This is a genomic window from Vibrio sp. YT-19(2023), from assembly GCF_033337395.1.
Genome location: NZ_JAWOQN010000001.1, coordinates 227,284 through 342,626, shown reverse-complemented (window position 1 = coordinate 342,626; position 115,343 = coordinate 227,284). Strand labels below are relative to the sequence as shown.

Annotated in this window: 116 protein-coding genes and 1 pseudogene (1 of these 117 running past the window's edge); 79 read left to right on the top strand and 38 right to left on the bottom strand. The window is 45.3% G+C overall.

Annotated elements, in window-relative coordinates; translation table 11 throughout:
• The 3 genes from R7E78_RS01610 to tsaA all read right to left on the bottom strand — a co-directional run.
• Positions 1 to 520 carry the 5' portion of a tellurite resistance TerB family protein gene (locus R7E78_RS01610; RefSeq protein ID WP_262591466.1) on the bottom strand. It extends 149 nt beyond the left edge of the window, so only the first 520 of its 669 coding nucleotides appear in the window; it begins with the start codon at positions 518 to 520; the stop codon falls past the left edge of the window.
• Positions 521 to 699: 179 nt separating this feature from the next.
• The gene (locus R7E78_RS01605) at positions 700 to 2,415 is read right to left on the bottom strand and encodes a proline--tRNA ligase (protein WP_054577581.1); all 1,716 of its coding nucleotides are present in this window, start codon (positions 2,413 to 2,415) and stop codon (positions 700 to 702) included.
• A 111-nt stretch (positions 2,416 to 2,526) separates the two neighbouring features.
• The gene (tsaA, locus tag R7E78_RS01600; RefSeq protein WP_005380294.1) at positions 2,527 to 3,222 is read right to left on the bottom strand and encodes a tRNA (N6-threonylcarbamoyladenosine(37)-N6)-methyltransferase TrmO; all 696 of its coding nucleotides are present in this window, start codon (positions 3,220 to 3,222) and stop codon (positions 2,527 to 2,529) included.
• A gap of 123 nt (positions 3,223 to 3,345) precedes the next feature.
• Between tsaA and R7E78_RS01595 the strand changes: the two genes are divergently transcribed.
• The 3 genes from R7E78_RS01595 to R7E78_RS01585 all read left to right on the top strand — a co-directional run bounded on the left by R7E78_RS01595 (position 3,346) and on the right by R7E78_RS01585 (position 5,551).
• On the top strand, positions 3,346 to 3,606 hold the full coding sequence (locus R7E78_RS01595; protein WP_005380295.1) for a type B 50S ribosomal protein L31: 261 nt from the start codon (positions 3,346 to 3,348) through the stop codon (positions 3,604 to 3,606).
• A 3-nt stretch (positions 3,607 to 3,609) separates the two neighbouring features.
• Positions 3,610 to 3,735 carry a type B 50S ribosomal protein L36 gene (gene ykgO, locus R7E78_RS01590; RefSeq protein ID WP_005380299.1) on the top strand — a complete coding sequence of 42 codons (126 nt, stop codon included), beginning with the start codon at positions 3,610 to 3,612 and terminating at the stop codon, positions 3,733 to 3,735.
• 229 nt (positions 3,736 to 3,964) lie between these two features.
• Entirely contained in the window at positions 3,965 to 5,551 is a 1,587-nt protein-coding gene (locus R7E78_RS01585) for an AbgT family transporter (protein WP_005380301.1), read from the top strand.
• Positions 5,552 to 5,657: 106 nt separating this feature from the next.
• On the opposite strand, the gene R7E78_RS01580 is transcribed toward R7E78_RS01585, so the two are convergent.
• The 8 genes from R7E78_RS01580 to R7E78_RS01545 all read right to left on the bottom strand — a co-directional run bounded on the left by R7E78_RS01580 (position 5,658) and on the right by R7E78_RS01545 (position 12,822).
• Entirely contained in the window at positions 5,658 to 6,731 is a 1,074-nt protein-coding gene (locus R7E78_RS01580; RefSeq protein WP_053304076.1) for a hypothetical protein, read from the bottom strand.
• Entirely contained in the window at positions 6,728 to 7,840 is a 1,113-nt protein-coding gene (locus R7E78_RS01575; protein ID WP_132936891.1) for an ATP-grasp domain-containing protein, read from the bottom strand. The genes R7E78_RS01580 and R7E78_RS01575 overlap by 4 nt, the downstream gene beginning before the upstream one ends.
• On the bottom strand, positions 7,828 to 9,096 hold the full coding sequence (locus R7E78_RS01570) for a F390 synthetase-related protein (RefSeq protein WP_262640579.1): 1,269 nt from the start codon (positions 9,094 to 9,096) through the stop codon (positions 7,828 to 7,830). Before R7E78_RS01570 ends, R7E78_RS01575 begins: the two co-directional genes overlap by 13 nt.
• Positions 9,084 to 9,947: an MBL fold metallo-hydrolase gene (locus R7E78_RS01565; protein WP_262640578.1), complete on the bottom strand. Its 864-nt coding sequence runs from the start codon at positions 9,945 to 9,947 to the stop codon at positions 9,084 to 9,086. The genes R7E78_RS01570 and R7E78_RS01565 overlap by 13 nt, the downstream gene beginning before the upstream one ends.
• A complete protein-coding gene (locus tag R7E78_RS01560) occupies positions 9,916 to 10,902 on the bottom strand; it encodes an NAD-dependent epimerase/dehydratase family protein (RefSeq protein ID WP_262640577.1) in 987 nt (328 codons plus the stop codon). The genes R7E78_RS01565 and R7E78_RS01560 overlap by 32 nt, the downstream gene beginning before the upstream one ends.
• Entirely contained in the window at positions 10,899 to 11,888 is a 990-nt protein-coding gene (locus R7E78_RS01555) for a ketoacyl-ACP synthase III (RefSeq protein WP_262640576.1), read from the bottom strand. The genes R7E78_RS01560 and R7E78_RS01555 overlap by 4 nt, the downstream gene beginning before the upstream one ends.
• A 194-nt stretch (positions 11,889 to 12,082) precedes the next feature.
• Positions 12,083 to 12,532: a YaiI/YqxD family protein gene (locus tag R7E78_RS01550; RefSeq protein WP_005380310.1), complete on the bottom strand. Its 450-nt coding sequence runs from the start codon at positions 12,530 to 12,532 to the stop codon at positions 12,083 to 12,085.
• The gene (locus R7E78_RS01545) at positions 12,529 to 12,822 is read right to left on the bottom strand and encodes a hypothetical protein (protein WP_012841496.1); all 294 of its coding nucleotides are present in this window, start codon (positions 12,820 to 12,822) and stop codon (positions 12,529 to 12,531) included. Before R7E78_RS01545 ends, R7E78_RS01550 begins: the two co-directional genes overlap by 4 nt.
• 931 nt (positions 12,823 to 13,753) lie before the next feature.
• Between R7E78_RS01545 and R7E78_RS01540 the strand changes: the two genes are divergently transcribed.
• Positions 13,754 to 14,239: a GNAT family N-acetyltransferase gene (locus tag R7E78_RS01540; RefSeq protein WP_262640592.1), complete on the top strand. Its 486-nt coding sequence runs from the start codon at positions 13,754 to 13,756 to the stop codon at positions 14,237 to 14,239.
• On the opposite strand, the gene R7E78_RS01535 is transcribed toward R7E78_RS01540, so the two are convergent.
• Complete coding sequence (locus R7E78_RS01535; RefSeq protein WP_005380315.1) at positions 14,199 to 14,498, bottom strand: DUF3301 domain-containing protein; 300 nt, start codon at positions 14,496 to 14,498, stop codon at positions 14,199 to 14,201. The two genes, R7E78_RS01540 and R7E78_RS01535, sit on opposite strands and share 41 nt — an antisense overlap.
• Before the next feature lie 13 nt (positions 14,499 to 14,511).
• Positions 14,512 to 15,549 (bottom strand): DUF3549 family protein, encoded by a 1,038-nt coding sequence (locus R7E78_RS01530; protein WP_203346014.1) that lies wholly within the window; start codon positions 15,547 to 15,549, stop codon positions 14,512 to 14,514.
• Between the two features lie 76 nt (positions 15,550 to 15,625).
• On the opposite strand from R7E78_RS01530, the gene R7E78_RS01525 reads away from it, so the two are divergent.
• Entirely contained in the window at positions 15,626 to 15,940 is a 315-nt protein-coding gene (locus R7E78_RS01525) for a YqcC family protein (protein ID WP_005391784.1), read from the top strand.
• Between the two features lie 4 nt (positions 15,941 to 15,944).
• Positions 15,945 to 16,727: a tRNA pseudouridine(65) synthase TruC gene (gene truC, locus R7E78_RS01520; protein ID WP_262640575.1), complete on the top strand. Its 783-nt coding sequence runs from the start codon at positions 15,945 to 15,947 to the stop codon at positions 16,725 to 16,727.
• A gap of 67 nt (positions 16,728 to 16,794) precedes the next feature.
• On the opposite strand, the gene R7E78_RS01515 is transcribed toward truC, so the two are convergent.
• From R7E78_RS01515 to map, 3 genes are all read right to left on the bottom strand, one after another.
• Positions 16,795 to 17,178 carry a DUF3461 family protein gene (locus R7E78_RS01515; RefSeq protein WP_005380322.1) on the bottom strand — a complete coding sequence of 128 codons (384 nt, stop codon included), beginning with the start codon at positions 17,176 to 17,178 and terminating at the stop codon, positions 16,795 to 16,797.
• 142 nt (positions 17,179 to 17,320) lie between these two features.
• Positions 17,321 to 19,945, bottom strand: a complete 2,625-nt coding sequence (gene glnD, locus R7E78_RS01510; protein ID WP_017636037.1) for a bifunctional uridylyltransferase/uridylyl-removing protein GlnD — start codon at positions 19,943 to 19,945, stop codon at positions 17,321 to 17,323.
• A 108-nt stretch (positions 19,946 to 20,053) separates the two neighbouring features.
• Positions 20,054 to 20,932 (bottom strand): type I methionyl aminopeptidase, encoded by an 879-nt coding sequence (gene map, locus R7E78_RS01505; protein WP_005380326.1) that lies wholly within the window; start codon positions 20,930 to 20,932, stop codon positions 20,054 to 20,056.
• A 384-nt stretch (positions 20,933 to 21,316) separates the two neighbouring features.
• On the opposite strand from map, the gene rpsB reads away from it, so the two are divergent.
• The 21 genes from rpsB (at position 21,317) to R7E78_RS01400 (ending at position 44,157) form a co-directional block, all read left to right on the top strand.
• The gene (gene rpsB, locus R7E78_RS01500; RefSeq protein ID WP_262640574.1) at positions 21,317 to 22,045 is read left to right on the top strand and encodes a 30S ribosomal protein S2; all 729 of its coding nucleotides are present in this window, start codon (positions 21,317 to 21,319) and stop codon (positions 22,043 to 22,045) included.
• A 132-nt stretch (positions 22,046 to 22,177) separates the two neighbouring features.
• Positions 22,178 to 23,023, top strand: a complete 846-nt coding sequence (gene tsf / locus R7E78_RS01495) for a translation elongation factor Ts (RefSeq protein ID WP_005380328.1) — start codon at positions 22,178 to 22,180, stop codon at positions 23,021 to 23,023.
• A gap of 147 nt (positions 23,024 to 23,170) precedes the next feature.
• On the top strand, positions 23,171 to 23,896 hold the full coding sequence (gene pyrH, locus R7E78_RS01490; RefSeq protein WP_005380329.1) for a UMP kinase: 726 nt from the start codon (positions 23,171 to 23,173) through the stop codon (positions 23,894 to 23,896).
• A 100-nt stretch (positions 23,897 to 23,996) separates the two neighbouring features.
• Entirely contained in the window at positions 23,997 to 24,554 is a 558-nt protein-coding gene (gene frr / locus R7E78_RS01485) for a ribosome recycling factor (protein WP_005380330.1), read from the top strand.
• Between the two features lie 96 nt (positions 24,555 to 24,650).
• The gene (locus tag R7E78_RS01480) at positions 24,651 to 25,406 is read left to right on the top strand and encodes an isoprenyl transferase (protein ID WP_130545982.1); all 756 of its coding nucleotides are present in this window, start codon (positions 24,651 to 24,653) and stop codon (positions 25,404 to 25,406) included.
• A gap of 12 nt (positions 25,407 to 25,418) precedes the next feature.
• Positions 25,419 to 26,261, top strand: a complete 843-nt coding sequence (locus R7E78_RS01475; protein WP_005385351.1) for a phosphatidate cytidylyltransferase — start codon at positions 25,419 to 25,421, stop codon at positions 26,259 to 26,261.
• A gap of 50 nt (positions 26,262 to 26,311) precedes the next feature.
• Positions 26,312 to 27,517: a 1-deoxy-D-xylulose-5-phosphate reductoisomerase gene (ispC, locus tag R7E78_RS01470; RefSeq protein ID WP_005391796.1), complete on the top strand. Its 1,206-nt coding sequence runs from the start codon at positions 26,312 to 26,314 to the stop codon at positions 27,515 to 27,517.
• The gene (gene rseP / locus R7E78_RS01465; protein ID WP_033905515.1) at positions 27,517 to 28,875 is read left to right on the top strand and encodes a sigma E protease regulator RseP; all 1,359 of its coding nucleotides are present in this window, start codon (positions 27,517 to 27,519) and stop codon (positions 28,873 to 28,875) included. The genes ispC and rseP overlap by 1 nt, the downstream gene beginning before the upstream one ends.
• A gap of 44 nt (positions 28,876 to 28,919) precedes the next feature.
• Positions 28,920 to 31,334 carry an outer membrane protein assembly factor BamA gene (bamA, locus tag R7E78_RS01460; protein WP_005380335.1) on the top strand — a complete coding sequence of 805 codons (2,415 nt, stop codon included), beginning with the start codon at positions 28,920 to 28,922 and terminating at the stop codon, positions 31,332 to 31,334.
• Positions 31,335 to 31,347: 13 nt separating this feature from the next.
• Positions 31,348 to 31,857 (top strand): OmpH family outer membrane protein, encoded by a 510-nt coding sequence (locus R7E78_RS01455; RefSeq protein WP_005391804.1) that lies wholly within the window; start codon positions 31,348 to 31,350, stop codon positions 31,855 to 31,857.
• A gap of 6 nt (positions 31,858 to 31,863) precedes the next feature.
• Positions 31,864 to 32,895 (top strand): UDP-3-O-(3-hydroxymyristoyl)glucosamine N-acyltransferase, encoded by a 1,032-nt coding sequence (gene lpxD / locus R7E78_RS01450; RefSeq protein ID WP_005380347.1) that lies wholly within the window; start codon positions 31,864 to 31,866, stop codon positions 32,893 to 32,895.
• Between the two features lie 232 nt (positions 32,896 to 33,127).
• Positions 33,128 to 33,580, top strand: a complete 453-nt coding sequence (gene fabZ / locus R7E78_RS01445) for a 3-hydroxyacyl-ACP dehydratase FabZ (RefSeq protein WP_005380349.1) — start codon at positions 33,128 to 33,130, stop codon at positions 33,578 to 33,580.
• Position 33,581: 1 nt separating this feature from the next.
• Positions 33,582 to 34,370 carry an acyl-ACP--UDP-N-acetylglucosamine O-acyltransferase gene (lpxA, locus tag R7E78_RS01440; protein ID WP_005380357.1) on the top strand — a complete coding sequence of 263 codons (789 nt, stop codon included), beginning with the start codon at positions 33,582 to 33,584 and terminating at the stop codon, positions 34,368 to 34,370.
• A gap of 119 nt (positions 34,371 to 34,489) precedes the next feature.
• Positions 34,490 to 35,629, top strand: a complete 1,140-nt coding sequence (gene lpxB / locus R7E78_RS01435) for a lipid-A-disaccharide synthase (RefSeq protein ID WP_065274758.1) — start codon at positions 34,490 to 34,492, stop codon at positions 35,627 to 35,629.
• A 9-nt stretch (positions 35,630 to 35,638) separates the two neighbouring features.
• The gene (rnhB, locus tag R7E78_RS01430) at positions 35,639 to 36,274 is read left to right on the top strand and encodes a ribonuclease HII (RefSeq protein ID WP_025768249.1); all 636 of its coding nucleotides are present in this window, start codon (positions 35,639 to 35,641) and stop codon (positions 36,272 to 36,274) included.
• Positions 36,275 to 36,355: 81 nt separating this feature from the next.
• Positions 36,356 to 39,835 carry a DNA polymerase III subunit alpha gene (dnaE, locus tag R7E78_RS01425; protein WP_006741668.1) on the top strand — a complete coding sequence of 1,160 codons (3,480 nt, stop codon included), beginning with the start codon at positions 36,356 to 36,358 and terminating at the stop codon, positions 39,833 to 39,835.
• Between the two features lie 46 nt (positions 39,836 to 39,881).
• Complete coding sequence (gene accA, locus R7E78_RS01420; RefSeq protein ID WP_005380365.1) at positions 39,882 to 40,841, top strand: acetyl-CoA carboxylase carboxyl transferase subunit alpha; 960 nt, start codon at positions 39,882 to 39,884, stop codon at positions 40,839 to 40,841.
• 107 nt (positions 40,842 to 40,948) lie between these two features.
• Entirely contained in the window at positions 40,949 to 42,259 is a 1,311-nt protein-coding gene (tilS, locus tag R7E78_RS01415; RefSeq protein ID WP_262640573.1) for a tRNA lysidine(34) synthetase TilS, read from the top strand.
• Between the two features lie 70 nt (positions 42,260 to 42,329).
• Complete coding sequence (locus R7E78_RS01410) at positions 42,330 to 42,644, top strand: c-type cytochrome (RefSeq protein ID WP_033905507.1); 315 nt, start codon at positions 42,330 to 42,332, stop codon at positions 42,642 to 42,644.
• Positions 42,645 to 42,832: 188 nt separating this feature from the next.
• A complete protein-coding gene (glnB, locus tag R7E78_RS01405) occupies positions 42,833 to 43,171 on the top strand; it encodes a nitrogen regulatory protein P-II (RefSeq protein WP_005380372.1) in 339 nt (112 codons plus the stop codon).
• A gap of 140 nt (positions 43,172 to 43,311) precedes the next feature.
• Positions 43,312 to 44,157 carry an endonuclease/exonuclease/phosphatase family protein gene (locus tag R7E78_RS01400; protein WP_262640572.1) on the top strand — a complete coding sequence of 282 codons (846 nt, stop codon included), beginning with the start codon at positions 43,312 to 43,314 and terminating at the stop codon, positions 44,155 to 44,157.
• 1 nt (position 44,158) lies between these two features.
• Here R7E78_RS01400 and R7E78_RS01395 read toward each other — a convergent pair whose 3' ends face one another.
• The 3 genes from R7E78_RS01395 to gloB form a co-directional block, all read right to left on the bottom strand.
• A complete protein-coding gene (locus R7E78_RS01395; RefSeq protein WP_005380375.1) occupies positions 44,159 to 44,845 on the bottom strand; it encodes a YIP1 family protein in 687 nt (228 codons plus the stop codon).
• Entirely contained in the window at positions 44,842 to 46,425 is a 1,584-nt protein-coding gene (locus R7E78_RS01390; RefSeq protein ID WP_262640571.1) for a LysM peptidoglycan-binding domain-containing protein, read from the bottom strand. The genes R7E78_RS01395 and R7E78_RS01390 overlap by 4 nt, the downstream gene beginning before the upstream one ends.
• Before the next feature lie 254 nt (positions 46,426 to 46,679).
• The gene (gene gloB, locus R7E78_RS01385; protein WP_017636045.1) at positions 46,680 to 47,438 is read right to left on the bottom strand and encodes a hydroxyacylglutathione hydrolase; all 759 of its coding nucleotides are present in this window, start codon (positions 47,436 to 47,438) and stop codon (positions 46,680 to 46,682) included.
• Between the two features lie 37 nt (positions 47,439 to 47,475).
• On the opposite strand from gloB, the gene R7E78_RS01380 reads away from it, so the two are divergent.
• Positions 47,476 to 48,222, top strand: coding sequence for a class I SAM-dependent methyltransferase (locus tag R7E78_RS01380; RefSeq protein WP_017636046.1), 747 nt, complete (start codon positions 47,476 to 47,478; stop codon positions 48,220 to 48,222).
• On the opposite strand, the gene rnhA is transcribed toward R7E78_RS01380, so the two are convergent.
• Complete coding sequence (gene rnhA, locus R7E78_RS01375) at positions 48,219 to 48,683, bottom strand: ribonuclease HI (protein ID WP_005380384.1); 465 nt, start codon at positions 48,681 to 48,683, stop codon at positions 48,219 to 48,221. The genes R7E78_RS01380 and rnhA overlap by 4 nt on opposite strands.
• A 59-nt stretch (positions 48,684 to 48,742) precedes the next feature.
• Between rnhA and dnaQ the strand changes: the two genes are divergently transcribed.
• From dnaQ to R7E78_RS01350, 5 genes are all read left to right on the top strand, one after another.
• Complete coding sequence (gene dnaQ, locus R7E78_RS01370) at positions 48,743 to 49,465, top strand: DNA polymerase III subunit epsilon (RefSeq protein WP_005380385.1); 723 nt, start codon at positions 48,743 to 48,745, stop codon at positions 49,463 to 49,465.
• Positions 49,466 to 49,473: 8 nt separating this feature from the next.
• Positions 49,474 to 50,724, top strand: a complete 1,251-nt coding sequence (locus tag R7E78_RS01365) for a TIGR03503 family protein (RefSeq protein WP_318057585.1) — start codon at positions 49,474 to 49,476, stop codon at positions 50,722 to 50,724.
• A gap of 180 nt (positions 50,725 to 50,904) precedes the next feature.
• Entirely contained in the window at positions 50,905 to 51,477 is a 573-nt protein-coding gene (locus R7E78_RS01360) for a hypothetical protein (RefSeq protein WP_137282305.1), read from the top strand.
• A gap of 191 nt (positions 51,478 to 51,668) precedes the next feature.
• Positions 51,669 to 52,061, top strand: coding sequence for a DUF1353 domain-containing protein (locus R7E78_RS01355; protein ID WP_042521425.1), 393 nt, complete (start codon positions 51,669 to 51,671; stop codon positions 52,059 to 52,061).
• A gap of 84 nt (positions 52,062 to 52,145) precedes the next feature.
• Complete coding sequence (locus R7E78_RS01350; protein ID WP_005391824.1) at positions 52,146 to 52,556, top strand: GNAT family N-acetyltransferase; 411 nt, start codon at positions 52,146 to 52,148, stop codon at positions 52,554 to 52,556.
• Positions 52,557 to 52,629: 73 nt separating this feature from the next.
• Here R7E78_RS01350 and R7E78_RS01345 read toward each other — a convergent pair whose 3' ends face one another.
• Both R7E78_RS01345 and fadE read right to left on the bottom strand, forming a co-directional pair.
• Positions 52,630 to 54,405 (bottom strand): SulP family inorganic anion transporter, encoded by a 1,776-nt coding sequence (locus R7E78_RS01345; protein ID WP_042521426.1) that lies wholly within the window; start codon positions 54,403 to 54,405, stop codon positions 52,630 to 52,632.
• A 205-nt stretch (positions 54,406 to 54,610) separates the two neighbouring features.
• On the bottom strand, positions 54,611 to 57,055 hold the full coding sequence (gene fadE / locus R7E78_RS01340) for an acyl-CoA dehydrogenase FadE (RefSeq protein WP_005385392.1): 2,445 nt from the start codon (positions 57,053 to 57,055) through the stop codon (positions 54,611 to 54,613).
• A gap of 376 nt (positions 57,056 to 57,431) precedes the next feature.
• On the opposite strand from fadE, the gene lpcA reads away from it, so the two are divergent.
• A complete protein-coding gene (gene lpcA, locus R7E78_RS01335; protein WP_005380392.1) occupies positions 57,432 to 58,007 on the top strand; it encodes a D-sedoheptulose 7-phosphate isomerase in 576 nt (191 codons plus the stop codon).
• A 50-nt stretch (positions 58,008 to 58,057) separates the two neighbouring features.
• Entirely contained in the window at positions 58,058 to 58,903 is an 846-nt protein-coding gene (locus R7E78_RS01330) for a class II glutamine amidotransferase (protein ID WP_262640570.1), read from the top strand.
• A gap of 389 nt (positions 58,904 to 59,292) precedes the next feature.
• Here the strand turns inward: R7E78_RS01330 and purN are convergent, their stop codons facing one another.
• Both purN and purM read right to left on the bottom strand, forming a co-directional pair.
• A complete protein-coding gene (gene purN / locus R7E78_RS01325) occupies positions 59,293 to 59,949 on the bottom strand; it encodes a phosphoribosylglycinamide formyltransferase (RefSeq protein WP_005394347.1) in 657 nt (218 codons plus the stop codon).
• Between the two features lie 151 nt (positions 59,950 to 60,100).
• The gene (gene purM, locus R7E78_RS01320; RefSeq protein ID WP_005389861.1) at positions 60,101 to 61,141 is read right to left on the bottom strand and encodes a phosphoribosylformylglycinamidine cyclo-ligase; all 1,041 of its coding nucleotides are present in this window, start codon (positions 61,139 to 61,141) and stop codon (positions 60,101 to 60,103) included.
• Between the two features lie 179 nt (positions 61,142 to 61,320).
• Between purM and upp the strand changes: the two genes are divergently transcribed.
• Positions 61,321 to 61,947, top strand: coding sequence for a uracil phosphoribosyltransferase (gene upp, locus R7E78_RS01315; RefSeq protein WP_005380401.1), 627 nt, complete (start codon positions 61,321 to 61,323; stop codon positions 61,945 to 61,947).
• Between the two features lie 116 nt (positions 61,948 to 62,063).
• Here the strand turns inward: upp and R7E78_RS01310 are convergent, their stop codons facing one another.
• Positions 62,064 to 63,317, bottom strand: coding sequence for a uracil-xanthine permease family protein (locus R7E78_RS01310; protein WP_005389855.1), 1,254 nt, complete (start codon positions 63,315 to 63,317; stop codon positions 62,064 to 62,066).
• A 365-nt stretch (positions 63,318 to 63,682) separates the two neighbouring features.
• On the opposite strand from R7E78_RS01310, the gene R7E78_RS01305 reads away from it, so the two are divergent.
• Positions 63,683 to 64,891, top strand: coding sequence for a DUF2066 domain-containing protein (locus tag R7E78_RS01305; protein ID WP_262640568.1), 1,209 nt, complete (start codon positions 63,683 to 63,685; stop codon positions 64,889 to 64,891).
• A 140-nt stretch (positions 64,892 to 65,031) separates the two neighbouring features.
• On the opposite strand, the gene R7E78_RS01300 is transcribed toward R7E78_RS01305, so the two are convergent.
• Genes R7E78_RS01300 through R7E78_RS01285 form a run of 4 tightly spaced genes read right to left on the bottom strand, consistent with a single transcriptional unit; the run spans position 65,032 to position 67,883 of the window.
• Positions 65,032 to 65,472 carry a DUF2069 domain-containing protein gene (locus R7E78_RS01300; protein ID WP_005380407.1) on the bottom strand — a complete coding sequence of 147 codons (441 nt, stop codon included), beginning with the start codon at positions 65,470 to 65,472 and terminating at the stop codon, positions 65,032 to 65,034.
• A gap of 22 nt (positions 65,473 to 65,494) precedes the next feature.
• Positions 65,495 to 66,064 (bottom strand): NAD(P)H:quinone oxidoreductase, encoded by a 570-nt coding sequence (wrbA, locus tag R7E78_RS01295; RefSeq protein WP_005380409.1) that lies wholly within the window; start codon positions 66,062 to 66,064, stop codon positions 65,495 to 65,497.
• Entirely contained in the window at positions 66,065 to 66,415 is a 351-nt protein-coding gene (gene arsC, locus R7E78_RS01290) for an arsenate reductase (glutaredoxin) (RefSeq protein ID WP_262640567.1), read from the bottom strand. It lies immediately after the preceding gene.
• A 16-nt stretch (positions 66,416 to 66,431) separates the two neighbouring features.
• Complete coding sequence (locus R7E78_RS01285; RefSeq protein WP_318057584.1) at positions 66,432 to 67,883, bottom strand: M48 family metallopeptidase; 1,452 nt, start codon at positions 67,881 to 67,883, stop codon at positions 66,432 to 66,434.
• A 257-nt stretch (positions 67,884 to 68,140) separates the two neighbouring features.
• Between R7E78_RS01285 and R7E78_RS01280 the strand changes: the two genes are divergently transcribed.
• Both R7E78_RS01280 and R7E78_RS01275 read left to right on the top strand, forming a co-directional pair.
• Positions 68,141 to 68,377: a sulfurtransferase TusA family protein gene (locus tag R7E78_RS01280; protein WP_005380414.1), complete on the top strand. Its 237-nt coding sequence runs from the start codon at positions 68,141 to 68,143 to the stop codon at positions 68,375 to 68,377.
• Position 68,378: 1 nt separating this feature from the next.
• Positions 68,379 to 69,452, top strand: coding sequence for an AI-2E family transporter (locus R7E78_RS01275; RefSeq protein ID WP_005389843.1), 1,074 nt, complete (start codon positions 68,379 to 68,381; stop codon positions 69,450 to 69,452).
• A gap of 77 nt (positions 69,453 to 69,529) precedes the next feature.
• Here the strand turns inward: R7E78_RS01275 and bcp are convergent, their stop codons facing one another.
• Positions 69,530 to 70,000, bottom strand: coding sequence for a thioredoxin-dependent thiol peroxidase (gene bcp, locus R7E78_RS01270; RefSeq protein WP_005380418.1), 471 nt, complete (start codon positions 69,998 to 70,000; stop codon positions 69,530 to 69,532).
• A gap of 16 nt (positions 70,001 to 70,016) precedes the next feature.
• The gene (locus R7E78_RS01265; protein WP_005380420.1) at positions 70,017 to 70,559 is read right to left on the bottom strand and encodes a glycine cleavage system protein R; all 543 of its coding nucleotides are present in this window, start codon (positions 70,557 to 70,559) and stop codon (positions 70,017 to 70,019) included.
• A gap of 474 nt (positions 70,560 to 71,033) precedes the next feature.
• Here R7E78_RS01265 and dapA point away from each other — a divergent pair, with 474 nt between their 5' ends.
• Both dapA and bamC read left to right on the top strand, forming a co-directional pair.
• Positions 71,034 to 71,912 carry a 4-hydroxy-tetrahydrodipicolinate synthase gene (gene dapA, locus R7E78_RS01260; protein WP_005380422.1) on the top strand — a complete coding sequence of 293 codons (879 nt, stop codon included), beginning with the start codon at positions 71,034 to 71,036 and terminating at the stop codon, positions 71,910 to 71,912.
• 80 nt (positions 71,913 to 71,992) lie between these two features.
• Entirely contained in the window at positions 71,993 to 73,012 is a 1,020-nt protein-coding gene (bamC, locus tag R7E78_RS01255; protein WP_005380424.1) for an outer membrane protein assembly factor BamC, read from the top strand.
• Between the two features lie 106 nt (positions 73,013 to 73,118).
• Here bamC and R7E78_RS01250 read toward each other — a convergent pair whose 3' ends face one another.
• The 4 genes from R7E78_RS01250 to R7E78_RS01235 are packed head-to-tail and all read right to left on the bottom strand — an operon-like array spanning position 73,119 to position 75,537.
• Positions 73,119 to 73,322, bottom strand: a complete 204-nt coding sequence (locus R7E78_RS01250) for a DUF2897 family protein (protein WP_005380425.1) — start codon at positions 73,320 to 73,322, stop codon at positions 73,119 to 73,121.
• A complete protein-coding gene (locus tag R7E78_RS01245; RefSeq protein ID WP_053306708.1) occupies positions 73,319 to 74,017 on the bottom strand; it encodes a M15 family metallopeptidase in 699 nt (232 codons plus the stop codon). Before R7E78_RS01245 ends, R7E78_RS01250 begins: the two co-directional genes overlap by 4 nt.
• A 14-nt stretch (positions 74,018 to 74,031) precedes the next feature.
• Positions 74,032 to 75,168 carry a succinyl-diaminopimelate desuccinylase gene (gene dapE / locus R7E78_RS01240; protein ID WP_017820820.1) on the bottom strand — a complete coding sequence of 379 codons (1,137 nt, stop codon included), beginning with the start codon at positions 75,166 to 75,168 and terminating at the stop codon, positions 74,032 to 74,034.
• A gap of 18 nt (positions 75,169 to 75,186) precedes the next feature.
• Positions 75,187 to 75,537 carry an ArsC family reductase gene (locus R7E78_RS01235; protein ID WP_005380431.1) on the bottom strand — a complete coding sequence of 117 codons (351 nt, stop codon included), beginning with the start codon at positions 75,535 to 75,537 and terminating at the stop codon, positions 75,187 to 75,189.
• A 291-nt stretch (positions 75,538 to 75,828) separates the two neighbouring features.
• Here R7E78_RS01235 and R7E78_RS01230 point away from each other — a divergent pair, with 291 nt between their 5' ends.
• Positions 75,829 to 76,116 carry a helix-turn-helix domain-containing protein gene (locus R7E78_RS01230; protein WP_005380433.1) on the top strand — a complete coding sequence of 96 codons (288 nt, stop codon included), beginning with the start codon at positions 75,829 to 75,831 and terminating at the stop codon, positions 76,114 to 76,116.
• Positions 76,117 to 76,150: 34 nt separating this feature from the next.
• Here R7E78_RS01230 and R7E78_RS01225 read toward each other — a convergent pair whose 3' ends face one another.
• Positions 76,151 to 76,483, bottom strand: coding sequence for a DUF4156 domain-containing protein (locus R7E78_RS01225; RefSeq protein WP_005380435.1), 333 nt, complete (start codon positions 76,481 to 76,483; stop codon positions 76,151 to 76,153).
• A 3-nt stretch (positions 76,484 to 76,486) separates the two neighbouring features.
• Positions 76,487 to 76,840, bottom strand: a complete 354-nt coding sequence (locus tag R7E78_RS01220; RefSeq protein ID WP_005387718.1) for a DUF2956 domain-containing protein — start codon at positions 76,838 to 76,840, stop codon at positions 76,487 to 76,489.
• Between the two features lie 144 nt (positions 76,841 to 76,984).
• Between R7E78_RS01220 and R7E78_RS01215 the strand changes: the two genes are divergently transcribed.
• From R7E78_RS01215 to fliJ, 18 genes are all read left to right on the top strand, one after another.
• Positions 76,985 to 77,470 (top strand): DUF2919 domain-containing protein, encoded by a 486-nt coding sequence (locus R7E78_RS01215; RefSeq protein WP_021707707.1) that lies wholly within the window; start codon positions 76,985 to 76,987, stop codon positions 77,468 to 77,470.
• 46 nt (positions 77,471 to 77,516) lie between these two features.
• The gene (locus R7E78_RS01210; protein WP_213891844.1) at positions 77,517 to 78,419 is read left to right on the top strand and encodes a Dyp-type peroxidase; all 903 of its coding nucleotides are present in this window, start codon (positions 77,517 to 77,519) and stop codon (positions 78,417 to 78,419) included.
• A 145-nt stretch (positions 78,420 to 78,564) separates the two neighbouring features.
• Positions 78,565 to 79,704 carry a flagellin gene (locus R7E78_RS01205; protein WP_005380443.1) on the top strand — a complete coding sequence of 380 codons (1,140 nt, stop codon included), beginning with the start codon at positions 78,565 to 78,567 and terminating at the stop codon, positions 79,702 to 79,704.
• A gap of 263 nt (positions 79,705 to 79,967) precedes the next feature.
• Positions 79,968 to 81,101, top strand: coding sequence for a flagellin (locus tag R7E78_RS01200; protein ID WP_005380447.1), 1,134 nt, complete (start codon positions 79,968 to 79,970; stop codon positions 81,099 to 81,101).
• Between the two features lie 289 nt (positions 81,102 to 81,390).
• Positions 81,391 to 82,521 (top strand): flagellin, encoded by a 1,131-nt coding sequence (locus R7E78_RS01195; RefSeq protein ID WP_262640566.1) that lies wholly within the window; start codon positions 81,391 to 81,393, stop codon positions 82,519 to 82,521.
• A 92-nt stretch (positions 82,522 to 82,613) separates the two neighbouring features.
• Complete coding sequence (flaG, locus tag R7E78_RS01190) at positions 82,614 to 83,048, top strand: flagellar protein FlaG (RefSeq protein ID WP_005384493.1); 435 nt, start codon at positions 82,614 to 82,616, stop codon at positions 83,046 to 83,048.
• 21 nt (positions 83,049 to 83,069) lie between these two features.
• Positions 83,070 to 85,064: a flagellar filament capping protein FliD gene (gene fliD, locus R7E78_RS01185; RefSeq protein ID WP_104979603.1), complete on the top strand. Its 1,995-nt coding sequence runs from the start codon at positions 83,070 to 83,072 to the stop codon at positions 85,062 to 85,064.
• Between the two features lie 3 nt (positions 85,065 to 85,067).
• Entirely contained in the window at positions 85,068 to 85,373 is a 306-nt protein-coding gene (locus tag R7E78_RS01180; RefSeq protein ID WP_005380456.1) for a flagellar protein FliT, read from the top strand.
• A 12-nt stretch (positions 85,374 to 85,385) separates the two neighbouring features.
• A complete protein-coding gene (fliS, locus tag R7E78_RS01175; protein ID WP_005380457.1) occupies positions 85,386 to 85,796 on the top strand; it encodes a flagellar export chaperone FliS in 411 nt (136 codons plus the stop codon).
• 287 nt (positions 85,797 to 86,083) lie between these two features.
• Positions 86,084 to 87,550: a sigma-54 dependent transcriptional regulator gene (locus R7E78_RS01170; RefSeq protein ID WP_005384490.1), complete on the top strand. Its 1,467-nt coding sequence runs from the start codon at positions 86,084 to 86,086 to the stop codon at positions 87,548 to 87,550.
• 199 nt (positions 87,551 to 87,749) lie between these two features.
• On the top strand, positions 87,750 to 88,781 hold the full coding sequence (locus tag R7E78_RS01165; protein ID WP_005380459.1) for a sensor histidine kinase: 1,032 nt from the start codon (positions 87,750 to 87,752) through the stop codon (positions 88,779 to 88,781).
• A 36-nt stretch (positions 88,782 to 88,817) separates the two neighbouring features.
• The gene (locus R7E78_RS01160; RefSeq protein WP_262640565.1) at positions 88,818 to 90,227 is read left to right on the top strand and encodes a sigma-54-dependent transcriptional regulator; all 1,410 of its coding nucleotides are present in this window, start codon (positions 88,818 to 88,820) and stop codon (positions 90,225 to 90,227) included.
• Positions 90,228 to 90,349: 122 nt separating this feature from the next.
• Positions 90,350 to 90,661, top strand: coding sequence for a flagellar hook-basal body complex protein FliE (gene fliE, locus R7E78_RS01155; RefSeq protein WP_005384482.1), 312 nt, complete (start codon positions 90,350 to 90,352; stop codon positions 90,659 to 90,661).
• A 14-nt stretch (positions 90,662 to 90,675) separates the two neighbouring features.
• A complete protein-coding gene (gene fliF / locus R7E78_RS01150; protein WP_005380462.1) occupies positions 90,676 to 92,418 on the top strand; it encodes a flagellar basal-body MS-ring/collar protein FliF in 1,743 nt (580 codons plus the stop codon).
• The gene (gene fliG, locus R7E78_RS01145; protein ID WP_318057583.1) at positions 92,411 to 93,466 is read left to right on the top strand and encodes a flagellar motor switch protein FliG; all 1,056 of its coding nucleotides are present in this window, start codon (positions 92,411 to 92,413) and stop codon (positions 93,464 to 93,466) included. Before fliF ends, fliG begins: the two co-directional genes overlap by 8 nt.
• Positions 93,467 to 93,537: 71 nt before the next feature.
• Positions 93,538 to 94,338 (top strand): flagellar assembly protein FliH, encoded by an 801-nt coding sequence (fliH, locus tag R7E78_RS01140; RefSeq protein ID WP_005380472.1) that lies wholly within the window; start codon positions 93,538 to 93,540, stop codon positions 94,336 to 94,338.
• 3 nt (positions 94,339 to 94,341) lie between these two features.
• Positions 94,342 to 95,676 carry a flagellar protein export ATPase FliI gene (gene fliI, locus R7E78_RS01135; RefSeq protein WP_262640564.1) on the top strand — a complete coding sequence of 445 codons (1,335 nt, stop codon included), beginning with the start codon at positions 94,342 to 94,344 and terminating at the stop codon, positions 95,674 to 95,676.
• Positions 95,669 to 96,112, top strand: coding sequence for a flagellar export protein FliJ (fliJ, locus tag R7E78_RS01130; RefSeq protein WP_005380474.1), 444 nt, complete (start codon positions 95,669 to 95,671; stop codon positions 96,110 to 96,112). Before fliI ends, fliJ begins: the two co-directional genes overlap by 8 nt.
• Positions 96,113 to 96,152: 40 nt before the next feature.
• Here the strand turns inward: fliJ and R7E78_RS01125 are convergent, their stop codons facing one another.
• A complete protein-coding gene (locus R7E78_RS01125) occupies positions 96,153 to 96,467 on the bottom strand; it encodes an NIPSNAP family protein (RefSeq protein WP_213876293.1) in 315 nt (104 codons plus the stop codon).
• Positions 96,468 to 96,747: 280 nt separating this feature from the next.
• Here R7E78_RS01125 and R7E78_RS01120 point away from each other — a divergent pair, with 280 nt between their 5' ends.
• The 19 genes and pseudogenes from R7E78_RS01120 to R7E78_RS01030 form a co-directional block, all read left to right on the top strand.
• Positions 96,748 to 98,601 (top strand): flagellar hook-length control protein FliK, encoded by a 1,854-nt coding sequence (locus tag R7E78_RS01120; protein WP_318057582.1) that lies wholly within the window; start codon positions 96,748 to 96,750, stop codon positions 98,599 to 98,601.
• 85 nt (positions 98,602 to 98,686) lie between these two features.
• Complete coding sequence (gene fliL, locus R7E78_RS01115; protein WP_005380477.1) at positions 98,687 to 99,190, top strand: flagellar basal body-associated protein FliL; 504 nt, start codon at positions 98,687 to 98,689, stop codon at positions 99,188 to 99,190.
• Positions 99,191 to 99,197: 7 nt separating this feature from the next.
• A complete protein-coding gene (fliM, locus tag R7E78_RS01110) occupies positions 99,198 to 100,244 on the top strand; it encodes a flagellar motor switch protein FliM (RefSeq protein ID WP_005380478.1) in 1,047 nt (348 codons plus the stop codon).
• A gap of 58 nt (positions 100,245 to 100,302) precedes the next feature.
• Positions 100,303 to 100,713 carry a flagellar motor switch protein FliN gene (fliN, locus tag R7E78_RS01105; RefSeq protein ID WP_005380479.1) on the top strand — a complete coding sequence of 137 codons (411 nt, stop codon included), beginning with the start codon at positions 100,303 to 100,305 and terminating at the stop codon, positions 100,711 to 100,713.
• 1 nt (position 100,714) lies between these two features.
• The gene (fliO, locus tag R7E78_RS01100) at positions 100,715 to 101,128 is read left to right on the top strand and encodes a flagellar biosynthetic protein FliO (RefSeq protein ID WP_005380480.1); all 414 of its coding nucleotides are present in this window, start codon (positions 100,715 to 100,717) and stop codon (positions 101,126 to 101,128) included.
• Complete coding sequence (gene fliP / locus R7E78_RS01095) at positions 101,115 to 101,984, top strand: flagellar type III secretion system pore protein FliP (RefSeq protein ID WP_262640563.1); 870 nt, start codon at positions 101,115 to 101,117, stop codon at positions 101,982 to 101,984. The genes fliO and fliP overlap by 14 nt, the downstream gene beginning before the upstream one ends.
• Before the next feature lie 24 nt (positions 101,985 to 102,008).
• Entirely contained in the window at positions 102,009 to 102,278 is a 270-nt protein-coding gene (gene fliQ / locus R7E78_RS01090) for a flagellar biosynthesis protein FliQ (RefSeq protein WP_005380488.1), read from the top strand.
• An 8-nt stretch (positions 102,279 to 102,286) separates the two neighbouring features.
• Positions 102,287 to 103,069, top strand: coding sequence for a flagellar biosynthetic protein FliR (gene fliR, locus R7E78_RS01085; RefSeq protein ID WP_005384463.1), 783 nt, complete (start codon positions 102,287 to 102,289; stop codon positions 103,067 to 103,069).
• A 3-nt stretch (positions 103,070 to 103,072) separates the two neighbouring features.
• On the top strand, positions 103,073 to 104,203 hold the full coding sequence (flhB, locus tag R7E78_RS01080; RefSeq protein WP_005380490.1) for a flagellar biosynthesis protein FlhB: 1,131 nt from the start codon (positions 103,073 to 103,075) through the stop codon (positions 104,201 to 104,203).
• A gap of 210 nt (positions 104,204 to 104,413) precedes the next feature.
• Complete coding sequence (flhA, locus tag R7E78_RS01075) at positions 104,414 to 106,513, top strand: flagellar biosynthesis protein FlhA (RefSeq protein ID WP_318057589.1); 2,100 nt, start codon at positions 104,414 to 104,416, stop codon at positions 106,511 to 106,513.
• A gap of 28 nt (positions 106,514 to 106,541) precedes the next feature.
• The gene (flhF, locus tag R7E78_RS01070) at positions 106,542 to 108,059 is read left to right on the top strand and encodes a flagellar biosynthesis protein FlhF (RefSeq protein ID WP_238844218.1); all 1,518 of its coding nucleotides are present in this window, start codon (positions 106,542 to 106,544) and stop codon (positions 108,057 to 108,059) included.
• A 14-nt stretch (positions 108,060 to 108,073) separates the two neighbouring features.
• A complete protein-coding gene (locus R7E78_RS01065) occupies positions 108,074 to 108,961 on the top strand; it encodes a MinD/ParA family protein (RefSeq protein WP_005380498.1) in 888 nt (295 codons plus the stop codon).
• On the top strand, positions 108,954 to 109,688 hold the full coding sequence (locus tag R7E78_RS01060) for an RNA polymerase sigma factor FliA (protein WP_005380499.1): 735 nt from the start codon (positions 108,954 to 108,956) through the stop codon (positions 109,686 to 109,688). The genes R7E78_RS01065 and R7E78_RS01060 overlap by 8 nt, the downstream gene beginning before the upstream one ends.
• A 45-nt stretch (positions 109,689 to 109,733) precedes the next feature.
• A complete protein-coding gene (gene cheY, locus R7E78_RS01055) occupies positions 109,734 to 110,102 on the top strand; it encodes a chemotaxis response regulator CheY (protein ID WP_017635949.1) in 369 nt (122 codons plus the stop codon).
• A gap of 118 nt (positions 110,103 to 110,220) precedes the next feature.
• The gene (locus R7E78_RS01050) at positions 110,221 to 110,961 is read left to right on the top strand and encodes a protein phosphatase CheZ (protein ID WP_005380502.1); all 741 of its coding nucleotides are present in this window, start codon (positions 110,221 to 110,223) and stop codon (positions 110,959 to 110,961) included.
• A gap of 9 nt (positions 110,962 to 110,970) precedes the next feature.
• The gene (locus R7E78_RS01045; RefSeq protein ID WP_053306690.1) at positions 110,971 to 113,211 is read left to right on the top strand and encodes a chemotaxis protein CheA; all 2,241 of its coding nucleotides are present in this window, start codon (positions 110,971 to 110,973) and stop codon (positions 113,209 to 113,211) included.
• Positions 113,212 to 113,240: 29 nt separating this feature from the next.
• The gene (locus tag R7E78_RS01040) at positions 113,241 to 114,353 is read left to right on the top strand and encodes a chemotaxis response regulator protein-glutamate methylesterase (RefSeq protein ID WP_025767174.1); all 1,113 of its coding nucleotides are present in this window, start codon (positions 113,241 to 113,243) and stop codon (positions 114,351 to 114,353) included.
• A gap of 8 nt (positions 114,354 to 114,361) precedes the next feature.
• Positions 114,362 to 115,141, top strand: coding sequence for a ParA family protein (locus R7E78_RS01035; RefSeq protein ID WP_005380505.1), 780 nt, complete (start codon positions 114,362 to 114,364; stop codon positions 115,139 to 115,141).
• A pseudogene (locus R7E78_RS01030) lies at positions 115,131 to 115,343 on the top strand (chemotaxis protein CheW); the annotation flags it as partial. The gene R7E78_RS01035 and the pseudogene R7E78_RS01030, both read left to right, overlap by 11 nt.

Sequence of the window (115,343 nt, the reverse complement as noted above, 5' to 3'; positions counted from 1 at the left end):
AGGTCGCCTGATTAGCAATTTCAGCAGGATCAAGCGGTTTGTTTAACTCTTGCTGAACGAGGTGACGAACGTGCTCATCTGCGCCCATATCCGCGAGAGCTTGTTCAATGCGCGCCATTTCCTCTTCATCAACGTGACCATCAGCTTTTGCAGCTCCAATCATTGCTTTTAAAATTAAGACACTGTGTTTACTGTCATCGGGGTCAAAGGTTTCTTGAACACCTTGACCGGATTGCTTGGCTTGCCAGTCGTTATACACTTTGTAGGCCAAGGCTCCAAGCGCAGCTGCGCCACCGACTTTTAATGCGCTTGACCCTACTTTTTTAGTCATTTTTTTACTTTTCTTTGAGCCCATCAGCATACCGATGAGGCCTCCGCCTACAGCACCTGCTCCTAGCGTTTTTAGGCTACTTGAATTTGATGAGGATTTGATGTTGTTGGTTTGTTTGCCCAATGCATCTGCACCTTGCTTAAGTAAGTCTGATTTGAGTGCTTGGTTTAGAAGACTTTTTAAATCCATAACTGACCTCCTTTAGATGATGAAATCAGTTTAATAGCAAGAAGCTGAACCAAAGATTAACAAAGTGAATAGTTCGAAAAAGGTGGAGGGAGGATGTTGAGCTGTAATAAAAAAGGGCTGACCGAAGCCAACCCTTTTTAACTATTTGAAACTACTTCAAATGCGAACTCGTCGAGTGCTTACTTTAGTTGAGCTTTTACGTGCTCAACAATGTCAGTCATTGCGACTGCTGTTTTCTCACCAGTAGCACGGTTCTTGTATTCGAAGTTGCCTTCTTTCATTGAGCGGTCACCGATAATAATGGTATGCGGTACACCAATAAGCTCCATGTCAGAGAACATTACGCCTGGGCGTTCTTTACGGTCGTCAAATAGCACTTCGATGCCCATTGCCGTTAGCTCAGCATACAATTTCTCAGCGGCTTCTTTCACTTCTTCTGACTTGTGCATGTTCATTGGAACGATCGCTACCTGGAATGGTGCGATTGCATCTGGCCAGATGATGCCGTATTTGTCGTGGTTTTGTTCAATAGCAGCCGCTACTACGCGAGTGATACCGATACCGTAACAACCCATTTCTAGGATGACGTTCTTACCATCAGGGCCCAGTACACCACAGTTCATCGCTGCGGAGTAAGCGTTACCTAGTTGGAAGATATGGCCAACTTCGATACCACGCTTAAGCTGGATAATGCCCTTGCCACATGGGCTTGGGTCACCTTCCACAACGTTACGTAGGTCTTCAACTTGACCAAGCTCTACATCACGACCCCAGTTAATACCGAAGTAGTGTTTGCCATCGATGTTCGCGCCCGCACCGAAGTCGCTCATTACCGCAACGCTGCGGTCAACAATGAACGGCAGTTTAAGGCCAACAGGGCCTAGTGAACCAGGGCCTGCACCTATAAGCTCACGAATTTCTTCTTCAGATGCCATTTCCAATGGAGCTGCAACCTGAGGAAGGTTTTCTGCTTTCACTTCGTTCAGTTCATGATCACCACGAATAATAAGCGCGATGATTGGCGCATCAACTTCGTCAGATGCTTTCACAAACAGTGTTTTCACTGTTTTTTCAATTGGTAGTTCGAACTGCTCAACCAATTCAGCGATTGTTTTCGCGTTTGGCGTATCAACCAACGTCATTTCTTGTGTTGGTGCCGCAGCCTCAGAGGCTGGAGCTAGTGCTTCTGCTTTTTCAATGTTTGCCGCGTAATCTGACTCGCTAGAGAATGCGATGATATCCTCGCCGCTTTCAGCCAGTACGTGGAACTCTTGAGAGCCGCTACCACCGATAGCACCGCTATCTGCAAGTACAGGACGGTAATCCAGACCCATGCGATCGAATGCTTTACAGTAAGCATCATGCATTGCGTCGTATGATTTTTGTAGGCCGTCTTTATCAATGTCAAAACTGTACGCATCCATCATTGAGAATTCACGTGAACGCATTACACCGAAGCGTGGACGACGTTCGTCACGGAATTTGGTTTGGATTTGGTACAGGTTTAGCGGAAGCTGTTTGTAAGAGCTCACTTCATTGCGAACAAGGCTAGTGATCACTTCTTCAGCGGTTGGGCTAAGTACAAACGGACGAACATGACGGTCAGTAAAGCGAAGTAGCTCAGGACCCATCTTTTCGCTGCGGCCTGTCTCTTCCCATAGTTCAAACGGCTGAACAACGGGCATCAAAGTTTCGACTGCGCCTGCATTGTCGATTTCTTGACGAACGATGTTTTCGACTTTACGCAGTACACGTAGACCAGTAGGTAGCCAGGTGTATAAACCTGAAGCCAGCTTACGGATCATACCTGCACGTAGCATGAGCTGGTGGCTCACTACTTCTGCGTCGTTTGGAGTCTCCTTCAGAGTAGAAAGAAGATAATTACTGGTACGCATTAAATTTATCCGTTTATTTAAGTTAGATACTCAAGCTTGAATAAGCAGGAGTATGGGAGTTCCCTAAAGGGAAATTTGTTAGCCGTCTATAATATCAGCCAATTGCGTTTGTCAAAAGCTTTCAATAGCGGTAACCGTTATTAAGTTGCTTGTTGCTGTGAACTTTACGTTCAAGTCGAACAAATTTACCGCATATTCTTTGTCGTCCGGCTTGTTTTTCTTATATGCAGGGCGAGGATCTTGTGCCAGAACTTGTTCAATGACTGATCTTACATAGTCAGTATCGGATCGATTTTCTATCGTTGCTAATGCTTGAGCAGAAAAGGTGACTTGTGACTTTTCTGGTTCTTGGTCTGCGTATCCGCCTTGTGCTTCCGAAATAGAATCCGAATAGGGAATATAAGGCTTAATATCCACAATCGGTGTCCCATCCACTAGATCTACACTGCCTAAATCAAGATAGATTTGATCGCCTTGCTTAGTGACTCCTTTCACTTCAACGGCTGACATTCCGATTCCGTTTGGACGGAAAGTCGAGCGCGAGGCAAAGACACCAATTCGTTCATTGCCGCCTAATCGTGGCGGACGTACAGTTGGTTTCCAACCAGCTTCCAGGTTCTGATCAAATAGAAACAACAACCAAACGTGAGAGAACTGTTCTAGCCCACGCACTGCTTCAGGGCTATTTGCTGCACCTAACAGTTTTACGCGTGCTTTAGCCTCTGGTACTAAGCGTGGTTGGCGCGGAACTGCAAACTTTTCTTTGTACGGTGTCTCAATGACGCCGATGGGTTCGATGGAATACATGGTGGACATCTTTAAGAATTCATTGAGATGAAAAGTATCACAAATTTCTCTTGCTTTTCTTGTTGATAATGATTATTAATTAAAATGTTATAACATAACAATTTAATTGAAAGGAAAAGTATTATGAAACCAGGAATCCACCCTGAATATCGTCCTGTGGTGTTCCACGACACCAGTGTAGATAAGTACTTTGTCGTTGGTTCTACGTTGAAAACGGAGAGAACCATCGAATGGAAAGATGGCAAAACTTACCCTTACTTTACGTTAGATGTGTCGTCAGCTTCTCACCCGTACTACACCGGTAAACAGCGCGTTGTACAAACCGAAGGTCGCATTGCGAACTTCAACCGTCGTTTTGGTCAATTTAAGAGCGAAAAGGAATAAATCATGAAGGTAGTAAAATCATTAAAAAGTGCAAAAAGTCGTCATCCGGATTGTCAGATTGTAAAACGGAGAGGGCGTCTTTATGTCATTTGTAAAACGAACCCGAGATTCAAAGCTGTGCAAAAGTAATCAGCCTGCATATATCTAACTTATGGTTTTGTTTAATTGATAATGTTGAGTTAATTATCTTACATGGATGAAATATCTACATTTTTATTCAATGTTGGTTATAAATGCCTCTGTTCGTCACAGTTTGTAACATTTAGGGCTTTTATTTGACCTTCTACTCAAGTACCCTTCGCATGCTTTTTGACATTTTTGTCACATTTGCATAGGAATAAAAACAAGGAGGGAACAGATGAGTTCATCTGATTCAATTAAACAAAACTCGCCTAAGAAGCCGCTGTTTACGCGCTTTTTGGATACTGTCGAATATTTGGGGAACTTATTACCCCACCCGATCACACTATTTGCCATTTTCTGTTTAGCCATTCTGGTGATGTCGGGTATTGCAGGATACTTCGAAGTTTCCGTAGTTGATCCTCGTCCTGAGGGTGCAAAAGGTCGTGCCGCGGATGGCATGATTCATGTCGTTAGCTTGCTTAACGCTGATGGCCTTGAACTAATCGTTACCAATCTAGTGAAAAACTTTGTCGGCTTTGCACCTTTGGGTACGGTATTGGTTGCGATGTTGGGTGTTGCTATTGCTGAATACTCAGGCTTGCTATCTGCAGCAATGCGTGGCTTAGTAATGGGTGCATCTCAACGCATGGTAACAGTGACGGTCGTTTTCGCGGGTATCATTTCAAATACGGCATCAGAGCTTGGCTATGTGGTACTTATTCCACTGGCTGCAATGCTGTTCCATTCTTTAGGTCGTCATCCACTTGCCGGTCTTGCTGCGGCGTTCGCTGGTGTATCTGGTGGTTACTCAGCAAACCTACTTATTGGTACGGTTGACCCGCTGTTGTCAGGCATTACTGAAACGGCGGCGCAAATGATTGACCCAACTTACACTGTTGGTCCAGAAGTTAACTGGTACTTCATGTTTGTGTCGACATTCTTCATTGCAATCACAGGTGCGTTTGTTACTGAAAAAATTGTTGAGCCAAAGCTTGGCAAATACAGTGAAGAAGAAGCCTCAGAAGATTTGTCGAACGACAAAATGGGTGGCTTAACAGACATTGAGAAGAAAGGCCTAAAACTAGCAGGTGTTGCTGTACTGGTTGTTTCAGCGCTGCTTGCTTGGACGGTTGTTCCAGAAGACGGCATTCTACGTTCTGATGCAGGTACAATTGCAGGTTCACCATTCCTGAAAAGTATCGTGGCATTCATCTTTGTGTTCTTTGCTATTCCAGGCTTTGTGTTTGGTAAAGTTGTTGGCACGATGAAGACGGATCGCGATGTAATTGATGCAATGGCGAAATCTATGTCTTCTATGGGCATGTACATTGTATTAGTTTTCTTTGCGGCTCAGTTCGTTGCTTTCTTTAAATGGACTAACTTCGGTCAGGTATTCGCGGTTGCTGGCGCTAGCTTCCTGCAAGAAATTGGCTTAACTGGCCCAATGTTGTTCTTTGCCTTCATCCTGATGTGTGGATTTATCAACCTAATGATTGGTTCGGCATCGGCACAGTGGGCAGTAACGGCTCCGATTTTTGTTCCTATGTTGATGCTTGTTGGTTATGCACCGGAAACGATTCAGGCTGCTTACCGAATTGGTGACTCGACGACAAACATCATTACTCCAATGATGAGCTACTTTGGTTTGATTCTTGCCGTAGCGACTCGTTACATGAAGAACTTAGGTATCGGTACGCTGATCGCGACCATGCTACCTTACTCAATCTGCTTCATTGTAGGTTGGAGTGTGCTGTTCTACCTATGGGTATTCGTATTTGGTTTACCAGTAGGCCCTGGCGCAGCAACATACTACACACCGTAGAAAACGGTTACCTCACACAGCTCCATTATAAAAAGCCTGCGAACGTCGCAGGCTTTTTTATCGATTGAGACTGTGTACGCAGGCTTACCTGATTATAGATGTCGGTTTATAGCTGAAAACGCATCAACAAAGGGCGATAAAAGTGCTGAGTGAGCCAGCATAAGCTTTTCCAAATTATGCGTTTGTACCAAGGTAAGTGCGCAATATAAACATAGCTAAATTCAATTTCTGGCCGGGCTTTTCTGTTGCGTTTAAAAGCCGGAGCACCTGAGCTCATATTAAAGCGACGCTGGAATATCATTGCGTGGCGGATGGTATAGGCCGATATTCGACGATACAATGCGAGGCGTTGTGGCTTATTGGTATCGTAGCCAAAAATTGGGCAAGTCATATCATTATCAATTTCTACAATGCCTAACGTAGCCAGCATCTCTTCTTGATAAAACAGTCCCACTAACTGTACTAATTTGTTCTGGCTCGCCTGTTTTAAATATTGGGTTGAAAACTGTATGTTATTGAGGCTGTATTTATCAAGGTAAAGCATGTCATATAACTCTTTGGCACGCTGAAACTCTTCATCAGTGGTCAGTGGCCTAAACTGCCAATCTTTATCATTAAGCAGTTTGAAGTCTTTCGTTAAATCTCGGTTGAAGCTGAACGCTTGCCAATCATCAAGTAAATACACTTGTCGTGTTACCAAGCTTTGCCATTTTGGCTGCTTCAATCGCTGAATTAAGTGTAAATGCTGACGCTGGTTGAGGGAGCGAAGCACCAAGGGAAAGGTGGGGTATTGATCGAGTGCGACGCGACGCAGTTCATCGAGATTTAAGGCTGCCCATTGTTCGCTATACATATTGGTGGACAAGCACTGATTGTTGAGCGTTTGGACTTGATCCAATCCAGCCAGTGATAAGATTGGTTTAGTCATATTAATAAGTAACTTACATACCCATCGAACAGCCACATTTTTGACTTTGTGAAGCTCTTCTTCGGCGTAGCCACTAAGCAGTGTCATAGGGGACACGGCATAACAGTTGTTTGGTATTTTTGGTGTTACGGAGTAGGGAATGGCAACATCATCGATATAGTAGCAACCAAAGCTTGCTGTGCATTCATCAATGGGATTCGACTGCATAAGAGTGAAAAAAGTTTTATGCCATTCTTGAGAGGAAAGTGTCATGAGTTCAATGCCTCTCCATTCCACTCAATATCAACGGTAGAAGCGTCGCTCCACTTCGTCTTGTTCTGCCTAGCTAACCGGAGTAATTCAAACATACTCCGGATTTGGCTCCCGGCCGGTAAGTTATGCTGTTGCATCACATTCACTCCAGACCACCAATCTTGCCAAGTTCGAGCCTTGAACAGGGATAATCCACCTGCCGCGATGAGTGTTATTGGACCTAAATGATGCAATCGCTGCTTGGAAGGACTGGTAAACTCCATATTAGGAAGCAGTTGGTTGCATCGAGACGAGAGTAGGTGCAAACCACTGGTGGCTCTTGGGTTACATTCAATCACGTAGAGTTCATCTTGTGATTTGATGAAGTCAAACGACACTTGCCCATGATAAGTATGACGTTTACCAAAAGCTGCGATAAATGTATCTAGTCGTTCGCACGAGATCGGCTGAAAAGCACTGGCGGCCGAGCCGTTTACACAGTATTTCGGCACATAAGCTTGGTGTGCTTTAAGGTCACCATGTTCAAAAATGGCATAGTTACACACCGGAGTCCCATGGATTTTTTGTTGCTGAACCCAAGGGTAAAGGGGCGATATCGTGGCGGCAGAAATAGACTGAGTTGTCACATCTCTTATGACTTGCCCGCCAAACCGAGAGTAAACGGGCTTTAGAACGGTTCTCTTATTAATTTCAATCTCACTTTTATCAGCGACCAAACGAGTTTTTGGAAGTGTGATTTCTGGCAAACTTTGAAGCTGTTCAAAGACGGTCAACTTGTTGTGCAGGGCATTGAGTAGTCCCACATTGGGCAGAAAAAAATCTACTTCTGGGCATTGTTTGGCAACATGAGCCAAGTAATACACTTCTTCACAAGTGGGTATCACCATATCAATACGCATCTGAGTAATGATTTTTAGGATCTGCTGTTGATAGGTGGGAAACGCAAATCGAGGCGAAGCGGTGGGGATATAAGACTCGATGCCTCGCAAAAACGATCCTAGAGGTTTTTTTAGCGAATCGGTGAGAGTTACGTCATGTCCATGATGCATACACATGGTTGCCCACTCTAGTGCAACTGGTGATCGGGCTCCGGTGATTAAGACCCGCATATGTTCACCACACGTCGTTGTTTATTCATTGGCGTCCAAATAGGCGCAGGGCGGTAACTAAATCTGACAGGATCAAGCCGCAATTGGTCAAACAACTTTATCAAGGCTTGATGTATAACCCGATGGTGGTGAACATCCGCTTCAATTTGAATGGCTTGTGACCCTGTTTGGGTGATTCGGTAATCCACGCGACTTTGGGCGGATAGTGTTATAGCGCGGTAGATGAGATCTGGTAACACCGTCACTGGGACGTGGTTTGCGTTTAGCGTGAGGCGATCACCACATCGTCCGGCAATTGCGCCAAGAGGTTCAAATACGCCATTATCCTGTTTATTCTCAATAATATCGTCGAGCTGATAACGAATAATTGGCTGAGTTTTACGACGAAAATCGGTAATGATTGGGCTGTAATGAGTACGTTCGGTATTCAGCCAATGTTTTTCGATGTAAACAACATCTTGATTCCAGCGCATTTGTCCATGCTGATCCGTACATGCAAGAAAACCTTCAGTACATTGATAGACTTCATGGAGTTCGCTGTCGAACCGTTGAGAAATAAAGTGACGGTCACTCTCGGTTAGGACTTCTGCACCAGAAATGATCCGCTGTGGTTGAATTGCGGGTTGACCAAATTGACCGCTGAACTGGGCGCAGAGCTGAAGAGCTTGCGCACTACCAACCAAAAGCGTGGGTTGGAACTCACCCAGCTCTTTTATCCATTCTTGGTAAGGTTTGGTTAAATCGGCATAAAAAAATGTTACAGGCCCTTTCGCGACGGATTTATACAGTGGGCTGTTGGCGCGCAAGGCTAGAGCAATTCGGTGTTTTTGCCATAGGTTGGGCAACAGGCGAGCCAATATATTGCCAGCCCATAGTTGTGTTTCCTGTTTGTCAGCAAGAAACAACCCGCGCATGCCTGATGTGCCCGAAGAAAGCCCAACAGTAACATCGCCAACTTTCGAAGCGGCGAAGTTGCGTGACTGTTCTGCGTCGAGTGCTTGTTGCATTAGCTGTTCAGCATCTAAGCCTTTCGTATTCAACTCCGAGAGGTTCTCCATCATGGTTTGCTTATTCATGATAGGGAAATCACTGAGTGGTGCACCTTGAAGTGAGCGGTAATACGGTGAATGACGGCATACCCAATCCAAGTGTTGCGTTAAGTGTTGTTGCTGCCATGTTTCGACTTGTTCCCTTGAGCCGAAGGGGCGGTAGCGGGTTCGCCAGAATTCTGAGATAAGCGTTCTCACTTCATCCATCCTTCTTTGATTAGCTGCTGGATAGTTTCCTGACAATGTGAAGGCACGAAGCGAACAAAGTGGTGGGTTTGTTGGTAGCAACTTCTCAACTCGGAGAGGGTGTTTTTATAGGCTTTTGTATCATCGCAAAGCATGTTCGCCAGCCAATGTTGATCGATATTTTCACTCAAGCTCTCGATTAACCAGCATGCATCGGCGAGTAAGAACAGCCAACTTTGGTCTCTTTTAACTAGCAAGCCCACTTGGCCAGCTGCATGGCCTGGCAAGCTAACCATATAAATAAATCCATCGTCGAACATGTCTTTACAGAGCAAATTAACACCTTGGCACTGAGGAAGAATTTGGCTGATTGGTACAGAAAAATCACTATGAATGAATAAGTTAGGTTCAAGCTGTGGAGGAAGTAGAGCTTTTAGGTATCCTTTTCTTACGCCTCCAAGTCGACCACTTTTAGTAATTGCATCTACCCCTTTTTGTTGGCAATGCAATTGAGAGTGGGAAAACTCAGACACGGCAGCAATGTGATCAGCATGGAAGTGGGAGAGCACTAAGTGTTCAATATCATGAGGTTTGAGACTTTCTTTTGCTAACTGCGCAACAATTCCGTGTTCTTTTTTATAGCGACAAGGTGTTGTCCAAGTATAAAAACGTTCAGGGAAGGGACGAGTCGCGCTAAAAAAATGCTCGTGATATCCCGTGTCAAACAGGATGTTGCCTTGTGTTGGGTGCTGAATTAACGCAACGGCTGCCGGAAATGCTCTAGGCTTGATACCAGAACCTGGTTTGACAACAAAGCCTGGGTGTACGCAGTGTCCAGCCTCAAAGATTTTTATTTTTAGACCAGTTTGCATACTGCTGTATTCCTTCTTGAATTGAAAAAAGCGGTTGGTAATTCAGTGTTTGTTTAGCCTTGCTGATATCCAGAGTTTGATGATAGTTAAACAATCCTGCGCTGTATGAGGTGAGCCTTGGTTCTGGCTGATGTGGTAAGTGCCTTCGTATTTGCTCACTGAGCTTTAATAATGGTGATACCACACCGTATGGTAATGATTGTAACGTTACTTTTAGGTTTAACCCCTCACATAAAGCTTGCAGAACAGTCTCAATTGGCATTGGTTCGTTGTTGGAAATGTTGAACACATCACCATGCTGAAGTCGGTCTGCCTGAGTGCAAGCGAGCATCGCTGCATGGGCAACGTTGTCGACATAGGTCAGATCAACCACAGGATTTCTACCCGATGGCAGAAGCAGAGTGTTGTTTTTTATCGCCTTAAGCACTCTTGGGATAATCGCGCGATCATTGGGTCCAAAAATGCCACGCGGTCTTAAAATGATCGCTTTACTTCGACCTTTTACGGCTTCAATTTCTGATAGATATTTTGTGTGTGCGTAATCATTACACCAGTATGAAGCTATGGCGTCGGTTTCTCTAATATTCCAACGGTCTTGATGGTCAAAGTAGACGCTGGTGGACGAAATATGGATAAAACGCGAGATTCGATGCGTATTAGCCGCATTGACGAGGTTTTTGGTGGCATCTACATTGGCTTGATAAAACGCCTGCCACTTTCCCCATGGGCTTGAGAGAGCGGCACAATGGATGACTGCATCCATACCTTGGCATACCGCATGAACTGCTGAGTGGTCTCTTAAATCGACTATATGGGGGATAACATCGAATTGCTCGGCGAGTTGTTTAGCGATGACTGTATTTCGTGCTATAAAATGCAGTTCATGCTGCTGGTGAAACATTCTCAGAATTGCGCTACCCAACATCCCGCTGCCACCAGTGACCAATATCTTCATAGTTTTAGCACTCCCATCCCTAGCGACAACCCTGCGGCGGTGCCAGCTAATAACACATGTTTTCCTGCGGTTTCTGGCTGATTACGCAGCCAGTGTAAGTTAATTGGGAGTGAGGCGGCGACTTGGTTTCCCAAAGTCGAAAAGTGATTAACGGTTTTCTCTGTTGGTAGCCCGGTGAGTGAAGGCAGTTTTTTTAATCCATGCGCGCTGGCTTGATGAGGAAGAAAATAATCAATATCGCCGAGTGTTACCGGAGAGGCGTCAAACCCTTTTTTTAGAAACGCTGGTAAGGCTTTACGCACATGTTTAAAGAGTGCTTTGCCCTCCATCTCAAACTGGCAACTTTTTAAATAGGCTTGATGCTCGGAGGTATGCGGATTGATATGACTACCTCCGCCCTTAATTTGACAAAGTGAATACCCGGTATGATGCGTTTCAAAGTGACTGGTGAGCAATCCATCATCGTTGTGTTCTTCGAGCAAAAATGCGGCGGCACCGTCCGCGAATAAGGTTGCAACTTCTGGTTTGAGCGTAAAATTTCGATTCAGTGTGATGCCAGTGGCGAGTTCGCTGGTGACAATAAGAATCCGACGGTACCGTTTTGCTAAGAATAGACTCTGAGCAAGATCAAGCGCAGAGAGAAAGGATAAACAGGTGCTGTTCAAATCAAAGCTTTCTAGCCATGTTGGAGCGTCTAACGCGGCGAGAACCGCTGAAGCGTCGTAGGGTAGAGACTGGTGGTGTGTACCGCTAGCGTAGATAAGGAGATCAACGGAGCTTAAGGTATATGTGTTTCCTAAACACTGCTCTATTGCCTGCACCGCCATGTAAATAGCGGTCTCTTTTGTATTGGCTACATGACGATATTCAACGTCGAATTTATTTCGGCAGGTCCCTGGCGCTAATTTTAGGAAGTGATCCATCTCTCGATCAGACCATTGATTCGTTGGCAGGTAGCTTCCACTGGAAACGATGTTAAAGCCCATTATTCTCTATACACTTATTAAAAACGTCGTTCAAAATAAACCACGTTGCATATTGAAGCTATGGTGAGCGAGATGAAAAATAAACAGAACAAAACAAATGGGAGTAAGAGCACGCTTTGGGTGCAATGCTGAGAATGAATTTTCAGGAATGAGCCAGGCTTTTATTTGCTGGCTCAATTTGAATAGAGTGAGGGTTACTTCTTAAATTTCGCCAAAATACGATCCAAATGGTTTGCAAATTCGCGTCGATCGGTTTGAGAAAGCGCGGCGGGCCCACCTGTCTGAATTCCGCTTGAACGCATGGTTTCCATAAAGTCGCGGATATTTAGGCGAGCTTTGATGGTGTCTTTTGTATAGAGCTCGCCACGAGAACTGAGGGCTTGAGCGCCTTTAGAGATAACCTCATCTGCAAGCGGAATATCTGACGTGATCACCAAATCGTTGGCTTCTACACGCTTGACGATTTCGTTGTCTGCGATGTCAAATCCCGCAGGGACTTGTAGCGAATGGATGTTGTCTCTTTTCGGCACAGGGACAACGTGGTTAGCGACAAACGTACATTCAATCCCCGTACGCTCGGCGGCACGCACAATGGTTTCGCGAATAACTTTTGGACACGCGTCTGCATCTACCCATAACTTCATGATGATTTCTCACTTAGCTTGGCTTCTAGCTCTTCAATACGAGCCACTAATTTTTTCACCGTGCTTTCTAGCGCTGCAAGACGATCATTATCGGTGTGCGCTTGTGCTGCGACTTCAACCTTGGGAACACGCTGAGCACTTTTCCAACTTTTTATTGCGGTGATTAATGCAGGCATTGGGACGGGCGTTTTCAAGCGTGCTTTCACTAACGCTACGGTTGGTTCTTTTCCTTGTTGTTGCAGTTGTTCCATTACCGCTTCTAATTCTTTAGTAACGTCTTGAGTTAACATTTTTAATCCTTAACAACGATATATCTATCATCATACGTTGAGTGCGCTAATTTGGCGAATGGCATTTTGGAGAGTGTAGTGTGAGAGATCTCTTACATAGGTTGTGAGAGAAAACGATTTCGTAAGCGGGAAAAGAGAAGATAAAGAGCTTAAGTTTATGATAAATAATGATTTAACAACTTGTTAACCAATGTGAGAGCCAAATATTTATCTTGGATAGATTGTCTATTTTTGGAAAAGGCGTAAATTGAGAGTTGTCAGCAGGAAGCAGACATGGAACAGGAAAGCACCAAGGATTTGGTTATCGTCAGGAAGACGATTTGGTTGGTCAGGATGATTAATCAAGCATGGAGCGTAGGACATTGTAAGGATACGATCATCAATAGGATGTTGATGACTAAGGATAGACAATGGACCCTCTAGGATTGAGGTTATGGACAGCATCAGGAAGATGCAAGGGACACCGCTCAAGGAACAAGTGACGTGTGCTAACGAGGAATGTTAGCAGTCAGGATGATAAGGACACCGCTAGGACGGCGACGTAAGGAATAAGCTGACGGAATCAGCCACTATTATGGATGATGCATGGAGCACTGTTAGTAGCCGGACTGCTGCGAGTAAGACCATGACCCCGATACTTATGTGTCGGGGTCTTTCTTATATAAAAACGATATCCAGTGTTCTCATTGAATTAAGCATCTCGATGTTGCTTGGGGATATCAATATCACAAAATATATAAATTCCTAATAACACTTAATAAAAAACAACTCAGATCAATATCCTTTCCAACCAGTTGGTTTAACTTTCGGCTTCTCTACAAGGTGTTATGCCCGCAATCATTGAGCATGTTCAGCTCATCGAGTTTGTGATCTGCGGATAGATTAAGTTTGTTGTAATCAAGGAACAGATGTGGCCATAGTAACCAGAAGAATGCTTCTTCTACCCTACAATGAGTCGTTGCAACTAGAATTCGTCATGCTGAATTGCTGTGCGAAAAACCGTGCTGAATTGAATGGTCCGTATACAGTTGCGTCTGCCAAACAGATGTTTGAGAAAATACTGGATGATGAGAACATTTATAGTATGGCAGTGCTAGAGAGCACCAGTCGTGACTATATGGGGCACGTGTTTATTGCTAATCTCGATTCCGAACCTGAATTAGGGTTTATTTTTGATAAATCATATTGGGGTAAAGGGTTAGCAACAGAAGCACTAAAAGCATTTTTCCCCAAAGCGTGCCCTGAATTGGGCTTGAATAAGGTGAAAGCTAACGTGAATAGCAATCATCAAGCTTCTATGGCAGTACTGAAAAAGCTGGGATTTGTTGAAACAAAAGAAAGTAAGGATATATATGGTCCTTACTTTGAAATGGAATTTACAAGCGATGCGGTGGTAGGTGAAAGTTCTGCGGCCTGAAACCGACCATGGTTAACTCTCCTTGGTAGCAATCGTCACCAAGAGATGAAAACTCAAATTGATACACCGTATGCCAACGCCAGACTCCGTCTGGCGTTTTTAGTTTATGGGCACCAAAGGCGATGCTGATTAATTGGAGATCCAATTGCTCACATTTACGCGTGATGGCTGCTTTTGCGAGTTCGGCTTGGCGACGCTGTTGCCAAAACAGGTAACAGAAAAAGCAGAGCCCTAAAATTGCTAAAAGATCACCAATCATTCCTGAACCTTTCTTAGCTTTTTGTTGTTTGTTGTAAGCTTACTAGCGCATTTGCTAGTTCCTCTGATGGGTTTGAATGCAGTAAAGGCAATAACACCATCCTTAACTCTGGCAGCATCACTAAATCGGCAAATAACTGATTAAATAGGGCTTGATTACCGGTTTGAGCTAAACGCAGCAAAAACTGTTCTGCTACCTTTTCATTGGCGAGTAAGTGCCAAGCGCGACCCGCCACACCAATCAATACCTCCTGATGGCTTAAACGAGGGCTATGCAATATCGCATCTAATACTGGAGAGGCGACTTCTGTTGGCGCACCAGCAAGGGCTCGGATAAGTGCTGAAAGTAGGAAGAGATCAGGTTCGCTACTTGCGATTTCTTGCTGTGCCTTTTCCGCGATACGTTCTGCTAAACGCTCTTGAAGCTCTACATGCTCAAGCGCACCTAATAGGGCATAAAGTGGCTCATTTGGTAGGTGGTTCAACGCTTTGCGTATCATTACCCCGTTTTGCTCTTTGTCCAAACGAGCGGCCATGTCGGTGATCCCTTGCAGACCTACAGTTTGCCAATTATCCCAGCCTAAACCTCCAGAGAAGTAATGCTGAGTGTGCTCATAATATTGGCTGGTAGGAAGATCGAGGTTCGCGCGGACCTGGCTATGAAACACGGCCATTTTGTCTTCGGAAGGTTTGAACGTATATGGGTTATTAGACAGCTTTTGCTGTTGCTCTTCAGAGATATCACCATTGAGGCGTGTTCCCATGGCTTCCACTACGTATTTAATGAAATTGCCGATATCTGATTGCTTTAACAAACCGCGCTCGTCCAATTCAAACTTTAGAAACCAAATCCAAGGTTGCTTTTGTTCATTCCAATAAGCGATGGCAAGGTGTGCTTTACGCTGCATTGGGAATGGGTACGGTGCTTGACCTTTTTCTACATCGGCAAACTCTTTCTTAGCGATGGTTTTGATACGACGACCAAGATCGAAGATTTGATAATCACAGCGGCTGTTTTTCAACAGTTGAGTGAGGGTTTGAATGTTTTCCATTAAATACGACGTCCTAACGTTCTTTTCACAAGAAATGGTATCATTCTCGGCTAATTCAAGGTTCGAGATAGAATTAATGGTAACAAATACTCAATTGGTCGACTTACTTCACCAACTTGAAACGCAGCTTAAAGAACATAAGTTGTGGCAACACACTAGGCCTTCAGAGCAAGCCTTACAAAGCGTGGAGCCATTTGCGATTGATACATTGCATCCTCATGAGTGGTTGCAGTGGATCTTTATAGACAGAATGCACGTGCTAGTGGAAAACAACCAACCATTGCCAAGAGGGTTTTCTCTCGAGCCCTATTTTTCAGAAGCGTGGAAGCAGGAACCGCAGTTCGCAGAGCTGCTTGTTACAATCCGAACCATTGACGAACTGTGTAAGTAAACGAATGCTAGAACAAGAAATAGCGCGATCTTCAGAACCAGTTGAGCTGGAGATCGTTTATCAGGATGAATATTTTGTAGCGGTCAACAAGCCTGCCGGCATGTTAGTGCATCGCAGTTGGTTAGATAAACACGAAACTCAATTTGTCATGCAAACTTTGCGCGACCAAATTGGTCAGCATGTGTTCCCATTGCATCGTCTGGATCGTCCAACATCTGGTGTGCTCGTGTTTGCTTTGTCGAGTGAAGTCGCATCACAAGTCATGCCGATGTTTGCTGAACATAAAATGGAAAAGACATACCACGCGATAGTACGCGGTTGGATTGAGGAAGAGGGCGTCTTGGATTACGCACTCAAAGTGGAGTTAGACAAGATTGCTGATAAGTTCGCTTCACAAGAAAAAGAAGCGCAAGAAGCGGTGACGGAATATAAGCCGTTGGCTAAAGTGGAGGTTCCCTATTCGACGGGTAAATTTCCTACAACGCGTTATTGCTTAGTTGAGATGAAACCTAAAACGGGGCGTAAGCACCAACTTCGTCGTCATATGGCACATCTACGCCATCCGATCGTGGGTGATACAACGCACGGGGATGGAAAGCACAACAAGCTGTATCGCACAGAGTTTGAATCTCATCGTTTGCTACTGCATGCTTCAGAGTTACGGTTTGTCCATCCATTTACCGATCAAGAGATTGTCATGACGGCCAATCTTGATGAAACTTGGCAGCAATTGTTTACTCGATTTGAGTGGGATGAACCGATAATCGGCGCAGTTAGATCTAGATAATGATTGAGTACAAATAAAAAGGGTTAGCACCAATGCTAACCCTTTTTAATATTTAAGACTTAACGTTTTACTTTAGTTTTTCAAGATCCGCTTCGATCTCTGCGATCTTGCTCGAAACGACTTTTTCTAAATGACGAAGGTCTGAAAGAATTTTCTCTTTTACATCAACCTCAGGTTGTTTCGTTGGCTTAGTGATTTTATTCAGTTCATCAATGACTAATGTGAGGTTACGGTTGATTTCCGTTACTTCTTTATATTTGTGACTGCCACTGTCCACAAGAACATTTTTGATTTGGCGCGGGTATTTGAATTTAACGCTTTTAGCGAACAGTTCGCCTTTTTGCTTGTGGAAATAGATCTTGAGTACGTCTTTGTGTGCTTCTTGGCGTAGGGAATAACGTTCAATCTGCTTAGGGTCGTGAATACCTAAACCAGTGAGGTGGGGATACATAGGCTACCTCTATTACATCGAATTGATATTGATATAACTGTAGCAGCCTATGTATGAGCTAGATAGCTGATATTTAGCCAAAATGCTTAACTTGTGGGCAAGATCGCTCTCGCCCTGAACCGAAAAGATTGGCAGGTTTGATCTAAGCTGCGACCTCATCAGATAACTTTTCGATCAATCTCTCTCTTAGCTCATCCTGTTGTTCTTCACTTAATCTTCCCCCTGCATCACTGGTTAAAATAAACAAGTCTTCTGCTCGCTCACCAATGGTGGTGATTTTTGCACCATGAAGGTTGATATTTAAATCAGCAAACGTACGGCCTACTTTGGCCAACAGCCCTGGTGTGTCTAGCGCGACAAACTCCATTAAAGTGTGTTTTTTACCTTTGGTTGGTAAGAAGTCGACTTTGGTTTTCACGTTAAAGTGCTGAAGTTTGTTCGGAGTACGGCGCGTTTTAATCTTGGTTGGTCGGCCTGCCTCCAGTACATGAGTGAGGTGTTTAATCACCGCGGCGTGACGAGACTCATCGATCGCTTCGCCATGTTGATCGAGTACCATAAAGGTATCAATCACGTGCCCATCTTTGCTGGTCATGATTTGCGCGTCGTGTACATTAAAATTACGCCTATCTAACTCCGCCACGACTGTCGCAAATAAAGCAGGCTGGTCTTTCGTATATACAAACACCTCAGTGCCGCCACGAGTGGCTTTTTTACTGATCAACACCAAAGGCTTAGTCGGATCTTCCATGCGAAGTAAGTGTTCGCAGTGCCACGCGATTTGCGTATGGGTATGACGAAGGAAGTAGTCAGCTTTGAAGCGTTGCCACAATACTTCAATTTCGCGCGCGGCAAACCCCTCTTTGCGCAGCATTGCGGAGGCCATTTGTTGATTGTGGCGAATTCGCTCACGCACATCGACAGGGTTCTCTAGGCCTCTACGTAAAGCACGTTGTGTGGAGTAATACAGCTCCGCAAGTAAAGTTCGTTTCCAAGCATTCCAAAGTTCTGGGTTGGTTGCACAAATATCTGCAACTGTCAGGCATACAAGATAATCGAGAGATTCTTCGTCTCTGACTTTTTTGGCAAACTCGGTAATGACATCAGGATCATAAATATCTCGGCGCTGTGCGGTGACAGACATTAATAGATGATGTCTTACCAACCAAGCGACAAGTTTCGCTTCGGGCTTCGATAAACCATGCTCAATGCAGAAGTCGTACGCTTCTCCTTCACCGATAATCGAGTGATCGCCGCCACGACCTTTCCCGATATCGTGGAAAATAGCGGCAATAATCAGCAGCTCTTTCTTTTGCATCCGAGGGTAGACGTCACAGCAAATAGGGTGCTTCGCATGATTTTCTGGGTCACTAAAAGTGTTGATGTGTTTAAGTAAGCGAATACTGTGTTCATCAACGGTGTAGGCATGGAATAAGTCAAACTGCATTTGACCAACAATCTGACTCCATTGCGGTAAATAGGCCGCCATAACCCCTAATCGGTGCATGAGGCTGAATGCTTTGTGAAGAGCATTAGGGTGACGACATAACGCCATGAACTTTTCACGCGCAGCAGGAATGGTGTGCAAAAACTTGTTGAGCCGACGCCGAGCGGTGCGCAGTTGACGCAGCGTTGGTGGGCTCACCCCTTCAATAGTTGAGTCGTTAGCAATATGTAAGAACATATCCAGAATAGTTTCTGGGCGAGCTTGGAACAATGCGGGTTTCCGCGCTTCAATTAAAGAACCGCGACGTTGAAAGTCCGTATCGAGAATCTCGGCACTTTCTGTCGCCCCACCATTAATGATCGCTTGGTCAAAGAGTTTGAGTAGCATTTTATTGAGCTCTGCCACACGACGAAGCGTGCGGTAGAACTCTTTCATCATCATTTCTACGCCTCGGTTGCCTTCTCCGACGTAGCCTAGATTTTCCGCAACTTGTGCTTGATGAGCAAAGGTCAAGCGGTTGTCATAGCGGCGAAGCTCCATGTGCAGAGCGAAACGTACTCGCCAAAGGAAGTCCTGACATTCAACCAATTCTCGGTATTCTGCGTCAGTTAAAAATCCGTATCGGCTCATTTCCAACAATGAAGTAGCACCAAAGTGACGTCGAGCGACCCAGCTTAATGTATGAATATCGCGCAGCCCGCCAGGGGTTGATTTAATGTCCGGTTCTAAGTTGTAGGTCGTGTCGTGGTAACGCGCATGGCGTTCGCGCTGCTCTTGAATTTTAGCGCGGTAAAACGTCTCACTTGGCCAGAAGGAGTCTGATAACACGACTTTCTTCAGTGCCTGAAAGGTGTCCTCGCTTCCACACAGCAGTCGCGCTTCTTGCAGGTTTGTCGCGACCGTTAGATCGGCTTTACCAATTTCAGCACATTCAGTAACGGTGCGAACAGCGTGTCCGACCTCGAGTTTTAAATCCCACAACAGCGTAATGAATTCGCTGATTTTTGCTTCTAATGCGGTTGGCAGTTTATTGTTCGACAGAATCAAAATATCGATATCGGAGAGCGGATGCAGCTCGCCGCGTCCGTAGCCACCAACGGCAACCAGAGAAATGTTGTAAATATCCTTGAAGCCAAAATGTTGCCACAAACGATTGAGAAGCAGATCCATATATTCAGCTCTGGCTAAAACCAAGCTTGTTACCGGATGATGATTGAGAAACTCTTGGTTTTGATTAGAGCTAAACTTCTCTAATTCTTGTTTGAGTTCACCGATATTGATTTGTTCATCGGAAAAGGTAAGAGGGGACTGAAGTGTCATATTTGCCATCCGTGCAAGCTAATCTAATAACAATCTAACAAATTTGCGGCAGATAAAAAATATCCCCGCCGAAGCAGGGATATAGTAAACAACGAGTGGTCGTCAGCTTTACGCGTTTTTCATTAGGCGAGGAATCGTATCGTCGCTACGAAGCGTCAGTACTTCACAACCTTCTTTTGTTACAACAATGGTATGTTCCCATTGCGCAGAGTTCTTGCCGTCGCCCGTGTAAACAGTCCAGTCATCTTGTGCATCAACAGAGCAACCAAATTTACCTGCGTTAATCATCGGCTCAATAGTAAAGCACATGCCTTCTTTTAATACGCGGCGGTCTTTGTTCTTGTAATGAACCACTTGTGGTTCTTCATGGAACTCATCGCCGATACCGTGACCACAGAAGTCTTTCACAATAGAAAACTTGTTGCGAGGATTGTTCTTGTTGTTCTCTTTGATGTACTTCTCGATAGCTGTACCGATGTCACCAACCGTTGAACCTGGCTTAACGGTACGCATACCAACATACAGTGCTTCTTGAGCTACCATGCACAGACGTTTGTTTGCAGGCGAAACATCACCGACTAGGAACATCTTAGAAGTGTCACCATGGTACCCCTGAGGACGCACGCTCAGATCGGCATTCTCATCATTTGGAACGATTACGGTAATATCAACGTTTAAGATGTCGCCATCTTTTAGTACCGCCGGCTTCATTTGGCCGTTGCTACCGATTTCGTCTTTTTCCGCTGGAATACCGTGGCATACGATATGGTTGATTGAAGTACAGATCGACTTAGGGAAACCATGGTAATCAAGCGGAGCAGAGTATGCACCTTTTTCTAGAGCGTACTCATGACAGATTTTGTTTAACTCTTCTGTCGTCACACCAACTTTGATGTGTGGTTCGATCATTTCTAGAATCTCTGCGGCTAGCTTGCCCGCAATGCGCATGCGTTCTATTTCTTCAGCAGTTTTAATCTTGATTGACATTGGCTTTCTCTACTTATTCCTAAGCACGTAAACGTGCGAATGGCCGCATTCTATCAGACATCGGGGCGTTAACCCAAGTTAGATAGGAATATGCATCATTCTTAATTCGATCATATGTTTAAAGTTTTGCTTATAAATAGGAGAAAGTGGCTCGGTGAAGAAATAATTTTTACTAGCCACAGTGAGCTAAAATATGGTATAAAGCGCGCCGGAATAGAGGACTGTTCTCTTCGTTTAGCAAAGTTAAGCGGCGAAGCAAGCTTCATCCGAATAACCTTTTATCTTTAAATCACACACATTCCGTCACATATTCCGGGGTGCTGAGCAGAAGCTTGGTCGGAGTTATGGGGAATGTGGAGGCCTAACCCCATAGAGGATTTTAAAATGGCAACTGTATCAATGCGCGATATGCTAAAAGCTGGTGTTCACTTCGGTCACCAGACTCGTTACTGGAACCCAAAAATGAAGCCATTCATCTTTGGCGCTCGTAACAAAGTTCATATCATCAACCTAGAAAAAACTGTACCAATGTTCAACGACGCTCTAGCTGAACTAGCTAAAGTTGGCGAGAAGAAAGGTAAGGTTCTATTCGTAGGTACTAAGCGCGCTGCATCTGAAGCTGTTAAAGAAGCTGCAATCGCAAGCAACCAGTTTTACGTAAACAACCGCTGGTTAGGCGGTATGCTTACAAACTACAAAACAGTTCGTCAGTCTATCAAGCGTCTAAAAGAACTAGAGACTCAATCTCAAGACGGTACTTTTGACAAACTAACTAAGAAAGAAGCTCTAATGCGTACTCGCGAAATGGAGAAGCTAGAGAAATCTCTTGGTGGTATCAAAGACATGGGCGGCCTACCAGACGCTCTATTCGTAATCGACGCTGATCACGAACACATTGCAATTAAAGAAGCTAACAACCTAGGTATTCCAGTATACGCTGTGGTAGATACTAACTCTAACCCAGACGGCGTTGACTACGTAATCCCAGGTAACGACGACGCGATCCGCGCTGTACAGCTATACCTGAACGCTGCTGCTTCAGCAGTATCTGAAGGTCGTAACAAAGACGTAGCTGCAGTTGCTGAAAAAGACGGTTTCATAGAAGCTGAATAATAGCGGCTCTGTGTCACACTTGGTCTATGTGAAACCTTTGTGTAGCATAAACTAAGTTATAGTTAGCAATGGGGGCCGACAATGTTAGGCCCCTGTTTTTTACCTTATTTCGAATCAAACGAGGAAGACAGAATGGCAACTGTAACTGCTGCTCTAGTTAAAGAACTTCGCGAGCGTACTGGCGCTGGCATGATGGAATGTAAGAAAGCGCTTGTAGAAGCAAACGCTGACATCGAACTAGCAATTGAAAACATGCGTAAATCTGGCGCAGCGAAAGCAGCTAAGAAAGCTGGTAACGTTGCAGCTGAAGGCGCAATCATCATCAAAGAAGAAAACGGCGTTGCTGTTCTTCTTGAAGTTAACTGCCAAACTGACTTCGTTGCTAAAGACGGTAACTTCACTGCATTCGCAGAAGAAGTTGCAGCTGCAGCTCTAGCTTCAAAAGCTTCTGTTGAAGAACTACAAGCACAATTCGAAGACGCACGTGTAGCTCTAGTAGCTAAAATCGGTGAAAACATCACTATCCGTCGCGTAGAATACGTTCAAGGCACTGCAATCGCTTCTTACCGTCACGGTGAGAAAATCGGTGTTGTTGTTGCTGGTGAAGGCGACGCAGAAACTCTTAAGCACGTTGCAATGCACGTTGCTGCTTCTAAGCCAGAGTTCGTTAACCCAGAAGACGTACCAGCTGACGTAGTAGAAAAAGAGAAAGCGGTTCAAGTTGAAATCGCAATGAACGAAGGCAAGCCTGCTGAAATCGCTGAGAAGATGGTTGTTGGCCGCATGAAGAAATTCACTGGCGAGATCTCTCTAACAGGTCAAGCTTTCATCATGGAGCCTAAGAAAACTGTAGGCGAAATGCTGAAAGAAAAAGGCGCTTCAGTTTCTACGTTCGTTCGCCTAGAAGTAGGTGAAGGTATCGAGAAGAAAGAAGAAATGAGCTTCGCTGAAGAAGTTGCAGCAGCTCAAAAAGGTTAATCCTTAGAGACTGTATAAAGATTAGACCGTAGCCAAGGCTGCGGTCTTTTTATGAGCAGTGAACGATTAGCCGTGATGAATAGCCATAACTGAAGTTGTGTCTATTCATGACTGTTAATCAACAACTCTCTTTGGAAGGTAAACTCCATGACTACGAACCCTAAACCAGCGTATCAACGTATTCTATTAAAACTGAGTGGTGAAGCTCTTCAAGGTGAAGACGGTTTTGGTATTGATCCTGCGGTCCTTGATCGTATGGCACAAGAAGTTAAAGAACTGGTTGAACTGGGTGTTCAGGTTGGTGTAGTTATCGGTGGCGGTAACTTGTTCCGTGGTGCAGGCCTAGCTGAAGCTGGTATGAACCGCGTAGTTGGTGACCACATGGGTATGCTTGCTACAGTAATGAATGGCCTAGCGATGCGTGATGCTCTTCACCGTGCATACGTAAATGCGCGCGTTATGTCTGCAATCCCTCTAAAAGGCGTATGTGACGACTATAATTGGGCTGATGCGATCCGTGAGCTTCGCCAAGGCCGAGTTGTCATCTTCTCTGCTGGTACTGGTAACCCGTTCTTTACAACGGATTCTGCTGCTTGTTTACGTGGTATCGAAATTGAAGCGGATGTCGTACTAAAAGCGACGAAAGTTGATGGTGTATTTACTGCTGACCCTGTAGCAAACCCAGACGCAGAGCTGTATGATAAGCTATCTTATGCAGAAGTTCTGGATAAAGAGCTGAAAGTTATGGACTTGGCGGCGTTTACGCTAGCTCGTGACCACAAAATGCCAATCCGCGTATTTAATATGAACAAGCCAGGCGCACTACGTCGCGTGGTTATGGGCGAAGCAGAAGGCACGCTCATCAACGAATAAGCTTGGCTTAAGGTGCCACTCCAAAGCGTTAGGGTGGTGCTTGCTTTGCTCAACCGTTTTAGGCTTTCTTCAGGAAAGATGACATTTTTAAGGTGAAACTGTGATTAACGAAATCAAAAAAGACGCGCAAGAGCGCATGGATAAAAGCGTTGAAGCGCTTAAGAACAACCTTTCTAAAATTCGTACAGGTCGTGCACACCCAAGCCTACTATCTGGTATTTCTGTAGAATACTACGGTGCAGCAACACCTCTAAACCAAGTAGCAAACGTTATTGCTGAAGATGCACGTACACTTGCAATCACGGTTTTTGATAAAGAGCTGACGCCGAAAGTAGAAAAAGCGATCATGACGTCTGACCTTGGTCTAAACCCTATGTCAGCTGGCACTATCATCCGCGTTCCACTTCCACCGCTAACGGAAGAACGTCGTAAAGACCTAGTTAAGATCGTTCGTGGTGAAGCTGAAGGTGGTCGTGTTGCTGTTCGTAACATCCGTCGTGACGCAAACAACGATCTTAAAGCGCTTCTAAAAGATAAAGAAATCTCTGAAGATGAAGACCGTAAAGCACAAGACGAAATTCAAAAGCTAACTGACGTTGCAGTTAAGAAGATCGATGAAGTTCTTGCTGCAAAAGAAAAAGAGTTGATGGAAGTTTAATACTCCCACACACATCACTGTTGGAAAACGCTGTGCTCACAGCTCAGCGTTTTTTTATGTTAGTCTATCCAACTGATGGAACTCAATTAACTCCCTATGCAAAATTCTCAAGCCTTCTCTGATTCCCTTCCTAAGCATATTGCCATCATTATGGACGGTAATGGCCGTTGGGCTAAGTCCAAAGGAAAACCTCGCGTATTTGGTCATAAAAAAGGCGTTAGTGCCGTTCGTAAGACCGTGGCTGCTGCTTCAAAACTAGGCATTAGAGCCATGACGCTGTTTGCTTTTAGTAGTGAAAACTGGCGTCGTCCGGAGGAAGAAGTGGGTCTTTTGATGGAACTGTTTATCACGGTCCTGTCTAGTGAAGTAAAAAAACTACACAAAAATAACTTACGGTTGCGCGTGATCGGTGATACCAGTCGATTTAGTGAGCGTCTACAAAATAAAATTGTAGAAGCAGAAAACCTAACGGCAGATAACACGGGTATGGTGATCAACATTGCAGCCAACTATGGCGGTAAATGGGACATCACAGAAGCTGCTAAAACGTTAGCGCTAAAAGCACGTAACGGTGAAATTCGTGTAGAGGATATCAATGAGCAGCTAATCACTGAGCATTTGACCATGGCAGACCTACCGGAAGTGGATCTTTTAATTCGCACCAGTGGAGAGTGCCGCATCAGCAACTTTATGTTGTGGCAAATGGCTTATGCAGAAATGTACTTTACACCAGAGTACTGGCCAGAATTCGATGAAGACAGTTTGGTAGAAGCTGTAACTTGGTTTATCAACCGAGAACGTCGTTTTGGCTGTACAGGTGAACAAATAAAGGCATTGATGGCAGCTCAATAAGGACTAGTTAGTTTGAAACAGAGAATAATAACAGCACTAATTTTAGCTCCCCTGGTTATTTTAGGCATTTTTAAATTACCGCTAATGGGCTTTATTGCCGCTTTAACTGCAATAACGCTATTAGGTTTTTGGGAGTGGACTCAGTTTACAGGAAGCAACTCTCGCATTGCTGCCCTTGTGCCGGCAATCATTATTACCGGACTTAGTTTTCTATACATCTCGCCTGATGCATATAGCCTCAATCACTTAACGACACCTCATTATGTCGTCTTGGGTATTGGTTTTGTTTGGTGGATTATTGCTAGCTTAATGGCGATTACTTACCCCAAAACGACGAAATCTTGGCAAAGTAATTTTGTTTTACGTCATGTATTTGGTTTTCTGACATTAATCCCATTCCTTTGGAGTGTGATTATTCTCAGAGCGTATGACATCACTGTAGATCCATACCACGGCGCAAAGCTTGTGTTGTACGTTTGTTTCTTGGTATGGGCTGCAGATAGCGGCGCCTACTTTGCAGGCAAAAGCTTAGGCAAACGTAAGATGGCTCCTCATGTAAGCCCCAATAAAACCATTGAAGGGCTAATTGGTGGCATTATCACGGCATTAATCGTAGCGTGGGCATTTGCTGATTGGTTCGATATCCAGTTCACTAGCCCTGTCCATATGGTGCTGATTACGCTGGTTACTGTCGTTATTTCAGTGCTTGGTGATCTGGTTGAAAGTATGTTCAAACGTGTCTCAGGCATTAAAGACAGCAGTAACATTATCCCAGGGCACGGTGGTGTGCTAGATCGTATCGACAGCCTAACCGCAGCATTCCCAGTTTTTGCTCTTCTTTACTACGTATTCTAATTTATCAGGAGCGGCGTCGTCGCTCCTGAGCTTTCTAACGGTCTTACAACATGCAAAAGTTAACGATTCTTGGTGCTACTGGATCAATTGGTGCAAGCACGCTTAAAGTGGTCGAACAAAACCCAGATCTGTTTTCTGTCGTTGCCTTAGCGGCAAGCACTAACGTTGAAAAGATGATCGGTCTATGTCGTCAGTGGCAACCTAAATATGCGGTCATGGCAGATAAAGCTGCGGCGTCTCAACTTCAAGCTGAGCTACACTCGGTTTCGCCAGGTACCGAAGTGCTAGGTGGTACTGATGCGCTATGTCATATAGCTTCGCTGGACGAGGTCGACAGTGTAATGGCTGCTATTGTAGGAGCCGCTGGCTTATTGCCTACCATGGCTGCCGTGAAAGCAGGTAAGCGAGTCTTGTTGGCAAATAAAGAAGCACTTGTAATGTCAGGCCAGCTATTTATTGATGCTGTAGAAGAATTTGGCGCAGAGTTACTTCCCGTCGACAGTGAACACAACGCCATTTTCCAATGTTTACCACAGCAAGTACAAACCAATCTAGGTCGTTGCAATTTACAAGAACATGGCATTTCTCATATTTTGTTGACTGGATCTGGTGGTCCTTTCCGTTACACTGACATCGCAGAACTGGAGCAGGTGACACCCGCTCAGGCGATCGCTCATCCAAACTGGTCGATGGGGCCAAAAATTTCTGTTGATTCTGCCACGATGATGAATAAAGGCCTTGAGTATATCGAAGCTAAGTGGCTATTTAATGCTGCTCGCGAACAACTGAAGGTGGTTATTCATCCTCAATCTGTGATTCATTCTATGGTTCAGTATCGTGATGGTTCGGTCTTGGCACAAATGGGAGAAGCGGATATGGCGACGCCAATTGCGCTCACCATGTCATACCCGTCAAGAGTAGAAGCTGGGGTTAAGCCGCTAGACTTCACGAAAGTTGGTGAGCTGACGTTTTTGCAGCCTGACTTTGCTCGTTACCCATGTTTAAAACTCGCAATTGATGCTTGTTATGAAGGTCAACACGCAACAACGGCATTGAATGCAGCTAATGAAGTCGCTGTTGATGCATTTTTAAATAACAGACTAGGTTTTACCGATATTGCTCGCATCAATGAGTCTGTGTTGAATAAAATCAACGCAAGCTGCAAAGCTGAGAATGCGAATAGCTTGGAAAGCTTGCTCGAGCTAGATAGAATGGCACGAACTATTGCCCTAGAAACCATACGCGAGCGTAGCTGATGACTGGTATATTGTGGAATCTCATTTCTTTTATCGTCGCACTGGGCATTCTTGTTGCCGTGCACGAATTTGGGCATTTTTGGGTTGCTCGCCGTTGCGGCGTTAAAGTTGAAAAGTTTTCAATCGGTTTCGGCAAGTCTATTTGGAGTAAAGTAGGCAAAGACGGAACGGAGTACAGCATCTCAATGATCCCTCTCGGCGGCTATGTGAAAATGGTTGATAGCCGTGTCGATGAGGTGCCAGAGCATGAGAAGCACCTAGCGTTTGATAAGAAGCCGTTATGGAAGCGAACCTCTATTGTTGCGGCTGGCCCCATCTTTAATTTTATTTTCGCAATTTTTGCCTATTGGCTGGTATTTCTAATTGGTATCCCAGCTGTTAAGCCTGTAATTGGTGAAGTTACGCCCAATTCGATTGTTGCGGAAGCTGGAATTGAATCTGGAATGGAACTTAAATCGATATCTGGTATCAAAACTCCGGATTGGGAATCAGTAAATATGGGATTGATTTCTCATATTGGCGATGATTTGATGACGGTAACACTAACGTCAGCGAATGAAGTTGGTTCAGAAGTAACGAAAACGCTCGATTTACGTGAGTGGAAGTTTGACCCAGAAACTCAGTCAGCGATGCAGTCGTTAGGTTTTGCTCCGTATACACCGGAGGTGTATCGAGTTATCGAGCAGGTCTCGCAAGGTGGAGCGGCGGAAAAAGCCGGTGTGCTTCCAGGTGATGAGGTTGTCGCAATTGGTCAACAACGAGTAACCGAATGGAAGCAAGTGGTTGAAGCGGTTCGTTCTAATCCTGATACACCGCTTGAATTGACGGTGTTACGTCAGGGTTATGAGCAAACATTGACGCTGACGCCCGGTAGCCGTGAGCTAGCTAACAAAGAAGTCGTTGGTTTTGCAGGTATTGCACCTAAAGTCGCAGAATGGCCAGAAAGTTATCGCTTCGATCTTCAGTTTGGTGTATTCGAGTCAATAGGTAAAGCAGTAGACAAAACTGGCCAAGTCATTGGTTTGACAATCAGCATGCTTAAGAAGCTGATTGTTGGAGACGTTGGTCTGAATAATCTGAGTGGACCAATATCAATAGCCAAAGGCGCAGGCGCGACAGCAGATTATGGTTTGGTCTACTTTTTAGGTTTTCTCGCTCTAATTAGTGTTAACCTAGGTATTATTAATCTCGTTCCTTTACCAATGTTGGATGGCGGTCATTTGTTGTTTTTTGCAATTGAAGCAGTCATTCGACGTCCTGTTCCTGAGAAAGTGCAGGAAATGGGCTTTAGAATTGGTGGTGCGATCATCTTCTCGCTCATGGCGTTAGCGCTATTTAATGATTTTACTCGTCTGTGATAGTTCAGAGACAAAAGCAGTAGCAAGGAATAATTAGAACAAGTATGGCGATTAAGCGAATTCTATTTGCAAGTTTACTGGCGACCAGTGTATCTGCAAATGGAGCAGAGAACTTCGTAGTTCAAGATATTGAAATCGATGGATTGCAGCGTGTAGCACTGGGTGCTGCATTGTTGAAAATGCCTGTACGTGTCGGTGATACCATTGGCCAAGGCGATGTTGCAGAAATTATCCGCGCCCTGTATGCATCTGGTAACTTTGAAGATGTGAAAGTGTTGCGTGACGGTGGTGTTCTGATGGTTCAAGTCAAAGAACGTCCTACCATTGCAAGCATCTCTTTTTCAGGTAACAAAGCAATCAAGGACGAGCAGCTACAAGAAAACCTGAACGCGTCTGGCGTTCGTGAAGGTGAAGCGCTTGACCGCACCACGCTAAGCAACATTGAAAAAGGCTTAGAAGACTTTTACTACAGCGTAGGTAAATACAACGCAACAGTAAAAGCGGTGGTGACTCCACTACCACGTAATCGTTCTGATCTTAAGTTTGTCTTTACTGAAGGTGTGTCGGCAAAAATTCAGCAAATCAACTTTATCGGTAATGAAGTGTTCAGTGATGAAGAACTGCTTTCGCGCTTTAACTTAAATGTTGATGTGCCGTGGTGGAATTTCCTTTCTGATGAAAAGTATCAAAAGCAAGTCCTTGCAGGTGATATTGAAGCACTCAAATCATTCTACCTGGATCGTGGTTACTTAAAATTTAACGTTGATTCGACACAAGTTGCAATCTCTCCTGACAAGAAAGGGGTATACATTACTCTTGGTCTAGAAGAGGGCGAGGTTTACACCGTTAAGGACGTGAAGTTCCGTGGTGATTTGATTGGTGAGGAAGCGACGTTCGAAAGACTTGTGCCATTTGAAGACAATGAGACATACAACGGCTCGTTGGTGACTTCAATGGAAGAAGGAATTAAGCGTGTGCTTGGTGAGTCCGGTTATGCTTATCCTCAAGTGAATACCATTCCAGAGTTTGACGACGAGAATCAAGAAGTTTCTTTGGTCGTTAACGTAGACCCGGGTAACCGAATTTATGTTCGTGATATTCGCTTCACGGGTAATAACTCAACCAAAGATGAAGTCCTTCGTCGTGAAATGCGTCAGATGGAAGGCAGTTGGTTGAACTCGAAATCGATTGAAACGGGTAAAACTCGTCTAAATCGTTTGGGCTACTTTGAAAATGTTGAAGTACAGACGGTTCGAGTTCCTGGTAGTGATGATCAAGTTGACCTAGTTTACTCTGTCAAAGAAGCGAACTCTGGTAGCGTTAACTTCGGTGTTGGCTACGGTACAGAATCGGGTGTGAGCTTCCAGGTTGGCCTGCAACAAGATAACTTTATTGGTAGCGGTAACCGTGTTGGTATCAACGCGATGATGAATGACTACCAGAAAAACATCAGTCTTGATTACCGTGATCCGTACTGGAACTTAGACGGTGTAAGCTTAGGTGGTAAGGTTTTCTATAACGAATTTGAAGCTAAAGAAGCCAATATCGTTGACTATACCAACGAAAGCTATGGCGCGAGCTTAACGTGGGGCTTCCCATTCGATGAGTTGAACCGTTTTGAATTCGGTGTCGGTTATACGCACAACAAGATCGGTAACTTATCGCCTTACTTGCAGGTAGAGCAGTTCTTAGAAGCGCAAAAAGATAATATAGATTCAAGTGGGGCATTGAATACGAACGACTTCGACTTCAATATCTCTTGGACACGTAATAACTTAAACCGTGGCTATTTCCCTACGGCAGGTAACCATCAGCGTGCATTCTATAAAATGACCGTACCTGGCTCTGATGTTCAATACTTCAAAATGCAGTACGATGTTCGCCAGTATGTGCCATTGACTAAAAAGCACGAGTTTACCCTCTTGTTCCGTGGCCGCTTAGGTTACGGTAATGGTTACGGTCAAACGGATGGTAACGATAACTTGTTCCCATTCTACGAAAACTACTACGCCGGTGGCTTTACATCGCTTCGTGGTTTTGGCTCAAACTCTGTTGGCCCTAAAGCGGTTTACCGCGATACATCCGGCTCTAACAATGGTACAGATATTGCGACAGATGATTCAGTGGGTGGTAACGCAGTCGCATTAGCAAGTATTGAGTTGATCGTTCCAACGCCGTTCGCATCAGAGGAAGTACAAAACCAAATTCGTACCAGTATCTTCTTTGATATGGCAAGTGTTTGGGATACCGAGTTTGATTATCGAGAAAATAGCAACATTTCGGGTGCTAACTACTACTACGATTACTCAGATCCAACCAACTACCGCTCTTCTTACGGTGCGGCGTTGCAGTGGATGTCTCCAATGGGGCCACTAGTCTTCTCACTAGCGAAACCAATTAAGAAATTTGATGGCGATGATGAAGAGTTCTTCACATTCACTATCGGTAGAACTTTCTAAAGAGGAAAATATTTTGAATAAAATGATCAAAGCGGCTGGGATTGGCCTTCTTGTACTGAGCTCTTCAATGTTTGCAAATGCGGCAGAAGCTGCACAGAAAATTGCTTACGTAAATACAGCTCAAGTTTTCCAAGCTCTTCCTCAACGTGAAGTTGTACTACAAAAAATGCAGAAAGACTTCAAAAGCAAAGCTGATGAACTGAAGTCAATCCAAGCGCAAGCTAAAACAAAGATCGAAAAGCTACAACGTGACGGTGAGCTTTTGGGTCAAGACGAAGTAGAAAAGCTACGTATCGATATCGCGAAGCTAGACAGCGAGTACAAAGTGAAAGCACAAGCACTTGAAAAAGCAAGTGCGCGTCGTGAAGCTGAAGAAAAAGCGAAGCTTTTCAAAACGATTCAAGATGCAGTTAAGAAAGTCGCAGACAAAAATGGTTACGATCTTGTGATTGATATCTCTGCTTTGCAGTACGGCAAGCCAGAATACAATATTTCTGAAGACGTAATTAAAGCTCTAAAATAAGAAGTTATGAAGACATTAACATTAGCCGAATTGGCGACAATTACCGGGGGTGAGCTGTTTGGTGACGAGTCTCTCGTTGTAAGCCGTGTTGCTCCAATGGATAAAGCACAAGAAGGTGACGTAACCTTCTTGTCTAACCCAAAATACGCAAAACACCTTTCTGAGTGCCAAGCTACCGTCGTTATGGTAAAGGCTGAGCATAAAGATCAATGCGTTGGAAATGCGCTAGTGGTTTCAGACCCTTATGTCGCATTTGCTCGTGTGGTCCAAGCGATGGATACCACACCAAAACCGGCAGACGATATTGCACCAAGTGCTGTGATTGCCGCTGACGTTAAGATGGGTGAGAACGTTACAATCGGCGCTAACGCTGTGATTGAAACGGGCGTAGAACTCGGCGATAACGTAAGCGTTGGCGCTGGTTGTTTTATCGGTAAGAACGCCAAGCTAGGGAATAACACCAAGCTTTGGGCTAATGTCACTATCTATCATGAAGTGTCATTGGGTGATGACTGTCTCGTTCAATCGGGTACCGTCATTGGCTCTGATGGCTTCGGTTATGCGAATGACAAAGGCGAGTGGATCAAAATTCCTCAGCTTGGTTCAGTGCGTATCGGTAACCGCGTTGAGATTGGTGCTTGTACTACGATTGACCGCGGTGCACTCGAAGATACTATCATTGAAGACAATGTCATTCTGGATAACCAACTTCAAATCGCGCACAACGTGCAGATCGGATATGGTACCGTGATGCCTGGTGGTACTATTGTCGCGGGCAGTACAAAAATTGGTAAGTACTGCCAGATTGGCGGCGCGTCTGTTCTGAATGGCCATATCACTATCGCAGATGGTGTGGCTATTACAGGTATGGGCATGGTAATGCGCAGTATCGAAGAAAAAGGCCTTTACTCATCAGGTATCCCACTACAAACGAACAGAGAGTGGCGTAAGACCGCGACTCGAGTTCACCGTATTGATGAGATGAATAAGCGCCTAAAAGCGGTTGAAAAACAGCTGGAACAGAAAGAAGAAATTTAGAACAAGTTATCTTTCGCTCTGTACTTAACACGAAGGCTAACAAGCTCTAGTTCCATATTCTGTAAGAAGACTCGCGAAATGCGGGTCTTTTTCTTCTATAATGACGCGCTCTAAGTAGATTTAACTCCAAGATGGTGCGTATTTTGCTAGTATATTGCAAAGCGATTCGGCTTTACGACCTGTTGCCACGTTTGCCATCTTGGCGGCAAAAAATTGATATAGGAAGACGACTTTGACTACTGAAAAGAAAACGATGAACATCTCTGAAATTCAAGAGCTACTACCTCATCGCTACCCATTCTTATTGATCGACCGAGTGATAGACTTCCAAGAAGAGAAGTACCTTCACGCGATTAAAAACGTGTCGGTTAACGAACCTCAGTTCACAGGTCACTTTCCTCAACTACCAGTATTCCCAGGTGTTTTGATTTTAGAAGCAATGGCTCAGGCAACAGGCTTACTTGCATTTAAATCATTTGGTGCACCAACAGAAAATGAACTGTACTACTTTGCAAGCGTAGACGGCGCGAAATTCCGTAAACCAGTGGTTCCGGGCGACCAATTGGTTATTGAGGTAGAATTTCTGAAAGAACGTCGCGGCATTGCTGCATTTAGCGGTGTAGCAAAAGTTGACGGTGAAGTGGTATGTTCTGCAGAACTGAAGTGTGCTCGTCGAGAGTTTTAATATGATTCATGAAACCGCTAAAATCCACCCGGCAGCGGTGGTAGAAGAGGGCGCCAAAATTGGTGCTAACGTAACAGTAGGTCCTTTTACGTACATCACCTCTACGGTTGAAATTGGTGAAGGCACAGAAGTGATGTCTCACGTTGTGATCAAAGGTCACACAACTATTGGCAAAGATAACCGTATTTTCCCACATGCTGTCATTGGTGAAGAAAACCAAGACAAAAAATACGGTGGTGAAGACACAACTGTGGTTATCGGTGACCGTAACGTCATTCGTGAAGCGGTCCAAGTTCACCGCGGCACAGTGCAAGACAAAGCAACCACGATCATTGGTGATGACAACTTATTGTGTGTGAATGCACACGTTGCGCATGATGTTGTTATTGGTAACCACACTCATATCGGTAATAACTCGATTCTTGGTGGTCACGTTACTGTTGATGACTATGCCGGTGTGATGGCACTGTCTGCGATTCATCCGTTTTGTACAGTGGGCGCTTACGCATACATTGGCGGCTGTTCAGCTGTGGTGCAAGATGTCCCAGCTTATGTACTCGCGCAAGGTAACCACGCTACTCCATTCGGCTTGAACCTTGTTGGCTTGAAGCGTAATGGCTTTGAGAAACCAGAGATTCGTGCGTTACAAAAAGCGTATAAAGAAATCTACCGTTCAGGTAAGACGCTAGAAGAAGTGAAGCCTATTCTGGCTGAAATGGCTCAAGAGTGGCCGGCTGTGAAGCGTTTCTCAGATATTCTGGAAACGACGGAACGTGGCATTATTCGTTAATTGGCGAATGAACCAATAAATAAAAAGATCGTGACCAAATTTGAGGTTACGATCTTTTTGTGTTTTATGGATAAGGCAAACCGTTATCCATAGCGCACAGGAAAAATAGCGAAGTAGATATGGAAAGACCATTACGTATTGGCATCATTGCCGGAGAATTGTCTGGCGATACGCTAGGTGAAGGCTTTATCAAAGCAGTAAAGCAACAATATCCAGACGCAGAGTTCGTAGGCATTGGTGGTCCGAAAATGATAGCCCAAGGTTGCGAGTCTCTGTTTGATATGGAAGAGCTTGCGGTGATGGGATTAGTCGAGGTTTTAGGCCGCTTACCGAGACTTCTTAAAGTGAAAGCTGAGCTCGTTCAGTATTTTACTCAGAATCCGCCTGATGTTTTCATCGGGATCGATGCTCCTGACTTCAACTTACGCCTGGAGCTTGACCTCAAGCAAGCGGGCATTAAAACCGTTCATTACGTGAGTCCGTCTGTTTGGGCTTGGCGTCAGAAGCGCATCTTTAAAATAGAAGCGGCAACGAACTTGGTGCTAGCATTTCTTCCGTTTGAGAAAGCGTTCTACGACAAATTTAATGTACCTTGCGAGTTCATTGGTCATACCTTGGCTGATGCCATCCCACTAGAATCAGAACAAGCGCCTGCACGTGAGTTGCTTGGTTTAGAACAAGATAAAAAGTGGCTTGCTGTCCTGCCAGGCAGTCGTGGTAGCGAGTTAAAAATGCTCTCAGAGCCATTTATTGAAACCTGCAAGTTACTCCATAAAAAATTTCCAGAACTGGGGTTTGTTGTCGCGCTTGTTAATCAAAAACGCCGTGAGCAGTTTGAACAAGCATGGAAAGCGCTAGCGCCAGAGTTGGACTTCAAGTTAGTTGATGACACCGCACGCAACGTCATCACCGCATCCGATGCCGTGATGTTGGCCTCCGGTACCGTAGCGTTGGAGTGTATGCTTCTCAAGCGTCCAATGGTGGTGGGTTATCGTGTGAATGCATTTACTGCTTTCTTAGCTAAACGTCTATTGAAAACGAAGTATGTGTCATTGCCGAATATCTTGGCGGATGATGAGCTCGTCAAAGAATATCTACAAGATGAGTGCACACCAGACAATTTGTTTACTGAGGTTTCTCGCTTATTGGAAAGCGACAATAAACCGATGTTAGATAAATTTACGGAAATGCATCATTGGATTCGTAAAGATGCGGACCAACAAGCCGCAAACGCAGTTCTAAAACTGATTGAGAAATAGAGATTTATCATGGCTGTTAAACCAAAAGCGACCAAAACCAAAGTTGAACTCCCTCCGTTTGAATATCCGCAAGGTTATCAGCTTGTGGCCGGAGTCGACGAGGTCGGACGTGGCCCTTTGGTGGGAGACGTCGTCACCGCTGCGGTTATCCTTGATCCTCACAATCCTATTGAAGGGTTGAACGATTCGAAAAAATTGACCGAAAAGAAACGCATGGCGTTGCTTCCTGAAATCAAAGAAAAAGCATTGGCGTGGGCGGTCGGGCGTTGTTCTCCTGAAGAAATTGATCAACTGAATATTTTACAGGCGACTATGGTTGCGATGCAGCGTGCAGTGGCGGGGTTACAGGTTCAACCTGATTTGGTGTTGATTGATGGTAACCGTTGTCCGGAGCTGCCAATGGATGCTCAAGCTGTAGTAAAAGGCGATCTACGTGTTGCCGAAATCAGTGCGGCTTCCATTATTGCCAAAGTCGTGCGTGACCAAGAGATGGAAGAGTTGGATAAACTTCATCCACAATTTGGCTTCGCGAAGCACAAAGGTTACCCAACTAAAGCGCACTTTGAAGCGATTGAGCAACACGGAGTGATCAGTGAACACCGCAAGAGTTTCAAGCCAGTAAAAAAAGCGTTAAGCATAGAATAATCAAACGATCTAATTGGTGTTATAAACCCAACCTCTTTAGGTTAGAATCCCCAACAAAATAGAGTTACACGGTACCTGTTAATGTCAGATCCCAAATTCATCCACCTGCGTGTTCATAGTGACTTCTCGATGGTGGATGGCCTCAACAAAGTTCCGCCAATCGTAAAGAAAGTTGCTGAGCTCGGTATGCCCGCAATGGCGTTGACCGACTTTACCAACCTATGTGGTTTGGTGAAGTTTTACGGTACGGCGCATGGCAGTGGTGTTAAACCGATCATTGGTGCTGACTTTAAAATGCAGTCGGACGAGTTTGGTGAAGAGCTGACACAAGTGACTTTGCTTGCGGCGGATAATGTAGGTTATAAGAACCTGACGTTATTGATATCAAAAGCGTACTTACGTGGACATGTTCAACACCACCCAGTGATTGACAAAGCCTGGTTGGCTGAAATGTCTGAAGGCCTGATTGTATTATCCGGCGGTAAAAGCGGAGAAATTGGTCGCGGCCTTTTGAAAGGCAACCGTCAAATAGTGCAAGGGTGTGTTGATTTCTATAAACAGCATTTTCCAGATCGCTTTTATCTTGAGCTACTTCGTACCGGTCGTCCAGATGAAGAAACTTATCTTCACTTTGCGGTTGAATTGGCAGAGCAGCAAGACTTGCCAGTAGTGGCGACCAATGAAGTTGTATTCCTGAGTCCAGACCTATTTGATGCTCATGAAATACGCGTAGCGATTCACGATGGTTACACATTAGAAGATCCGCGTAGGCCAAAAAACTACAGTCCGCAGCAATATCTTCGTACAGAAGAAGAAATGTGCGAGCTGTTTGCTGATATTCCTGAAGCGTTAGAAAACAGTGTCGAGATAGCGAAGCGTTGTAACGTGACTGTGCGCTTAGGGGAGTACTTCCTACCAGCTTTCCCAACCGAAGGGATGAAAGAGACTGAGTTCCTAGTCATGAAATCCCGAGAGGGGTTGGAAGAGCGTTTAGAGTTCCTATTTCCAGATGAGGAAGAGAGAAAACGTCGCCGCCCTGAATATGATGAACGTCTTCAGATAGAGCTAGATGTTATCAACCAAATGGGATTTCCTGGTTACTTCTTGATCGTAATGGAGTTCATCCAGTGGTCAAAAGATAATGGAATTCCTGTCGGTCCTGGACGTGGTTCCGGTGCTGGTTCTTTGGTGGCTTACGCACTAAAAATCACCGATCTGGATCCACTAGAATACGACTTGCTGTTCGAACGTTTCTTGAACCCAGAACGTGTTTCGATGCCCGATTTCGACGTCGATTTCTGTATGGATAAACGTGACCAGGTTATTGACCACGTTGCGGAAATGTACGGTCGTGACGCGGTGTCTCAGATCATCACGTTTGGTACCATGGCGGCAAAAGCGGTAATCCGTGACGTTGGCCGCGTATTGGGCCACCCATTTGGTTTTGTTGATCGTATTTCAAAGCTGATCCCGCCCGATCCAGGTATGACGCTAGATAAAGCGTTTAAAGCTGAACCTGCACTACCTGAATTGTATGAGGCCGATGAGGAAGTTAAAGAACTCATCGACATGTGTCATATTTTGGAAGGCTGTACGCGAAACGCCGGTAAACACGCTGGTGGTGTTGTAATATCACCTACAACAATTACCGATTTTGCGCCAATTTATGCAGACGCTGAAGGTCACTTTCCGGTTACTCAATTTGATAAAAACGATGTTGAGACCGCTGGCCTAGTTAAGTTTGACTTCTTGGGTTTACGTACCTTAACCATTATTGACTGGGCGTTAGGACTGATTAACCCACGCCTAGAGCGAGAAGGGAAAGAACCGGTTCAAATTGAATCCATACCGTTAGAAGACCCTGCCTCTTTCCGTTTGTTGCAAAACTCTGAAACGACAGCAGTATTCCAGCTTGAATCTCGAGGCATGAAAGAGCTGATTAAACGACTTCAGCCAGACTGTTTCGAAGACATCATCGCATTGGTAGCACTCTTCCGTCCGGGTCCTTTGCAATCGGGCATGGTAGATAACTTTATCGACCGTAAACATGGTCGAGAAGCGATCTCTTATCCAGATGAAAAGTGGCAACACGAGTCGCTAAAAGAGACGCTTGATCCAACCTACGGCATCATCCTGTATCAAGAGCAGGTAATGCAGATTGCGCAGATCTTAGCAGGTTACACGCTAGGTGGTGCGGACATGCTTCGTCGTGCAATGGGTAAGAAAAAGCCAGAAGAGATGGCAAAACAACGTGCTATCTTTGAAGAAGGTGCGATAAAGAACGGTATCGATGGCGAGTTGGCGATGAAAATCTTCGACTTGGTAGAGAAGTTCGCCGGTTATGGTTTTAACAAATCGCACTCTGCTGCTTATGCATTGGTTTCTTATCAAACTCTTTGGCTGAAAACACATTATCCTGCCGAATTTATGGCTGCGGTAATGACAGCCGATATGGATAACACGGAAAAAGTCGTTGGCTTGGTCGATGAGTGTTTCCGTATGAAGCTTACCGTGCTGCCACCAGACATCAACTCTGGCCTATATCGCTTTAATGTTGATGAAAATGGCGCAATTGTTTACGGTATTGGTGCGATAAAAGGGGTTGGTGAGGGCCCTATCGATGCGATTCTTGAGGCGAGAAATAAAGGTGGTCACTTTAAAGACCTATTTGATTTCTGTGCTCGAGTTGATCTAAAACGCGTCAATAAACGAGTGATAGAGAAGCTGATTTACGCGGGCGCGTTGGATCGACTAGGCCCACACCGTGCGGCGATGATGGCGTCACTCAATGATGCGGTAAAAGCAGCAAGTCAACATCACCAAGCTGAGGCGTTTGGTCAAACGGATATGTTTGGTGTGCTAACGGATGCACCTGAAGAAGTAGAGCATAAGTATACGCAAGTTCCGCCTTGGCCAGAAAAAGTGTGGTTAGAGGGCGAGCGTGATACCCTAGGTCTATATTTGACAGGGCACCCAATTAACGCCTACGTAAAGGAACTAAACAAATACACCAGTTGTCGACTAAAAGACGCAACGCCCACTCGCCGCGACCAATCTGTCACGGTGGCAGGTCTGGTTATTGCAGCTCGTGTAATGACGACTAAGCGTGGTACACGAATTGGCATTATGACACTGGATGACCGAAGTGGTCGCATGGAAGTGATGTTGTTCTCAGATGCACTGGATCGATACGCTGAACTTCTCGAAAAAGACAGAATTTTGGTCGTTTCTGGACAGGTCAGCTTTGATGACTTCAACGGTGGCCTTAAAATGTCAGCGCGTGAAGTTATGGATCTCGGCAGTGCGCGCGAGAAATACGCTCGTGGTTTGTCGGTATCGATAGATGCAACTCAGATCAACGATCAGTTTTTTGAGCAGTTCAGCCGTATTTTAGAACCGCACAAAGCCGGAACCGTACCCGTCAATGTATACTACCAGCGTGCCGACGCCAGAGCGCGGTTAACATTGGGCACCGAGTGGCGAGTAACGCCAAGTGATACATTACTCGACGATTTAAAACAGTTACTTGGCAAAAGCCAGGTAGAACTCGAATTTAACTAAAAATTCAGCGCAATATGTTAGACGCTGAGTAAACAAGGATTCATAGATGAGCCTAAACTTTCTTGAATTTGAAAAGCCAATTGCAGAACTAGAAGCGAAAATTGAAGCACTACGTGATGTCTCTCGTCACGGTGGTGATTCTGCGATTGACCTGGATAAAGAAATCGAACAGCTTGAGAAGAAAAGCTTAGAGCTGAAGAAAAAAACCTTCAGTGACCTAGGTGCATGGGAAACAGCTCAACTGGCTCGTCACCCACTACGTCCTTACACGCTGGATTACATCCAACACGCTTTTGAGGAGTTTGATGAATTAGCGGGTGACCGCGCGTTTGCAGACGACAAAGCGATTGTGGGTGGCATGGCTCGCCTTGAAGGCCGCCCTGTGATGATCATTGGTCACCAAAAAGGTCGTGAGACCAAAGAAAAGGTGAAACGTAACTTTGGTATGCCGAAACCAGAAGGCTACCGTAAGGCTCTACGCTTGATGGAAATGGCAGAGCGTTTCAACATGCCGATCATCACATTTATTGACACGGCTGGCGCGTATCCAGGTGTGGGCGCAGAAGAGCGTGGTCAATCTGAAGCTATCGCGAAAAACCTAAAAGTGATGTCTGGTCTTAAAGTGCCAGTAATCTGTAACGTTGTTGGTGAAGGCGGTTCTGGTGGTGCACTAGCAATCGGTGTAGGCGACTACGTGAACATGCTTCAGTACTCTACGTACTCAGTAATTTCTCCTGAGGGTTGTGCTTCAATCTTATGGCGTGATTCAGACAAAGCGCCACAAGCGGCAGAGGCAATGGGTCTAACTGCTCCGCGTCTTAAAGAGCTTGAACTGATCGACGAAATCATTGAAGAGCCACTAGGCGGCGCTCATCGCGATCATGTTCAAATGGCAGCGAATATGAAAGCGACACTACTTCGTCAGCTAGAAGATCTAGAACAATTGGATGAAGAGACGCTACGTGAGCGTCGTTACCAGCGTCTAATGAGCTACGGTTACTGTTAATTTCGGTGATTGCTATTAAGCGTTAGCTGATATCTCAAGTGATAACAGTTAAAATAGAAAGGGTTGGATGAGAGTCCAGCCCTTTTTTTGTACCTATCGGATCGCTTATGGAATCGCTTTACCCGCATTTTGCTCAAGTTCTCGGCCGCTACTATCAATTAGGCACTAAGGTTGTCTTGGCGTTTAGCGGAGGAGTGGATTCACGTCTTTTACTCGAATTACTCAGTCGCTACCAACAAGCGCATTCGATAGAGTGTCACGCTGTGTATGTGCACCATGGTTTAAGCTCGAATGCCGATAATTGGGCCGATAAATGCTTACTTTGGGCACAACAAGTGGGGATATCGTGCTCGATCGAGCGAGTGAGCTTAGACATCAGCAATGGTGAAAGTATTGAACTTCTTGCTCGTAAAGCTCGCTACCAAGCCTTAACTAAGTACATTCAAGAAGGTGATATACTGTTGACTGGTCAACATGCCGACGATCAAATAGAGACTTTTCTCCTTGCGCTTAAGCGCGGCAGCGGGCCTAAAGGGTTATCTTCGATGGCGGAGAGTATGCCGTTTTCTTGCGGATCTCTAGTTCGACCATTGCTTACTATCAAGCGGAAGACCATCGAAGAAGCCGCTACTAAATTAGGCTTGGAGTGGGTGGAAGACGAAAGCAATCAAGATACCCGTTATGATCGTAACTTTCTTCGTCATTGTGTTATTCCTGAATTGTCTGGTCGCTGGCCGAGTATCCATCAAGCGGTTCAGCGCAGTGCAAGTTTATGTGCTCAACAAGAAGCGCTATTGGATGAACTATTGAGCGCGGTGTTTGAACGCGCTTTACAAACGGATCTAAGTTTGAGTATTGAAGAACTGGCTAAGCACAGTGGATTAGCGCGTGCGCGCTTGATTCGTATGTGGCTGTCTAAGCTTAATACTAGTATGCCGACTCAGGTACAACTCAATCTCATCTGGAATGAAGTCGCATTAGCTCAGCAAGATGCCAACCCCAAACTACAACTTAAACAAGGTGAAGTGCGCCGTTTTCGAAATTGTCTCTATTGGGTAACGGAAACGGCTGACGTCACTGAGTGGCAAAGTACGATTCAAGTTGATGCGACTTTGTCGCTGCCAGAGCGGCTAGGGGAGCTGACCTTAACGACGAGTTCTAGCAACGCAACGATTGCGCTTCCGAGTCAGCCAGAATTGCTTCGCGTGACCTTTAATCCGGAAGGCTTATCAGCGCATCCAACCACGCGTAATCACAGTCGAAAACTGAAGAAGTTGTTCCAAGAATACAATGTGCCAAGCTGGCTGCGTCGTCAAATTCCGATTTTGATGTATCAAGACCGAGTCGTTGCTGTGGCAGATCTGTTCGTTGATCAGGCATTTAATGGTCAAGATTGTGAACTTATTTGGCGCAGGTAATGAAAATTCATGCCACAATGTCGATTATAAAATATAAAAATCCTTAAATAATAATTGATTAGGTGAAGCAATGAAGAAAACAATCATGGGTGCAATGGTGGCGTTAACCATGTTCAGTGGGCAAGCTCTAGCTGCGGGAGATGTCGCAGCAGGTCAAGCAAAGTCGGGAGTATGCGCGGCGTGTCATGGCGCTGATGGTATTGCTGTCATTCCGGGTTACCCAAATCTGAAAGGGCAAAATGAGCAATATATTATCAGTTCAATTAAAGCTTATAAAAATAAAGAGCGAACAGGTGGACTTGCTGCTGTGATGCAAGCTCAAGCTTCATTGTTGTCTGATGAAGACATCGCTAACCTAGCGGCTTACTACGCAAGTTTGAAGTAAACGTGAGCCTGAAGTAAAGCTTGGACGATTGGGCATTGAGCAGTCCTCATTGGGTTTTATCAACTCACGATATTCGCTATGTTAATTTGCTCAGCCTGGATTTTCGCTGGTGGAGCAGAGACAAACATTGAATGTTGCGAAACGCTAAACGATAATAAGCGCAATCGATTGAAGCTTAAGGGATGAACATGAAAAAAATTGAAGCGATTATCAAGCCATTTAAATTGGATGATGTTCGAGAAGCGCTAGCTGAAGTTGGCATTACAGGGATGACCGTCTCTGAAGTGAAAGGTTTTGGTCGCCAAAAGGGTCACACAGAGCTTTACCGTGGTGCAGAGTATATGGTGGACTTTCTACCTAAAGTGAAGCTCGAAATCGTTGTAACCGAAGATGTGGCTGATAAATGCGTAGAGACAATCATTGAAACCGCGCAAACTGGTAAGATTGGTGATGGTAAAATATTCGTCACTGATATTGAGCGTGTGGTTCGTATTCGTACTGGTGAAGAAGACGAAGACGCGATCTAAGGTTTCTTGTCACCTGTTTCGTATTTATTATGCTAAAAGGGAGCCAAGTGGCTCCTTTTTTGTTGTTTGCTTATTAGTGAAATCATTTAACCCGAGATTGGTTGTTCTAGATTTCGGGTGCCTACATTCAGGTTTGTCGTATGTTTAAGCGTTTTTTTCTGGCGTTAGCTTTTCTTATTATGGCGGTATTGGTCGGCTTCCAGGTTATTTTCACCGTACCAGATCAGCCGCAAATTATTACCCAAACAGGTACCGAGCTGACACAAGATATTAGGTGCATCGAATTTAGCGATTCAAAAGCTCTCGATCATGACGGCAAAATCAATGTGCTTGTCTGGAATATCTACAAACAGAACCGGGCTAATTGGCAACGTGCACTCGATGAGTTTTCTGCTGATAAGCAGTTACTGTTATTGCAAGAAGCCAGCATGACACCATCATTTAAACAGTGGTTGGTGGATGGTCGCTGGGTTAGTAATCAAGTGAGTGCTTTTAAGGCGCTGGGTAGCGGTGCCGGTGTAATTAGTATTGCTCAAGGGCAACCAGAAAAAGCCTGCGCTTACACCTCTAAAGAGCCGTGGCTTCGCTTACCTAAGTCTGCATTATATAGCCAGTATCACTTGAGTAATGGCGAGAAACTCGCAGTGGTGAATGTACATGCGATTAACTTCACCGTAGGTACAAAAGAGTATGTATCGCAGTTAACGGCGCTTGAAATGCTTTTAAAGCATCATGTGGGGCCAATTCTATTTGCTGGAGACTTCAATAGCTGGAGTGAATCTCGCGTTAATGCGATGAGGCAGGCCTTAAAGGCTGCGGACTTACAAGAGGTGATGTTCTTGCCGGATCATCGAGTCCAATTTATAACAGGGTTACCACTGGACCATGTGTTTTACCGAGGTCTGACGCTTAAGTACGCAAAAGCGCCGCAGAGCGACGCTTCCGATCATAACCCATTGTTATTGTCATTTACGTTAAATGACTAGCTTAGGTTACCACAATATAAAGTGCCCAAATAACGTAGAAGAATACCCATGGCAGGCTTGCAATCACCAAAGCTTGGCCACGTTCAAACTCCGTCCACGTCAGTACAACGCCGTAGCCGAGCACAATGTACCAAGGCAGAAGCAAAGGTAACGAGCTAGCGAAATGAGACCATTCGTTAGTAAGAGGCAGCTTTAATAGACCATTGAGGCTATTTAAATCGGCAGCGTAAGTCATTACCTGACCATGCTTGAGTAGCAAGCTCGCGTAGCTTGCTACATCGCCCAATACTGCTGGGAATAAGATAGCACACGATGCGGCAAACCATTTCCAGTAACCGTATTGTTGTTTGCTTGCCTTTGTTGCAAGAAAGAACCAAAGCGCGAGCAATAGTAAGGTGGCAAAGCGGTTGAATACATCATTGATGATCGCGCTTGCCATTAGCGTGTTTGGTTCTAATAGCTCAATCTGCTTCGGGTCGATTTGCTGAAATTGCGCAGCAAGTTGGTCACTGAGCCACGTGAAATCGACATTCGAAAAGTAAGCACCCCAGAATAAAAACGGACTAAGCATCAGGAAGATGAACGGTTGCCATCCCCATCCACCGCGTTGATAAAGCGCAAGAAAACAAGATGTTGGAGAACGAAAAATGTCCAACAGCATCACAAGTGGATTGCTTGATGGGTTCATACACTTACCTTCGTTACGTCAACGTACAACTTAAGCTTTTGACCTGGTTGTAAGTATTTTTTCTTGTGTAGCGAGTTCCATTTCACGATGTCGTTCGTTTTTACTTTGAACTTGCTTGCAATGCCGCTAATGGTGTCGCCAGAGCGAACGTTGTAGAAAACGGTACGGATCACAGAACCTTTGTCTGAATCCTTCCAAATCACTAGCTTTTGACCCACACGCAATGGATCTTTAGGGCCCATACCATTCCATTTAGCTAACGATTTATACGACACTTTATTGTTACGTGCGATTGACCACAAACTTTCTCCAGACTGAACGACATGGGTGAGCTTGAGTTGACCACGAGCACGAGATTGAGTCTTGTTTAATCGGTTTTGTGCCGTTAATGCATATTTTGCATCGTCTTTTGTTGATGTCGGAATCAATAGGTATTGACCAATACGAATGTTGTTATTCGATAGGCCGTTGGCACGTCGAATGACTTTCGTGGTTGTGCCGTATTTATTAGCTAGCACGCTTAAAGAGTCACCAGATTTCACCTTGTAGCGAGCGACCTTCATCCCTTTACCGCGATTTTTCTCCACCTTGGTGAGAAAAGTCTCTTTTTTCTCTACGGGAATCAAAAGTTGGTGCGGCCCCTCAGGCGCTGTCGACCACTGGTTGTATGCTGGGTTGTAACTCTGCAACTCTTTTACGCTAATGCCGGCATAATCTGCGGCAATAGCCAGATCTAACTGCTCTTCTGGATCAACAAGCGTTAGAACAGGCTTGTTTGGAATTGCAGGAATATTAAGTCCGTACTTGTCTTGGTTTGCGATAACGTCAGCCAAGGCCAATAGCTTAGGAACGTAACTGCTGGTCTCTTTTGGTAAGTCTAATGAGAAGAAATCGATAGGTTTACCGAGCTTTTTATTCTTACGAATTGCGCTAGAAACTCGGCCTCCACCGCTGTTATAAGCGGCGATTGCATGTTCCCAGTTACCATCAAAACGCTCGTTTAGTTGTACTAGGTAGTCCAGCGCTGCATCCGTTGCTGCTGCCACATCTCTGCGACCGTCATACCAGTAGTTTTGCTCTAATCCCATCATTTTTCCGGTGCCTGGGACAAATTGCCACAACCCAGCCGCGCTACCATGTGAGTAGGCAAAGGCATCGAATGAACTTTCCACTACAGGAAGTAATGCAAGCTCCATTGGGAGTCCGCGCTCTTCGATACGTTTTGTGATCATGTATAGAAAAGGAGTCGCACGCTTAGATACCGTGTAAAGGTGATTTGGGTGCTTTAAATACCACGTACGGTAGTAGTCCACTTTCTTGTGGTTTGGGATATCCATGTCCAGCTGCATGGCGATACGTTGCCACACATCTTCTTGTTCTTGGGGGGAGAGAACTTTAGGCGCGTCGTTAGCGGGTTTTTTTGCTAGTGACGATTTATTGCCCGGTTGAGCTTTTACTGCATTTTGCTTTGCAGTCTGCTCAGATTTATTGGTTTCTGGTGTAGAAGACGTTGAATCTGACTGAGTCAATTGACAGCCAGATAATAACAACGCCAACGCCCAAGTATACTTCAAACGCATGGATTCAGCCTATTTAGGGCCTGTTTATCTTCACCTGCCTGTCGCGCAACGTAATGTGCGTGGCAGTCGCAAGATAATAGACATCTTTTAAACACTAACTAATTTATAGAGGCAAAGAGCTTCTAATTATGCAATGGGGAGAAATTCAAATAGATTTATATCAACCCCAAACGTAAGAGAAGCGCCAGTGGCGCTTCTCGAAAAATCAGTCCCTGATAATACTGGGGTCTTGCAAACTTACAAGCAGAAAATGGTTAAAATTCGTTCTTCCACTCGCGTAAAGCAGTAAAAACCGAGCATGGATCGCTATTTTTAATGCGACTAGCAACAGATTGAACCACGTCAGGGTTAGAGGTTCGCAAGAACGGATTAATCCACTTTTCTTTGCGTATTGTTGTTGGAAGTGTCGGAATGTTGAGTGCTCGCAGTCGGTTTACATCGTCGCGATATTGGCGAAGTTGCTCATTGTCAGGTTCAACCGCTAGAGCAAACGCCACGTTACTCGCCGTGTATTCATGTGCGCAGAAGACTTGAGTTTCTTCTGGTAGAGACGTTAGTTTGCTCAGTGATTCAAACATTTGCTCAGGCGTACCTTCAAAAATACGACCGCAGCCAGCAGAAAAGAGCACATCACCGCAAAACAGTTTTCCGTCCCCAACGTAACCGATATGGCCCAAAGTATGGCCGGGTAACCCAAGTACTAAGAAAATCTCACCAAACAACTCCAGCTTGTCGCCTTCTTCCATTGGTGTCGTTAGGGTTGGAATTGGCTCTGATTTTGGGCCCACAACGGCGACGTCAGGAAATGCACGCACTAAGTCTGGAACGCCACCAATGTGATCGTTGTGGTGGTGCGTAATTAAAATCGCTTCTAAAGTTAATTCGTTAGCCTGCAGAAATTCTAATACTGGCTTCGCATCGCCCGGATCAACGACTGCGCAGCGCTTATCGCTATTTTGTATCAGCCAGATGTAATTATCATTAAATGCGGGTATGCTTTTGATCTCTAACACGATTCGTTCTCCGTCACCCATTTTAGTCAGGTGGTTAATGAAACCAGCACTCAGCAACAAAACTATACCACACCCGTCGACTTGGTCAGCAATGAACAACGGTCCGTGGGTGCTTGAGTCAATCCAGACCCGACTTGATGAATGGTGTCCGAAACTCTTCGGCTACCATATGCTCAAACTGGGCGGGTTGAGCTGTGAGCTAACCAGCTGTAATTGTAACATTCAACACCAAGTCAACGTAGATATCCAGAACCCGTTGCATAATGTGATTGCAGATGGTTACGAATTACCCTTTTTGGAAAAAAGCTTTGATGTTGTGATACTCGCTCATCAGCTCGACTATGCAAGCGATCCACACCGTTTGTTGCGTGAAGTCGATAGAGTGATGATGGATGATGGCTATGTAATTATTACTGGATTCAACCCATTAAGCTTGACTGGATTAGCGAGTTTACTTCCATGGCGTAAACATAATTTGCCTTGGAGTGGACGAATGTTTACGTCGAACCGCATCAAAGATTGGTTAGGGTTACTTAATTATCAAGTGATTCATTGTGATCGTTATGCGCTGTTTCCGATGAAACGTTACCGTACGATGTGGACATGGTTGGAAAATAGTCTTGGTGATTGGGCATCACCCGCTGGGAGTTTGTATTACATAGTCGCGCGGAAACGGACATACCCTCTCAAGCCTATCAAACCGCATTGGCGCTTGAAGAAAAAGCTCACACCACTTGGGGTGATGAATCGAGAGGGTAACACTATGAGGAAAGAATCTCGCTAAGAGGGTTGGTAACCTGTATCTTCCTCAGTTGGGTTTTCTGCAGCAGTCCGGGCTAGCTCATCACACATTTCGTTCTCACGATGGCCTGCGTGGCCTTTTACCCAATGCCATTCAACTTGATGGCGTGCGGTTTCTTTGTCTAGAGCTTGCCATAAATCGGCATTCTTCACGGGTTTTTTATCCGCTGTTTTCCAACCACGCTTCTTCCAGTTATGGATCCACTGAGTAATACCTTGGCGCACATATTGGCTGTCAGTCGTTAAAGTGACTTTACAAGGTTGTTTTAACGTCTGTAGCGCGACGACAGCCGCCAACATTTCCATGCGGTTGTTGGTAGTTAACGTATAGCCTTTGGAAAGTGTCTTTTCTACGTCTTTGTAACGCAATACTATGCCGTAACCACCTGGTCCTGGGTTACCTAAACAAGAACCGTCAGTGAAAATCTCAACGTGTTTGGTCATATTTTTTGGTACTATTAGCCGAAACATTTAATAAAGCATAGTCTGACATACATAACCTTATGAATACCAGCAGCAATTCTGAATATAACCGCATTGTCGTTCTCGATACCGAAACCACAGGTATGAACCGCGAGGGTGGTCCTCACTACATGGGACACCGCATTATTGAAATCGGTGCCGTGGAGATCATCAACCGTAAGCTGACTGGTCGTCACTTCCACGTTTATTTAAAACCCGATCGTGAAATCCAACCAGAAGCGGTTGAAGTTCACGGTATTACGGATGAATTCTTGGTTGATAAACCGGAATACGCGAGCGTGCACCAAGAGTTTCTTGAGTTTATTAAAGGCGCAGAACTTGTTGCCCACAACGCGCCCTTCGATACCGGCTTTATGGATTACGAGTTTGGCATGCTCGATCCTAACATCGGCAAAACTGACGACTACTGCAAGGTGACCGACACCCTTGCAATGGCGAAGAAAATCTTCCCTGGTAAGCGAAACAACCTTGATATCTTATGTGAACGTTACGGTATTGATAACTCGCACCGTACACTCCACGGAGCTTTGCTCGATGCGGAGATTCTAGCCGACGTTTACCTCTTTATGACGGGTGGTCAAACGAGTCTAGAATTTAACGCGAATAAACAAGAGGGTGGAGTAGAAACCATTCGTCGTATTGAAGGAAGAAAAGCGCTAAAGGTTTTGCGCGCAAGTGCCGATGAACTAGAAGCTCACCAAAAAAGATTAGAGTTGGTGAACGACTGTATTTGGCATCAATAGGAGAAGCTATGTTGAGGGCTTTGTTGGTCGCGTTTTTAGCGATATGGAGTAGTCTCTCGAGTGCTGCGAGTGAATCTACAATGTCTTTGTTAGACAATCGCTTTCGAGTTGATCCAACCATCGAGCAGATCACGTTTTTGGTTTATCGTGAGCAAAGTTCTCAGCCAGTTGTTTTAGTCCGTCCTGACGGTAAAAAATACTATGCTTGGGGCTCTTACGACAATGTACGTTGGTATCAAGAAGCCTCACTCGATATTATTTCCGTTGATAACCCTATGCCAGGTCCATGGCAGGCTGTGGGGAAAGTTACGCCTAAAAATAACATCCGCTTAATTTCTCACCTAAAGCTCAGTACGGATCTGTTCCCAAACCGATTATATAATGGGGAAGCGCTTAAGTTTACAGCTCGCCTGACCTCCGACGGCAAACCTCTTGTACTGCGCGACTTCCTTGATCGCGTGAATCTGCGCGTGACATTTACCAAGTTTGTCGAAAATGAAGATGAGCTGATCAAAGAAGCACGTCCAGTGCCGATGGTTGTGGGTGAGTTTTCTGATGACGGCCGCGGCTTGGATGAAAAAGCAGGGGATGGTGTGTTTACGGTTCAGCTCCCAATAGACGTTGAGCCTGGTAAGTACCGCGCGCGCATCACGTCTGGCAATGGCGTATTCTTACGAGCGCAAGAACAAGTCATCTTGGTTTATCCGAACCCAATCTCTCGTACTTTTATTCAGGCTCGTAATCCCGATAAGCCACACCAATTAGTGGTGAGTGGCGAGCAAGGTATGATTGCACCAGGCTCTATAGCAGTCACAGTGAAAAAGGACGCTCCCGATGGTTTCATTAGTTACAGCCAAGGACAGGTCTCTAAAGATGGAATGAGAGTTACGTTGAACCTCAATAACGATGCTGAGCTTGGTAAGTACGCATGGCGCGGCGAGATCTTTGCCACTGATTTTGCAACTCAGCGTCCGTTGGTGTTTCCTATTCCAGAGCAAACTTTCAGTGTTGTTGATGAAGTTGATCTAGAAGCTGCTCGAATTGCAAAAGAAGCTGAATTAGCCGAGCAGCGCCGTATTGAAATGGAAAAGCAAATTATCGCTGAGCGGGAGGCTGAGCGTAAGCGCAGCATGATTATTATCGCGGTAGGTAACTTGATAATGCTGCTGATTGTGAACATTGCATGGATAGTCTGGCGCAAAATTAAAGCGAAGCGCGATGCCATGCCAGAGATGCAATTAGAAGTACCAAAGAAATAGTAGTAACACATAAAGCGAGAAACGGAGCCAATCGGCTCCGTTTTTTTATCAAGTTACCAAGTTGGAAGAAGAAAAATGGATAAATTATGAATATTTAAGTTTACTGTACTCAAATATATGTTTGGGATTTTATATAAATAATATATCATTTTTACTTTCTAAATTGGTTGCATTTTTAATGTGACTAACTTTCAAAACAATCAATTAAAGATAAAAGAAATAATGAATAAAATTTTAGCTTTTTTTTGTGCAGTGATAATTGTAGGTTGTTCTTCTATTGATAATGGTGTTAATAATCCAGATTCGGGAAGTAATAATTTAAAATCACTTGATACCTTCACTTTCGATCCCTTAAGTAAAATCCAAAAAGTAGAAATACCAACTTATTATGATGGCTTGTTTGATACAGCAAGACCCTATTTAGATGAAAAGTACCCTTACACCTATGTCAGTAAACCTCAAGCATACATAATTGATGACGAGATTATTTCTTTTGCTCCTTGGTTTCCTGTCGAAGGAAGGTTTACGGTTTTTCCAACCGCTCACTATATAGTTATAACTCAAGAAACCGAGAGTGGCTTAGTCTCCGCACGATTTAATCATGAACAAGTAATTAAGCTGTTAAGTGAAGAGTATAAAATTACTGAGCATACAAGTCCGTTTTTTCATTATGTTCTAGAGGTTTCTCCAAGTGAACAAGCCAATTTTGTAGAAGATATCCATAAAAAATTGAGTAGACTTCCTTCAGAATAAGGATTGTTGGTTAAATTTTGGTCAATAAAGTCAGGGGTTCTGGCTTTATTGATTGCATGGAGTTCTATTTATATTGATTTGGGCTTTGTAATAGGTAGTACGCCATAATAACAAGAGCCGATCTTGTAGGGTTTCTGGATAAATATTCAGCTGTGCGTGATAAATAAGAATAAGTAAACGCGAGGTCTCTGATGAAATACAAAAAGCGTCAGAAGTATAAATACACTCTCCATTCTGAAGAAAAGATTGAGACGCACATTTCAGTGAGTCAGGCGTATGACAGCCCTTTTCTTAGTTTGTCCAAACAAGGCGTGTTAACGATTAAAAAGGGCTATGCATGGGATGGAGCGAGTGGGCCAGCGTTAGACACAAAAAACATTATGAAAGCTTCTTTAGTGCATGATGCTCTTTACCAACTCATGAGGGAAGAGGTGTTGCCTCAAAGTGCTCGAAAGCATGCGGATGCGTTGTTGAGAGAAACGTGTTTAGAAAAAGGAATGTCTAGCTTCAGAGCGGCTTATATCTATTATGGCGTCAGAGTTGTCGGCGGCTTCTTTTCTAGACCCGATACTTTGTGTGCTTAATGGGAACATCTTTCCAACGTTTAACTGTTTATTTATACAGTTTAGTTATGTAAGCTCCAAGGTGATACAAAGGAGTAGTACATAATGACAATAAGATATGAAGAGCATGTGCCAAGCCCGAAAGAATACTGTGATATGCGTATCAAAGCCGGGCTATCACCCAAATCGTTGAAAGCTGCTGAAATTGGCCTACCCAATTCGTTATATGGCGTATCTGTTCGGGATGAAGGAAAGCTCATTGCAATGGGTCGGGTTGTTGGTGACGGGGCGTGTAACTTCGAAATTGTCGACGTTGCCGTTGATTCTGATTATCAAGGTAACGGTTTAGGTAGAAAAGTCATGGAATACATCGACGGTTATCTTTCTTCTGTTGCACTTGAAGGCTCTTACGTTTCTATGATTGCTGATGAACCGGTCTTTTACGAAAAGCTTGGTTATAGGCTGGTGGCTCCTAAAAGCCAAGGGATGACAAAAAAGTTTAAGCCAAAGGCGTAACACGTATTCAGCTGTGAAGATAAGCACTAGAAAACAGGAGTTTAATTTCCTGTTTTCTATATTAAATTTGTATTTAAGCCACTTCTGGAATTGGTTTGGGTAGCTGCTCTAAATCAGGCTCTTTTTGAACAGTAGGAATTTGTCCCTCACCCACAGCACTGATGTAACAGCCACTAAGTTTAATGGCAAGGTACATATCAGCTCGCAGTAAGATGCCTCCTTCACTGGTGCTGATACCAGTAAGCTCACACCATTGACGAAGACGTCGTTTCCTTCCTGCGAGGATTAAGCGTACACCTCTCTTTTTCAAAGTATTGTGAATATCTGCCAGTGTTGCCATCACACTGAGATCCAAGTGAGTAAAGCTCGATACGGCGTCGATGACAACGCAACTTGCGTCTTTGTGATGCTCTGCCTGCTCTAACACTCTACGTTTAAAGTAAGGAGCATTGAAGTAAGTTAGCGGTGAGTTAAAGCGGTAAATCACCATTCCAGGAATAGGCGAAGCTTTTCCTGAGTCGTCGATGGTCCGAATGGTACCTTTTTCATCCAAGCCAAGTAGCTGATCACTCGGCCGCATGACAATACGTAAAAATTGAAACAGCCCTAGCAATACCGCCAAAGTGATCCCCGGTATTACACCCACGATCAACACAGAAATAAAAGTAATGATGGCCAGATAAAATGCATCTTTGTCACGAGATTTTAATTTCCAAATTGCTTTAAGATCGAGCAGCGATAGGGACGCAATGATCAATACAACACCAAGTGAAGCGATAGGGATGAACTGCAAAGGCTCGTAAATAAATACCGCAATAATGGCGATGGTGATTGCGGCGACAATCGAAACTAATTGAGATTTACCGCCATTTGCATCATTGACGGCTGTGCGTGAGTCAGCGCCGCTTATCGCGAAACCTTGTGAAAACGCTGAGGCAATGTTGGCAAAACCCAACGCCTGAAACTCTTTATTTGCATCAATATCATAACCGTTTTTAGCCGCGAAACTGCGGGCGGTGAGCATCATGCTAACAAAACTGACAATCGCAAGGTTGAGCGCTGGGACTACTAGTTCACGAACTTCACCTAGCTCAAATTCTGGTGTTTGAAACTGAGGGAAGCCACCTTGAGTGAGTCCGACAACCGATACGCCCATCTCTTGTAAATGGAAAAACCAAACTGACGCAGTAGTTACGAGGATCGCCAGCATGGCAGCAGGCCAAGTTGGTCGGTAGCGTTTGGTGAGCAAATAAACGACAACCGTCACGATACTCAGAGTTACAGTAGGCCAATGAAGATCGGTTAATCGTTGTGGAGCTTCCCATAAACGTTCCAGTAAATAACGTTGCTCGTATTTCAAACCGACTACTTTCGCAAACTGACCAACGATAATTGTGAGAGCAACACCGTTGAGTAGACCCAAAAGAATCGGACGAGAAAGGAAATCTGCAAACACTCCTAGCTTGAAACGACTTGCCAGTACACACCAAATCCCCGTCATCGCTGTCATGGTCATAACCAACTGCCAATGTTTTGTGGGGTCACCTGCGGCAAGTGGTGTCACAACAGCAGCGATCACTGCACAGGTTGCTGCATCGGGTCCGACAATGAGTTGTCGAGATGTGCCCATCATGGCGTAAACCAACATTGGCAGTACACACGAATACAGACCGACAATTGCGGATACACCAGTTAACTGTGCATAAGCTATGGCAACTGGCAGTGCAACCGCGACAACAGAAAAGGCGGCTCTAAAGTCGTTAACAAACCATTCTTTTTGATAATGCTTAAGCTGAACAAGCCCTGGGAACCACTGTGCGAGTAATATTTTAGCCAACGGATTTACCATATATGTGAGTGAGTTACTTAAAGTATACACCGCTTAGTTGGAACGTCTGTGAGTTAGTTATCACTGGAAATCGGGGGAAAGATTGGAGTGCGTGGCTTTTATTGCGATTGCGCAGGGGCTTCGTGGTGTGAGGTGTTATGAATGCGATTCTGGAAGCAATAAAAACGGGAGCTGATACTCCCGTTTGTGGTCTCAGATACTAGAGTTACGCGACACTATCCATCTGAGGGTATAGCGGCTTTGCGGCAAGCAGTTCCGGCTCAAAATCGTCAACGTTGATTGTATCTAGACGATGCTGTTCCGCTTCTCTGAGTAGATCGGCTTCTTCTTGCGTGATAAAGCCTTGCTCTAGCCCTTCCTGAGCAATCATATCCAAACGTAAGAATGGGCGACGCTTACCCTGCGCTTTACATACTTTGTCAAACACAGGCTCAGCTTGAAGAATGACTGATAGTGCAAGTTCAATCTTACCTGCTGCGTTGTGCTCGGTTGGTTCAAGGTATTGACCGCGACCAATGCGTGAGCGCGTTGCACTTGGCGTTTGTAGAATGCGCGCCACTTTACTGTCTAGTTTATCGCTTGGTGCTTTGCGTACGCGACCAAATGGCATGATTAATACGCGTAGCGCACGGCCAATTACTTTGTTCGGGAAGTTTGCTAAGAATTCATCTACTGCCACTTCCGCTTGTTTCAAACTGTCTTGTAGACCCCAGTGTACTAATGGTAAATCTTCGACTGGACGGCCATCTTGCTCAAAACGTTTCAACGTCGCAGAGCTCAAATATAGCTGGCTTAGAATGTCACCAAGACGTGCTGATAGACGCTCTTTACGCTTCAAAGAGCCACCTAGCACTGCCATTGAGATATCCGATAGCAGAGCAAGGTTTGCACTGTAACGGTTCAATTGTTGGTAGTAACGCTTGGTTGCATCTTTGGTTGGTGATGAAGAGCCCAGACCGTCGCTCAAACCAAACCAGATACTGCGCACTAGGTTACTCATTGTAAAGCTCACGTGACCAGCAAGCGCTTTATCAAATTTCTCGACAGCATTACTTGCTTCAGAATACGCCGCGTTCATTTCTTCAAGAACGTACGGATGGCAACGGATTGCGCCTTGGCCAAAGATGATCATTGAGCGTGTTAGAATGTTAGCACCCTCAACCGTTACCGCGATTGGCGCACCTTGGTAACCACGAGCTAGGAAGTTAGAAGGTCCCATACAGATACCTTTACCGCCTACGATGTCCATTGCATCGATGATGCTTTGCTGGCCGCGGTGCGTACAGTGATACTTCACGATAGCTGAGATTACTGAAGGCTTTTCACCTAAGTCGATACCCGCAACGGTTAAGTTGCTTGCTGCATCCATCACGTAAGCATTACCACCCAAGCGTGCTAATGGTTCTTCAACCCCTTCCATATGGCCGATAGGCTGTTTGAACTGACGGCGAATACGTGAGTAAGCACCGGTTGCCATTGCCGCAGTTTTGATGCCACCTGTTGAGTTTGAAGGTAGCGTGATACCACGTCCAACCGACAGACACTCAACCAGCATACGCCAACCTTGGCCCGCCATTTTTTCGCCACCGATAATGAAATCGATAGGAACAAAGATGTCTTTACCGCGCGTTGGACCATTTTGGAATGGCACATTGAGTGGGAAGTGTCGGTTACCAATCTCAACACCTTTGACATCAGTTGGGATAAGCGCACAAGTGATGCCAAGATCTTCTTTGTCGCCTAGCAAACCTTCAGGGTCGCGAAGTTTAAATGCTAAGCCTAGTACCGTTGCGACTGGCGCTAGGGTGATGTAGCGCTTGTTCCAAGTCAGGCGCATACCCAGTACTTCTTTTCCTTCCCATTCGCCTTTACAGACCACACCGTAATCTGGAATAGATCCAGCGTCAGAACCCGCTTCTGGACTTGTTAGGGCGAAACAAGGGATTTCCTTACCTTCAGCTAGACGCGGTAAGTAATGATTTTTTTGATCTTCAGTACCGTAGTGTTGCAGTAGCTCACCTGGGCCCAAAGAGTTAGGAACACCAACGGTAGACGATAGAACGCCAGAAACACCCGTTAGTTTTTGTAGTACTAGTGATTGCGCGTATGCTGAGAACTCAAGACCACCGTACTTTTTCTTAATGATCATGGCGAAGAACTTATGATCTTTCAGGTATTGCCAAACTTCTGGCGGTAAGTCCGCGAGTTCATGGGTCACTTGGAAATCACTCACCATGGCGCACACTTCATTCACAGGGCCGTCTAAAAAGGCTTGTTCTTCCGCACTTAACTTAGGTGCTTGAATTGCGTGTAGCTTTTGCCACTCTGGTTTGCCTTTAAATAGTTCGGCTTCCCACCAGACGGTACCTGCGTCTAACGCTTCTTTTTCGGTTTGAGACATAGCTGGCAGCACTTTCTTGAAAAGCACTAACGCTTTGCGGCTAATTAAAGACTGACGTACGCCAGGAACCGCGAGCACAGCTGCGGCGAGAACGTAAATCGCCCAACCAATAACGCCGACAGTACCAGCTACTGTAAGAGCCAGCATGGCTGCGGTGAGTAAGCTAATAGATTTCACGAGAGACATGCGGTGGTAGAGCGTAATGCCTAGCACGATCGCCATCGTGATGATTGAGAGCAAGATGTCCATATATATTTTCCTTTTCAGACTTTATAAGTTTTGTACGTCTGCATGTTAGGTAAGAGGTCTAACCAGTTGGTTTAAGTGTAATCAAAATATTAAGGAAATGTAAAACATAAGATTGGATAAAAAGTGATCTAAGTAGAGTTAAAATTCTAAAGTTGAGATTTGAGTGATGGTTTCATGAGCAAGTTGACAAGTTTATTACCATCACTAATCTAAATCTGTTGGTTCACTATCGACACTAATTCTCGTTTGTGGGTAAACTCAGAGTAATCAAACCCGAGTTCCGGTTTATGAAATGTCCGATACCAAATTGGTATCAGAACAATTTGCTCAGTGAGTCAAGAGCTGACTGAAGCCGAAATAATAAAGAGAACGTCTTATGTACCATGATCTGATTAGAAGTGAATTAAACGAAGCTGCTGAAGTGCTCAACAAATTTTTAAGCGATGACCATAACATTGCGCAAATCGAAGCAGCGGCGAAAATGATTGCTGACTCATTCAAGCAAGATGGTAAAGTATTGTCGTGTGGTAACGGTGGTTCTCACTGTGATTCAATGCACTTTGCCGAAGAGCTAACAGGCCGTTACCGAGAAAATCGTCCTGGCTATGCTGGTATTGCTATTTCAGATCCAAGCCACCTTTCTTGTGTGAGTAATGACTTTGGTTATGACTTCGTGTTTTCACGTTATGTAGAAGCGGTTGGTCGAAAAGGTGACGTACTGTTTGGTCTGTCGACTTCAGGTAACTCAGGTAACATCCTGAAAGCGATTGAAGCAGCACAAGCGAAAGGCATGAAGACGATTGCGCTAACAGGTAAAGATGGCGGCAAAATGGCAGGCCTTGCAGATATTGAAATCCGCGTGCCACACTTTGGTTATGCAGACCGCATTCAGGAAATTCATATTAAGATTATTCATATCATCATTCAGTTGATCGAAAAAGAGATGGAATAATCGTTTACGGCCACCGTTTCGAGCTGTGTTGTTAGGGAGTTTTTTAAACCATGTGTGAATTGCTCGGTATGAGCGCTAATGTTCCAACGGATATTTGTTTCAGTTTTACTGGGCTCATGCAGCGTGGAGGTCGAACCGGCCCACACCGTGACGGATGGGGGATCACCTTCTACGAAGGGAAGGGCTTTCGAACCTTCAAAGATCCCAAGCCAAGTTGTGAGTCTAAAATTGCAGAGTTGGTACAAAATTATCCCATCAAAAGTCGTGCGGTCGTTAGTCATATCCGACAGGCGAATCGTGGTGGTGTTAATTTAGAAAATACTCATCCCTTTACACGTGAGCTGTGGGGTAGGTATTGGACGTTTGCGCATAACGGTCAGCTCTCTGGCTATCAAGACTTGCATACAGGTCGACATCGACCTGTCGGTGAAACAGATAGTGAACTGGCATTTTGCTGGTTATTGAAGCAAATGGAAGATCGATATCCTGAGCCACCAAAGGATATGGAGTCGGTATTCTTATATGTTGCTAAATGTTGTGATGAGCTAAGAGAGAAGGGTGTATTTAACATGCTTCTGAGTGATGGTGAGTATGTAATGACGTATTGCACCAATCATTTGTATTGGATCACAAGACGCGCACCGTTTGGAAAAGCTGCTTTGCTTGATGAAGATGTGGAAATTAACTTCCAAGAAGAAACCACGCCACATGACATCGTTTCTGTGATCGCAACTCAACCTTTGACGGGCAATGAAGCTTGGCAGCGTATGAAACCTAGCGAATACGGCTTGTTTCACCTAGGTGAACTAGTCAAAAATAATGCCTCTGAACTGGTAAATGTGCCGTTTGCGGCGGCTAAGCCGGGCAATCAAGCGCCAACCGAACCGTTGGAATGATGGTCTCTTACTCTGAATATAAAAATAAAGCTCGCTTAATCGCGAGCTTTATTTTTATGCGTTTTAAACCGAGGGCGGATACGGATGAGCATTCTTACTTTCTAGAGTGCTGGTAGTAGAGTCCTAGTCTCGCTAAGGCTTGCTGTAAAGACGTAACTGATAGAAGTTTCTCATAAAACACCTCGTCAGTCTGAACGGTGAAGAACGAACCAGATTCAGAATCTACTTTCCGAGTGTTATGTTACTCAAGTGGTTATGGGATTTTTTAGAATGTTGGGTTTTAGGTTTCTAGTCTCACCATGGTTTTCTTGAATCAAGTTTATAAGTATTAAAACAACCAAGAGCAGCCCTCAGGCTGCTCTTTTGTGCTTGGAGTTTATTATTCAGGGCTACTCATCTGAGGCGTACCCATGTACGCCAAGCTCTGCGCCATCTAAATAGGCTTTACCATCCTTCATGATCAACCGCTCGTCTACCAGCCACTTAGCCACCATAGGGTAGATTCGGTGCTCCTGCGCCTGAACACGTGCCGCAAGTACACTAGCATCATCGTCTTCGAACACAGGAACTTTTGCTTGCAGTATGACAGGGCCACCATCAAGCTCTTCCGTTACAAAGTGCACACTCGTACCATGTTCTTTATCGCCAGCATCAATTGCTCTCTGGTGTGTGTGTAGCCCAGGATATTTTGGTAGAAGAGAAGGGTGGATATTGATCATCTTACCCATGTAATGAGAAACAAATGCGCTGCTCAGAATGCGCATGTAACCAGCAAGAATAATCACGTCTGGTTGGTATTCATCTATTTGACTCATTAGCTCTGCATCAAAGCTTTCACGCGAGCTGAATGCTTTAGGGTCGACAAAGTGACCGTCTACATCAAACTTTTTTGCACGTTCTAAACCAAAAGCATCTGCTTTGTTAGAGAACACGGCTGCCACTCGTGCGTTTGGCATGCTGTCTTCGCAAGCTTCCAAGATAGCTTGCAGGTTACTTCCGTTACCCGAGATGAGGACCACAATGTTTTTTAGGGTATGGTTTTTCATGATGTCGAGAGCGCCTTGGTATTGTAGGTTGGAGTTATGTAGCTTCTAAACTACCTACTAATAGAATGGTTTTTAGTGTTCTAGATAGCAAAATGAGGACCTAGTCATCTAGTGTCCTCATTCTTCTTATCTTTTGAGCTCGATTTGCAAATTATTGGATTTCAACTTGCTCTTCGTTCGCGTCTGCTTGTGCGATTTGACCAATCACCCACGCGTTTTCGCCTTCTTCTTTAAGAAGAGCAACTGCTGCATCTGCCTGGTCTTTCGGTAGTGCGACGATTAGACCTACACCACAGTTGAATGTGCGGTACATTTCGTGTGTGTCGACGTTGCCTTTCTCTTGTAGCCACTTGAAGATAACTGGCCATTCCCAACTGTTACCATCGATAACTGCTTTCGTGCCTTCAGGCAGTACGCGTGGGATGTTTTCCCAGAAACCACCACCAGTGATATGAGAAATCGCATGGATGTCGTGTTTCTCAATCATCTTAAGTGCTGACTTGATGTAAATTTTTGTTGGTTCTAGTAGGTGCTCACCAATAGTGCGGCCTGCTAGCTCTTCGCTCTTATCTGCACCAGATACTTCTAGGATCTTACGGATAAGGGAGTAACCGTTTGAGTGTGGGCCGCTTGAGCCAACAGCGATAAGTGCATCACCAGCAGCGACTTTCGTGCCGTCAATCACGTCTTCTTTTTCTACTACGCCAACACAGAAACCAGCTACGTCGTAGTCTTCGCCTTCATACATGCCCGGCATCTCCGCAGTTTCGCCACCAATTAGGGCACAACCTGCTTGAACACACCCTTCTGCGATACCTGAAACAACATCCGCTGCGGTATCAACGTCTAGTTTGCCTGTTGCGTAGTAATCTAGGAAAAACAGTGGCTCTGCGCCTTGCACGATAAGATCATTTACACACATTGCCACTAGGTCGATGCCAATCGTATCGTGCTTGTTCATATCCAGTGCTAGGCGAAGTTTTGTGCCAACGCCATCAGTACCAGAAACCAGTACAGGTTGTTTGTATTTAGTTGGCAATTCGCATAGCGCGCCAAAACCACCGATACCACCCATAACTTCAGGGCGACGAGTGCGTTTTACCGCACCCTTAATACGATCCACAAGCGCGTTGCCTGCATCAATATCTACACCAGCGTCTTTATAGCTAAGAGAAGAGTTGTTACCACTCACAGGGAAGTCCTCGGTATTAAGTTGGATATGAAAACGGCGCTATTCTAACAGTGCTTAAACATAGATAGCAAACGTTTGCGTCTGTTTTTTTCTTTAGTGATTTATCCTGATATCCCTGTGAAAATCATGTATAATCTGAAGGTTTGTTTAAATATTGCCAACTATAGCCGGAGATGGACATGAAAGTTGTTGAAGTAAAGCACCCTCTAGTAAAACATAAAATTGGTCTAATGAGAGAAGGTGACATCAGCACAAAACGTTTTCGTGAGTTAGCGACTGAGGTCGGTAGCCTACTTACTTACGAAGCAACGTCAGACTTTGAAACAGAAAAAGTGACCATTGATGGTTGGAACGGTCCGGTAGAAGTAGACCAGATTAAAGGTAAAAAAGTAACCGTAGTGCCAATCCTACGTGCAGGTCTAGGCATGATGGATGGAGTTCTTGAGCACATGCCAAGCGCACGTATCAGTGTTGTGGGTATTTACCGTGATGAAGAAACGCTTGAGCCAGTTCCTTACTTCAACAAGCTTGCTTCAAACATCGAGGAGCGTATTGCGCTTGTTGTTGACCCAATGCTTGCAACAGGTGGTTCTATGATTGCTACGATCGATCTCCTAAAAGAGAAAGGTTGTAACCAAATCAAAGTGCTGGTACTTGTTGCTGCACCAGAAGGTATTGAAGCGCTAGAAAAAGCACACCCAGATGTTGAGCTATACACTGCGGCAATCGATGAGAAGCTTAATGACAAAGGCTACATCGTTCCGGGTCTAGGCGATGCAGGTGATAAGATCTTCGGTACTAAGTAATTCTTTGATGTATTACTATGACTGAACAGAAAAAGGCTTGGTGAAAACCAAGCCTTTTTTGTATCTACAAGAGGAGAAGAGTAAGACACGCCACCTAATAAAGCGGCGAAGACGTACTATTTCGCGCTTTCTTCTTCCATTTGTGCGTTATCCACAACGTGGTTTTCACCTAAATCGTTTGGTAGCACAAGGTTAAGAATAATTGCCACGATACCGCATAGGCTCACACCTTGTAGACTGAACTCACCAATACCGAAAGCCATACCACCAATACCAAACACAAGTGTTACGGCAACAATCACTAGGTTACGAGACTTATGCAAATCAACGTTATTCTTGATCAGTGTGTTGAGGCCTACCGTTGCGATGGAGCCGAACAGCAGAATCATGATGCCGCCCATGACAGGAACTGGAATCGTTTGAAGAACCGCACCTAGCTTACCTACCAATGCAAGTACGATTGCGGTGATTGCTGCCCAAGTCATGATCACAGGGTTAAATGCTTTGGTTAGCATTACCGCTCCTGTTACTTCACTGTAAGTGGTGTTTGGTGGAGCACCCACCATCGAAGCTGCGATAGTTGCCACCCCGTCACCTGCGATTGTGCGGTGAAGGCCTGGTTTTTTCAGGTAGTTTTTACCTGTAACGTTTGAGATAGCAAGCATGTCACCTACGTGTTCAACCGCAGGTGCGATAGCGACAGGAATCATGAACAAAATTGCGTTGATATTGAACTCTGGCGCGGTGAAGTTTGGCATGGCTAGCCAAGCTGCTTGCTCTACGGGAGTGAAATCAACCACACCGTAGAATAGAGAAACAGAGTAACCAGCAAGAATACCACCAACAATAGGAACGAGCTTCAAAAAGCCTTTTGCAAAAACGCTGAGTACAATGGTTGTGAGCAGTGAGACCGCCGAGATAATGATCGCAGCATCACCATTAACTAGCTGTGCAGCTCCATCACCAGTTTTACCTACCGCCATGTTCACTGCTGTTGGGGCAAGGCCAAGGCCGATAACCATGATCACAGGGCCAACGACAACAGGCGGGAGAATTTTATGGATAAATCCAACACCGCGCACTTTGATCATCGCCCCTAGAGCCACATAAACTAAGCCCGCTGCCATCAAGCCGCCCATCGTTGCACCGATACCCCAAGTTTGGATACCGAACATAATAGGAGCAATAAACGCAAAAGAAGAGGCAAGGAAGATGGGAACAGAACGTTTAGTCATTAATTGGAAGAGGAGAGTACCGACACCGGCACCAAAGAGGGCTACGTTTGGATCAAGGCCAGTTAGGAGCGGCACAAGCACCAAAGCACCAAAAGCGACAAAGAGCATTTGAGCGCCTTGTAACGCGTTTTTCATAATAATTCCCTATTTTCAAGATACGCAGACAAATCCGGCGAATACTATCATCCTGCAATCGTTTGCAATGTTGCATAGATCAAACTTTCGATTGAATTCTTCCCATAAATAGCACTTTTGAGAGTTGCTTGCTTGCAAATTGTCCTCTTTTACGTGTCTTGCGTGAAGATGAAAAATGGACAGCCTAACTTGTTGAGATAGCTTAATAAGCAATGAGTTTATTATAAAAAATAGCACTGAAGCGCTGGTTGAGGCCCGAGTTAACAAAGATGGTCATAATACAGACAATTTACTCAGTACTTGCCTTGCTCAAGATTTGATAGTTGCTTATTATTCGGGTTCTTGTTCAGAGGATTATAAAAACTATGCGCTATTTAGCTCTCTTACTGATAGGTTGGTTGTCCCTACCAGTATATGCATTAACTCAGGTGGATATCTATCGTGCCGAAGTGGTTATCGACAGTGAGCAGAACGACGGTGAGTCTTTGGCTCGTCAACAAGGTATGCAGGATGTGATTGTTCGAGCGACCGGTTCTCAATCCTCTTTAAGCAATCCAGTGATTAAAAAGGCACTTAGCTCAAGTGCGCGTTACATTTCTCAACTGAGCTATGGGCAGGTTGATGGAAAAGCGAGCCTAAAAATGTTGTTTAACAACGACCAAATCAGCTCTCTTTTAACACAAGCACAATTGCCATCTTGGTCGCCAAATCGTGCCAATATTTTAGTTTGGATGGTTGAAGAACAGGGTTACGATCGTAACATTGCGTGGGAGCATTCTGAATCTTCAAATGTTGCAGCACTTCGTAGCGCAGCGAAATTAAGAGGCCTGCCAATCACTATCCCGGTTGGGGATTTTGATGATGTAACCGGTGTTAATGTCTCTGATCTTTGGGGCGGCTTTATTGAGCCAATTGGTCAAGCCAGCCAGCGCTACCCAGCTGACGCCGTTTTGGTTGTACGAGCTCAAGGTGAACAAATTCGTTGGACACTCTACGACCAGTCGCCAACGAGAATTGTAGAAGCGCAACGTTCTCCGCGTAGCGGGTCTGTATCAGGTGCTAATGCTATTGCAGAAATGGTGGATGGCATCGCAGACTACTATGCAAGTAAGAGTGCAGTTGTGGTTTCAGGAAAGTCTTCAAAAGCGCTAGCAGTGAAAGTCCTTAATGTAACCTCTGCCACGGACTTCTTCCGTTTAGAGAATGCGTTAAAACAACTTAATTCGGTTGCGGGTACAGAGATTAAGCGTGTTCAAGGGGAAGAGTTAACGCTCAACATCCACCTTTTGGCATCACAACAAGCTTTTGAGAAAGAAGCTTCTTCTATTTCTCAATTAATGGTTTTTGAAGATCCTTTAGGTGAAGTTGATGCCCCAGCTTCAACTCAAGAAGAAGAGCCATTGGTTCAGAGTAATGAAGCAAAAGACGCCGCGACGCCAAAAGAAGCGCAGCCTGAAGTACCAGTAGATATTGTGGCAGAAGCAAGTGACGAAACACAGCCAACTCAGCCAATGATTGTGGAGCCTGCCCGAGAACAGTATGACTTGATCTACGAGTGGCGCTCGGCATCGTAATCTCCTTGGTAGCGTTCCAGGCGTGAAACGCAAGGATCAAAGACCAATGTGGTAAGCATAAAAAAGAGTCGCAATAGCGACTCTTTTTGTTTTCTAAATTCGTATTCGAACCAATGATCAGTGATTGACTGCAATTGGCGTTATTTATTGAATTTCGCTTTTTCTTCTTTTTCTACTTGAGAGAGGCGTTTCAACTTAAGACCTAGCTCTTTGCCTCTCGCTCTAGCAAACAAAATATTGCCAGCGAAACCGAGTGAAGTCAGTATCAGTTCCACTGCCGCAAGCCAGCGTTCACCCCCATCCACATAAAGGATGGTCAGCGCATGCAAGAAATACAGCATAAGAACAAAGTTAGCCCAAGCATGAGTGTAAGGCTTACCAGCTAAAATACCAGGCAACGGAAGTAGTAGCGGAATACACCAAGCAATAGCAAGTGTTGTGCTGCTGAGGTGGGGATGAGGGGATAACGCAAGCTGCCAAATAGCGACCCAGGCTAATAAGGCTAAGTTGCCAAATAAAGCCAGGTAACGATACGTTTTAGCCTGTGTACCGAGTGGTGTTTGGTCTAAAGAGTCAGACATCGATTAACTATCCTTGATTTTACTAACAGACTTTTAGTTTTAACGCTGCAGTTGCCAGCCTTTTGCCTAATTGTTGTGCCAGGCGAATCTCTTCACTGCTTAGGGTTGCCTCATGGCCTACACTGCTGGCGCCATACGGAGTGCCTCCGGACTGCGTAGTGTGTAACTCTGGCTCGGAATAAGGAATGCCCAAAACCATCATCCCGTGATGCAATAAAGGGGTCATCATGCTTTGTAACGTTGTTTCTTGACCACCATGCATCGAGGACGAAGAGGTAAAGACACAAGCAGGCTTATCGATTAAGTCACCACTGACCCATAAAGATGTAGTCTGATCCCAGAAGTGCTTTAAAGGCGCAGCCATGTTGCCAAACCAGACGGGACTGCCAAACGCTAGACCGTCGCACGTTTTTAGTTCCTCTAGAGTAACAATTGGATCAGAAGGGGAGTGTGAGTGAGGTGACAATTCTTCAACTGTACGCAAAATTGCTTGGCATTGAGGAGTCGATTCGACTCCTCTTGCTATTTGTCTTGCCAGTTGTTTTGTCGAGCCATGACGGCTGAAATACAAAATAAGGATCTGGCAATCCATTTATAAAATATCCAACACTTGCTCTGGTGGGCGACCAATTTTTGCTTTGCCGTTAGCAACGACAACCGGACGCTCAAACAACTTTGGATTTTTCGCCATTGCTTCGAATAATTGCTCATCGCGGACGGAGTCTTCGCCTAAGCCAAGCTCTTTATATTCACTTTCTTTAGTGCGCATCATTTCACGTACAGATGAAAAGCCAAGCTGGGCGTACAGCGCTTTTAGTTCATCCACGTTAAGTGGTGTGTCTAGGTATTTGACGACTTCCGGTGTAACACCATTTTGCTCAAGCAGTTCAAGTGTTTGACGGCTCTTTGAGCAACGAGGGTTGTGATAAATCACGACTGACATGGTTTTCTCCATTTCGTTATTGTAATGCCATGAATCGATCTCTTTGGATCATGAGTTGGTCGATACGGGCATCGTATCGCGCTTGCTCTAAGCTGCCCAACTTGGCCATTTTACTTGCTTCACTATAATATTGAATCGCTTTATTCCAATTTGCTCGCAATGCCAAAATTTCTGCTCGAGCAGCCAACTCTTCATCGCTACGCCCCAGCGCGTGGTAGCTCTTCGATATTAGGTGCCAGCCATTTGTATCTTCAGGATAGTCATGAGTGTATCTTTGAAGAACTCGCGTGGCTTGATCGTTTTTATTGTCCTCAAGTAGCGCATTGGCGTAGTTAATGGTCAATACTTTATTTTGAGGGTTACGAGATAACGCTTTGCGGAGCATCTCGGTTGCTTTTTCTGGCTGCTTCTTCTCGATGTATAAATCCGTCATAGCGTCCAAGTAAAACGGGTTACTTGGGTCTTGTTCCAGTAACTTTTTCAAAATTGGTTCCGCTTGAGATAAGCGTTTATTGTCTAAATGCACGAGTACTCGACCATAATCAAAAGCAGGTGTAATGTCCGCAGAGGCTTTCTTTTGGGTTCTCTCAAACCAGCTCAGGGCGGCTTGTCCATCAATGCCAGCGTAACGAGCCACAATGCGCGCGCGAGCTAGATGATAGTCTATTGAAGGCACAACACGCATTGGAGGATAGGTTCTTGCTCGCGCACGGCTATCGGTAATTCGATCTTCAGGCAGAGGGTGAGTCAGGAGCATTGGTGGCGGTTTACTCGCATAACGATACTCATCAGCAAGACGGCCAAAAAACCTTGGCATTGCTTGAACATCAAAACCGGCTTTTGCTAGTGTCGAAATACCAAAGCGATCCGCTTCTTTTTCATTCGCGCGAGTGTAGTTGATTTGACTTTGCATGTTGCCCGCGGTTGCTGCTGTAATTGCAGCCATCCCCGCTTCGGGTGAGGCAATTGAAAGCAGTAGTGCCCCCGCAAGTGCGGCTAATGTGGCCGGAGAGCGGCGTGCTTGTTCTTCCATACTCCGAGCAAGGTGACGTTGTGTGACGTGCGCTATCTCGTGAGCGACAACAGAGGCCAGCTCACTTTCTGAACGAGCATGAAGAAACAACCCAGAATGCAGCGCTACATAGCCACCAAAAAACGCGAATGCGTTGATATTACGGTCGCGAATCATAAAGAAGTGGAACGGCGTTTTTACATCATTCGCATTGGCCACTAATTTGTGCCCAAGAGAGTCAATATATTCATTGATGACAGGGTCATTAACGATAGGTTTACTGGCTCTGAGCATACGCATATAGGCGTCGCCATAAATCAACTCTTGGTCTATTGAAAGCGTACCACCAGCAGCTGTGCCAATGTCTGGCAAGTCAATGCTATTGGCATAAGTTGTCGGCGAACTGATGGCAGCAGCAAGACATAAGCAAACTAGCGAGCGAGTGCGTTTTAACATACGTTTAAAAGGTTCTCCAAAATACATAAGCATGTGGTTACAGGTCGAGAGCCTATTAACAGCGCCACATACGTTTTGGTTATCCGTGAGGATATAAGCTAACAGTAAGACCGGAAATAAATGAATTGGTTTCGTAAATTATTTTATATCCGAGCTATTTCAGCATGTGGTTAAATCATGTCAGAAGTGCTAGCACCAGCTCAAAAAGCCGTTACAATACAACCCTATCATAAGTGCAGAGCAATACAATGGAATCCATGTTACTTGATTTGCGTGAGCAACGTTGTCCTATGGCACTGTTACTTGCAAAGCGTCATGCTGCTGAGGTCTTTCAAGGAGAAGCAAAGCAGTATCATCAACTTGTCATTCAAGTGGTGGACAACAGCTCTAAACGAGACATTGTGAACTATCTTAGTGCCCAAGGGTACTCAGTTGATTGCCAATCTACATCAGAGCACTACACATTGACTGTCTTCAATAAGGAATCCGCATAAGATGTTTGAAATGGTTAGTCGTTGGTATAAACGACGTTTCTCTGACCCTCACGCAGTAAGTCTCGTCGCGATCTTGCTGTTTGGCTTTATCACCATTTACTTCTTTGGACACTTGATTGCGCCATTACTTGTCGCGATCGTTTTGGCTTATCTACTTGAATGGCCAGTTGTCAAAATGTGTCGTATGGGCGTGCCGCGCACTTTGTCGGTTATTATCGTGATCTTGGTCTTTGTCGGGTTAATGTTAATTGCGTTGTTTGGCTTGGTTCCGACGATTTGGACTCAGGTCGGTAATCTAATTAACGATATTCCGAACATGTACAACGGGCTACAAAAGTTTATTGTCACATTGCCAGAGCGCCATCCTGAACTAGCCAATTTAGAAATAGTAGAAACCGTGGTGACGAACGCCAAAAACCAAGCACTGGGGCTGGGTGAAAGTGTCGTCAAAGGGTCGCTTGCTTCATTAGTTAGCATTGCAACGCTAGCGGTATATTTGATCTTAGTGCCACTCCTTATCTTCTTTTTGCTTAAAGACAAAGAAGAAATGCTGCGAATCGCAAGCGGTATTCTGCCGAAAAACCGTAAATTGGCGAATAAAGTTTGGCATGAAATGAACGAGCAGATATCAAATTACATTCGCGGTAAAGTGTTAGAGATTTTAATCGTGGGCGGTGTGAGCTACGTGACTTTTGCCCTTTTAGATCTTCGTTACTCGGCGTTGCTTGCCGTAGCCGTTGGTCTGTCGGTTTTGATTCCTTATATCGGTGCGGCGGCTGTTACTGTACCTGTTGCTATCGTTGGTTTGTTCCAATGGGGTTTAACGCCTCCGTTTTATTGGTTGTTGCTTGCTTACGGTATTATCCAGGCGCTGGATGGTAATGTGTTGGTTCCTGTTCTGTTTTCCGAGGCAGTAAACTTACACCCAGTTGCTATCATTGTGGCTGTATTAGTCTTTGGTGGGCTGTGGGGTTTTTGGGGGGTGTTCTTCGCCATTCCTTTAGCGACATTAGTCAAAGCCGTATGGCATGCATTACCAAGCACGGAAGAAAACGAACCTGTCGAACAAGAGTAGTTGTTACCAAAGGTACGATGGTTAAAAGAAAGCCCAGCAGTTTGCTGGGCTTTTTGTTTGTAGAAAAACAATAGCGTTTAAGCGTTTTCGTTTAAGTAGTTTAATACGACTTCGTGGTGATCTTTGGTTTTGAACTTGTTGAACACATGTTCGATCACGCCTTCTTCATTGATCAGAAAGCTAATGCGGTGAAGACCGTCGTATACTTTGCCCATGAATTTCTTTTCGCCCCAAACGCCGAACTGGTCAGCAACGGCATGGTCTTCATCAGAAAGCAGAGTGAAGTTTAAATCATCGCGCTCGATGAACTTGCCTAGGCGCTTTACAGGGTCGATGCTTACGCCGAGTACCACCACGTTATGTGCATCGAGTTCAGCTTTGATGTCACGAAGGCCTTTTGCTTGTGTAGTACAACCCGGCGTCATCGCCTTAGGGTAAAAGTAGAAAAGTACTTTCTTGCCTTTAAAGTCTTCAAGAGAAACGGTATTTCCGTCTTGGTCGAGCAAAGAGAAGGCTGGCGCTGGCGAGCCTGCTGTCAGCGTATTCATTTTGATTTCCTTTACTTTATAGTGTGTTTTTAATGAAATTCAGAGAACCTTGTACGTTGAGCGACTTACAAAGTTCATCGAAGTCTTCTTGTAACTGCATCAAATTAAAATCCGCGCTTACAGATGCAGTAATCGCAATGTGAAACTGGTCAGAATCGAGTTGAATTTTCGACTTGCTGATGGTTTGCGCGCTAAGAGAGTCTAAACCAATCTGCTGATCAGCGAAGAACTTAGTAAATTTTTCAGTTAACCCAGGGCGGTCTTCAGACTCAATAAACACTTCCATGGTGTAGCTGTTATCGAGCAGTTCGTGCGCCGCTGTGCGTTTCATGATCGTAATAAGGTCATGTTCTTGGCCAAGCAGGGGCAATTGCGTTTCAACTCGAGTCACGCTGCTGGCGTTCCCAGTCAGGAGCATGATCAGCGTAAATTCGCTGCCAAAGATAGCGATACGGCTATCGACTATGTTACAACCAGCTTGAGTAACGAGCTGTACGACTTGGTTACAAATGCCTGGACGGTCCGTTCCAACTGCTGTAAGTACCAGATGTTGCTTCATAAATGAGCTTCTTGTCCTTTCTTCAATAGAGAGATGTTAGCACAGATATTGCGAAGAAATATCGAGCCAGTTCTTTTTAGTCTATAAAAAGCAGGAGGATGTTGAGGGGAGTGGTGGGAAATAAACAGTAAATGCAGGCTGTAGGATAAACAAAACGTTTGCATGATGTGCTTGCCTATTGTCTGGCCGTTTTATTCACTTAGATCTGACTTGGCTAACAAGACCAAAGAGTATATTTTCCTTGCTTGTGCTCTTCAGTATTTTCCAAATCACTGATAGATTCTAAAGTCACTCGAAAGCCCAACACGATTATTAATATTGCCGTTAATCAAACCAAATAGAGCAATTAAGTTGCTAGACCTCTAACAACTGGTAATTATTCATTCATTTGTACTTTGTAAGCGAGTTTACGCTCTTGTGTTTTTCAATCGCATTACAGTACCATGCAGAAAGAGTTAAATGAGGGAGATAAACATGTTTTCAGGAAGTATCGTAGCGCTGATTACGCCATTCAAAGCAGATGGCGAAGTAGACTTTGATGGTCTGCAAAAGCTAGTAGAGTACCACGTTGAAGCGGGTACAGACGGTATTGTGGCAGTAGGCACAACAGGTGAGTCAGCGACACTGACCATTGAAGAGCATGTAAAGGTCGTTAATAAAACTGTTGAGTTTGCCGACGGTCGCATCCCTGTGATTGCTGGCACGGGTGCAAATGCTACCCATGAGGCAGTAACATTTAGCAAATTACTGGCTGATTCTGGTATTGCTGGCTTCCTGAGTGTGACACCGTATTACAACAAACCAACTCAAGAGGGTTTGTTTCTACATTACAAGGCAATTGCCGAAGCGAGTGATGTGCCTCTAATTTTGTACAACGTACCAGGCCGTACTGCTGTTGATATGCAGCCAGAAACAGTGGCACGCTTGTCAAAGCTTGATAATATCGTGGCTCTAAAAGATGCAACGGGCGATTTGGAACGAATTGCAATTCATCGTGAACTTTGTGGCGAAGATTTTATCTTACTAAGTGGCGATGATGCGACAGGGCTGGATTTTGTGAAACTTGGCGGCAATGGTGTTATCTCGGTAACGAACAATATTGCAGCTAAAGACATGGCAGACATGTTCCATTTGGCAAGTGAAGGTAAGTACGAAGAAGCAGAAGCGATTAACCAACGCTTGATGACTCTACACAAAAACCTTTTCATCGAAGCAAGCCCTATCCCAGTAAAATGGGCAGCGCAAAAGCTTGGTTTGATTGAAGAAGGTGGTTTGCGTCTTCCTTTAACTACGCTTTCTGAAAAATCGCAGCCGATCGTCGAGCAGGCGCTAACAGACGCCCATATTTATTAAGATTGAGCTATTAAGATTGAGTTACTAGGATTGAAGTTCATACTGGGGGCCAAAGCGCCCTCGGTGTTTTAGGAGTATAGATGAAGCTTTCAAGCCAGTTAGTGTTAAGTTCATTAGCTGTATTCGTATTGACTGCCTGTTCAGGTGGTGCCAATCAACGTCGTCAAGCAAAAGATGACTTCGAGTATTTGAACTCCCCCAATTTGGGTGAGTGGAATGTCCCACAGGGTGCACAGCCTCAGTTTTACCCTAACTACGAGATCCCTCAGGGTAACTACGCTGGTGGTGTCGGTAAAGATGTCGACATTCGTCCACCTCAACAAGTCCTAGAGCTTATTCCCGGTGCACGTCTAGACCGCAGTAGTGATGGTGAAGTGACACTTTGGCTACTTCGTAAAGATGAACTAGATAAAGTTTGGCAAACGGTGCAAAACATGGTCGCGGCCAACGAGATTCCAGTTGAAAGCCAAACAGACTCTCGCATCGAGACAGGATGGGTGACTTGGGATTCGCCAGATGAAGAGCTAGAAATTGGCAGCCGATATGAAATCGTACGCGCTGAAGCAAATGGTCGACACGGCTTTAAGGTGAGCCTTATTGACTGGCGTGAAGGCAATCAAGTGAAAGAAGTAACGGCGACCAACCGTGAGCGCTACAATGTGTTCATGACGAACTTGGTCACCGCTCGCTACGATCAAGAAGTGCGTGAAGAAGCACAGCGTAAAGCGCAAGAGTTGGTTAAACAGATCCCAATCACAATGGGTAAAGACCGCAGCGGACTTCCAGTGATTATCGCGCGTGCGCAATACAACATGCTTTGGCAGCGTCTGCCTAATATTCTACCTAAGATGGGCTTTAAGATTGAAGAGCGTAGCCAGTCTCAGGGCACAATCACTGCGAAATATGCGTCTCCGGATGATGAATTCTGGAACGATATCGGCGTTAAACCAGTGGAGTTAGCCGCTGGTAAGTACACATTCTTACTTGGTGATTTAGGCAACCGTACGTCTATCAATATCACCGACTCCTCTGGCAAGCCAGTAGAAGAAGAGTTTTTGAAATCACTAGCGCCTGTATTGGCTGCAACAGTGAAGCAGTAAACAAAGCGAGCTTAACGCGGCGTGTTTACTTAATGATAGAAAAGGGACCTAGTGGTCCCTTTTTTGATGTTTAGATTAAATGTGTCGAGATGAAGCTGGTGAGTAACTAACGAGGCTCGTTTTTGTTTTTATCTTCTTCAGCGTAGCGCTGTTTATCCAATGTGTTCAGCTTATCTAAATCGTTCTTACGGCTTTTATCCATCTGACCAAACTTCATTTTTGCGGTATATTTGAGTGCGGCAATATTACCAATGACCACGCTCAACACTACAATAATAATGACCCAAGGATTGGTTAGTATTTCTATCATAGAGCCTCCGGCGGCGTGATATTGTGAATAAATTTGGCAACGACGTTATCCAAATTATTCAGTATGACGTCAATCCCTGCAATGTTGTCGGTCTGATTTTGTTTAATCAACTGGCTTCTGAGTACATCAAGCGTCAACTGCTCGAGGCATTGCTGCCCGACAGCGCGGTGACTAATGTGCCAAGGCTCAATCGAAACGCCACCTAAATCATGCTGATAAGGAAAGAAGAAACCGAACCGACCAAGGTTGGCTTTTAACCATTGGTAGAACGCCTGCTGGTGGCCTTCAAGATACTCCCAAGGTTCCAACTTGAGTTTGGTGTCAGCAGGCAATAAATTGCGCGCATAGACATCAAAATCACAACCCCAATGATGACGACTTCCTCCGGGCAATGCCGACCAGCGCAAAATGGCCATCAATTTCTCTTCGTCATTTAACTCTGCTTTATTCAAAGGGCGGGAGTTGATGTCGAGAATTGGCAACTCACCAGAAAACTTCCCGTTCCAGATGGCTTTTTGGCGATTAAAGTCACGAAAACCACTGGCGATTTCCATTTTGAAACCTGCTTCTGTTGCCGCTTCAATCATCTTTAGCAGATCGTCAGCCACTTCAGGGTGGAGTAGAAACGCTTTTTGCCCCACTAGTGTGGATTGAAGATGAGAATCAGTGATTCCGGTGAGTTGCTCTGGTGTCATTGTGTTCTCGCTGATTATTTCGCCAATAGGTGTTTCAACGTGTTTTCGTACATGTCCGTCAACTTTTCAAGATCGTCGACTTTCACACACTCGTTCACTTTATGAATCGTAGCGTTAACAGGACCTAACTCTACGACTTGACCTCCCATTCGAGCAATAAAACGACCATCAGACGTACCGCCAGTTGTAAGTAGCGCTGGCTTCGTATCATTGACTTCGGCCACTGCAGCTACAACCGCGTCTAGCAGTGCGCCCGTATCGGTCAGGAATGGGTCACCGTTGAATGTCCATTTTAGGTCGTAGTCCAGCTCATGCTTGTCCAATGTTTCGGTAACACGCTGAACAATTGCGTCATTGTTAAGCTCAGTACTAAAACGTAGGTTGAACTGAACATGGAACTCGCCAGGAATAACGTTAGACGCACCAGTGCCAGCCGATACATTCGGGATCTGGAAACTGGTCGGTGGGAAGTAATCATTCCCTTTGTCCCATTCTGTCGTCGCGAGTTCATGAATCGCGAGTAGAGACTCATGCACTGGATTGCTGGCTAGGTGAGGGTAGGCCACGTGGCCTTGTGTTCCTTTTACCGTTAAATCACCAGTGATGGATCCACGGCGTCCATTTTTCACTACATCGCCAACCACTTCGGTGCTGGATGGTTCACCAACAATACACATATCGATGTTCTCACCACGTTCCATCAACGTTTCTACAACACGAACGGTACCGTTGATAAATGGCCCTTCTTCATCCGACGTAATTAAGAAGCCAATTGAGCCTTTGTGATCTGGGTTTTCGGCGATAAAGCGTTCAACTGCAACAACCATAGCGGCGAGTGACCCTTTCATGTCAGCTGCGCCGCGGCCATGCAAGTAACCATCAATAATGGTCGGTTCAAACGGATGTGTATTCCAGTGTTCCAATTTGCCAGCTGGTACCACATCGGTGTGGCCAGCAAACGCAAATAGCGGCGCTTCTGAACCACGTCGAGCCCAGAAGTTCGTGGTGTCTTCAAATACCATCACTTCAATTTCAAACCCGAGTGCTTTTAAGCGCTCGATCATCAAATCCTGACAACCTGCGTCTTCCGGCGTTACGGACTGTCTACTGATCAGATCTTTAGCAAGTGCCAATACTGGACTGTCTGTCATCCTTGAGTATTCCTTTATTTAAGAGTTGAAAATGCTAGCGTATTGATCAGCTTTAAAACCGATATGAAGTTGATCATTCACTTTTAAAATTGGGCGTTTAATCATCGCAGGGTTTTCTACCAAAAGAGCGATGGCGTTTTCCTCGTTAAGTGTGTCTTTCTGCTCTTGCGCTAATTGGCGGTAGGTTGTGCCACGTTTATTGAGCACCTGTTCCCAACCTAAAGCGCGACAAAATTCACTTACCATTTCTGCATCAATGCCTTGCTTACGGTAGTCATGGAAGTCGTAAGCAATATCCTCGGCTTCTAACCATTTCTTGGCTTTTTTGATCGTATCGCAGTTGGGAATACCAAACATGGTAATCGACATAGTGTTTCCTTTTTCTTTGTTCTATTTTTCACTGGCGCGGTTAAGACGCACTTAAGTGATTTGGGCTGTTAAAGCATCCTATCAAGAAGCAATCAAACTGACAAAATGCGGTGGAAAATATTTTCAGATAGATTGAGATAACTAATGTCACATAACTTATTTACGATGAATGCGCTATAAATCGAATAAAAATTCGTCTAAATCAAATGGAAAAGTCGAGTTATTGATCAAACGCAACACCTCGCTGAGCAAAAACGAAATAATGAATCAGCACAATTTTAGGAGGTGTCAATGGAATTGAGTCCTGTTTTTGCAAGGCGGCTATATTTGGCCTTGTTGGTGGAAAACCTAGAAAGGCCGAATGTGCCAAAGTTGATCGAAAAAACGGGGTGGCCTCGTCGTACTATTCAAGATGTACTCAAGGCGTTACCTGGGATCGGCATTGAACTCATATTCGTTCAAGATGGCCGACGTCATAATGACGGCTATTATCAACTTTCAGATTGGGGGCCTTTTGATAGCCAATGGGTTCTAGAGCGGGAGAGAGATATCGCTAGCAGTCTTGGATTTCGTGCATAAGCCAGCAATTGCTGGCTTTTTTCATATTCAGGCCTCATCCATTGCAGCGGTAGGCGGAACCCAGTACGCTAAATGAAGTGATAAAATCTTGTGGGGAAACCATAAAAACGGTGTCCGCATCAATAGCCGCTGCATTGTTTTTTAAATCGTTCATCGCGCCTTGCATCATCGCGTCATTAGTCATGAAAATGTAGTTATACCAATGGCCTTCACTTCCGGTGACTTCGCCTTTGTATTCGCATCGCTCAGGGTCGAATTGCGCGTCAATGCGAATATGAACATCTTGACTTTGAGCATGAGTAAGGTGAGATGGCATCGTGCAACCCGTTAGAAGCACGACAAAAAGTCCAAGTAACAGGCGTTTCATTAGCTATTTCCCCAATACTATGTAAGCAGCAAAGCCAATCCAGCTCAGGACAAGTAGTGTCCAAGGCAGTTTGCTTGATGAATGGTTTGGCGCATCGTTGGTGATATTGTCTTGTTCGATAATCTCTTCATGCTGACGTTGTTTTTCACGTTGCTGTTTTTTCTTCGCTTTATCGGCTTGGCGGTTGCGCTCTTTTTGTTGTTTCTTATATTGCGCGATGCCTTTTTCGATACCTTGAGCGATGAGCTTGGTTTGCTCTTTGGTTTGGCCGGGCTTTTGCGTGGATTTAGCAATTCTCATCGCTTCGGCTTGTGTTTCTTGAGAAGGCACAGGGGTGGCAGGAGTTCTTTTTTTCATGTTTCTCATCAACGTCGCTGTAAATCTTTGTTTAGTTTACCTGTGTAAGGTGCTGAAATGAACTTCAGTTCTCATCTTTGTTGGCTTGCAACTCTGAAACGATAGGTTAAAGTGACGTTTTTATCACATAAAGAAGAAGATGTTGTGCGCTATTCGTTTGACCAATATGACGCTCATGGATTTTTAAAGGCGCCGATCATTTTATGGGTGGGATGGATGTTTCTTGTGCGTTCATGGGTGGTGTTTGCCATGGCTGGTGTAAGTCGTGATAGTGGCAGCAAGCTACTCGCTATTGTTTACCCAGATTCAAGTACGTTGTATTTAGGTTTGGCGATGGGCATTCCAAGTTTGCTTCTTATGTGGTTAATGGGGCTTCGTCATCCCGACAGAGGATGGGTAAACAGAATTACTCGCTATGGTCGCGAGATCACTTTGATCTTGTGCGGTATTCAACTTGCTCAGACCATGTATCATGTGTACCTAGAACATGGAGTGTTTAATTGGGCAAACGCCCTTACCATTACCTTATTAGCTTGGTTTATGATCTATCTTCTAAATGGAATATGGGTAAAAGACTGTTTTCATGTGCCACAATTGGCGCACGATGAACAGCAGCATTCAAAGAATTAAAAACAATAACTTCCCACTCTGGGGCAAAGTAATAGAGGAAACCTCAATGTCACAAGCTCAAACGGCGATCGTGCCAGAAGCCGGGCCATTTGCACTGTACACTCAACTCAAAGTGAACCAAAACCGTGAAAACGTATTAGAAAAACTGAAAGCACTGCCAAAGTTGGTGGAAGAGTTAAACATTACCCAGCCAGGTGCTGCGCTGACGCTTTCTATCGCATTCACAAAATCGTTTTGGGAACACCTTAATGTAGACGCGCCAGAAGAGCTTATTGATTTTACTCAACTTGGCGAAGGTGACATCGTTGCTCCTGCAACAGACGTAGATGTGCTGATTCACTGTCACTCGACTCGTCACGACTTGCATTTTTACGTGTTGCGTAAGTTCCTAGAAGAGACGGCACAAGATGTCACCATTGTGGACGAAACATATGGGTACCGTTACCTTGATGCTCGTGATATGACAGACTTCATTGATGGCACAGAAAACCCGAAAGGGGAGGCTCGCGCTGATGTGGCTCTAGTAAAAGAGGGCCCATTTGCTGGAGGCAGTTATGTTATGGCTCAGCGCTTTGAACATAACCTTGCCGCTTGGAATCGATTGAATGTCAAAGCGCAAGAAAAAGTGATTGGTCGTACCAAGTCAGACTCTATCGAGCTAGAAGACGTTCCTGCTGCATCACACGTTGGTCGCGTTGATATCAAAGAAGAAGGTAAAGGTTTGAAGATTGTTCGCCACAGCTTACCATACGGGACGGTGACAGGGCCTCATGGCCTGCTGTTTATTTCTTACTGCAATACACTTCATAACATTAAAGTGATGCTAGAAAGTATGTACGGCGTGACAGATGGTAAAACAGACCAAATGCTTCGTTTCACAACAGCGGTAACTGGTGCGTACTTCTTCGCTCCTTCGCAAGAAATGCTCGCGGAGCTAGCCATCAAGTAAGTTCTCAGACTTCATTTCTTAAGCCCTCCAATGGAGGGCTTTTGTTTTCTATTTCTATTCCAATCTCTTTTCAAAAAACACTAAACTTTTCTGTTACTTGGTCGATAAGTATCCAAAGCCTTAATTTATTTGGAGTCTGTGTCTCGTGGCGATCACCGTTAATACCAATGTGGCAGCACTCGTCGCACAGCGTCATTTGACCAGTGCAACTGACATGCTGAACCAATCCATGGAGCGTTTGTCTTCAGGGAAGCGTATTAACAGCGCAAAGGATGACGCTGCGGGTCTGCAAATCTCCAACCGCTTGCAATCGCAAATGCGTGGTTTAGATGTTGCGGTTCGCAACGCGAATGACGGCATTTCCATCATGCAAACTGCGGAAGGCGCGATGAATGAGGTGACCAATATCATGCAACGTATGCGTGATTTGTCGCTACAGTCAGCCAATGGTTCAAACAGCAAAGCGGAGCGCACTGCACTGCAAGAAGAAGTCTCTGCTTTAAATGATGAGTTAAGTCGTATTGCAGAAACCACATCTTTTGGTGGACGTAAATTGCTGAACGGCACATTCGGTACATCGTCTTTTCAAATCGGTGCAACGGCTGGTGAAGCGGTACAAATTGGCCTGCGGACCATGCAGCCGGAATCTTTAGGTAGCTTTTCAATGAGCTCATATCAAAGAGTCAGTTCAGATTGGACGGTTCAAAACGGAAATAATGAAATTGTTATCAGCTACCGTGATAACAATTTTGAAGAGCAGGAGATCCGTATTGAAGCTAAAGCTGGCGACGATATAGAAGAACTCGCGACTTACATTAACGGGCAGACCGATAAAGTGAAAGCGTCTGTTAATGAAGAGGGGCAACTGCAGTTACTCATGTCCCACAAGGACGCCATAAAATACCCTGGACCAACCTTCAGTGGTGGCCTGGCTGATGAGTTAGAACTTGGCAAGTATGTCACCGTAAATAGAACGGTAGATAGTATTGATATTAGCACGGTCGGTGGCGCTCAGATGGCGGTCGGCATTTTAGATGATGCTTTGAAAACGGTAGATGGCAGTCGTGCGGAGTTAGGCGCGTATCAAAACCGCTTTAATCACGCGATCAATAATCTCGATAACATCCACGAAAACTTAGCCGCTTCCAACAGTCGTATCCAAGACACTGACTATGCCAAAGAAACTACGCAAATGGTGAAGCAACAGATTTTACAACAGGTCAGTACTTCTATTCTGGCGCAAGCAAAACAAGCGCCAAACCTAGCATTGACCTTGCTTGGCTGATGAACGGCCTTGCCCGAATTTAACGCAAAACCTGCCTGTATCGACAATTCGAAAAGAAGCTTTAGCGAAAAATGAAAGTTTTTTTGCTTTTTTATCCGCTTTGTCACGATTACCCCTCCAAACGAATTATTTTCAAAAAAATCTAAAATTTTCTCTAAAGAAAACAGGGCATGCGCCGTTAATAAAAGTAACTTTGAGAGAACTACTTGGTTTTCCGAGACGTCGGAAACCGCTACACCGGAAAATCAATTGGAGAAATCACCATGGCAGTGAATGTAAACACTAACGTATCAGCGATGACCGCTCAGCGTTACCTAAACAACGCAAACTCAGCTCAACAAACTTCTATGGAGCGTTTGTCTTCGGGTTTTAAAATCAACAGCGCAAAAGATGACGCTGCGGGTCTACAAATCTCGAACCGTTTGAACGTACAAAGCCGTGGTTTGGATGTAGCGGTTCGCAACGCGAACGACGGTATCTCGATTGCACAAACTGCTGAAGGTGCAATGAATGAGACCACTAACATTCTTCAACGTATGCGTGACTTGTCTCTGCAATCAGCAAACGGTTCAAACTCGAAAGCAGAGCGCGTTGCGATTCAAGAAGAAGTGACCGCGCTAAACGACGAACTAAACCGAATCGCAGAAACCACTTCTTTCGGTGGTAACAAGCTACTAAACGGCACACACGGTGCGAAATCGTTCCAAATCGGTGCAGATAACGGTGAAGCAGTGATGCTTGAGCTAAAAGACATGCGTTCAGACAACAAAATGATGGGCGGTGTGAGCTACCAAGCTGAAAGTGGTAAAGGTAAAGACTGGAACGTTGCTGAAGGTAAGAACGACCTAAAAATCAACCTAACGGACAGCTACGGCCAAGAGCAAGAAATCAACATCAGCGCAAAAGCGGGTGACGATATCGAAGAGCTTGCGACTTACATTAACGGTCAAACTGACCTAGTGAAAGCCTCTGTAGACCAAGACGGTAAACTGCAAATCTTTGCTGGCAACAACAAAGTCGAAGGCGAAGTCGAGTTTTCAGGCGGCCTATCTGGTGAGCTAGGTTTGGGCGAAGGTAAAAAAGTGACGGTAGATACTATTGACGTAACCTCAGTCGGTGGCGCACAAGAATCTGTTGCTATCATCGATGCGGCACTGAAATATGTAGACAGCCACCGCGCAGAGCTGGGTGCATTCCAGAACCGTTTCAACCACGCAATCAGCAATTTGGACAACATTAACGAGAACGTGAATGCGTCGAAGAGCCGTATCAAAGATACTGACTTCGCCAAAGAAACGACGGCAATGACCAAATCACAAATTCTATCGCAAGCGTCAAGCTCAATCCTTGCGCAAGCGAAACAAGCGCCAAACTCAGCGCTAAGTCTGCTAGGTTAATTTCAAACCTAAGACGAGAACCTCATTGGCTCGTGGTGAGAGATGAGCGAGTAAACCCAGCTTCGGCTGGGTTTTTTTTCTGTCTTTTGGGGACTCAGGATTTCTGCGAATCACGGCATTAGAGCTTCATCACATTTCAGTAAACCAAAGAAAATAATCGCAAAAAATTGAAAATTTCTTCTAAAGGATATTCATTGGTCGCCGTTAAAGGGACTGAGAGAAATGAGATGTACCTAAGTGAGGTGAGAGACACGACGGTACATTCACTAAAGCCTTAAGGAGATCAATTATGGCGATTAACGTTAATACTAACGTTTCTGCGATGACTGCACAGCGTTACCTAAACCAGGCAGCTGACGGTCAACAAAAATCAATGGAGCGTTTGTCTTCGGGTTATAAAATCAATAGCGCGAAAGACGATGCTGCAGGTCTACAGATTTCAAACCGCTTGAATGCACAAAGCCGTGGCCTAGACATGGCAGTGAAAAACGCAAACGACGGTATTTCTATTGCACAGGTTGCTGAAGGTGCAATGAATGAATCTACCAACATCCTACAACGTATGCGTGATCTTTCGCTTCAATCGGCGAACGGCTCTAACTCAAAAGCAGAACGTGTAGCGATCCAAGAAGAAGTAACAGCGCTAAACGATGAGCTAAACCGTATTGCTGAAACTACCTCTTTCGGTGGTAACAAGCTTCTAAACGGTACTTACGGTACTCAATCTTTCCAAATCGGTGCGGACTCAGGTGAAGCAGTGATGCTTTCTATGGGTAACCTACGCTCAGACACTTCAGCAATGGGTGGTAAGAGCTACGCAGCAGAAGAGGGTAAAGACGCATCTTGGACTGTTGGTGAGAAAACAGAGTTCAAAATGAGCTATACCAACAAGCAGGGTGAAGAGAAAGAGCTATCAATCAGCGCTAAGCAAGGCGATGATATTGAACAGCTAGCGACATACATCAACGGTCAAAACGATGATGTAAAAGCCTCTGTTGGCGAAGATGGCAAACTACAAGTATTTGCTTCTTCTCAAAAAGTTGAAGGTGATGTTGAGTTTTCTGGCAACCTAGCAGACGAGATCGGCTTTGGTGGCCCGAAAGACGTAACAGTGAAAGACATCGACGTAACCACAGTAGCTGGCTCTCAAGAAGCAGTAGCGGTTATCGACGGTGCTCTTAAGTCCGTAGACAGCCAACGAGCTTCACTTGGTGCTTTCCAAAACCGCTTCAACCACGCAATCAGCAACCTAGACAACATTAACGAGAACGTTAACGCGTCTAAAAGCCGTATTAAAGATACTGATTACGCGAAGGAAGCCACTGCGATGACTAAGTCGCAAATTCTTCAGCAAGCAAGTACTTCAATCCTGGCTCAAGCGAAGCAGTCTCCATCTGCAGCGCTAAGCTTGTTGGGCTAAGTGGTAAACCCAGCCTGAGGTCAACACCTTAGTGCTGGGGCACCAAAGCGATAGATTCTATCGTTAGCCCATAAGGTGGAAGGGAGATTGTAATGGATATATCCTCCTACGCATCGAACATCCAGCCTTACGGCACGCCAAATGGCACAAAGTTTGCAAATAAAAATGGCAATGATATAGGCACGTCTAGCCCAGCAAATTCAAATGGTGAGATTTCGCCGCAAAAAGCGAAAAACACCGAATACGACTTCTCTGTTCAAGCTGCGATCGAGATGGCTGAAAGCCGTCAAGAACTGAACAAAGAAGAACGTGAAAAATTGGTCGCACAAATGAATGAATTTGTAACGTCCATAAACAAAGGAGTCGCATTTCGAGTGGATGAAGAATCCGGACGAGATGTGGTGACGATTTATGAAGCCAATACCGGTGACGTGATTCGTCAAATTCCTGATGAAGAAATGCTAGTGGTATTGCGTCGCCTAGCTGAGCACACAGCCAACAGCGGGTTGTTGACTGAAAAAGTGTAAGTCGTTTTTAGAGGTGATTTGATGAGTTTAGGCCCTTTGGGGATGTCTGGCGGCATGGATATTAATTCCATGGTCAGCAAAATTGTGGATGCCGAACGCGTACCAAAGCAGCAACGCATCGACAACGAACGCACGACAATTAATGCCAGTATCAGTGCTTACGGACGACTCAGAGAATCATTGGATACGATGAAAAATCTCATGGCGAACTTTCGCCAGGAGAAAGCATTTGCCGTTCGCACTGTCGAAACGACCGATGACAATATCGTATCTGCCACGGCAACCACAGATGCTATCGCTGGCAAATATGCTATCGATGTGTTGCAGCTTGCTCAGAGCCATAAAGTCGCTTCTGACGTATTGCCAGAAGACGCAAAATTTGGCCCTGGTAAGCTGCAGATTTCGCTTGGTGATGAGCGTTTTAATATCGATGTTCGTTCCCGATCTAAGCTCATCGATGTCGTACGTGGCATCAATGGCGCTAAAGATAACCCTGGCGTTCGTGCATCTCTTATTAACGACGTCGAAGGTCCACGCCTTATCCTTGCTTCTAACCTCTCTGGTAAGGATCATCAAATCAGAGTCAGTGTGGAGGCAGAAAAAGGCAACCCTCTTAAATATTTCGAATACCAAACACTTGAAGACCGCGTCAACGCGCTTGAAGAAGCTCGTTCAGCGGCGGAAGATGTCTTAGGTCCTCTTAAATTTCCGGAACAACCAGCAGAAGATCTGGATGTAAACGGCAATCCTCTACCTCCAGAAGAGCAAAAAGCGGCAGACGATGTACAAGATGATGCATCGCAGGCGCCAATCTCTGCGGCGGGTGCAGAAGCAGCCAAAGCTGGTCAAGAAGCCATTGATGAAGCCAATCGACGCGCGAGTTTACGCCCTGAAGACAGAATTCCAGGGTGGACAGAAACTGCGTCAGGTACTTTGTTGGACTCTTATGAAGAACCAGAGCTCGAACTCGACGAAAAGGCAATAGAGAAGGCACCAGATGTACCAGGCTGGAATAATGCCGCATCGGGCACCCTAACCGATTCTTACGTTACGACGAAAGAGGCTAAGCAGCTTCTTGAGCAAGAAAAAGCGGAAATCGAGCAAAAAATTGCGAGTGAAAAGCAAGCGTTAGACGAAAAAGTGGCACGTGGTGAACTTTCCGAAGCGCAAGCTAAGCAAATTCATCGCGCTAAACTTGATCCTCAAGAACGTGAGCGTCTGGAAAAAATTGATGAAGCAGAAGCGAAAATCGCAAAGGCACAATCTGCTTTTGAAGAATACCTTGGAATGACAGAAGTACAAGCAGGGCAAGATTCAGAAGTTCTGCTTGATGGCGTGGCAAAGCTATCTAGCCACAACAATGTGATTGAAGATGCGATCGAAGGTGTTGATTTAACACTAAAAGGCAAATCAGAACCGAATAAACCGCCTGCTGAAATTGGTGTCGAGTACGACCGTCAAAGTGTACGCAACGATATCGAAAACTTTGTGGCAGCGTATAACTCGTTTTATCAAACCTCCCAAGCGTTGGCGAGTGTGGATCCGGTAACTGGTCAAAAAGGGCCGTTGTCAGGTGACAGCACCGTACGCAGTGCAGATTCACGATTAAAATCGGTCTTTTCTACTCGAATCGATAAGGCGCCTGAAAACCTAAAGTCCTTAACAGAATTTGGCATTACGACGACACGTCAAGGCACCCTAGAAATCAACTATGACATGCTAGATCGCCAGTTGAACAATAACTTCAACGAGTTAGAAAAGTTCTTCGGTGGCAACACAGGTTTTGCTAAACGAGTAGAAGATGCGATTCACGGTATCACAGGTATTACAGGCAGTATTCGTACTCGAGAAAAAAGTCTCACAGAACAAAACTACCGTTTGAGTGACGATCAAGCGGCATTAGATCGCCGCATGGAAAGCCTAGAGAAGCGTACTCATGCGAAGTTTACCGCGATGCAAGATGCGACCGGTAAAATGCAGGGCCAGTTAGGCGCTTTGATGAGTGCGTTGGGTTAATAAATGCAAAAAGAACTCATGGAAATTAGTGATATAGATCAACTAATTACGCAAGAATTAGAAAAAATTGATTTTAATGCTGAAGAAATTCTTCGCTTGGTCGATATCAGGGAACGGTTATTGCAAAACCTGTTACCAATTATTCATCAAAATCCTTTGGTTAAGCAGGATGCAGAGTGGCAAGCATTGCTAACTCGTACCAAAAGAATTGTCGAGCTGATGCAATCGGAAACGTCAAAGGTCGGAAAAGAGCTCCATAAGTTTCGTTATGGCCAGCGTTCACTTCAGCAGTACAAAAAATTTATTTAAAAGAGGATTACTATGCGCGGTTCTTTGCAAGCATACAAAAAGGTATCAGTCGACAGCCAGCTTAGCGCGGCTTCTCCGCACAAAGTCATTCAAATGCTTATGGCTGGTGCGATTGAGCGCCTTATTCAAGGTAAAGCAGCCATGCAAGCAGGCAATATTCCAGCAAAAGGTGAGCGCTTAGGTAAAGCGTTAGACATCATTATCGCGCTACGCAGCTGTCTATCTATGGATGACGGTGGTGATATTGCTTCAAACTTAGATTCACTGTATGAGTTTATGATCACGCAAATTTCTGCTGCTAACCATCAAAATGAGCCTCAGCTGATCGACGACGTTATCGACATTATCCGTGAGATCAAGTCCGCTTGGGACCAAATCCCAACAGAGTTTCATAATCTTACCGCTGCTGAAGTTGGTATTTAATAGTCAAAACAATGCGTTAAGATACTAGACGAATATATTTGTCAATTGCGCAACGAGTTGTGTAGCAAAGTTTCTATCAAGCTCACACCTCTCCATTGCTTGGTTGCCTTATTTTTATATTCAAATAAAATAGAAGCCATTAGTAGCCCTAATGGCTTTTTTGTTGCTGATTTTCCTATTTTGTCTATCGTAAATTGAGTGTGGTGGTTCTGCCTTCTTTAGCACCCAATTGCGCAAATCAAGGTTTGGCCGCAACGCACCTAAAATAAAGGCAATCATTCTTACTTATGCATGGTTTGGCAAAGCTGCTTGTAATTGATGATGACGCATCAAGTCGTTTAAATTTAAGCAATATATTGGAATTTGTTGGAGAAAATTGCGAAGCGGTCAGTTCTGATCAGCTCAGCGATGTTGATTGGTCTAGCGTATGGTCGTGCTGTATTGTTGGTAATATTCCAGCAGGTCAAGCGGCGAGTACGGTTATCTCTCATTTAAACAGCGCTTACCACATCCCTCTTCTAGTCATGGGCCGTTTTCCTTTGCCTGTTGATGATCTTCCAAACTTTGTTGGTGAACTAGAGCTGCCGCTTAATTACCCACAGCTTAGTGAAGCGTTACGCCACTGCAAAGATTTTCTGGGGCGAAAAGGAGTGAATGTTGTTGCTAGTGCACGCAAAAACACGCTTTTTCGCAGCTTAGTTGGTCAAAGTAGAGGTATTCAAGAAGTTCGACACCTGATTGAGCAAGTATCAAACACGGAAGCAAACGTGTTGATCTTAGGTGAGTCCGGTACGGGTAAAGAAGTTGTTGCGCGTAACATCCACTATCATTCTTCATACCGCGATGGCGCATTTGTACCTATTAACTGTGGTGCAATACCGCCTGAGCTCCTAGAAAGCGAATTATTTGGTCACGAAAAAGGCGCGTTTACTGGTGCGTTAACTGCCCGTAAAGGTCGATTTGAGCTCGCAGACGGTGGCACGATCTTTCTTGATGAGATTGGCGATATGCCAATGTCGATGCAAGTAAAGTTGCTTCGTGTATTGCAAGAACGCTGCTTTGAACGTGTAGGTGGCAATAGTACCATCAAGGTAAATGTTCGAGTGGTGGCGGCGACACACCGTAATCTAGAAAATATGATTGAAGAAGGCACGTTCCGAGAAGACTTGTTCTATCGCCTGAACGTGTTTCCAATTGAGATGCCAGCGCTGAAAGAGCGCAAACAAGATATACCATTGCTGCTGCAAGAACTGATGACACGTTTAGAGGCGGAAGGCGGACAACCTATCTGCTTTACACCTCGTGCAATCAACTCACTTATGGAGCATAACTGGCCGGGCAACGTACGCGAGTTGGCTAATCTTGTTGAGCGAATGATTATTCTGTATCCAAATAGCTTGGTGGATGTAAACCATCTACCAACCAAATATCGCTACAGTGACATCCCAGAGTTCCAACCAGAGAGCAATCCATTTGTTTCGGTGGAAGAGCAAGAGCGTGATGTATTCCAAGATATCTTCTCTGAAGATTTTAGCTTTGAAGATCAAGACGACCTTGATCACAGCATGAACGCCCCGCAAGCGCTGCCACCGGAAGGGGTTAATTTGAAAGAACTGCTGGCTGATTTAGAAGTTAATATGATCAGCCAAGCATTAGAAGCGCAGGGTGGCGTTGTAGCAAGAGCGGCCGACATGCTGGGTATGCGACGTACTACGCTGGTGGAAAAAATGCGTAAGTACAACTTACAGCGCTAGGTAAAGTGAAGTTTTAAGACGATATCTGAATTATCACTTGTGCTAGTTAACATCGTTTTTCTGGCATCCAAAACCGTTATCTCTGAGTGTCAACTTATTGTCGATAGCTTAACGTCCTGATAAATATAGAAAATAGCTTGGTACGCTAATTGCTTACCAAGCTATTTTAGTTTTAGCGGCGATATTTCGACAGGCAGTAATGGATAACAACACCAATCAATCCCATTTAGATTCCGTAGAGAATCAGGTTGAGCGCTACAAACAGGTGCTCGATGTGATGCCTGCTGGAGTGATTTTGCTCGATACGTACGGAGTAGTGCGTGAAGCAAATCCAGAAGCGCACCGAATTCTTGAGATTCCACTGGTTAACGAAAAATGGTTCAACGTTATCCAGGCGGTGTTTGACCCACGTGAAGATGATGGCCATGAAGTTTCCCTGCGGAATGGCCGTAAAGTTCGACTCGCCATCTCGGCGTCCACAACAGGTCAATTGATCCTGATTACCGATTTAACCGAAACCCGTTTACTTCAAGCTCGTGTCAGTGATTTACAGCGCTTATCGTCGTTAGGACGTATGGTTGCGTCGCTTGCTCACCAAGTAAGAACGCCGCTGTCGAGCGCTATGTTATATGCATCCAATTTGGGAGCGCCAAATCTTCCTCCAGCGACAAAAGATCGCTTCCAAACCAAATTAATGGATCGACTGCACGATTTGGAAAAGCAGGTTAATGATATGCTGCTTTTTGCTAAAGGTGGTGATAATAAAGTCATTAAGCCATTTACGATTGCCCAGTTGGTAGCGGAATATCAGCCGATGGTCGAAACCGCGCTAAAAAACAACAGTATTGATTACTGCCTAGAAGTGGAAGAAGAACAAACTGAACTACTAGGCAATGCGAACGCCATTGCATCCGCATTGAGTAATCTGGTCATGAATGCGATTCAAATGTCTGGTAAAGAATCGCAAGTCGATATTTTTTTCCGCCCGGTAAATGGTGAGTTACGCATTTCTGTGCAAGACAGCGGACCGGGAGTGCCCGAAGAACTGCAAGCCAAAATCATGGAGCCATTTTTTACCACACGTTCTCAAGGAACTGGATTAGGGTTGGCAGTTGTTCAAATGGTTTGCCGTGCCCATGACGGTCGATTGGAACTTATTTCAGAGCAGGGTGATGGAGCCTGCTTCACCATGTGCATTCCGCTAGAGCGAGTGCAAACAGAAGCGCAATAAGCGGCTTTTGGTAATAACAATTTCTGGAGAATCATAATGGCGCAAAGCAAAGTGCTGATCGTAGAAGACGATGAAGGTCTTCGTGAAGCCCTAGTCGATACTCTGGCTCTGGCTGGGTATGAGTGGTTGGAAGCGGACTGTGCTGAAGATGCACTGTTAAAGCTGAAATCGAATACGGTTGATATCGTCGTTTCTGATGTGCAAATGGCGGGTATGGGTGGCTTAGCTCTGCTCAAAAGCATCAAGCAGAATTGGCCTAACTTACCAGTATTGCTAATGACGGCGTACGCCAATATTGAAGATGCCGTGTCGGCAATGAAAGACGGCGCGATTGACTACATGGCGAAACCATTTGCACCAGAAGTGTTGCTAAATATGGTCAGTTGTTATGCACCGATAAAAAGTGATGACAACGGTGACGCTATCGTTGCTGATGAGAAAAGTCTGAGCTTACTCGCGTTGGCCGATAAAGTGGCGCGTACAGATGCGAATGTTATGGTGCTAGGTCCGAGTGGCTCAGGTAAAGAAGTGATGTCGCGTTATATTCACAACGCGTCAAATCGTAAAAATGGTCCTTTTGTCGCAATTAACTGTGCCGCGATTCCTGACAATATGCTCGAAGCAACACTGTTTGGCTATGAAAAGGGCGCATTTACTGGTGCTGTTCAGGCATGCCCAGGAAAGTTTGAACAAGCGCAAGGTGGCACAATCTTGCTTGATGAAATCAGCGAAATGGACTTGAACCTGCAAGCGAAGTTGTTGCGTGTTTTGCAAGAGCGAGAAGTAGAGCGCCTAGGCAGTCGCAAAAGCATCAAGTTAGATGTTCGTGTGTTAGCGACTAGTAACCGTGATCTTAAGCAATACGTGTCAGAAGGAAACTTCAGAGAGGACTTATATTACCGCCTGAATGTATTCCCAATTGCGTGGCCTGCACTTAAAGAACGTAAAGGCGATATTGCACCGCTTGCCAAGCATCTTGCTGAGCGTCATTGCAGCAAAATGGGCATGCCAGTGCCTCAATTCTCGACCGTTGCGTTAGAAAAACTATTGCAATACCCTTGGCCGGGTAATGTTCGTGAGTTGGATAACGTGGTTCAACGAGCGCTGATATTAAGTGAAAATGGCGACATCGATGCTGAGCACATTTTGCTTGAGGGCGTAGATTGGCAAGATGCCAATAGCTTACAACACGTGGTGCAAAATGCAGATATGGTCGTGCCCAATGTTAAGCCAGTTGCTCAAGCTGAGAGTGTCAGCCGCCCAGTAACTGGTGGAGAAGGCTTAGGCAGCGAGCTGCGCGATCAAGAATACGCCATTATTTTAGAGACTTTGGTTGAGTGTAATGGTCGACGCAAAGAAATGGCGGAGAAACTGGGTATAAGCCCTCGAACCTTGCGCTATAAGCTTGCCAAAATGCGTGATGCTGGTATAGATATCCCGAATTAACACAGACAACGGCCATAAGACGAAAAGTGTAAGTAAATTGATTGCTAATGTCTTATGGCACGTTAATTGCTGTGTCAATAATCAGTTTTGTTAATAGTCAATCTTTTGGCTTAGAGGTGCTAATGAAAATTGATGGTATTCAGGCAGAAATGCGCGCCATGATGGTAGAAGCAACCAATACGGCTCCTACTGCAAGTGGGGCGAAAGTTGGAGCGGATTTTAACGATCTCCTAACTAAAGCCATCAATAACGTGAACACACTTCAAAAAGCATCTGGTGATTTACAAACCCGTTTTGATCGTGGTGATGCCGATGTATCCCTTTCTGACGTTATGATCGCTCGTAACAAGTCTAGTGTCGCTTTTGATGCGACGGTTCAAATTCGCAATAAACTCGTTGAGGCATATAAAGATCTCATGAACATGCCAGTGTAATTTAGGTAATAAGTGTGGCAGACAAGTCTACAGATTTAACCGTCACTGAAGGCGGCTCAGATGGTGCACTGGTAGCAAGTTCCGATGTGGATGTGGAGAGTCAAAATCCAGATCTAGAAGAGCGCAGTGCGTCAAAATTCGATATGGCAGTGGGCGACCTCGATTTACTTCGTCAGGTTGTGCTTGTGCTGTCGATATCCATCTGTGTTGCATTGATCGTGATGCTGTTCTTTTGGGTCAAAGAACCGGAGATGCGCCCACTTGGTGCGTATGAGACCGAAGAATTGATCCCCGTTCTGGATTATCTGGACCAGCAGAAAATCAATTATAAGCTTGATGGCAATACTGTTTCTGTTGAATCGAGTGAGTACAACTCGATCAAACTTGGCATGGTTCGTTCCGGCGTTAACCAAGCTACAGAAGCAGGCGATGATATTTTGCTGCAAGACATGGGTTTTGGTGTTTCACAACGTCTCGAGCAAGAGCGTCTCAAACTCAGTCGAGAGCGCCAATTGGCTCAAGCAATTGAAGAAATGAAGCAAGTTCGCAAAGCACGAGTGTTATTGGCACTGCCAAAGCACAGCGTGTTTGTGCGTCATAACCAAGAAGCGTCTGCGTCGGTATTTTTGACATTGTCGACAGGCACGAACCTTAAGCAGCAAGAAGTGGATTCTATTGTCGACATGGTAGCGAGTGCCGTGCCGGGAATGAAAACTTCTCGAATTACCGTCACAGATCAGCATGGCCGCTTACTCAGCTCAGGCTCCCAAGATCCCGCTTCTGCGGCGCGACGCAAAGAACAAGAATTAGAACGCAGCCAAGAGCAAGCGCTGCGCGAAAAAATTGATTCCGTACTATTACCGATTTTAGGTTATGGCAACTATACGGCGCAGGTTGATATCCAAATGGATTTCAGTGCGGTTGAACAAACTCGCAAACGCTTTGATCCGAACACCCCTGCGACCCGCAGTGAGTACGCACTCGAAGATTACAATAACGGTAACATGGTAGCGGGTATTCCGGGTGCGTTGAGTAATCAGCCTCCAGCGGATGCCTCAATTCCGCAAGATGTGGCTCAAATGAAAGATGGTTCTGTCATGGGGCAGGGGTCAGTTCGTAAAGAGTCCACGCGTAACTTTGAGCTAGATACCACCATCAGCCACGAGCGAAAGCAGACCGGGACGGTGGCTCGTCAGACCGTTTCTGTTGCGATTAAAGACCGTCGTCAAGTTAACCCTGATACGGGTGAAGTGACTTATACCCCAATGTCCGAATCTGAAATCAATGCCATTCGCCAAGTATTAATTGGTACCGTTGGCTTTGATCAAGGTCGTGGCGATTTACTGAATGTATTGAGTGTAAAGTTTGCTGAGCCAGAGGCTGAGCAGCTAGAAGAACCACCAATTTGGGAGCACCCTAACTTCAGTGATTGGGTTCGTTGGTTCGCAAGTGCATTAGTGATTATTGTGGTTGTGTTGGTTCTGGTTCGCCCAGCAATGAAGAAATTGCTTAACCCTACCAGCGATGATGAAGACGAAATGTACGGACCAGACGGCTTGCCGATTGGTGCGGATGGTGAAACTAGCTTGATTGGCAGTGACATCGAAAGCAGCGAACTGTTCGAGTTTGGCTCAAGTATTGATTTGCCAAACCTTCATAAAGATGAAGATGTATTGAAAGCGGTTCGCGCTCTGGTTGCGAATGAACCTGAACTGGCTGCTCAAGTAGTGAAAAACTGGATGAATGACAATGGCTAACGATATCGTACCTCAAGATGACAACGCCGCGGGAATGCCAGTAGAGCTGGATGTTTCAACCATTACTGGCGAAGAAAAAGCGGCAATTTTGCTACTGAGCCTTAATGAACAAGATGCAGCTGGCATTATCCGTCACCTAGAACCAAAACAGGTTCAGCGTGTTGGTAGTGCGATGGCTCGCGCGAAGGATCTCAGCCAAGACAAGGTATCTGCTGTTCATCGTGCGTTTTTGGAGGATATCCAGAAATACACCAACATTGGTATGGGCAGCGAAGACTTTATGCGTAATGCACTGGTTGCCGCTCTTGGTGAAGACAAAGCCAACAACTTAGTTGACCAGATCCTACTTGGTACGGGCTCAAAAGGCTTGGATTCTTTGAAATGGATGGACCCACGCCAAGTGGCGAGCATTATCGTCAATGAACACCCACAGATTCAAACTATCGTACTGTCTTATTTAGAAGCAGACCAATCTGCAGAGATTTTGTCTCAGTTACCTGAGCGCGTGCGTTTGGATCTGATGATGCGTATTGCCAACCTTGAAGAAGTTCAGCCATCAGCATTGGCAGAGTTGAACGAAATCATGGAGAAACAGTTCGCGGGTCAAGCGGGTGCACAAGCAGCCAAAATTGGCGGCCTGAAAGCAGCAGCGGAGATCATGAACTACCTAGACAACAACGTCGAAGGTTTGTTAATGGAACAAATTCGCGATCAGGACGAAGACATGGCGACGCAAATCCAAGACCTAATGTTTGTCTTCGAAAACTTAGTCGAAGTGGACGACCAAGGTATTCAGAAGTTGCTGCGTGACGTACCACAAGACGTGTTGCAAAAAGCACTCAAAGGTGCAGATGACTCGTTACGTGAGAAAGTCTTCAAGAACATGTCTAAACGTGCTGCTGATATGATGCGTGATGATATAGAAGCGATGCCGCCAGTACGAGTGGCAGATGTAGAAGCCGCTCAGAAAGAAATCTTAGCAATTGCCCGTCGAATGGCGGATGCTGGTGAGCTCATGTTGTCTGGCGGTGCTGACGAATTCTTATAATTTCTATTGCTTCGCAATTATCCTATTGCGGAGCACCCTCACTTCTTAATCGAACACACAATAGGTAACCCATGGCTGGCGATAGAAAACGTGGATTTATCCGTCCTGATGAAGATGATTCGATGATCGAACCTCAACGTTGGGGGCTGCCTGATTATGGCGAGCCTAAAGCCAAACAAGCAAAACAAACCGCGTTCAACTATGACCCGGGATGGGTGCCGAATTTTGATGAGCCTGAAGAAGAGCAGCCACTTGCGCTAACCGAAGAGCAAATTGAACTGATTAAGCAAGGTGCTTATCAAGAAGGCTTACATCAAGGTCAGGAAGCTGGCTTTAAGCAAGGTTACGACAAAGGTAAAGAAGAAGGGTTGCAAGCCGGCCATGCTGAAGGTCTCGAGCTCGGAAAAGCTGAAGGGGTAACTGCAGGGCAAGAATACATTCAGCAGCAAGTTGAAACCTTCATGAACTTGGCCAATCAGTTTGCTCAACCTTTGGAGTTGATGAATGCTCAGGTTGAAAAGCAGCTAGTGGATATGGTGCTCTGTTTAGTCAAAGAAGTGGTGCACGTTGAAGTACAAACCAACCCTCAAATTATTTTAGATACAGTGAAGCAGTCGGTCGAGGCGCTACCAATATCAGGCCACCCTATTACCTTGCACCTGAATCCAGAAGATGTCGCGATTATTCGTTCAGCTTATGGTGAAGAAGACCTTGATTGTCGCAACTGGACGTTAGTTGCTGAGCCATCGCTCAATCGAGGTGACGTCCAGATTGAAGCAGGTGAATCAAGCATTAATTATCGCATGGAAGAACGCGTCAAAAGCGTATTGCACAGCTTTTGTGGCGCAAACCGTCATCAAGAGGGTGAGTAATCCATGCAAGCACTCGCTGACCGATTAAAAAGCTACAAAGTTGAAGGCCTTACGACGCGCCCTGTCGCCTCTGGCAAACTGGTGCGTGTGGTTGGGTTAACGTTGGAAGCGACCGGCTGTCGCGCACCAATTGGCAGTTTATGCTTAGTGGAAACCATGTCAGGTCAGATGGAAGCTGAGGTTGTCGGCTTTTCAGGTGACAACCTATTTTTAATGCCAAGCGAACAAATTACGGGCATTTTACCTGGCGCGAGAGTCACCCCTTTAACCAGTGACGCTGGTTTGCCTGTCGGCATGGAGTTACTTGGGCGCGTGATAGACGGGGTTGGGAATCCACTTGATGGACTTGGCCCTTTGTATACCGATCACCGTGCCTCTTTTAATGCCGAGCCGATCAACCCGTTGGCTCGAAAACCAATTTCTGAACCGCTCGATGTTGGCCTAAAAGCCATCAATGGTTTGTTGACGGTTGGTAAAGGTCAGCGTATCGGTCTGTTTGCAGGTTCTGGTGTGGGTAAATCGGTCACGCTTGGCATGATGACGCGAGGCACCACCGCACAGGTTGTGGTCGTCGGCCTGATAGGTGAGCGTGGACGTGAAGTTAAAGAGTTCATCGAAGAGATCTTGGGTGAGGACGGTCGTCGCCGCTCAGTGGTGGTCGCGGCGCCTGCCGATGCTTCACCTCTAATGCGCTTAAAGGGGTGCCAAACGGCATTAACGATTGCTGAATACTTCAGGGACCAAGGGTTAGATGTTCTGCTATTGATGGACTCGTTGACTCGTTTTGCACAAGCACAGCGTGAAATCGCACTTTCTGTTGGTGAGCCGCCAGCGACGAAAGGCTACCCGCCTTCTGTATTTGCCAAGCTGCCAGCGCTGGTTGAGCGAGCGGGTAATGGAAGTGCCGAGCAAGGCTCGATTACGGCGTTCTTTACCGTGTTGACCGAAGGGGATGATTTGCAAGATCCGATAGCGGATGCATCGCGAGCCATTCTTGATGGCCATATTGTTCTTTCTCGTGAAATGGCGGATGCAGGCCATTATCCGGCGATTGATGTCGAGAAGTCGGTGAGCCGTGTTATGCCGCAAATCACGACCGAAGAGCACGTTCTGATGTCAAAAGCGGTGCGACAGGTCTTGTCTATTTGTCGCAAGAATCAAGATTTGGTCTCGATTGGAGCGTACAAACCGGGTACCGATCCTGCTATTGATGGCGCATTTACTTTGAAACCGAAGTTAGACGAATACTTGCAGCAGAGCATGAAAGAATCGGTGCCATACGATATGTGCGTCAATATGCTTAGAAACATTTTGGGTGGGGTGATAGCGCATGAATAATGCGATGGAGTTTCTACTTGAGCAAACTAAGGATCGTGAAGACCAAGCTGTGCTTGCACTGAACAAAGCGCGTTCTGAACTCGAAGATTATTACCGTCAGGTTGAACAAATTGAAAAGTATCGGCTTGATTATTGCCAGCAGCTCGTCGACCGTGGTCAGGCGGGCCTAACGGCAAGTCAATATGGACACTTAAATCGATTCCTTACCCAGCTAGATGAAACTTTATCTAAGCAAAAGCAAGCAGAAAGTCATTTCAAAGAGCAGGTTGAAAACTGTAAAGAATATTGGTTAACCGTGCGTAAAGAACGCAAATCCTATGAGTGGATGATAGACAAACGCGAAAAAGAGAAACAACTTGCTGAAGCTAAGCGCGAACAAAAGCAAATGGACGAGTTTTCCACCTTACTTTACAGTCGAAAACCACATCGTTTCTAAAGGTTATCGGTTCGATATTGCATTACGGTGTTGCAGTTGACTACATCTCTACCGATTCAAGTAAGGTAACTTTGATTGAGTCTTGTTCAATTAGCTCAAATACCTTCGGTCGAATCTCGCGAACCCACCACTCGTTGTATGTTTTTTCGTAGAGAACCTGGCGTGCTTGTTCATTGTCGAACTCTCTAAGCCAAACAAAATAGTCATGTCCATCATCACCAGTGTGGACGTAAGTATTCAGTACACGCATGCCTTGTGAGCGTTGATAGGGCAACAGTTCTTCCTTCATCCAACTTAGCCACTGTTCTGTTTTGCCTGCTCTGATTCTATATTGGCGTAATTCTGTGATCTTCAAAGTGATTCCTTAATTGTTAAGCCAAGTGTCTGTTTACGCTTATCGTTTTTCAAAGTCAATCAAGTAGCTGTACATCATGTTAGGAACCAGGTTATCGGATAGTATTGTTGATGTTTGTTCCATAAACATGCCATCTATTAGCTTGCCGAGAATTGGCTCAATATTGTGGTGTGATTTTTGCATTTTAGCTGTCAGTGTCGGGTCTTTTTGACCTTAGTTTGCCGCCAGTATTGCTGCCTGCCAGCGATATACTCAGAGCCACGAGAACGAGAGTTTCTAAATGAGTGTGAATTTGTCCCATGTATCTGCGACTACCAAGACGCCAGTTTCTGATGTGTCCGCTAAAGCGTCCGCAGAGAGCACTGAGAGCAAGGGATTTTTAGAAACGTTAACCGATGCGTTTGCTGGTAAACAAAAGCCCGAAAAAGTAGCAACAGAATCGACAGTGGTTGAAGAAAAAGAAAGAGCGGATGTAGGCAGTACTTCTTCTGCTAACGTCTCGGACGAATTGTTGGCGCAAGAAAGCCAAGAATCCGTCAGTGACGAGACCCATGGTTTTGATGAAATATCAGCAAACAAACCGAATGCAACCTTAAGTGAAGAAGCAAGTTTACAAAAGGCGAGTAACAGCACACCTTTGGAGAATGATGTTGAAGCTATTGAAAAAGTGAAATCAACATCAGTCGATACGAGCAACCCATCAAATACAATGGACGTAAAAAGCACGATGGGCGAAGGACAACAGCTTCTTGGTCGAATTGAACAAGCGAATCAAACCCTGAATGCGAGTAATGCATCCATCGATAGTGGCAAAGTTTTGCCTCAGAGAGCGAATTTAGTGCATTCGTTCCACGAGCAAGCAACCGTTTCGACAAACCTTGATGAGCTGGCTTTGAATGAAACGCCATTAGTTCATTCGCTTGAACAAGCACAGATGATCCCAGGGCAAGACTTAGAGCCAATTTTAGATAAGAATGGTCAACCTATCGATGTCGACAAACTCTCGTCTGAGTTTGCTGCTTGGCAAGAGCTAGCGAAACAAGCCAGCCATCCGACGACTAAGAGCGCAGTCAGTGGTGAAGTAGCTAATGATCTGTCGCCGTTGTTAACAGACGTTGATGGTTCCAACATCGACGCGCTTCCACGAGTCTCCTTGGATGAACTTGAAGTTATAGATACTAAGTTGGCGCAAGGAAAACCACTGACTCAGCAAGAAGCTCAGATCATTGAAGGGTTGAAACAAGGAAGGATCACGGCGGATATTCCTGATCAAGACCTTGCCCAATTTGTTGCGCTCCCTAATGACATTAAACAGATTCTCGCAGAGCAACAAGTACAACATAATTTAACTCGCCAGGCTGGACCTATGGCAGTGTCTCAGCAAATCCAGCTTACAGCGGCTCAAGTACCCCAGCCACAAACTGCTCATAGTGGAGAAAAAGTCGCATTATCTCCAACGCCCGATATGTTGATAGCCGCCCAAGTGCCGACGTCGCTTCAAGGTGTGAAAGACGGAGAGATTAGCCAGAAAGTGATGAACGCAGCATTGGCGACTGGTGCGCTAAAGGCGACTGCGGATAAACAAGATAAGCCGGACCTCCAACATGGCTTCGCTGGACAGCTTCAGGCTATGGCAGGTCAGCAAGGAATTAATGTGCAGCAACAAGCGCGTATTGATGCTGCACAACAAGCTCAGCTTCCGTTGCAACTAACTAAAGAGCTCGCTAACGAGCAAGTTGCGGAAAAAGTGCAAATGATGATGTCGAAGAATCTGAAAAATCTCGATATTCGTCTTGATCCACCAGAGTTAGGTCGTATGCAAATTCGTATGACCATGAATAACGACGTTGCCAATGTACATTTTACAGTGAACAACCCGCAAGCTCGTGACATTATTGAACAGACGCTCCCTCGTTTGAGAGAAATGCTAGCGCAACAAGGTATGCAGATGGCTGATTCTTCCGTCCAGCAACAAAACAGCGGGCAACAGCAAGGTAGGTATACTGCTGAACAACATGGTCAAAGCGCGCAAAGTGGCGGTTTTTCTGGACAGTCCGAAGAGGGTTTTGAATCTGATGTCAATCTGGATTTGAATGTCGCTTCAAAGCGTGATGGAATTAGTTTTTACGCATAAAAGGCCGTTTAACGGCAATAGCATACGGTTACCAAGCAACTCACTAAAACGTCTTGGTAACTCAAAAGAATAATAAGAGACAAGAATGGCAGAAGAACAGTTACAAGGGGCCGATGCGCCGAAAGGAAAAAGCAAGTTACTTATCATCATCATCGCTGTTGTAGTATTACTACTTGGTGGCGGGGCAGCGGCATTTTTTCTAATGGGCTCTGATGAACCTGCTCAGGCTGAATCGTCTCAACAGGCTCAAGTGAAGGCATCGGATGCTGCGCCCATCGCGTATGTGAATCTTCCTCAGGCATTTGTATTTAACGTTACTGGGGATAGCCGCGATAGGCTGGTTCAAATTAAAGCGCAGTTAATGGTTCGCGGTGCAGAAAATGAAGAGTTGGCGCGGTATCATTCGCCACTGATTGAAAGCTCTATGCTATCAACGTTTGCTTCCGCGACGGTTGATCAATTGCGCTCTCCTACAGGACGAGTGGAATTGCGCGATCGAGCTTCCGAAGATATCAAAGCAGCGCTGAATGCTGCGGTCGGTAAGCCAGTGATTGAAAAAGTACTGTTTACAGATTTTGTTATTCAATAGGTAAAACGTGACCGATCTATTAAGCCAAGACGAAATTGATGCGCTATTGCATGGGGTTGACGATGTTGATGACGTCGATGAACCGATAGAAAACGACACTGAGGGTGCCGTCAATTTTGATTTCTCGTCGCAAGACAGAATCGTACGTGGCCGAATGCCGACGCTCGAACTTATCAACGAGCGCTTTGCACGGCACATGCGTATTAGTCTGTTTAATATGCTGCGTAAAACGGCAGAGGTGTCGATCAATGGCGTGCAGATGATGAAGTTTGGTGAATACCAGAACACATTGTACGTGCCAACCAGTTTGAACATGGTGCGTTTTCGTCCGTTAAAAGGCACTGCGTTGATCACCATGGAGGCTCGTTTAGTCTTTATTCTGGTAGAAAACTTCTTTGGCGGTGATGGTCGATTCCACGCCAAAATCGAAGGCCGCGAATTTACCCCAACGGAACGCCGCATCATTCAGTTGTTACTGAAAATTGTATTTGAAGATTATAAAGAAGCGTGGTCGCCAGTGATGGGGGTAGAGTTCGAATATCTCGACTCTGAAGTAAACCCAAGCATGGCAAACATTGTCAGCCCGACAGAAGTGATTGTCGTGAGTTCATTCCATATAGAAGTTGACGGCGGTGGCGGCGATTTTCATGTCGTTATGCCTTACTCCATGGTTGAGCCTATCCGTGAACTATTGGATGCAGGTGTTCAGTCCGACAAGATGGAAACGGACGTTCGCTGGAGCTCAGCACTACGTGAAGAGATCATGGATTGTCCGGTTAACTTCCGCGTGAACTTGCTCGAAAAAGACATTTCTTTGCGTGATCTCATGGAGCTGCAACCGGGCGACATCATCCCGATTGAAATGCCAGAACATGCGACGATGTTTGTAGAAGACCTACCGACCTATCGCGTAAAAATGGGTCGTTCGGAAGACAAATTAGCGGTGCAAATTTCTGAGGAAATTGAGCGCCCACATGTCGTCAAAACAGATTTAGCTTTCTTAGGTAAAGACATCATGTCCGAGCTTGAGAGTGAAGACGATATAGACCATTAAGATACCTTATTAAACAGACATGCTATGGCATGAGTAAGGCGTAACACAGGATAGAAAAATGGAACCAAGTGACGATCAAAAGCTAGCAGACGAATGGGCAGCCGCTCTTGGCGAAGACCCGTCCGCCCCTTCTGTAGACGTAGATGAAGTATTGGCTGCGCCACTGGAAGAGCTAAAAGACACTTCAAGCCCAATTAGCGAAGATGAGCGTCGTAAACTCGACACTATTATGGATATCCCGGTGACGATTTCGATGGAAGTCGGTCGTTCTCAAATTAGCATTCGGAACCTGTTGCAGCTTAACCAAGGTTCGGTTGTTGAGTTGGATCGTCTAGCCGGTGAGTCGCTCGACGTATTGGTTAACGGTACTTTGATTGCTCACGGCGAAGTTGTGGTCGTCAACGATAAGTTTGGTATCCGTTTGACGGATGTGATCAGCCAAACTGAACGAATTAAGAAGCTGCGTTAAGATGAGTCGTTCAATCAAAATGCGATTGAAGCAAATCACTGGAGCACTGAGCTTAATGCTAAGTGCTCCTTATGCATTTGCTGCCGCACCAAATAATCTGGATCTTGCGACGACACTTGGCTCGCTTGTGCTTGTAATCGGCGTGATTCTTTTGCTGGCTTGGTTGCTGAAACGTATGCAAGTGCCAGCGATGGGACAACAAAAGGGCTTGCGTATAGTGAGTCAGTTGCCAGTGGGTACAAAAGAAAGAATCGCAGTAGTTCAAGTGGGTGAAGAACAGTTTTTGGTTGGGATTACTAGCCAATCGATCCAAACTTTAGCCAAGTTAGATAAGCCACTGAAAGAGGAAGAGTTGGCGACCAATGCTTTTGCGACTCAATTTAGCCAGCTGATCAAAAAACATGACAAAGGGTAATCCAATTCGTTTGCTCCTGAGTAAGTTGTTACTTTTTGTCGGCATGCTGTTTTCTTCATTTACCTTTGCTGAAGCAGAGGAGTCAGCGCTGCCAGATAACTTAGCCGATGGAAGTAGTGTTACAGTTCAGGCTATGCAAAGTGATACTGGTGCTAGCCGTTCTATGTCCGTTTCTAGTGGCGGTGGTATTCCAGCATTCACCATGACCACGAACCCTGATGGCAGTGAAGACTACTCAGTTACACTACAAATTTTAGCGTTAATGACCATGCTTGGCTTCTTGCCTGCCATGGTGATTCTGATGACCTCGTTCACTCGAATTGTGGTGGTAATGTCGATATTGCGTCAGGCAATGGGTTTGCAACAAACGCCTTCTAATCAGGTTATTATTGGTATTGCGCTGTTTTTGACCTTTTTTGTTATGTCTCCTGTCCTGAACGAAATCAACGACAAAGCTGTTCAGCCTTATTTGAACGAGCAAGTCACGGCGCGAGAAGCGTTTGATGCTGCACAAGCGCCAATGAAAGCATTCATGCTTAAACAGACGCGAATCAAAGATTTGGAGACGTTTGTAACCATGTCAGGAGAGCAAGTCGAGAATCCAGAAGATGTATCGATGGCGGTATTGATTCCGGCTTTTATCACCTCAGAGCTAAAAACTGCATTCCAAATTGGCTTTATGCTCTTCTTGCCGTTTTTGATTATTGACCTTGTAGTCGCTTCGGTACTGATGGCAATGGGTATGATGATGTTGTCACCAATGATTGTTTCGTTGCCGTTCAAGTTGATGTTGTTCGTATTGGTCGATGGTTGGAACTTGATACTCTCGACACTCGCGGGCAGCTTTGCCCTTTAGATAAGCGCAGATAGAGGATAAGACATGACACCAGAAATGTTTGTCGAGCTTTTCCGTGAAGCACTTTGGATGGTGCTTATCATGGTCTGCGCTATTATCATCCCAAGCTTGCTTATCGGCCTTGTAGTCGCGATTTTTCAAGCTGCGACATCCATCAACGAACAAACATTGAGCTTCTTACCGCGTTTGATTGTCACGCTTTTGGCCCTGATGCTGTTTGGGCATTGGATGACGCAAATGTTGATGGAATATTTCTATGGCTTGATTGAACGCTTACCTCAGGTGCTTTATTAGAGGCGCCTATGGAGTACCCCACTAGCGTTGTCTTAGATTGGATCGCAAACTACTTCTGGCCCTATGTTCGTATCTCATCCATGTTGATGGTGATGACAGTAACCGGGGCCCGATTTGTTTCGCCAAGAATCCGCCTTTACCTCGGTTTAGCCATCACTTTCGCTGTCATGCCAGCTATCCCCGCCGTACCTCAAGACATTGAGCTACTCTCGTTTCGTGGCTTCATGACCATTGCCGAGCAAATGATCATCGGCATAGCGATGGGTATGGTTACTCAATTTATGATTCAAACCTTTGTCCTACTTGGTCAAATATTGGGTATGCAATCAAGTTTGGGCTTTGCTTCTATGGTTGATCCCGCAAATGGTCAGAACACGCCATTGCTTGGCCAGTTATTCATGTTCTTAACGACAATGTTTTTCCTTGCCACCGATGGACACTTAAAAATGCTGCAATTGGTGGTGTTCAGTTTTAAAACTTTGCCGATTGGCTCCGGCTCGCTCAACGCGGTTGATTTCCGTGAAATGGCAGGCTGGCTTGGTATTATGTTCCAAACGGCACTGAGTATGTCTCTATCTGGCATTATTGCGCTACTGACCATTAACTTGTCGTTTGGTGTAATGACCCGTGCCGCACCACAGCTGAATATCTTCTCGCTTGGTTTTGCTTTTGCTTTGATGGTGGGTCTATTACTTTGTTGGTACATACTGGCTGGTCTATACAGTCATTATGAAATGTTCTGGACAGTGGGTGAGGCGCAGATTTGTCGGCTTATTCGCTTGGAGTGCTAAGATTTGGCAGAATCAGACGGTCAGGAACGCACCGAAGAAGCCACGCCCCGACGGTTACAACAAGCCAGAGAAAAGGGGCAGGTCGCTCGATCTAAAGAGCTGGCATCAGCATCTGTGCTGATCGTTGGCGCCATTTCATTGATGTGGTTTGGCGAGGCGTTAGCACGTTCATTGTTTTCCATAATGAGCCGTTTATTTGATCTTCAACGAGAAGAGATTTTCGATACTGCAAAACTGTTTGATATCGCTTTGGGCGCGATGAGTGATTTGTTGTTCCCACTATTTTTGGTGTTAGCGACATTGTTTACCGCTGCCATGATTGGAGCAGCAGGTGTGGGAGGAATCAGTTTTTCTGCCCAAGCGGCCATGCCCAAGCTGTCGAAAATGAATCCGCTTAGCGGCTTAAAGCGAATGGTTGGAATGCAAAGCTGGGTAGAGTTGATCAAATCAATCCTTAAAGTGGTTCTGGTCACTGGTGTCGCCATCTATTTGATCCAAGCATCGCAGGCCGATCTGATTCAATTGAGCATGGATGTGTATCCGCAAAACATCTTCCATGCTTTAGATATTTTGCTGAACTTTATTTTGCTGATCAGTTGCTCGCTATTGATTGTGGTTGCCATCGATATTCCATTTCAAATTTGGCAGCACGCCGATCAGTTAAAAATGACCAAGCAAGAAGTCAAAGACGAATACAAAGAGACTGAAGGTAAGCCGGAAGTGAAAGGCCGTATTCGTATGTTGCAAAGGGAAGCGGCTCAACGTCGAATGATGGCGGACGTTCCTCAAGCTGATGTTATTGTTACTAACCCAGAGCACTTCTCGGTAGCGCTTCGTTATAAACAGAAGACAGACCGTGCGCCAGTCGTGATCGCTAAAGGTACTGACCACATGGCGATGAAGATTCGAGAAGTCGCCCGCGAACATGACATTACGATTGTGCCCGCACCACCTTTGGCTCGTGCGTTGTACCACACGACAGAGCTCGAGCAAGAGATCCCCGATGGGTTATTTACTGCCGTCGCTCAGGTTTTGGCATTTGTATTCCAATTGAAGCAATACCGAAAACGAGGTGGACAGCGCCCGAAAATTCAAGATTATGATTTGCCAATCCCGCCCGAGCACCGTCATTGATACGAAAAGCGGTAAAGCCTTAAAAAAGCTCGTTTGATCAAAAGCTAAGCTCTATTTGAGTGTTTAGTCATTATTTTGGCGCTAATTATGGTACATAGATTGCTTAAAACGCTTTAATTATCAACCCTACCTAAACTTTTAGGCTAAAGCGGTCGCGTATTAATAGTAAGAGCTTACGTGACGCTTCAATCGATTGAGATCTCTCGCAGTATGAAGTTAAGCCTGCCGTTTGCAGATAAATTGCCACGAATCCCTCAACGTGAAACGCCAGCTATTGGTGCTCCGGTGATGGTTTTGGCCACCCTAGCGATGGTGGTACTGCCGATTCCAGCATTTTTGCTGGATATGTTCTTCACCTTTAACATCGCGCTGTCGATGGTGGTGTTGTTAGTGACCGTTTACACACGTCGCCCTTTGGACTTCGCTGCTTTTCCAACGGTATTGCTGATCGCCACGTTGCTCCGCTTGGCTTTGAACGTTGCCTCGACTCGTGTCGTCTTACTGCATGGTCATGAAGGCGGTAATGCGGCAGGTAACGTAATTGAGGCGTTCGGTAACGTCGTTATTGGTGGTAACTACGCGGTCGGCCTAGTGGTTTTCCTCATCTTAATGATCATCAACTTTATGGTGGTGACCAAAGGTGCGGGTCGTATCTCTGAGGTAAGTGCTCGCTTTACGCTTGATGCGTTGCCGGGTAAGCAAATGGCGATTGATGCCGACTTGAATGCCGGATTGATAGACCAAGAGCAGGCAAGAGTTCGTCGTTTTGAAGTGACCAAAGAAGCGGATTTCTATGGCTCGATGGATGGTGCCTCGAAGTTCGTAAAAGGTGACGCGATTGCCGGTATTTTGATTCTGTTTATCAACATCGTCGGCGGTCTGTCGATCGGTATGGCGCAGTATGGATTGGGTTTCGGTGAAGCGATTGAAATCTATACCTTACTGACAATCGGTGATGGTTTGGTCGCACAAATCCCATCGCTATTGCTGTCAATTGCAGCGGCAATGATGGTGACGCGCCAAAACACCGATGAAGACATGGGTGAACAGCTGGTCTTCCAGATGTTCGACAACCCAAAAGCGCTGATGATTACTGCGGCTATTCTTGGTGTGATGGGCATCGTACCGGGCATGCCACACTTTGCGTTTTTGAGCCTTGCAGTCGCGGCCGGTGCAGCGGCATATTTCATCGACAAACGGCAGAAGCAGAAAGCGAAAGAGCCCGCTTTACCAGCAACAGCAGACGAAGGTGCAGAACCTTCCTCACAGCGCGAACTGTCTTGGGATGACGTCCAGCCAGTCGATATTATTGGCTTGGAAGTCGGTTATCGCTTAATCCCTTTGGTGGACAGAGACCAAGGTGGGGAACTGTTAGAGCGCGTAAAAGGCGTGCGTAAAAAGTTATCGCAAGATTTTGGGTTCCTAATTCCAGCGGTTCATATTCGTGACAATCTTGAGCTGACCCCAAACAGTTACCGAATTACATTGATGGGGGTTGCGGTGGGCGAAGCAGAGATTCGTCCGGATCAAGAGCTAGCGATTAACCCAGGTCAGGTGTATGGCATGATTGATGGGGAGCCAACCATTGACCCTGCTTTTGGACTGGAAGCCGTATGGATCCGAGAAGATCAGCGTGAGCACGCGCAAGCCTTAGGTTATACGGTTGTTGATTCATCAACGGTATTAGCGACGCACCTGAGCCAGCTATTGACCAACAACGCGTCACAGCTAATTGGTCATGAAGAAGTAGAGAATTTATTAGAAATGTTGGGACGCAGCGCGCCTAAGTTAGTCGAGAACTTTGTTCCTGACCAATTACCATTAGGTGTGGTGGTGAAAGTCCTACAAAACTTGTTAAACGAGGCCATTCCAATCCGCGATATTCGCACGATTGTTCAAACTTTGGCTGAGTACTCAAGTAAGAGTCAAGAAGCTGACATATTGACGGCAGCAGTTCGAATTAGTCTTAAACGTCTAATTGTTCAAGAAATCAATGGTATAGAGCCTGAGCTACCAGTGATTACTTTGATACCCGAACTGGAACAAATATTGCATCAAACTATGCAAGCATCAGGAGGCGAATCTGCGGGGATTGAACCGGGACTCGCTGAGCGATTGCAGTCTTCACTAAGCCAAGCGACACAGGAACAAGAACTGAAAGGCGAACCTGCCGTTCTGCTTACTTCTGGTGTATTACGCTCGACGTTGGCGAAATTTGTGAAGAACACAATACCTAATCTCCGGGTACTGTCTTACCAAGAAATCCCGGATGAAAAACAGATCAGAATTGTGCAAGCCGTGGGTAACTGATCTCACGCATCATTAATGGATTCATAGTTTGAAAATAAAGCGATTTTTTGCCAAAGACATGAGAACGGCGCTGCTCCAAGTGAAAGAGGAGTTAGGCGCGGAAGCGGTGATCATGTCAAACAAGAAAGTGGCTGGTGGAGTAGCGATTGTTGCGGCGATAGATAGTGAATCTAATCCGTCTCAAGCAAGCGCAGCGTCACAGCAAAATCGCGGTGCTTCTCAATCGAATCGCTATAACGAACATCGTCAAATGTCATCGTCTTCTGCTGATCGTTACCAAGATCGTCATTTAGATGAAGATAAAATTAGCCTGAACAGTAATAACAGTAACAATGAAAAAACAGGCTCAATGACGCAGCGATTCGCTAATATGCTTAAGCAATATAGCGGTGGTGCAGCAGATGTTGACGACCACGTAGCGGAAAATGAAGATTCGCTCTCTGCTTTGCTGCAACGCCAAAATAAGCATCGCGACGGCTACAACCAAGAAAAGCCAGCGCCATATCAACCAGATTCACCTTTGGCGAAGCTAATCGCACAGGACAATCGATTTGAACGTCCGACGCCCAAGCTGGACCCGACGCGCTATGACCGACGTCGCCCAAGTGATGAGCGTGACGAATCGGCCGATGAGCTAGAAAGCATGCGCGAAGAGATGACGTCAATTCGTCGTCTGTTGGAGCACCAAGTTTCTGGCCTGATGTGGCAAGAAGTAGAACGCCGTGAGCCGCTAAGAGCGATGCTGATTAAGCGCTTAGAGCGAATGGGCGTTTCTCCGGAGTTAGCAGACCAGATGGCCTGTTATATCCCGGAAGATACAAAGCCAGCGCGAGCGTGGAAAGCGTTATTGTCGCTGGTGGCGGATCAAATCAATATTCCTAAACAGGACATTTTAAAACGTGGTGGCGTAGTCGCATTGTTGGGTCCGACGGGGGTTGGGAAAACAACAACCGTAGCGAAACTCGCAGCACGCGCAGCCATGGAATACGGTGCCGACAATGTGGCCCTTGTGACAACAGATACATATCGCATAGGTGCACATGAGCAACTCTCGATTTACGGAAGAATTATGGGTTGTCCCGTAAGAGTTGCTAAAGATTCTAACGAGTTAGCCGATGTTATATATCAGCTAAGAAACAGAAGACTGATTTTGGTCGATACGGCAGGGATGGGGCAACGAGATGTGAGGCTTTCCGAGCAGCTCGACACTCTAATGCAAGAGAGCGGGGAAGTGATTCACAGCTACCTTGTTTTGCCGGCTACCGCACAACGTCGTGTTCTACAAGAAACGCTGGATCACTTCCGACGTATACCACTTTCGGGTTGTATTATGACGAAGCTTGATGAGTCATTAAGCCTAGGCGAATTCATCAGTGTAGTGATTCAAAACGCAATGCCAGTAGCTTACATCGCTAATGGTCAGCGCGTACCAGAAGACATTGTGATAGCGCAACCAAAATATATGCTTGCGAAAGCAAATGAACTGTTAGAGAAGTCGACAGAGAACGAACCTCACTTTTGGAACAGTGACAGTGAAGGACTCTAAGGCGGCGGACTACTATGACTGAGAATATGATACACGATCAAGCAAGCGGCCTCCGTCGCTTAACACAACCATCGTTGACCAAAGTGATTGCTGTTACTGGCGGCAAAGGTGGTGTGGGGAAATCAAACGTAACACTGGGTCTGGCGATTTGTATGGCTCGCCAAGGCAAGAAGGTGATGGTTCTCGACGCTGATTTAGGTCTGGCCAATGTGGACGTGATGCTCGGAATTCGTGCAAAACGTAATCTAGGACATGTCTTAGCGGGTGAATGTGAGCTAAAAGATGCGATTGTCGAAGGGCCTTATGGTATAAAGATAATTCCTGCAACTTCTGGCACACAGAGCATGACAGAGCTTTCTCACGCTCAGCATGCCGGACTCATCCGAGCATTTGGTAGTCTTGAAGACGAAATGGATGTCCTGCTGATTGATACCGCTGCTGGTATCTCTGACATGGTAATCAGTTTTTCGCGAGCAGCTCAAGATGTGGTTGTAGTTGTGTGTGATGAACCGACGTCAATCACAGATGCCTATGCATTAATCAAGCTGTTGAGTAAAGAACACCAAGTTCAACGCTTTAAAGTTGTAGCAAATATGGTCAGAAGCTACCGTGAAGGGCGAGAATTGTTTGCAAAGTTGACACTAGTCACAGAGCGATTCTTGAATGTTAGCCTTGAACTCGTAGCATGTATTCCATTAGATGATAAAGTACGACAGGCTGTAAAAAGACAAAAAATTGTCGTTGATGCGTTCCCACGCTCGCCTGCCGCTTTAGCTATCAGCTCACTAGCAAACAAAGCGTTGACGTGGCCACTACCGAAAACACCAAGTGGACACTTGGAATTTTTTGTGGAAAGGTTGCTAAATCGTACCGAATTCGCAGAGGACCCTTTTGGTGAATAAAGCGATAACCTATGACCAACATGGCAAATTTAATAGCCAGCAGGCGTTCATTGAACGTTATTCAGTGTTGGTTAAGCGCATTGCTCACCACCTACTAGGCCGTTTACCGCCGAGTGTTCAGGTAGAGGATTTAATTCAGGCCGGCATGATCGGTCTTATCGAAGCTCAGCAGAATTATGATGGTTCTAAAGGTGCGAGCTTTGAAACTTATGCAGGTATCCGTATTCGTGGCGCAATGTTAGATGACATGCGTAAAGGCGATTGGGTACCGCGTTCTGTTCATAAAAATAATCGAGAGATTAACCAAGCGATTGCGGAGCTGGAAGGCGAATTAAATCGAGATCCTACTGATTCTGAAGTAGCCACGCATCTCGGTATGACACTGGATCAATATCATAGTGCTCTTACCGATATCAACTGCTCAAAATTAGTCGGTATTGAAGATTTAGGCGTTTCTGATGATGTGATTTCACCGGCGGATGAAACCGATGACAGCAACCCATTCAAAGGGGTAGTTGATGAATCATTTCGAAAAGCACTGGTTGAATCAATAAAACAGCTTCCAGAGCGTGAAGCTTTGGTTCTTTCGCTTTATTATGATGAAGAACTCAATTTGAAAGAAATTGGCGATGTGTTAGGCGTAAGCGAATCTCGCGTAAGTCAAATACTGAGTCAAGCGATGCAACGTTTACGTACCAAGCTCAGTGCGTGGACACAAAATGACTAAAAACACTGATTTTACGATTCAGTGGAGGCAATTTTGAATAAAAACATGAAGATCCTTATTGTTGATGATTTCTCAACAATGCGCCGTATTGTTAAAAACCTGCTTCGTGACTTGGGTTTCAATAACACTCAAGAAGCGGACGATGGTTTAACCGCATTACCAATGCTGAAAAAAGGTGACTTCGATTTTGTTGTAACTGACTGGAACATGCCAGGTATGCAAGGCATCGATTTGCTTAAACACATCCGCGCGGATGCAGAACTTAAGCATCTGCCAGTTCTAATGATCACGGCTGAAGCGAAGCGTGAGCAGATCATTGAAGCTGCTCAAGCAGGTGTAAACGGCTACATTGTTAAGCCATTTACTGCTGCAACATTAAAAGAAAAATTAGATAAAATTTTCGAGCGTTTATAACTCTCTCTTTCTCTTTGTTATTCGAGTCATTCATACCAATTATTAAATACCTATTAAATGACTCGTTTAGCGTTTTCAAAGTGATAAGAAGAACTAAACGTAAAAGGGTCTATTCAGAATGATCTCACTAGAGCAGGCGAAGTCACTCGTTCAAATGCTAGAAAACGGGGAACAAGACCAAGCCAATATGCTTGTTGCCTCGATCTACGAAGGTGCCGATAACCCAATGCTGCAAGAAATTGGAGCGTTAACTCGAGACCTTCACGAATCACTCAAGCAGTTCAGTCTCGATCAGCGCATGACCGAAATTGCGAAAGACGAAATCCCTAACGCTAGGGATCGTCTCAATTATGTGATCGAGAAGACAGAGCTTGCAGCCAACAAAACAATGGATGCGGTCGACTGCTGCCTTCCTATCGCTGATAACCTGCATGATTGCCTTCTAAAAGTTCGTCCTCAATGGAATGAACTCATGCACGGGCGCATAGAATTAAGCGAATTTAAAGCACTGTGCCACCGAATTGACGGGCTATTAGTGCAAGTCGAAGGTGACAGCACTGAATTGCGCGGCCAATTGACCGAAATTCTCATGGCGCAAGACTTCCAAGACCTAACTGGCCAAATCATTCGCCGCGTAATTACGTTGGTTAATGAAGTTGAAGGCCGCTTAGTGGAAATCCTAACCGTATTCTCTGGAAATAAACTTGAAGAACACATTCAAGTTTTGTCAGAACCGGCAGATAAAAAGAATACACAAACAAGCGAAGCCGAAGGCCCGATTCTTCATCCAGAACTGAGAGAAGATGCGGTTTCATCGCAGGACGAAGTCGATGACTTGTTGTCCAGTCTTGGATTTTAAAGGTAACGTATGAGCTACGATTTAGACGAAGATATTCTTCAGGACTTTCTCATTGAGGCTGGGGAAATTCTCGAGCTGCTTTCTGAGCAGTTGGTTGAATTGGAAAATAACCCAGAAGACAAAGACTTACTTAATGCTATTTTCCGCGGGTTTCATACCGTAAAAGGCGGTGCCGGCTTCCTTTCATTGGCAGAGCTAGTCGATACTTGTCATGGTGCGGAGAACGTGTTCGACGTTTTACGAAACGGTCAACGCACGGTAACGCAAAACTTAATGGATACGATGCTAAAAGCCTTGGATACGGTTAATACCCAGTTCCAGGCTGTTCAAGATCGTGAGCCGTTAGAAGCTGCGGACCCTGAGCTTCTTGAAGAACTTCATCGTCTATGCAAACCTGAGTCAGAAGATGAAGTAGCGGCAACCGTAGTTGAAGAACCAGTGGCTACTCCAGAGCCTATTATTCCCGAGCCTATCATCGAAGAACCTGCTGCGCCGTCAGCACCATCAAGTGTCGGCTCTGTTGATGAAATTACCCAAGACGAATTCGAAAAGCTATTGGATGAGCTTCATGGTAAAGGTTCAGCGCCAGGCAACTCAATGTCTGCGACACCTACGACGCCATCTGAACCGCCTCAATCGAGTGCACCATCAGTTGAAAGTGGTGATATCACTGATGATGAGTTTGAACGCTTACTCGATGAACTGCACGGTGTAGGAAAAAGCCCTTCTACGGCAGAGGCTGCTGCATCTGCATCCGTACCAGTAGAGCCACCTAAAGCGGCAGAGCCTTCCGCTCCAGTGGCATCTTCATCAAATCAAGACAGTGACTTAATGACGGACGAAGAGTTCGAAAAGTTACTCGATGAGCTACATGGTTCAGGTAAAGGCCCAACGCTAGAAGAATTGGACATGGCAACGAAGCCTGCTTCAGCAAACGTAGAGCAAAGCCCTGCGAAACCTGAGCCTGTTGCTAAGCCAGCACCTGTTCAAGCAGCGCCAGCACCAAAGCCAGAATCTAAACCAGTCGCGGTAAAAGAAGAAGCCAAAGCACCAGCGGTTAAAAAACCTCAGGCTGAAGCAACCGTTCGTGTTGATACCTCGACGCTTGATACCATCATGAACATGGTGGGTGAGCTTGTATTGGTGCGTAACCGTCTACTAAGTCTTGGCTTGAATAGCGACAACGAAGAGATGTCCAAAGCGGTCGCTAACCTTGATGTGGTAACTGCGGATCTACAAGGCGCGGTAATGAAAACGCGTATGCAGCCAATTAAGAAAGTGTTTGGCCGTTTCCCGCGCGTTGTCCGTGACTTGGCTCGTAACCTAAATAAAGACATCGTGCTAGAAATGCGCGGTGAAGAAACCGATCTCGATAAAAACCTTGTAGAAGCATTGGCCGATCCGTTGATTCACTTGGTGCGTAACTCGGTTGATCACGGTATTGAAATGCCAGACGCACGCGCGAAGGCAGGCAAATCACGCACAGGTAAAGTGATTTTGTCAGCATCGCAAGAAGGGGACCATATTGAACTATCCATCGTAGATGATGGTGGCGGTATGGACCCGAACAAACTGCGTGGCATCGCTGTGAAGCGTGGCATGATGGATGAAGATGCGGCGGCACGTTTAACAGATAAAGAGTGCTTCAACCTTATCTTCGCACCTGGTTTCTCAAGTAAAGATAAAATTTCTGACATCTCTGGGCGTGGTGTGGGTATGGACGTGGTTAAGACGGCGATCAATACCTTAAACGGTTCAATCGATATCGATTCTGAGCTAGGCAAGGGCACTAAGATTACGATCAAAGTACCACTAACGTTAGCGATTTTACCGACTCTGATGGTTGGTGTTGGCGGTCATCCGTTTGCTCTACCACTGGCTTCGGTGAGTGAAATTTTCCACTTAGATCTTAGCCGTACAAACGTGGTAGATGGTCAGCTGACGATCATTGTACGTGAGAAATCTATCCCGCTATTTTACTTACAAAACTGGTTAGCATCCAAATCGCAAAACGTCCAAGAGCGTACTGGTCACGGTCACGTGGTGATTGTACAGATTGGTAATCAACGCGTTGGTTTTGTTGTGGATACGCTTATTGGTCAAGAAGAAGTGGTTATTAAGCCACTCGATAATCTATTACAGGGCACTCCAGGTATGGCTGGTGCGACAATTACTAGCGATGGCCACATTGCATTAATTCTAGATGTGCCTGATTTACTTAAGCGATACGCTGCGGCTTCACGCCTTTAAGCAAAGCTGACGTTATTAAAAGGAATAAGATGGCGATTAAAGTACTAGTCGTTGATGATTCGAGTTTTTTCCGACGTCGCGTGAGCGAAATCATCAACTCAGAATCGCGCCTAGAAGTGATTGACGTTGCGGTAAATGGTAGAGAGGCGGTTGAGAAAGCCAAATCTCTCAAACCTGACGTCATCACGATGGATATTGAAATGCCAGTGATGGATGGCATTACAGCTGTACGTGAAATAATGGCCGCTGCTCCAACGCCAATTCTAATGTTTTCGTCCCTGACCCACGACGGGGCGAAAGCTACGCTTGATGCGCTAGATGCCGGCGCATTGGACTTCTTACCGAAAAAGTTTGAGGACATTGCGCGTAACCGTGAAGAAGCGGTGTCATTACTTCAACAGCGTGTGATTCAGATTGCCTCGAAGCGCGCTTTCATGCGTCGACCTATCGCTCGCCCAACAGCGAGTACCAGCACGACTACTCGATCATTAGGTTCAAGAACGGCTTCACCTGTGACTCCAACACCAACTCGACCTGCTGCGACAAAGTACCGTGCTTCTGGTAAGAAGTATCAACTGACGGCAATTGGCACATCAACAGGTGGCCCCGTTGCTCTACAAAAAATTCTGACGCGTTTGCCGATGAACTATCCGCATCCGATTGTATTGATTCAACACATGCCAGCAACGTTTACTGCTGCGTTTGCCAGTCGTTTGAACACCTTGTGCAAGATTCAAGTGAAAGAAGCACAAGATGGCGATGTGTTACAGCCCGGTGTCGCATACCTTGCACCAGGTGGGAAACAAATGATGGTGGATGGACGAGCGGGCGCTGCTCGTCTTCGCATTATTGATGGCGGCGACCGCATGAACTACAAACCATGTGTGGATGTGACTTTTGGTTCTGCCGCAAAAGTATATGGCGACAAAGTGCTCTCTTTAGTGTTGACAGGCATGGGTGCAGACGGTCGTGAGGGCGCTCGCATGTTGAAGTCTGCAGGCTCAACTATTTGGGCACAAGATGAAGAAAGTTGTGTTGTTTATGGCATGCCCCAAGCGGTTGCTAAAGCAGGCATCTCTTCAGAAGATTTACCGCTTGACCGCATTGCTGAACGCATGTTGGTGGAAGTTGGCCTAGCTTAGGATTCATCATGATTGTTTGGAGTGTAGCAAACCAGAAAGGAGGCGTGGGTAAAACCACCTCGACAGTGACATTGGCGGGCTTATTGAGCCAGAAAGGCCATCGAGTATTGATGGTTGATACTGATCCTCACGCCTCACTGACCACTTATCTCGGTTATGATCCTGATGCAGTAACTTCGAGCCTATTTGATTTATTCCAGTTGAAGACGTTTTCTCGTGAGACGGTTAAGCCGTTGATTTTAGAAACAGAGCTGGAAGGAATGGATATCATTCCCGCGCATATGTCCCTTGCCACGCTTGATCGCGTAATGGGTAATCGCAGTGGTATGGGATTAATCTTAAAACGGGCGCTGCAAACTGTCTCACAAGACTATGACTATGTGTTGATTGACTGTCCGCCAATCCTTGGCGTGATGATGGTGAACGCGTTGGCAGCCAGTGACCGAATTTTGATTCCTGTTCAAACAGAGTTTTTGGCGATGAAAGGTCTAGAGCGCATGATGCGTACGCTAACCATTATGCAAAAATCTCGCCCGGGCGGTTTCAAAGTGACTATCGTCCCAACCATGTACGATAAGCGCACGAAAGCGTCATTGCAGACATTGATGCAACTGAAAAAAGATTACCCAAATCAAGTGTGGACCTCAGCGGTGCCTATTGATACCAAGTTCCGCGATGCCAGTTTAAAGCACTTGCCAGCGTCGCATTTTGCTTCTGGTAGTCGTGGTGTGTTTGCCTATAAACAGCTACTGATTTATCTGGAGAGGTTGGCGTTCGATGAGCAGTAATGATGTGCTGTCCAGTGAACAAGCACTTGATGACTACTTTAATGCATTACTGGATGATGAAACCGAAATAACGACTCTTGAGGAAGACCTTGACCTATTGGCTCAAGAGGTATCATCTGCAGAGCCAGAGCCAGAGCCAGAGCCAGAGCCAGAGCCAGAGCCAGAGCCAGAGCCAGAGCCAGAGCCAGAGCCAGAGCCAGAG

Bases quoted from the DNA above. Each gene is read 5' to 3' on its own strand.
- fliD (WP_104979603.1), top strand. From the start codon at position 83,070: ATGAGTTTAGGCCCTTTGGGGATGTCTGGCGGCATGGATATTAATTCC.
- R7E78_RS01350 (WP_005391824.1), top strand. From the start codon at position 52,146: ATGACAATAAGATATGAAGAGCATGTGCCAAGCCCGAAAGAATACTGT.
- lpcA (WP_005380392.1), top strand. From the start codon at position 57,432: ATGTACCATGATCTGATTAGAAGTGAATTAAACGAAGCTGCTGAAGTG.
- R7E78_RS01525 (WP_005391784.1), top strand. From the start codon at position 15,626: ATGGTAACAAATACTCAATTGGTCGACTTACTTCACCAACTTGAAACG.
- upp (WP_005380401.1), top strand. From the start codon at position 61,321: ATGAAAGTTGTTGAAGTAAAGCACCCTCTAGTAAAACATAAAATTGGT.
- flhA (WP_318057589.1), top strand. From the start codon at position 104,414: ATGAAGTTAAGCCTGCCGTTTGCAGATAAATTGCCACGAATCCCTCAA.
- R7E78_RS01280 (WP_005380414.1), top strand. From the start codon at position 68,141: ATGTTACTTGATTTGCGTGAGCAACGTTGTCCTATGGCACTGTTACTT.
- R7E78_RS01550 (WP_005380310.1), bottom strand. From the start codon at position 12,532: ATGAAGTTATGGGTAGATGCAGACGCGTGTCCAAAAGTTATTCGCGAA.
- bamC (WP_005380424.1), top strand. From the start codon at position 71,993: ATGAAGCTTTCAAGCCAGTTAGTGTTAAGTTCATTAGCTGTATTCGTA.
- R7E78_RS01355 (WP_042521425.1), top strand. From the start codon at position 51,669: ATGAAATACAAAAAGCGTCAGAAGTATAAATACACTCTCCATTCTGAA.
- dapE (WP_017820820.1), bottom strand. From the start codon at position 75,168: ATGACAGACAGTCCAGTATTGGCACTTGCTAAAGATCTGATCAGTAGA.
- R7E78_RS01535 (WP_005380315.1), bottom strand. From the start codon at position 14,498: ATGATTGGTGATCTTTTAGCAATTTTAGGGCTCTGCTTTTTCTGTTAC.
- lpxA (WP_005380357.1), top strand. From the start codon at position 33,582: ATGATTCATGAAACCGCTAAAATCCACCCGGCAGCGGTGGTAGAAGAG.
- R7E78_RS01560 (WP_262640577.1), bottom strand. From the start codon at position 10,902: ATGAAGATATTGGTCACTGGTGGCAGCGGGATGTTGGGTAGCGCAATT.
- fliL (WP_005380477.1), top strand. From the start codon at position 98,687: ATGGCAGAAGAACAGTTACAAGGGGCCGATGCGCCGAAAGGAAAAAGC.
- R7E78_RS01575 (WP_132936891.1), bottom strand. From the start codon at position 7,840: ATGCGGGTCTTAATCACCGGAGCCCGATCACCAGTTGCACTAGAGTGG.
- R7E78_RS01045 (WP_053306690.1), top strand. From the start codon at position 110,971: ATGAGCTACGATTTAGACGAAGATATTCTTCAGGACTTTCTCATTGAG.
- rnhB (WP_025768249.1), top strand. From the start codon at position 35,639: ATGGCTGTTAAACCAAAAGCGACCAAAACCAAAGTTGAACTCCCTCCG.
- fliS (WP_005380457.1), top strand. From the start codon at position 85,386: ATGCGCGGTTCTTTGCAAGCATACAAAAAGGTATCAGTCGACAGCCAG.
- R7E78_RS01160 (WP_262640565.1), top strand. From the start codon at position 88,818: ATGGCGCAAAGCAAAGTGCTGATCGTAGAAGACGATGAAGGTCTTCGT.
- R7E78_RS01120 (WP_318057582.1), top strand. From the start codon at position 96,748: ATGAGTGTGAATTTGTCCCATGTATCTGCGACTACCAAGACGCCAGTT.
- fliI (WP_262640564.1), top strand. From the start codon at position 94,342: ATGCAAGCACTCGCTGACCGATTAAAAAGCTACAAAGTTGAAGGCCTT.
- R7E78_RS01400 (WP_262640572.1), top strand. From the start codon at position 43,312: ATGTTTAAGCGTTTTTTTCTGGCGTTAGCTTTTCTTATTATGGCGGTA.
- R7E78_RS01580 (WP_053304076.1), bottom strand. From the start codon at position 6,731: ATGACACTTTCCTCTCAAGAATGGCATAAAACTTTTTTCACTCTTATG.
- R7E78_RS01285 (WP_318057584.1), bottom strand. From the start codon at position 67,883: ATGTTAAAACGCACTCGCTCGCTAGTTTGCTTATGTCTTGCTGCTGCC.
- R7E78_RS01300 (WP_005380407.1), bottom strand. From the start codon at position 65,472: ATGTCTGACTCTTTAGACCAAACACCACTCGGTACACAGGCTAAAACG.
- R7E78_RS01515 (WP_005380322.1), bottom strand. From the start codon at position 17,178: ATGTATCCCCACCTCACTGGTTTAGGTATTCACGACCCTAAGCAGATT.
- ykgO (WP_005380299.1), top strand. From the start codon at position 3,610: ATGAAGGTAGTAAAATCATTAAAAAGTGCAAAAAGTCGTCATCCGGAT.
- R7E78_RS01040 (WP_025767174.1), top strand. From the start codon at position 113,241: ATGGCGATTAAAGTACTAGTCGTTGATGATTCGAGTTTTTTCCGACGT.
- R7E78_RS01220 (WP_005387718.1), bottom strand. From the start codon at position 76,840: ATGAAAAAAAGAACTCCTGCCACCCCTGTGCCTTCTCAAGAAACACAA.
- fadE (WP_005385392.1), bottom strand. From the start codon at position 57,055: ATGGACATCTTGCTCTCAATCATCACGATGGCGATCGTGCTAGGCATT.
- truC (WP_262640575.1), top strand. From the start codon at position 15,945: ATGCTAGAACAAGAAATAGCGCGATCTTCAGAACCAGTTGAGCTGGAG.
- R7E78_RS01065 (WP_005380498.1), top strand. From the start codon at position 108,074: ATGACTGAGAATATGATACACGATCAAGCAAGCGGCCTCCGTCGCTTA.
- R7E78_RS01595 (WP_005380295.1), top strand. From the start codon at position 3,346: ATGAAACCAGGAATCCACCCTGAATATCGTCCTGTGGTGTTCCACGAC.
- R7E78_RS01390 (WP_262640571.1), bottom strand. From the start codon at position 46,425: ATGCGTTTGAAGTATACTTGGGCGTTGGCGTTGTTATTATCTGGCTGT.
- rpsB (WP_262640574.1), top strand. From the start codon at position 21,317: ATGGCAACTGTATCAATGCGCGATATGCTAAAAGCTGGTGTTCACTTC.
- fliG (WP_318057583.1), top strand. From the start codon at position 92,411: ATGGCTAACGATATCGTACCTCAAGATGACAACGCCGCGGGAATGCCA.
- accA (WP_005380365.1), top strand. From the start codon at position 39,882: ATGAGCCTAAACTTTCTTGAATTTGAAAAGCCAATTGCAGAACTAGAA.
- rnhA (WP_005380384.1), bottom strand. From the start codon at position 48,683: ATGACCAAACACGTTGAGATTTTCACTGACGGTTCTTGTTTAGGTAAC.
- cheY (WP_017635949.1), top strand. From the start codon at position 109,734: ATGAAGATCCTTATTGTTGATGATTTCTCAACAATGCGCCGTATTGTT.
- map (WP_005380326.1), bottom strand. From the start codon at position 20,932: ATGTCAATCAAGATTAAAACTGCTGAAGAAATAGAACGCATGCGCATT.
- fliE (WP_005384482.1), top strand. From the start codon at position 90,350: ATGAAAATTGATGGTATTCAGGCAGAAATGCGCGCCATGATGGTAGAA.
- R7E78_RS01395 (WP_005380375.1), bottom strand. From the start codon at position 44,845: ATGAACCCATCAAGCAATCCACTTGTGATGCTGTTGGACATTTTTCGT.
- flaG (WP_005384493.1), top strand. From the start codon at position 82,614: ATGGATATATCCTCCTACGCATCGAACATCCAGCCTTACGGCACGCCA.
- rseP (WP_033905515.1), top strand. From the start codon at position 27,517: ATGACTGGTATATTGTGGAATCTCATTTCTTTTATCGTCGCACTGGGC.
- R7E78_RS01380 (WP_017636046.1), top strand. From the start codon at position 47,476: ATGAAACCAGCACTCAGCAACAAAACTATACCACACCCGTCGACTTGG.
- ispC (WP_005391796.1), top strand. From the start codon at position 26,312: ATGCAAAAGTTAACGATTCTTGGTGCTACTGGATCAATTGGTGCAAGC.
- fliJ (WP_005380474.1), top strand. From the start codon at position 95,669: ATGAATAATGCGATGGAGTTTCTACTTGAGCAAACTAAGGATCGTGAA.
- tilS (WP_262640573.1), top strand. From the start codon at position 40,949: ATGGAATCGCTTTACCCGCATTTTGCTCAAGTTCTCGGCCGCTACTAT.
- bcp (WP_005380418.1), bottom strand. From the start codon at position 70,000: ATGAATACGCTGACAGCAGGCTCGCCAGCGCCAGCCTTCTCTTTGCTC.
- R7E78_RS01235 (WP_005380431.1), bottom strand. From the start codon at position 75,537: ATGTCGATTACCATGTTTGGTATTCCCAACTGCGATACGATCAAAAAA.
- R7E78_RS01310 (WP_005389855.1), bottom strand. From the start codon at position 63,317: ATGAAAAACGCGTTACAAGGCGCTCAAATGCTCTTTGTCGCTTTTGGT.
- R7E78_RS01180 (WP_005380456.1), top strand. From the start codon at position 85,068: ATGCAAAAAGAACTCATGGAAATTAGTGATATAGATCAACTAATTACG.
- bamA (WP_005380335.1), top strand. From the start codon at position 28,920: ATGGCGATTAAGCGAATTCTATTTGCAAGTTTACTGGCGACCAGTGTA.
- R7E78_RS01050 (WP_005380502.1), top strand. From the start codon at position 110,221: ATGATCTCACTAGAGCAGGCGAAGTCACTCGTTCAAATGCTAGAAAAC.
- R7E78_RS01410 (WP_033905507.1), top strand. From the start codon at position 42,330: ATGAAGAAAACAATCATGGGTGCAATGGTGGCGTTAACCATGTTCAGT.
- R7E78_RS01265 (WP_005380420.1), bottom strand. From the start codon at position 70,559: ATGAAGCAACATCTGGTACTTACAGCAGTTGGAACGGACCGTCCAGGC.
- R7E78_RS01230 (WP_005380433.1), top strand. From the start codon at position 75,829: ATGGAATTGAGTCCTGTTTTTGCAAGGCGGCTATATTTGGCCTTGTTG.
- wrbA (WP_005380409.1), bottom strand. From the start codon at position 66,064: ATGGATTGCCAGATCCTTATTTTGTATTTCAGCCGTCATGGCTCGACA.
- tsaA (WP_005380294.1), bottom strand. From the start codon at position 3,222: ATGTATTCCATCGAACCCATCGGCGTCATTGAGACACCGTACAAAGAA.
- dnaE (WP_006741668.1), top strand. From the start codon at position 36,356: ATGTCAGATCCCAAATTCATCCACCTGCGTGTTCATAGTGACTTCTCG.
- R7E78_RS01245 (WP_053306708.1), bottom strand. From the start codon at position 74,017: ATGACACCAGAGCAACTCACCGGAATCACTGATTCTCATCTTCAATCC.
- fliR (WP_005384463.1), top strand. From the start codon at position 102,287: ATGGAGTACCCCACTAGCGTTGTCTTAGATTGGATCGCAAACTACTTC.
- R7E78_RS01035 (WP_005380505.1), top strand. From the start codon at position 114,362: ATGATTGTTTGGAGTGTAGCAAACCAGAAAGGAGGCGTGGGTAAAACC.
- R7E78_RS01565 (WP_262640578.1), bottom strand. From the start codon at position 9,947: ATGCAAACTGGTCTAAAAATAAAAATCTTTGAGGCTGGACACTGCGTA.
- glnB (WP_005380372.1), top strand. From the start codon at position 42,833: ATGAAAAAAATTGAAGCGATTATCAAGCCATTTAAATTGGATGATGTT.
- R7E78_RS01250 (WP_005380425.1), bottom strand. From the start codon at position 73,322: ATGATAGAAATACTAACCAATCCTTGGGTCATTATTATTGTAGTGTTG.
- R7E78_RS01170 (WP_005384490.1), top strand. From the start codon at position 86,084: ATGCATGGTTTGGCAAAGCTGCTTGTAATTGATGATGACGCATCAAGT.
- dnaQ (WP_005380385.1), top strand. From the start codon at position 48,743: ATGAATACCAGCAGCAATTCTGAATATAACCGCATTGTCGTTCTCGAT.
- R7E78_RS01555 (WP_262640576.1), bottom strand. From the start codon at position 11,888: ATGGGCTTTAACATCGTTTCCAGTGGAAGCTACCTGCCAACGAATCAA.
- R7E78_RS01195 (WP_262640566.1), top strand. From the start codon at position 81,391: ATGGCGATTAACGTTAATACTAACGTTTCTGCGATGACTGCACAGCGT.
- lpxD (WP_005380347.1), top strand. From the start codon at position 31,864: ATGAAGACATTAACATTAGCCGAATTGGCGACAATTACCGGGGGTGAG.
- purN (WP_005394347.1), bottom strand. From the start codon at position 59,949: ATGAAAAACCATACCCTAAAAAACATTGTGGTCCTCATCTCGGGTAAC.
- R7E78_RS01225 (WP_005380435.1), bottom strand. From the start codon at position 76,483: ATGAAACGCCTGTTACTTGGACTTTTTGTCGTGCTTCTAACGGGTTGC.
- R7E78_RS01570 (WP_262640579.1), bottom strand. From the start codon at position 9,096: ATGGATGAAGTGAGAACGCTTATCTCAGAATTCTGGCGAACCCGCTAC.
- R7E78_RS01345 (WP_042521426.1), bottom strand. From the start codon at position 54,405: ATGGTAAATCCGTTGGCTAAAATATTACTCGCACAGTGGTTCCCAGGG.
- R7E78_RS01275 (WP_005389843.1), top strand. From the start codon at position 68,379: ATGTTTGAAATGGTTAGTCGTTGGTATAAACGACGTTTCTCTGACCCT.
- fliO (WP_005380480.1), top strand. From the start codon at position 100,715: ATGAGTCGTTCAATCAAAATGCGATTGAAGCAAATCACTGGAGCACTG.
- R7E78_RS01545 (WP_012841496.1), bottom strand. From the start codon at position 12,822: ATGTTAACTCAAGACGTTACTAAAGAATTAGAAGCGGTAATGGAACAA.
- tsf (WP_005380328.1), top strand. From the start codon at position 22,178: ATGGCAACTGTAACTGCTGCTCTAGTTAAAGAACTTCGCGAGCGTACT.
- fliQ (WP_005380488.1), top strand. From the start codon at position 102,009: ATGACACCAGAAATGTTTGTCGAGCTTTTCCGTGAAGCACTTTGGATG.
- dapA (WP_005380422.1), top strand. From the start codon at position 71,034: ATGTTTTCAGGAAGTATCGTAGCGCTGATTACGCCATTCAAAGCAGAT.
- glnD (WP_017636037.1), bottom strand. From the start codon at position 19,945: ATGACACTTCAGTCCCCTCTTACCTTTTCCGATGAACAAATCAATATC.
- lpxB (WP_065274758.1), top strand. From the start codon at position 34,490: ATGGAAAGACCATTACGTATTGGCATCATTGCCGGAGAATTGTCTGGC.
- R7E78_RS01540 (WP_262640592.1), top strand. From the start codon at position 13,754: ATGCTTCTTCTACCCTACAATGAGTCGTTGCAACTAGAATTCGTCATG.
- R7E78_RS01530 (WP_203346014.1), bottom strand. From the start codon at position 15,549: ATGGAAAACATTCAAACCCTCACTCAACTGTTGAAAAACAGCCGCTGT.
- R7E78_RS01165 (WP_005380459.1), top strand. From the start codon at position 87,750: ATGGATAACAACACCAATCAATCCCATTTAGATTCCGTAGAGAATCAG.
- R7E78_RS01365 (WP_318057585.1), top strand. From the start codon at position 49,474: ATGTTGAGGGCTTTGTTGGTCGCGTTTTTAGCGATATGGAGTAGTCTC.
- R7E78_RS01330 (WP_262640570.1), top strand. From the start codon at position 58,058: ATGTGTGAATTGCTCGGTATGAGCGCTAATGTTCCAACGGATATTTGT.
- R7E78_RS01480 (WP_130545982.1), top strand. From the start codon at position 24,651: ATGCAAAATTCTCAAGCCTTCTCTGATTCCCTTCCTAAGCATATTGCC.
- R7E78_RS01585 (WP_005380301.1), top strand. From the start codon at position 3,965: ATGAGTTCATCTGATTCAATTAAACAAAACTCGCCTAAGAAGCCGCTG.
- R7E78_RS01200 (WP_005380447.1), top strand. From the start codon at position 79,968: ATGGCAGTGAATGTAAACACTAACGTATCAGCGATGACCGCTCAGCGT.
- R7E78_RS01305 (WP_262640568.1), top strand. From the start codon at position 63,683: ATGCGCTATTTAGCTCTCTTACTGATAGGTTGGTTGTCCCTACCAGTA.
- fliH (WP_005380472.1), top strand. From the start codon at position 93,538: ATGGCTGGCGATAGAAAACGTGGATTTATCCGTCCTGATGAAGATGAT.
- arsC (WP_262640567.1), bottom strand. From the start codon at position 66,415: ATGTCAGTCGTGATTTATCACAACCCTCGTTGCTCAAAGAGCCGTCAA.
- fliP (WP_262640563.1), top strand. From the start codon at position 101,115: ATGACAAAGGGTAATCCAATTCGTTTGCTCCTGAGTAAGTTGTTACTT.
- fliN (WP_005380479.1), top strand. From the start codon at position 100,303: ATGGAACCAAGTGACGATCAAAAGCTAGCAGACGAATGGGCAGCCGCT.
- R7E78_RS01210 (WP_213891844.1), top strand. From the start codon at position 77,517: ATGTCACAAGCTCAAACGGCGATCGTGCCAGAAGCCGGGCCATTTGCA.
- R7E78_RS01605 (WP_054577581.1), bottom strand. From the start codon at position 2,415: ATGCGTACCAGTAATTATCTTCTTTCTACTCTGAAGGAGACTCCAAAC.
- pyrH (WP_005380329.1), top strand. From the start codon at position 23,171: ATGACTACGAACCCTAAACCAGCGTATCAACGTATTCTATTAAAACTG.